The following is a 115343-nucleotide window of genomic DNA, read 5'->3' on the forward strand; positions in this document are numbered from 1 at the left end:
TCTGTAAAACGTCATAATGAATTTCATTATGTGTTCACTCGTGAGACTTGATATTTTTTACGTCCGGAGACGCTGATATCAATCCTGCGAGTGCCCACACAGATTGTCTGATAAATTGTTAAAGAGCGGTGCAATCAGCGCGTTAGCTTGCTGTTGCGAGGTGGCGTATATTACGCTTTCCTCCTTCAGAGTCAAACACTTTTTTCAGCGTCTTTCTCCGGCGGGATGAATCATTTCACTCCCTGCTGAGCCGTCTGCGTTGCCGCTTTGCCGTCTCAGTGGTGGCGCATTATAGGCAGGTTCTGAGGAAGCGCAAGGGCAATTTTCAAGTTTTTATTCGTTCGCTTGAAAATTGCACAAAACCACCTAAATTAGCCCTTTTTAATGCGTCCAGGCAGCTCTGAAAGGCTATTAAGCACCCAATCTGCTTCATTTTCCCCTTCAGCGGTGACCGGCTTACCAGTACGCACCAGCACTTTAGTGCCCACACCTGCCGCTGCAGCTGCCTGCATATCTTCTATTTTGTCACCTACCATATAAGAAGCAGCCATATCGATGTTCAGATGCTTCTGCGCAGAGAGCAGCATACCAGGCTGTGGCTTACGACAATCACACACCTGACGATACTCTTTTACTGTTGCATCTGGCAGATGAGGACAGAAATAGATGCCATCAAGATCGACATCACGATCCGCCAGCGACCAATCCATCCATTCGGTAAGCTGCATAAACTGGTCTTCGGTAAACATGCCGCGCGCAATACCGGACTGATTGGTCACCAAAACCAGCGCGTAGCCCATCTTCTTCAGCGCCTGTAACGCTTCAATGGTGCCGTCGATGAATTCAAAATTATCGATTTCGTGAACATAACCATGATCGACATTTAGGGTGCCATCACGATCTAGAAAAATAGCGGGGACTTTGTTCGACACGTAGAAACTCCTGCTGCAAATAATGCCGCACAGTATCGCATGATTGCATATATAGAGAGAATGGCAGATTGAATGACTTCGATTGATTTAGCCGTCTGGATGCCTTAACATCCATCCAAATTTCACGCAGTGCCATCGCGTGAAACCCGATACACCACGGACAACGCAACACGATAACTATTAAACTAATGATTAAACTCGAAAACATTACCAAAGTGTTCCAGCAAGGTTCACGCACCATTCAGGCGCTTTCAAACGTCAGCCTGCACGTGCCTGCCGGACAGATTTATGGCGTCATCGGTGCTTCCGGTGCCGGTAAAAGTACGCTGATCCGCTGCGTTAACTTGCTTGAGCGTCCAACATCAGGACGTGTTCTGGTTGATGGGCAGGATTTAACTGCCCTCTCCTCTTCAAAACTGACGCTGGCACGCCGTCAGATTGGCATGATCTTCCAGCACTTCAATTTGATGAACTCACGAACCGTCGCAGGTAACGTTGCGCTGCCGCTTGAATTGGGCAACCTGTCACGTGAGCAGATCAAAAACCGCGTAACTGAACTGCTGGAGTTAGTTGGACTGGCGGACAAGCACGACAGCTGGCCCGCGAATCTTTCCGGTGGGCAAAAACAGCGTGTGGCGATTGCGCGTGCGCTGGCCACTAATCCAAAAGTTTTGCTGTGCGACGAAGCCACCAGCGCCCTCGACCCAGCTACCACGCGTTCCATCTTAGAATTACTGAAAGACATCAACCGCCGTCTGGGGATCACTATTCTACTGATCACTCATGAGATGGATGTGGTGAAACGCATCTGCGACCAGGTTGCCGTTATCAGTAATGGCGAATTGATTGAGAAAGACAGCGTTAGCGAAGTGTTCTCACATCCTAAAACGCCGTTGGCACAGCAATTCATTCAATCGACGCTGCATCTGGATATCCCAGACGATTACCAGCAGCGCATGCAGCCGCAAGCCTCTGCTGAAAGCGTCCCGCTGTTGCGTCTGGAGTTCACCGGCAAATCGGTAGATGCGCCGCTGCTGTCAGAAGCTGCTCGTCGCTTCAATGTGAATAACAACATTATCAGTGCGCAGATGGATTACGCCGGCGGCGTGAAGTTCGGCATCATGCTGGCCGAGATGGATGGCAGTGAAACAGATACACAGGCAGCGATTGCCTGGCTGAAAGAAAATCATGTGAAAGTAGAGGTACTGGGTTATGTCTGAAGCGATGCTGTGGTTACTGACGCGTGGCGTCTGGGAAACGCTGATGATGACCTTCGTCTCTGGTTTCTTTGGTTTTGTGCTCGGCCTACCCGTCGGCGTGCTGCTCTACGTCACTCGCCCAGGACAGATTCTGGCCAATGGCGCGCTCTATCGCGTGCTCTCAGCGGTGGTGAATATCTTCCGTTCAATCCCCTTCATTATATTGTTGGTGTGGATGATTCCCTTCACGCGCATGATTGTCGGCACCTCCATTGGTTTGCAGGCCGCGATCGTGCCACTGACAGTCGGCGCAGCACCATTCATTGCGCGTATGGTTGAGAATGCGCTGTTAGAGCTGCCAACCGGTTTGATTGAAGCCTCACGCGCGATGGGTGCCACGCCACTGCAAATCGTGCGTAAAGTACTGCTGCCAGAAGCCCTACCGGGTCTGGTGAATGCCGCTACAATTACCCTGATTACGCTGGTTGGCTACTCCGCGATGGGCGGCGCAGTCGGCGCGGGTGGTCTGGGTCAGATTGGCTATCAATATGGTTACATTGGCTATAACGCCACTGTGATGAATACCGTGCTGATTTTGCTGGTTGTTCTGGTGTATCTCATTCAATTCTGTGGCGACCGCATTGTCCGTGCTGTGTCACATAAATAAGTAAACAACATCAATAGTCCTCTATTAAGGAAAGGATATGTCTTTCACATTTAAAAAGATTGCCGCTGTGGGTGCTCTGATTGGCGCAATTGCGCTGGCAGGATGCGATCAGAAAGCTAAAGATCCAAACCACATCAAAGTGGGTGTGATTGTCGGTGCTGAGCAGCAGGTTGCTGAAACTGCAGTTAAAGTCGCTAAAGAAAAATACAACCTGGATGTTGAGCTGGTGACCTTTAACGATTATGTGCTGCCAAACGAAGCGCTGAGCAAAGGCGACATCGATGTCAACGCCTTCCAGCATAAGCCATATCTCGATCAGCAGATCAAAGACCGTGGCTACAAACTGGTCCCGGTCGGCAATACCTTCGTGTATCCAATCGCTGGCTACTCGAAAAAGATCAAGTCACTGGATGAACTGCAAAACGGTGCACAGATTGCGATTCCTAACGATCCAACCAACCTTGGTCGTTCACTGCTGCTGCTGCAGAAAGTGGGCCTGATCAAACTGAAAGATGGCGTGGGCCTGCTGCCAACCTCTCTGGATATCGTAGAGAACCCTAAAAACCTGAAGATTGTTGAGCTGGAAGCACCACAGCTGCCACGTTCACTGGACGATCAGCAGATTGCTCTGGCGGTGATCAACACCACTTACGCCAGCCAGATTGGTCTGACGCCAGCAAAAGATGGCATCTTTGTGGAAGATAAAGATTCTCCTTACGTGAACCTGATCGTCAGCCGTGAAGATAATAAAGATGCGGAAAACGTGAAGAAATTTGTTCAGGCATATCAGTCTGATGAAGTTTCTGAAGCCGCGAACAAAATCTTCAACGGTGGTGCAGTTAAAGGCTGGTAATTTTCGCCTTTGATGCCATCCAGGGCGGCTTCGGCCGCCCTTTCTTTTTGCTGACTTGTTATTTAATCCCGTCCTTGTTTCAATAACGCCACTTTTTTCTATTGAGGATGTTGCTATGCGTTTCTTACCGCTCTGCTTGTTAGCCTTAATGCTAACTGGGTGTGTACGTGAATATCACCCAATAAGCAGCGCCCCCGCTCGTCCGCAACAGTCATCCAGCGAACCTGAGCGCAAACCCACGCCTCGCCCTGCGCCAGTGAAGATTTATACCGATGCGGCCGATCTGGTTAGCAACCCGTTCCGCGATCTGGGTGAAGTTTCCGCCGATGATTGCCAAAGCAGCAGCCAGGATTCACCACCAAACATCAATACCGCGCGTAAACGTCTGCAGATCAAAGCTGCCAACATGAAAGCGAATGCCGTTCTGCTGCATAAATGCGAAATCGTCACCAGCACGCCAGGCTGCTATCGCCAGGCCATTTGCCAAGGTTCAGCACTGAAAGTTTCCAATCAATGAGTGATTTTGCCTTTGCGCAAATCGGCGTCATTCGTTCGCCGTGGAAAGAAAAATTTGCCGTACCGCGCCAGCCTGGCTTAGTTCAGGATGGCGGCGGCGAGTTACATCTCTTGCCACCTTATAATCAGCCAGAAGCGGTGCGAGGGCTTGAAGCGTTCAGCCATCTTTGGGTGCTGTTTGTTTTCCATCAGACCATGGAAGGCGGCTGGCGTCCGACGGTGCGACCTCCACGGTTAGGGGGCAACGCGCGCATGGGTGTCTTTGCCACGCGCTCGACCTTTCGCCCCAATCCAATCGGCATGTCGCTGGTTGAATTGAAAGGCATTCGTTGTGAAAAGCAGCAGGTGATTTTACAACTCGGTAGTCTGGATTTAGTCGATGGCACACCGGTAGTCGATATCAAACCCTATCTGCCGTTTGCTGAAGCCCTGCCCGATGCCCGCGCTGGCTTTGCCCAGAGCGCACCGGATGCCACCATGCCCGTGCGTTTCTCGGCTCTGGCGCAGAACCAAATTCAGCAGCAGAAAAACCATCCCAATCTGGCACGTTTTATCGCTGACGTTTTAGCGCAGGATCCCCGCCCAGCTTACCGTAAAGGTGAAGCGGGAGATCGTGAGTATGCTGCCTGGCTACTCGACTTTAACGTGCGCTGGCGTATCGATGAGATCGGCACAGAAGTGATCGCTCTCGATCCACGCTAAAACAAGCTTTTGAGTGAATGATCTCGCTGGTACACTAGCCGCCAGAAAAATTTTTGTCAGTGTCCTTCCGTACAACTGGAATCGTAATCAATGCGTACTACTCAATATCTGCTCTCTACCCTGAAAGAGACGCCATCCGATGCGGAAGTGATCAGCCACCAGCTGATGCTGCGCGCCGGTATGATCCGTAAACTGGCTTCTGGTCTTTATACCTGGCTGCCGACCGGTGTTCGCGTGCTGCGAAAAGTTGAAAACATCGTACGCGAAGAGATGAACAACGCGGGCGCGATTGAGATCTCCATGCCGGTGGTTCAGCCTGCCGATTTATGGGAAGAGAGCGGCCGTTGGGAGCAGTACGGCCCAGAACTGCTGCGCATTAAAGATCGCCACGAGCGTCCGTTCGTGCTGGGTCCAACCCATGAAGAAGTGGTCACCGATCTGATCCGTAATGAGCTGAGCTCGTACAAACAGCTGCCACTGAATCTGTATCAGATCCAAACCAAATTCCGCGACGAAGTGCGCCCACGTTTTGGTGTGATGCGTTCACGTGAATTCATCATGAAAGATGCTTACTCCTTCCACATCTCACAGGAATCCTTGCAGGAAACCTACGATGCGATGTATCGCGCTTATAGCCAGAGCTTTAGCCGTATGGGGCTGGATTTCCGTGCGGTGCAAGCAGATACCGGTTCGATTGGCGGTAGTGGCTCTCACGAATTCCAGGTACTGGCGCAGAGTGGTGAAGATGATGTGATCTTCTCCAGCGAATCCGATTACGCAGCCAACATCGAAAAAGCAGAAGCCGTGGCGCCAGCGGGCGAACGTCCTGCGGCAACCCAGGCCATGACACAGTTTGCTACGCCAAACGCTAAAACCATTGCTGAGCTGGTCGAGCAACATCAGATCCCGGTTGAGAAAACCGTGAAGACGCTGATCGTGAAAGGTACTGAAGAGAGCGGCCACGCACTGGTTGCCTTGCTGGTTCGCGGCGATCACGAACTGAACGAAATCAAAGCCGAGCATCTGGATATTGTTGCCTCTCCACTGGAGATGGGCAGTGAAGAAGCGATTCGCGCAGCCGTTGGCGCGGGCTTTGGTTCAATCGGCCCGGTTGGTTTGAACATGCCTGTCATTGCCGACCGCACCGTGGCCAAAATGAGCGACTTCTCAGCAGGTGCCAACATTGATGGTCAGCACTTCGCCGGTATCAACTGGGTGCGCGATTTGCCAGAAGCCCGTGTGGAAGATATCCGTAACGTCGTCGAAGGCGATCCAAGCCCAGATGGTAAAGGCACACTGCAGATCAAACGTGGTATCGAAGTGGGCCACATCTTCCAGCTGGGTACCAAGTACTCTGACGCAATGAAAGCTGCCGTCCAGGGTGAAGAGGGCCGCAACCAGATCATGACCATGGGTTGCTACGGCATTGGGATCACCCGTGTTGTTGCAGCGGCGATTGAGCAGAACCATGACGAACGCGGCATCATCTGGCCGGCCGCGCTGGCACCGTTCGAAGTGGCAATTTTGCCAATGAACATGCAGAAATCGTTCCGCGTGAAGGAGCTGGCAGAAGAGCTGTACAGCCAACTCCGTGCCAAAGGCATTGATGTGATTCTGGATGACCGTAAAGAGCGTCCAGGTGTGATGTTCGCTGATATGGAGCTGATTGGCGTACCGCACACTATCGTCATCGGTGACCGTAACCTCGACAATGAAGAGATCGAGTACAAGGCACGCGCATCCAGCGAGAAGCAGATGATCAAACAGCACGATATTGTCGAGTTCCTGGCAAAAGCGCTGAACAAGTAAGACTGAAACGCCTCCAGCTGGAGGCGTTTTTCATTGCACTTTTCCCCGCATCGCCTTCACATTACTGCGCCGTGATTTCCCCTCAAGCCGCCGCTCTTTCGATGCCCGCGTTGGACGCGTAGCTCGTCGCGCCTTTTCGACCGTGGTCAGTTCACGAATCAGATTGATTAACCGCTGCAGGGCCGCCTCACGATTCATTTCCTGACTGCGATACTCCTGAGCTTTGATGATGACCACGCCTTCAGCGCTAATCAGATGGTGGCTTGCCGCAAGCAGACGCTCCTTGTAAAAAGGCGGCAGCGATGATGCGTGAATATCAAAACGCAGATGAATCGCAGTGGAGGTTTTATTCACATGCTGTCCACCCGCTCCCTGTGCACGGATGGCACTGAGCTCTACTTCATTGTCGGCAAGTGAGACCGATCGTGACACGACAATCATCTGTCACCTGCCGTTAAGTACGGCGTTGTGCCGCGTAATAACCTGTTCATCAACTTAACCTTTTGTGCGCCGTTGAAATACTTGAGACCAGCGCTATATGTCACTTTTACACTTTTCTTTGCATACATCACACCTCCCCCTGGCTGATTTCCATGAAAACCCTGTGATATAGTCGCTTATCAACCAGAGTATTTAAGCTCTGCTGAGGAGGTGTATGTGCAAAAGTATTGTGAGTTAGTTCGCCAGAAGTATGCCGAAATTGGTAGTGGCGACCTGGGGTATGTGCCAGACGCGATAGGTTGCGCGTTAAACGCACTTAACGATATTGCCGCTAATTCTGCGCTAAACTCTTCTGTCAGGGAACAAGCAGCTTATGCTGCTGCAAACTTATTGGTGAGCGACTATGTTGACGAATGAAGCCTACAAACCCATCAACTGCGATGACTACGATAGCCTCGAACTCGCCTGCACCAAACACTGGACGCTGTCTTTGGAGTTAAAAAATGGCGATCAGATTAAGGCGAAAGCCGTGGACATGGTTTCGCGTAAAAACGTGGAATACCTGACCGTCGATCTCTCTGGTGAAACCCGCGAACTGCGGCTTGACCATATCGCCAGCTTCAGCCACCCTGAGCTGGGCACCGTCATCGTCAGCGAAGACGAATAAATCCTGCATCTGGGCGGGAATCTTTTCCCGCCCCCCTCGCCTAAGGCTTCAACGAACTGTAATACGCCGCTAAATCTTGCATATCCTGATCGCCCAATCCCGCCACAAAGGCTTTCATCACCTCTGCCTGGCCACCGCTACGCTCCCCTTTTTTATAAGCCTGCAATGCATGCAGCAAGTAGGGCGCATGTTGAGCTGCGAGATTGGGATAGAGAGGTACAGCACTTTTACCTTCCGCTCCATGACAGGCCTGACAACTTGCCGCTTTCTGTGACCCCGCATTAGCATCACCATCGGCAAACGCCGGTAACGCAGCAGCCAGCAAAGCCGCTGCCATCCAGTATTTCATCATTGCTCTCCATTTTATTGTTGTTGTAACCAGACTGCCTGCCAGCCTTGCTCATCGCTGGCCGCACCTTCACGGGTGACAAAAATCCCCGGTGCACTAATGAGCGTCTGGTTGTAGTAAATCAGTGGGATACGTTCACGCTGCCACGGTGGCACGCCGAACTCCTGCCACAATTTTTTCATGTCGCGGCCACCTGCCCGCCCCTGCAAATGATAGTAACCCTGTGCCTGGAAACGAATGTTGATGGATTCGCCCTCAATCGGCTGGCGTAAGCAAGCTATCTCAGCGTTGCTCTGCAATGTACCTAAACCATCGGGCAACAGAAGCGCCTGGCGACGGTCATGCCAGGTAAGCAAGTGCTGACTCAGAGAGGGCTGTGGTGTGAGCCAAAATAGTTGCTGGCGATAACGACGCAACGTGAACGGACCAAAACTCAGGCAGGGATTGGCATCTTCGCGGCTGTGCATCACTTCATCGGTGATACGTTTTAACGCCTCGCGCGATGGCATTGTCCCCCCTTGCAGTGCGATCCAACGGCGCAACAGTGCATGCCGCTTTGGCTCGCTCATCGTTAGCAAAGCAGGGAAAGATAGGGCACCTCGTTCATCAACAAGTTGCGTCAGTAGTTCAGCCAGTAGTTCGTCAAGCAACTGCTCCTGCTCACCACACAGCGCTGCACTGCGGGCACTCGCAGCACTGAAATGGGGCCAGCGCGTCTGCAACAACGGCAAAATTTGCTGACGCAAAAAATTACGGTCGTAACGGACATCAGCATTACTTTCGTCTTCTATCCAACTTAGCTGGTGCTCTGCCGCATAGGCTTCCAGCTGCTGGCGGCTGACATCCAATAGCGGACGCAAATGCAAATGCGCACCGACTTGACGCTGCTCGGGCATCGCGGCTAATCCAGCCGGACCGCTGCCTCTTTTCAGGGCGAGTAACAGCGTTTCACACTGATCATCCAGATGTTGAGCGGTAAGTAAGTGCTCACCGGGTTGCAGTTGTTGAAACAATGCTTGATAGCGCGCTTCGCGAGCTGCGGCTTCGATACCTTTTACCTGCCCATCAACCTGAACCCGTAGCACTTCACAGGAAACATGCCACTGATGGCAAATCCCCATACAGTGCGTCGCCCAACTGTCGGCATTTGGGCTTAATCCGTGATGAACATGCAAAGCGCGCACGCGCAGTTGTTGGCTCACAAGCTGATGCAGCAACACGGTGGAATCCAGCCCACCACTGAACGCCAGCACATAACTGGCGTCGGGTGTCAGCAGCGAGGCAAGATGGGAAAAAGACATGGGTACGTTCCGTCAGAGCGAACCGCCTGATTGCGGCCCGCAGCGGAGGCTAGTTTACGCTTGATACAGCTCCAGCGGCAAACCATCTGGATCGGGGAAGAAAGTGCACGCCTTGCCGGTCAGGGCATCAATGCGGATGGGTTCGCACACCACACCTTTCTCTGCCAATGCAGCGATCGACTGTTCGACATCCTCAACGCAAAACGCCAAATGGCGTAGACCGCAGGCTTCAGGCCCACTGACGCGCGGCGGCGGAGAGGGAAACGAGAACAGTTCGATGGTATAAACACCGTTCAATCCTAAGTCCCCTTTCCAGGAGTCACGCTCGGCGCGGTAATATTCGCCGAGTAATTCAAAGCCCAGCACGTCACAGTAAAATGCCTTACTGCGCTGATAGTCGGTGGCAATAATAGCAATGTGGTGGATCTGTTTTATCTGCAGCATAGCGGCTCCGGTTTTCACATTAGCCGCATACCCTACGTGCTGCATGCGGCGCTGAAAAGAGGCATTAGTCCGAAGTTAACGGTTATTCTCTTCGCGCAAGACGCGCACCAGGTAGCGTCCATCCTCGGTGAGGGTTGCGCCATGAATATCCGTTTCAAAGCCGGGATAGTGCCGTCCGATAGTACAGAGCATCAGCAGAAAATCGAGCACCGCGCGGCTCTCTTCGGTGATCATCTCTCCGGGCATCACCAGTGGCACGCCGGGCGGATAAGGTAGGATCATATTGGCAGAAACACGGCCCACCAACTCACGGATATCGACGGTTTCGACTTGCCCCTGCACCTGGCGCTGGAAGGCCTGATGCGGCGTCATTTTTGATTCAGGTAATACATCGAAAGCCTTGAGCATCAGGCGCGGCAGATCGTGTTGTCGGATCAGATTATGAATGCCCTGCGCCAATGTCTGGATGCGCATATTGCGATAGAAGTCGGGGTCTTCCGCGTAGAGATCCGGCAGCATGTTTTTCACTCGCAGGTTGAGATCGTAGGCGCGTTTGAATTCTGTCAGACCACGCAGCACGCTCATGGCTTTGGTTTTATCGATGCCGATGCTGAACAGGAACAGCAAATTGTACGGCCCGGTCTTCTCTACCACCACCCCACGCTGATCGAGGAATTTAGCCACCAGCGCCGCTGGGATCCCCTCCTCCGCCATCTGTCCTAATTCACTCATGCCTGGCGTCAGAATCGTGACCTTGATCGGATCGAGGTACATGTGATCGCGATCGGCGTGCGTGAATCCATGCCAGTCTTCTTCGCCTGGCTGGATCGGCCAGCACTCAGCTTCATCAATCTGCTCAGGCTGCCAGATATCGAAGAACCAACCATCACACTCTTCGCGCAGCCGTTGAATCTCACGTCGGAAATGCAATGCTCGCTCAACCGATCGATTAATCAGCCGCTTACCTGGATTACCCCGCAGCATCGCTGCCGCTGTCTCAATGGATGACACGATGGCATAACTCGGAGAGGTGGTGGTGTGCATCATGTAGGCTTCATTGAAGGTATCGTGGTCGTAATCACCTTTAATATGAATCAACGAGGCTTGAGAGAACGCTGCCAGCAATTTGTGCGTTGATTGCGTTTCGTAAATCACCTTGCCCGGAATGCGCTCACCGCTCATACCACTCTTGCCGGCATAGATCGGATGGAAATTGGTGTACGGCACCCATGCCGAATCGAAATGAATGGAAGGGACATCCAGCGTTTGCTTGATGTATTGCGTGTTATACAGCAAACCATCGTAGGTCGAGTTGGTGATCACCGCGTGCACCGGCCAGGTGGCGCGCGGGGTGTCCTCTACCTTTTGTTGAATACTGTCACGGGTAAATTCATGCTGCGGGATGCCGCCCAAAATCCCCAGCGCATTACGTGTCGGCTTGAGCCAAATGGGGATGATGTCACTCATCATCAGCAGATGGGTGAGTGATTTGTGGCAGTTGCGGTCAATCAGTACCGTGCTACCCGCCGGCGCGGCATACATCCCAACAATTTTGTTCGAGGTCGATGTGCCGTTAGTCACCATATAGCTTTGTTCCGCGCCAAAAGTGCGCGCGACGTACTCTTCTGCTTCGAGATGCGGGCCGGTGTGATCGAGCAGCGAACCGAGTTCGGTAACGGAGATGGAGACATCCGCCTTGAGCGTGTTCGCCCCGAAGAAATCATAAAACAGGCTGCCCACCGGGCTTTTCTGGAACGCCGTGCCGCCCATATGGCCTGGCGTGCAGAATGTGTATTTGCCCTCTTTCACATAAGTGAATAGCGCTTTAGTTAGCGGCGGCATGATTTTGTCGATGTATTCATCGGTGTACTGGCGGATGTGCAAGGCAATGTCGTCAGCGGCATTCAGCGCGTACTCGAAGAACTGCAGCGCCATGCGCATTTCGTTAATACTGACATCCATCTGCGAATGGGTGTTGATAAAGGCATACAGCGGCAGATATTCGTTGAGCTGATTGATGTCGCTGCACAGCGCCAGACTGTAATCGTCCCAGTCAAAAATCACACCACAAATGCGTGGGTTGTGTTCAATCAGTTTCAGCAGGTCGCTGGCATTGTTGGGATAGACGGTCTGGAAACCTTGCAGCTTGAGGGCTGCGTCCAGTTCACGAATCGGTTCATCTTTGTAGAACGCGCCGTGCGGTCCCATGATCGCGATAATATTCAATGCTCACCTCCTGTGGTGTTATGGCACTGAATAAGGATAGCGAAAAGTGAGAGTTGAATGTTCTGGAATGCGGTGTTGATGATAAGAGATGGTGTTGTTTGAGTGGTGTTGTTTGGGAGGCTTTGCTGTGAATCGGGTGCAAAGGCCAGAAAAGGCCAGCCCGATCGCAAAGGAACAACGCATCCATGCAGATCGGCCGGGCCGTCCATGGCCCGGACGCTTTGCTCTTCGGGCTGGCCTTCTCTGGCCGGTTAGATTGTCATTGCTGCCCGATTCGTAGCAGTCTGTACGATCGCGCTCAGTAATCAACGGGCATAAAAAAGCGGACCGGAGTCCGCTTTTCTTCATGAGCAAGCTAGCTTACGCGTAGCCGTAGCTCATCAGGCGCTGATAGCGACGGTTGAGCAGCTCTTCGGTGCTCAGCACGTCGAGATCCGCCAGATCCGCCAGCAGTTGCTTTTTCAAGCTTGCCGCCATATCCACTGGTTGACGATGCGCGCCGCCCAGTGGTTCAGGGATGATCGAGTCGATCAGCTTCAGCTCTTTCAGACGATCGGCGGTGATGCCCATCGCTTCCGCAGCCAATGGCGCTTTATCGGCGCTTTTCCACAGGATTGACGCACAGCCTTCCGGTGAAATTACCGAATAGGTGCTGTACTGCAGCATGTTCACTTTGTCGCCCACACCAATCGCCAGCGCACCACCGGAACCGCCTTCGCCAATCACGGTGCAGATCACCGGAATTTTCAGACCTGACATTTCACGCAGGTTGCGTGCGATCGCTTCTGACTGACCACGCTCTTCGGCGCCCACACCAGGGTATGCACCCGGGGTGTCGATGAAGGTGATCAGTGGCATTTTGAAGCGTTCAGCCATTTCCATCAGTCGCAGCGCTTTACGGTAGCCTTCTGGTGCTGGCATACCGAAGTTACGACGGATTTTCTCTTTGGTTTCACGACCTTTTTGATGGCCAATGACCATCACTGGACGACCATCAAGACGGGCAATACCGCCGACAATCGCTTTGTCATCGGCATAAGCGCGGTCGCCAGCCAACTCATCGAAATCATCAAACGCGTTACGGACATAGTCCAGCGTGTAAGGGCGCAATGGATGACGCGCGAGCTGCGCAACCTGCCATGCACCTAAATCTGAGAAGATTTTACGGGTCAGCTCGACGCTTTTCTCGCGCAGGCGCTGCACTTCTTCATCCAGATTAATATCGTGTTTCTCATCCGAACGACCAATTGACTTGAGCGAATCGATTTTCGCTTCCAATTCTGCAATTGGCTGTTCAAAATCCAGGTAATTAAGACTCATAATGTTCCTGTTTTAGTCAAACTCCAGTTCCACCTGCTCCGATCCTACTAACGACCGCAAATCGTTAAGTAAACGATCGCTGGGCGAAATACGCCACGCTGCACCAAAGCGCAGCTTCGCCCGCGCATCTGCTCTCTGATAATAGAGATGCACCGGAATAGTCCCAGAGCGATGAGGCTCCAAAGACTGGCGGAGACGGTTTAAAAGCTGGTCATCAATTTGCCTGTCCGTCAGCGAGATAGCAAGTCCGCGCGCGTATTTTTCCCGCGCTTCGTCGATGTCCATCACTTCTCGAGCGGTCATTTTAAGGCCACCGCTAAAGTCATCAAAGCTGACCTGTCCGCTGACGATCAGGATACGGTCTTTCTCCAGCAGCTGCTGGTATTTATCTAACGCATCGGTAAATAACATCACTTCCAGACGACCAGATCGATCGTCGAGAGTACAAATACCAATTCGGTTGCCGCGCTTGGTGACCATCACGCGGGCAGCAATCACCAGCCCCGCCGCGATGGTTACTTTACCACGATCCGTCGGATGCATGTCCTTCAGACGCATGCCGCCGACGTAGCGATCGATTTCTTTCAAATATTGGTTAATCGGATGCCCAGTGAGGTAAAGCCCGAGCGTCTCACGTTCGCCATCCAGTTGAATCTGTTCCGGCCATGGCGTGATGTTGGTGTATGACTTCTCCACCTGCTCAGGCTCTTCGGCCAGCACGCCAAACATATCTGCTTGTCCGGTGGCTTCCGCTTTTGCGTGCTGATCTGCGGCTTTCAATGCATCACCGAGTGCACTCATCAGCGCCGCGCGATGCGGGCCGAGGCGATCAAATGCCCCCGACATGATCAGCTTTTCCATCACGCGACGGTTAATCTTTTTCGTGTCGGTACGCGCGCAGAGATCGAACAGCTCTTTGAAGTAGCCGCCTTCATTACGCGCTTCAATGATCGCTTCGATCGGCCCCTCACCCACGCCTTTGATCGCGCCAATACCGTAAACGATTTCACCTTCATCGTTCACGTGGAACGGATACAGACCGGAGTTGATGTCGGGCGGCAGCACTTTCAAGCCCATGCGCCAGCACTCATCCACCAGGCCAACGACCTTCTCGGTGTTGTCCATATCGGCGGTCATTACCGCTGCCATAAATTCTGCTGGGTAGTGCGCTTTCAGCCACAGCGTCTGGTAAGACACCAAAGCATAGGCTGCCGAGTGCGACTTGTTAAAGCCATAACCCGCAAACTTCTCTACCAGATCGAAGATCTTCATCGAGAGTTCGCCGTTAACACCCATTCTTTCTGCACCGTCCTGGAATACAGAACGTTGCTTTGCCATCTCTTCGGGTTTCTTTTTACCCATTGCACGGCGCAGCATATCCGCGCCACCCAGGGTATAACCCGACAACACCTGAGCGATCTGCATCACCTGCTCCTGATACAGGATGATGCCGTAGGTTGGTTCCAGTACCGGCTTCAGGGTTTCGTGCTGCCACTGAATATCCGGGTACGAAATTTCTTCACGGCCGTGCTTGCGGTCAATGAAGTTATCAACCATGCCCGATTGCAGCGGTCCCGGACGGAACAGCGCCACCAGTGCGATCATATCTTCGAAACAGTCGGGCTTCAGACGCTTAATCAGGTCTTTCATGCCGCGCGATTCAAGCTGGAATACCGCTGTGGTTTCCGAGCGTTGCAGCATATCGAAGCTTTTCTTGTCATCCAGCGGGATGGCCGCGATATCAATCGGCTCCAACCCTTCTTTGGCTCGGCGCGGGTTAATCATCTTCAGCGCCCAGTCGATGATGGTCAGCGTACGCAAGCCGAGGAAATCAAACTTCACCAGCCCGGCGTATTCCACATCATTCTTATCAAACTGGGTAACCGGGAATTGGCCATTTTCGTCACAGTAAAGCGGCGCAAAATCAGTGATTTTGGTCGGTGCGATAACCACCCCACCGGCGTGTTTACCGGCGTTACGTGTGACACCTTCCAGCTTGCGCGCCATATCAATCAGCGCTTTAACCTCTTCATCTGCCTCGTAGATTTCCGGCAGCTGCGGTTCCGCTTCAAAGGCTTTTTCCAGCGTCATGCCGGGATCCGGCGGGATCAATTTGGAGATGCGATCGACAAAGCCATACGGATGACCGAGCACGCGTCCCACGTCACGGATAACCGCTTTCGCCGCCATGGTACCGAAGGTGATGATCTGCGAAACCGCTTCACGCCCATACATTTCAGCGACGTGATCGATAACCTGATCGCGCTTCTCCATGCAGAAATCGACGTCGAAGTCGGGCATCGACACACGTTCCGGGTTGAGGAAGCGTTCGAACAGCAGGTCAAACTCCAGTGGATCGAGATCGGTAATCTTCAGCGCATACGCCACTAATGAACCCGCGCCCGAACCACGGCCCGGCCCAACCGGGATACCGTTATCCTTCGACCACTGGATAAACTCCATCACGATCAGGAAGTAGCCGGGGAAGCCCATCTGGTTGATAACGTTAAGTTCGATTTCCAGACGTTCGTCATACTCGGGGCGCTTTTCGGCGCGCAACGCATCATCCGGGAACAAAAATTCCAGACGCTCTTCCAGCCCTTCGCGTGACTTCATGACCAGAAAATCTTCGGTGCTCATATCCCCGGTCGGGAACTGTGGCAGGAAGTACTCGCCGAGGCGCACCGTGACGTTACAACGCTTAGCAATCTCTACGCTGTTTTCCAGCGCTTCCGGGATGTCCGAGAACAGCTCGCACATCTCCTCTTCGCTGCGCATATATTGCTGAGGACTGTAATGACGTGGGCGTTTTGGATCGTCCAGCGTGAAGCCATCATGAATCGCCACGCGGATTTCATGGGCGTCAAAATCTTCTTCATTCAGGAAGCAGACTTCGTTAGTGGCCACCACGGGCACACCTTCGGCAATGGCTAACTCAACGGCGGCATGCAGATAAGCCTCTTCATCGGCACGTCCGGTACGCGTCAGCTCGAGATAATAACGATTGGGGAAGTGTTCCTGATAGAAACTGAGGCACTGCGACACCAGCGCACTGTTGCCGCGCAATAAACTGCGGCCAACATCGCCCTTGCGTCCACCAGATAACAGAATTAACCCTTCACCCAATTCAACCAGCCAGTCACGGTCGATAATCGGACCCGCAATGCCATAGCCACGCTGATAGGCGCGTGATATCAACAACGTCAGATTTTGATAGCCCGTGTTGTTGGCGGCAAGCACAGTGAGCTGCGTAAGCTCATCACCCATCAAATCGCTGGCAACGTGGAAATCAGCCCCCACGATCGGTTTAACCCCTGCATCGTGCGCGCTACCGTAAAAACGCACCAAACCACAGAGGTTGATGTAATCGGTAATCGCGATCGCCGGCATGCCGAGCGCAGCCGCCTTCTTGACCAGTGGCTTGGTTTTCGCCAGACCATCGACCATGGAGTAGTCGCTATGAACGCGCAGATGTATAAAACGAGGTTCAGCCATATCAGTTTCCGGTTAAAACAGCGTCAGGCTATTAAAGCGTAGTCGGCTGACGCGCGGCCAGCACGTCGGCATCTATCAGGGCATTACGCACCGGCGCGAAGCTGCGGCGGTGATGAGGCGTGGCGCCAAACTGAGTCAGCTTTTCCATATGCAACGCGGTTGGATAGCCCTTGTGTTGGGCAAAACCATATTGCGGAAACAGCAGATCTAACTCTGCCATTTCGCGGTCACGCGTCACTTTGGCAATAATCGATGCGGCACTGATTTCCTGCACCAGGCTGTCGCCTTTGACCACGGCCTGTGATGGCATTGGCAGTGTTGGGCAACGGTTACCATCGATCAACACAAAGTCAGGTGTCACTGGCAATCCCGCTACCGCACGCTGCATTGCCAACATGGTAGCGTGCAGAATGTTGAGCTGGTCGATCTCTTCAGGCTCGGCACGGCCAAGACTCCAAGCCAAAGCTTTCTCTTTGATCTCGTCATATAGCGCCAGACGACGCTTCTCCGAGAGTTTTTTCGAATCAGCTAAACCCTTAATCGGATTCGCAGGATCGAGAATCACCGCAGCCGTGACGACCGCGCCAACCAGTGGGCCACGTCCGACCTCGTCAACACCCGCAATGCGTTGGGCGTTGGGATAGATAAAATCAGCCATTGGCTATCTCCAGCACGGCATCCGCGGCCTGCTCATCAGCATTCCAGCGAATCTGTTGGTGTAATTCGTTGAAGGTACTCAGTAACGCATCGCGCTCTGGGCCGGCATGCAACAGTGGTTCTAAGGCTGCTGCCAAAGCTTCTGGCTGACACTCATCTTGTAGCAGCTCTTTCACCAGCTCGCGTCCAGCCAGTAAGTTAGGTAATGAAACGTAAGGTGTTTTCACCAGACGTTTTGCTAACCAGAAGGTGAACGGCTTCATGCGGTAACCCACCACCATTGGGCATTTCGCTAACATGCATTCCAGTGCCGCGGTACCCGATGCCAAAATAGCGGCATCGCTGGCAATCATGGCCTGGCGCCCTTTGCCATCCAGCAAATGCATCGGCAGCTCCGGCGCGACCTCGGCTTTAATCTGTTCGAACTGCTCACGGCGCTTGGCATTGACCAGTGGCACCACGATTTCCAACGTAGGGTAACGCTGACGCAGTAACTGTGCAGCGCGCAGGAAGTCAGCGCTCAGCATTTCGACCTCGGCACCACGGCTGCCCGGCAGCAAGCCCAGACAGATCGCGTCATCTGCGATACCTAACTCACGTCGCGCAGCGGACTTATCTGGCTGCAGCGGCATGGCATCCGCCATGGTGTGGCCGATAAAGCGACATGGAACGTTGAAACGATCATAAAACGCTTTCTCAAACGGCAGAAACGCCAATACCAGGTTGGTGTTGCGGCCAATTTTGAACACGCGTTTTTGTCGCCACGCCCATACAGAAGGACTGACGTAATGAATCGTGCGGATCCCCGCGCGCTTCAGGCTGCCTTCCAACGTGATATTGAAATCTGGCGCATCAATGCCGACGAAGACATCAGGCTTGAGTTCGGTAAAGCGCTGGGTTAAATCCTTGCGAATACTTAGCAAGCGGCGCAGGCGGCCGAGCACTTCGACAATACCCATCACTGCAAGCTCTTCCATCTCATACCAGGCTTCGCAGCCTTCGGCTTGCATTAATGGACCTGCAACGCCAACAAAGCGAGCATCAGGATGGCGCGCTTTGAGCGCACGAATAAGACCTGCACCAAGAATATCGCCGGAGGTTTCTCCGGCGACCAGGGCAATCGTTAAGGGACGCACTGACATGGATTAACGAATCAATCCACGCGTTGAACGAGCAAAGAAGTCATAGAAAGGCTGCACTTCGCTATGTTGTTTCGCCAGCTCTTCAATCTCTGGTTTCACTTCATCCAGCGTTCTGCCGCTGCGGTACAGTAATTTGTACGCATTACGAATCGCGTGCAGTGCTTCTTTGCTGAAGCCACGGCGCTTAAGACCTTCGATGTTAATGCCGAACGGTGTTGCGTGGTTACCCTGCGCAATCACGTAGGGAGGCACATCCTGCGCGACGCCTGAACAACCGCCAACCATCACGTGTGCACCAATGGTGCACCACTGGTGTACCGCCGTCATGCCGCCGATGATCGCGAAATCATCAACAGTTACATGGCCGCCCAGCGTGGCGTTGTTGGCGAAGATGCAACGGTTGCCAATCACACAGTCATGAGCAATGTGCGCATTGACCATCAGCAGGTTATCGCTGCCAACTTTGGTGACGTTGCCACCCTGTGTGGTGCCACGGTGAATGGTGACGCTTTCGCGGATGCGGTTGCGATCGCCAATTTCAACACGAGTGGGTTCACCGGCATATTTCAGGTCCTGGTTTACTTCACCAATGGAAGCAAACTGATAGATCTGATTGTCTTTACCGATACGCGTATGGCCATTCACCACCACGTGCGATTTAAGCACCGTGCCTTCACCAATTTCCACGTTAGCACCGATAAAGCAAAACGGGCCGATGTGAACATTGGCGCCGATGACGGCACCCTCTTCAATAACGGAACTGGGATGAATACTGGCGGTTGAATCAATCACTAATTATGCCTCCCGGCTACGGGCACACATCATGGTCGCTTCACAGACAATCTTGCCGTCTACCGTTGCCACGCCTTTAAAGCGCGTCAGACCACGACGAGTTTTCTCAAAAGTCACTTCCATGATCATCTGATCGCCCGGCACAACCGGACGCTTGAAGCGCGCTTCGTCGATACCGGCGAAGTAATAGAGTTCGCCGGGTTCCAGTTTTCCAACGCTTTTAAACGCCAGAATGCCGGTTGCCTGCGCCATTGCTTCCAGAATCAGAACGCCTGGGAAAATCGGCTTACCAGGGAAGTGTCCCTGGAAAAACGGTTCATTAACAGAAACGTTCTTCACCGCACGCAGATATTTATGCTCTTCAAATTCCAGCACGCGGTCAACCAGCAAGAAAGGATAGCGGTGCGGCAGCAGTTCTAAAATCTCTTCGATTTTCAGAGTATGCGTTTCAGTTGTCAAAATACTCTTCCTGTCCTAAAAAATCTGATGGCAATAATAACACGGCCTGCACAGATCAAAATGATCCTCCGCAGGCCGCAAATCAGTTCGGTGGCGTAACGCTTTCTTGAGAGACCTTCTACCTTGCCCGGTCAGACCGAAAGAGGCAGAAAGTACGCTGCTTTTTTATGAAAGCGGGTCGCTGGGATGCGTTTAGTCGTCTTTGCCGACCTTACGTTCGATGGCTTTTAAGCGCTTGCTTATTTCATCGATATTCATCACCAAGGCTGCCGTTTTACGCCAGGTTTTGTTGGGTTGCAGTGGGATACCCGATGAGTATACCCCAGGCTCTGTGATGGGGCGCATTACCATACCCATGCCGGTTACGGTCACTTTGTCACAGATTTCCATATGGCCGTTAATGACGCTGGCACCGCCAATCATACAATAACGCCCAATCTTCAGACTACCCGCCATGATCACACCACCCGCAACGGCAGTGTTGTCTCCAATCACAACGTTGTGCGCAATCTGACACTGGTTGTCTATGATAACACCATTGCCGATCAGAGTGTTATCCAGTGCACCGCGATCGATGGTGGTACAAGCACCAATTTCTACGCGATCACCAATCACCACGGTTCCCAGCTGAGGGATTTTCACCCAATTGCCACGGTCGTTAGCATACCCGAAACCATCAGCACCGATCACGGTACCCGACTGAATCAGACAATCCTGACCAATCTCGATCTCATGGTAAATCGTAACGTTAGCCCACAAACGTGAGCCGCGACCGATACGCGTCTGCTTACCAACAAAACATCCTGCGCCAATCACGACGTCGTCACCCAGCTCAACGCCAGACTCGATCACCGCATTTGCACCCACCGAAACATTCTTACCCAGTGACGCTGTTGGATCGATTACCGCACTGGGCGCGATATTTTGCGCGGGCTGAGGCGTCGTGTCCAGCAGTTGTGCCATACGGGCATAGGTCAGGTAAGGATTTTTCACCACCAGGGCGGCCGTTTTACACCACTCCAGATCCGCTTCCGTCAGCACCACGGCTGAAGCCTGGATAAGAGCGAGCTGCTCGCGGTAGCGGCTGTTTGCAAGAAAAGTGATTTGACCAGTGGTGGCGGATTGCATAGAAGCAATGCCGGAGATGACGATATCGCCATCTCCGTGCAATTCTGCATCCAACTGCTGGGCTAAATCAGCCAGTCGAATTGATGACATCGATTATTTAACCTGTTTAACAACGTCAGCAGTGATGTCTTTCGCATCAGCAGAAGAGTACAACACGGCCTGAGAATCCAGCACCAGATCGTAACCTTCGCTCTTCGCTACAGACTGAACAGCGGTCTGGATTTTAGCCAGCAGCTTGTTACGTTCCTGCATCTGACGAGACTGGTTGTCTTTGTCGAAAGCCTGCGCTTTCTGTTCAAAAGCAGCACGCTCAGAAGCAATCTGCTTCTCTTTCTTAGTGCGGTCGCTGGCTTTCATGGTTGACGCATTGCGCTGCAGATCCTGGATTTCGCCCTGGATTTTCTGCTGCTGCGCCTGGAGGTCAGAAGCACGGCCTGAGAACTCGCCCTCAAGCTGTTTAGCAACAGCGGCACGCTGCGGAGACTGCTGGAAAACCTGGCTCAGGTTCACGACAGCGATTTTATCGGCCGCTTGGGCACCCGCAGAAGCAGCTAATGCAACACCCAGAGCAGCAGCACAGAACAACTTTTTCACTATAAACTCCTTACCTCAACGTGTGTGTTTGCAGCGTGTCACGCCTGAGCGCGACACGGGTGCAAGACGGTATTGTTACTTCCTTGTACAGAACAGCTTTACCAGGTTTTACCAATGTTAAACTGGAACTGCTCTGACTTGTCTCCCTCGACTTTCTTCATCGGCTGAGCATATGAGAATACCAGCGGACCTAATGGTGACATCCATTGCAGGGCGACACCCGCAGAGACACGAATGTTATTCGGGTCGCTGTAGTCTGGAATGCCCGCCGCGCGTGTTTCTGCGGTGTTCTGCCATTTGGTATCCCAGACTGTACCCGCGTCCATGAACACGGATGTACGGACTGAGTTAGCGTATTTCTCGCTCAGGAACGGCGTTGGCGTGATCAGCTCAAGGCTGGCAATCGCCATCGCATTACCACCGACTGCATCATCTGACTTACAAACACCGTTCGTATCTGTCAGATTACAGGTGGATGAGTGATCGTTCAGGTAAGCCGCTTTTGGACCAATGGTATTGGACTGGAAGCCGCGAACCGTGCTTGAACCACCGCCGTAGAAGTTCTCATAGAACGGCATCTCTTTTCCACCGAGCCCGTCACCATATCCTACACGGCCACGACCCAACACCACCCACGTCCCATCACGGTTCAACGGCACGTATTGTTGCGTATCCAGCGTCGCTTTGTAGAAGGCATTATCGGAACCAGGAATGGTCACTTTGCCGTTCAGGTTGGTACGGTTACCCTTGGTTGGGAAGAAACCGCGGTCCAAGGTGTTGTAGGTCCAACCGTAGTTGAAGGTGAAATCATCTGCAGAGAAATCACCATCATCGTTCAGCCCCTGATGGCGGCCAACCGAGTCAAGATAACGCCACATCGCAATCTGCGGCTGCATGTTGGACAGGTCGTTATGGACGTAACCTAAACCAACACGCAAGGTGTTATTTTCGTTGACTGGGAAGCCCAGCGTACCGTCAACACCATAACTTCTGTTGGTATAGTCAGACAGGTCCGCATCATCAGCTTTAAAGTCGTTATAGAATACGCGCCCACCCAAGCTCACACCGTCGACCGTGAAGTACGGATCGGTCAGTGAGAATTCAGCATAGGTCTGATAATCGTTTTTGGTTCCGCTGATGCCAACGGTATTACCGGTACCGAGCCAGTTTTCCTGGGTCACGCCGACCTGGAAGCTCACGCCACTTTCAGTACCGTAACCGACACCAAAGTTGAAGGTACCGGTGTTACGCTCTTTAACTTTGTAGACCACGTCAACCTGGTCCGGAGAACCTGGCACACGCTGGGTGTCTACATCGACCGTTTCAAAGTAACCGGTACGGTTCAGACGCTCTTTACCCTGGTCAACCAGGTCGCTGCCTAACCAGGCACCTTCCATCTGACGCATCTCACGACGCAGTACGGCATCTTTAGAGGTATCGTTACCTTCGAAGCGCACTTTACGCACGTAATAACGGTTACCGGCATCCACATTGATATGCAGTTTAACGGTTTTGTCTGCGTCGTTAATTTCCGGCTGTGTCACAACTCGCGGATAGGCATAGCCATAACGACCCAGCAGTTTTTTGATGTCATCTTCCATCTGGGTGACTTTGGTGCCGTTATACAGCTCACCCGATGGAATACGCGTCATCTTTTCGATTTCCGCAGAGTGGCCCGCCATGCTGCCGTTCACAATCACGCCAGCAATCTTGTACTGATCGCCCTCAGTGATGTTCACGGTGATGTAGATCCCTTTTTTATCGGGCGTCAGGCTCACTTGAGTGGAATCGATGTTAAAGCGCGCATAACCGCGATCCAGATAGAAGCTGCGCAGGGTTTCAAGATCCCCGGCCAGTTTCTGTTTCTGGTATTTACGGTCGCCCACGACGTTCCACCATGGCACTTCATCACGCAGTGAGAAGCGCGAGATCAATTCGTCTGAGCTAAAGGCTTTGTTACCGACGATGTTGATCTGTTGGATTTGAGCCGAAACGCCTTCCTGGAAGACGAATTTCAAATCCACACGGTTACGCGGCAGAGGCGTCGCGATCGCTTTGACGCTGGCGGTGTATTTACCGACGCTGTAGTAGAAATCTTCCAAGCCCTTCTCAATCGAGGAGAGCGTGGTACGGTCAAGCGCTTCGCCGACACGTACACCGGAAGCTTCAAGGTTCTGCTTCAGCTGTTCTTCTTTCACCGCTTTGTTACCGGAGAAAGTGATGCTGGCAATAGTCGGACGTTCTTTCACCTGAACAATCAGGGTATTTCCGTCGCGCAGAACCTGGACATCTTCAAAGTTACCGGTGGCGAACAGTGAGCGAATGGTGTTTCTGACGTCATCATCAGAAACGGTATCACCGACACGTACAGGCATGCTGAGCAGAGCCGCGCCGACGGCGACTCGCTGTAGACCTTCGAAATGAATGTCCTTCACTACGAAATCGTCTGCACCGTAAACGGTGGCGCTGCTGAACAGCAGCGACGCTATGAGCAACTTTTTCATCGCCATCGTTGTTATGCGTTTTCCTAACACATCCCGCGCCTGTCTGCGTTCCAGCTATTACAGACGTGAGAAATCATTGAAAAGTGCAAGCCCCATTAATAACACCAGCAAAATTGAGCCAATGCGATAACTGAAGTCCTGAACTCGCTCGGACACCGGTCCACCTTTGATCTTTTCGATCGCCAGAAAGAGCAGATGTCCACCATCTAATACCGGCAGAGGGAACAGGTTGATGATCCCTAAATTGACGCTGATTAGCGCCAGGAACATCAGATAGTAAATCACCCCGTATTCCGCTGATAACCCCGCACCTTGCGCAATCGAAATTGGCCCGCTCAGGTTATTCAGCTTCACATCCCCGGTTATCAACTTGCCCAGCATTGAGACCGTTAACTTCATCAGCTGCCAGGTTTTGACACTGGCTTCGCCGATGGCGGCAAAGGGTCCATACTGCCTTACCGTTTTGTACTCATCAGGCAGCGGAATCACACGCGGAATCACACCCGCGAAGCCTTCCGCTTCATTACCCGGTTTCGCTTCCGGCGTTAACGTCAACGCCACAGGTTCGCCGTTGCGCTCTACATCCAGCGCCATGTTTTTACGCGGATTATCGCGGACCTGTGCCGCAAAAACCTGCCATTGTGTTAATGGCTGACCATCGACTTTAACGATCCTGTCGCCAGCTTGCAAACCGGCAGCACTTGCCGGTGAGTTTGACTGGACTTCTGCCAGGGTCGTTTCAATCTGCGGCCCACGGGGACGAATCCCTAACGCCACTACCGGGTCCTGTTTATCGGGCTCAAATTGCCATTCACGCAAATCTAACTGCTTTTGCTGTGTGGCTTCTTCGCCAAATTGCGACACGGTAAGCGTGGCTTTACTGTCGCCAATTTTACCGATCAGTGCCATGCGCACAGCATCCCAATCAGGCGTTTCGATACCGTCTACCGCTTTTAGTTCCATCCCGGAGGTAATTTGCGCCTCTGCAGCGACTGAACCGTTCAGAATTTCGCCAACAACCGGACGAACACCCGGCACACCATGGATGAACACCACCCAATAGGCAAATACGGCGAAAATGAAATTAGCGACAGGGCCGGCGGCGATGATGGAAGCGCGTTGCAGCACGGTTTTATTATTGAAGGCTTGATGGCGGAGTTCAGCAGGCACGCTCTCAACGCGCTCATCGAGCATTTTGACATAGCCGCCCAGCGGAATCAGGGCGATAACGTATTCGGTACCTTGGCGATCGCTGCGCCGCCACAGCGCTTTACCAAAGCCAATTGAGAAACGTTCGACCTTCACGCCACAGCGGCGGGCAACCCAAAAATGGCCGAATTCGTGCACGGTGATTAATATACCGAGTGCCACGATAAAGGCGACAAAACTCCAGAGTATGCTCAACATTGTCGCTAATCCTCAGAGAGTGCGGAACACCAGCAGCAGCAGGCAGGCAAACACCGGCACCGCAGCCGTCAGGCTATCGATACGATCGAGGATACCACCGTGTCCCGGAATCAAGTTACCGCTGTCTTTGATGCCCGCTTCGCGTTTGAACATACTTTCGGTCAGATCGCCCAATACAGAGGCCAGGGTAGCAATCACCGCACAAATTACCAGCGTGCCAGGCGATACCGTCAGTGGTGCTAACATCGCAAACAGCCAGGCAATAACCGCAGAGGAGAGTAGACCGCCGAAGAAACCTTCCCAGGTTTTACCCGGAGAAACTTTCGGTGCCAGTTTGTGTTTGCCGAACAAACGGCCAAACATGTACGCGCCGGAATCGGCTCCCCAGACAATGAACATCACGAACAACAACCACCAGGCACCGGCAAAGTGATCGGTGTCGTAATGGTATTGACGCAATGCCATCATGCCCCAAAAGAACGGGATGACCGTAAGCAGGCCGAATACCAGACGAAGTGGACGTGAATGGCGCCACAACGCAGCAGATGCGGGATAAAAGAGCACAAGAAACAGTGCGACGATCCACCAGCCCAATGAAGCCCAAAGTGAGCTTTCCATTTGGAACTGATGCAGATTACGTTGATAGGGTTGCAGGGTAAACAGCATCACCGCCAATATCAGGCCGCAAAGCACCGCCAGCCAGATACGCTGCTGACGCGAAGCCATACCTGCAAGCTGCCCCCATTCCCAGGCGGCCAGCATACAGATGATGATCGTTGTAATCGCAAAACCGGACAGCGGTAACCAAAACAGTGCAGCGATTACCAGCGGAATTAATATAAACGCGGTAATCAGACGAGACTTCAGCAAAGGTTACCCCCAGATTGCTCAGGCGCCACCTGGTGCAGCACCGCCATAGCGACGCTCCCGAGAAGAGAATGCATTCAGTGCACCTTCAAAAACGTGTTCATCAAAATCAGGCCAAAGAACATCGGTAAACCAAAACTCAGCATAGGCAATCTGCCACAGCAGGAAGTTGCTAATCCGATGCTCTCCCCCGGTCCTTATCACTAAATCCACCGGCGCCAGCTCGTGCATACACAGATACGGAGCCAAGCTTTCTTCGGTTATCTGGTCAGGACGTAATAAACCTTCCTGAACCTGTTCAGCCAGTTTTCTGGCACCTTGGATAATATCCCAACGGCCGCCATAGTTGGCAGCAATGTTGAGGGTCAGTCCATTATTTTGCTGAGTCAGTTCCTCGGCGCGGCGAATGCGTTCCTGGATACGGTTATTAAAACGACTAATATCACCAATGACACGCAGACGCACGTTGTGCTTGTGCAGGCTTTTGACTTCGCTGTCGAGCGCCCAAACAAACAATTCCATTAATGCTGTCACTTCCTGTGCTGGTCGGCTCCAGTTCTCACTGCTGAACGCATAAAGCGTGAGCGCTTCCAGCTTATGGGTAACCGCAAAGCTGACAGCCCGGCGTACTGATTTTACCCCGGCTTTGTGGCCTGAAATACGCAGTTTGCCCTGATTTTTTGCCCAGCGACCATTACCATCCATAATGATGGCCACGTGACGTGGCGTGCAGTACGACTCGTCATCGATTGTGTTGTGATTGTTGGACGACATAACGCGTAATAATTCCTTTCATCAGAAATGCTGTGGTTTCTGAATACATTGCGCCTGCGGCAAACTCCAGCCATTCTGCCGGATGGCATTGAAACAATGCCGGGCCGTTAAACGCGAGCGAGCGACTATACCATTTTCACCCTAGGCGAACAAATAGCGGTAAGTATCAACCTGCTAAACGAAAGCGAGGTAACAATTCTGTGGCACAGATTCGCGCTAACCGATCGATCTCCATCACCTCATCAATACTGCCCGGCTCCTGACACACCAAGGACCCCAAGACTTCGCTATTGATGGCGGCAATATCGGTAAAACGAATCTGATGCTGCAGAAATGCCGCAACGGCCACTTCATTCGCCGCATTCAGCGTGGTGGTGGCCGCCTGCCCTGTTGAGCACGCATCAATCGCCAGCTTAAGGCAGGGATAGCGCTCATAGTCCGGCTCAGCAAACGTCAATGACTTCATCCTTGTGAAATCAAGTGGCGTTACACCGGCCGAAATACGTGCTGGCCATGCCATGCTGTGTGCAATAGGGGTTCGCATATCGGGCGATCCCAACTGCGCCAACACACTGCCATCGCAGTAACGCACCATGGAGTGAATCACCGACTGCGGATGCAGAATGACTTCCATTTGTGCGTCAGTGGCATTAAACAGCCAGCGAGCTTCAATGTATTCAAGACCTTTATTCATCATGGTGGCCGAATCAACAGAGATTTTACGCCCCATTGACCAGTTCGGATGCGCACACGCCTGGTCGGGCGACATGGTCGCTAACTCAGCTAATGGTGTGTCACGAAAAGGGCCACCCGATCCCGTAAGGAGAATGGACTCAATGCCATTTCCCCGCAAATCAGCGTACCCCAACTGATGCTGTATGGAAGCGGGTAAACTCTGAAAAATGGCGTTGTGCTCACTGTCTACGGGCAAGAGCTGTGCCTGATGATGGCGCACCGCCTCCATAAACAGGCGGCCGCACGTGACAAGCGATTCTTTATTGGCCAGCAGCACGGTTTTACCGGCACGAATGGCAGCGAGCGTAGGTTGTAAACCAGAGGCGCCAACAATCGCCGCCATTACCTGGTCTACCTCGTCCAGTGCCGCGAGCTCGCAGGCCGCCTGAACGCCGGAGAGCACTTCTGTTTGAAGATTCAGTGCTCTCAGTCGCTCACGCAGTGCTTGTGCGGAAACGTCATCCGACATCGCGGCATAGCGTGGGTTAAATTGCTGGCACTGTTCGGCCATCAACGCCACGTTCTGGCCAGCAACCAGTGCGGTGACTTGATACAGTTCTGGGTTAGCCGCAACGACCGCCAGTGTACTGGTGCCGATCGAGCCGGTGGAACCCAACAGAGTTAATCGCTTCATGATGCTATCCCTGTGACGTCATGGTTCGTACCTGCAACAGCGCCAGGCACAATGTAAAACGCCGCCAGAGTCGTACAACGTCTCTGAACGGCGTTTTATACCCGTCATACTTTAAGTTACAGGTGCGTTGGGTAAGCTCATTCACCCCAGTCACTTACCGGAGTAAGCGCCAGAGGATTCATTCCCTTGCAGCGTGCCTGCACCTTAAATTATTTAGGGTATAGGTAAATCTGACGGAATTAGAAATCCATCAGTTCCTTTTCTTTTTCGGCCAATGCTGCATCAAGGTTTTTGATGTAGACATCGGTCATTTTCTGGATCTCATCTTGCGAACGACGCTCATCGTCTTCGCTGATCTCTTTGTCTTTCAGCAGCGCTTTGACTTTATCATTAGCATCGCGGCGTACGTTACGGACAGAAACACGCCCCTGCTCCGCTTCGCCACGCACGACCTTGATCAGATCTTTACGACGCTCTTCCGTCAGCGCTGGCAGTGGCACACGAATATCGGTGCCTGCTGAGCTTGGGTTCAAACCCAGATCCGACGCCATAATGGCTTTTTCAACGGCTGGGCTAAGTGAGCGGTCAAACACGTTGATTTTCAGCGTACGAGAATCTTCTACCGTGACGCTAGCCAGTTGGCGCAGTGGCGTAGGTGTACCGTAGTAAGGCACCATAATGCCGTCGAGCAGTGAAGGCGAAGCACGACCGGTGCGCACTTTGCTGATTTGGTTTTTGAACGCTTCCACACATTTTTCCATGCGCGTGTCAGCATCTTTTTTAATGTCGTTAATCACGTTGAAACCCTTGGATTCGGTTTGACCTGGCCATTTTCGGATGGCCGAAAATGGTATCGATAAACATCGATCATCCTGAAAGCTGCGCGATGCCACTGCATCGCGCCAACAGAATATACCTTATTTTATCTTGCGTCGGGTATTAATGCGTAATCAGGGTGCCTTCTTTTTCGCCCATCACCACGCGACGCAGCGCGCCAGGTTTGTTCATATTGAAGACACGAATTGGCAGCTGATGGTCGCGCGCCAGTGTAAAGGCGGCCAAATCCATCACTTTCAACTCTTTATCCAGCACTTCGCCGTAAGTCAGTTGTTCATACAGCGTGGCATCCGGGTTTTTCACCGGGTCATCCGAGTAGACGCCGTCTACTTTGGTGGCTTTCAGCACCACATCGGCTTCGATTTCGATACCGCGCAAGCAGGCGGCTGAATCGGTCGTAAAGAACGGATTGCCCGTACCCGCGGCGAAGATGACCACACGGTTATTACGCAGCAAGCTAATCGCTTCTGCCCAGCTGTAGTTATCACATACGCCATTCAACGGAATGGCAGACATCAGACGCGCGTTGACATACGCACGGTGCAAAGCATCACGCATCGCCAGTCCGTTCATCACAGTAGCCAGCATACCCATATGGTCACCGACCACACGGTTCATACCTGCCTGTGCCAGGCCTGCGCCACGGAACAGGTTACCGCCACCAATAACCACACCCACCTGGATGCCCAGCTCAACCAGCTCTTTCACCTCTTGCGCCATACGGTCAAGCACGCTCGCGTCAATACCAAAACCTTCGGCGCCTTGCAGGGCTTCGCCACTCAGTTTTAGCAGGATACGTTGATATACAGGTTTTGCGTTGGTCGCCATGGTCAATTCTTCCTGGAAGATATGATGAATGAGAAGTTAAATCTGATCGATCATCCGCTTAGCGAACGAAAAAAGCTATTGGGATGAGACTGAAAAGTGGTCCACGCAAAACGCAGACAAAAAAGAACCGCCTTCCGGCGGTTCTTTCGGAACATTAAGACTGTTTGGACATTGCAGCAACTTCTGCTGCGAAGTCAGCTTCAACTTTCTCAATGCCTTCACCCACTTCGAAGCGGATGAAGTTGATAACGTCAGCGTTTTTCTCTTTCAGAGCTTGGCCAACAGTTTTGCTTGGATCGATAACGAAAGCCTGACCGGTCAGAGAAACTTCGCCGGTGAATTTCTTCATGCGGCCTTCAACCATTTTCTCTGCGATTTCTTTTGGCTTGCCAGACTGCATGGCGATATCCAGCTGTACCTGGTACTCTTTCTCTACCACGTCAGCAGACACGTCTTCTGGCTTAACGAATTCTGGCTTGCTTGCAGCAACGTGCATAGCAACTTGCTTGCTCAGCTCTTCATCAGCACCGGTGGTTGAAACCAGAACGCCGATACGTGCGCCGTGCTGGTAGCTGTTCAGCTGAGCACCTTCCAGGATAGCAACACGACGGATGTTGATGTTCTCACCGATTTTAGCAACCAGCGCTACGCGTTCTTCTTCGAACTGCGCTTTCAGAGCTTCAACATCAGTCACTTTACCTGCAGTGGCTGCATCCAGCACTTTGTCAGCGAAAGCCTGGAAACCAGCATCTTTAGCAACGAAGTCGGTCTGGCAGTTCACTTCCAGAATCACTGCGAAACCGTCAGCGATTTTGGTTTTGATCACGCCGTCAGCAGCAACGTTGCCTGCTTTCTTAGCCGCTTTGATCGCGCCAGATTTACGCATGTTCTCGATCGCCAGCTCGATGTCGCCGTTCGCTTCGGTCAGTGCTTTTTTGCAATCCATCATGCCTGCGCCAGTACGCTCACGCAGTTCTTTTACCAATGCAGCGGTAATTTCAGCCATTCCAGAATCCTCGATTCGTCTCTGTGTGCATTCACACTGTCAGAAACTTGTTGCGGAAAATTTACTCTGCCCCGCTCGCCTGAAGGAAGCGTGACAAACTTAGATAAATAAAAGGGGCCTGTGCGGCCCCCTTAACAGATAACATCTGATGTCTAAGGGCTCTTAGAAAGAGCGAACCTTATTAAGCTTCAGCAGCTTCTTCAGCCTGCTCAGCCAGGTCCTGTGAACGGCCTTCGCGCACGGTGGTCGCAACGGCAGTCAGGTACAGGCTTACAGCACGGATCGCATCGTCGTTACCTGGGATAACGAAATCAACACCATCTGGATCAGAGTTGGTATCAACAACAGCAAATACTGGGATACCCAGGTTGTTTGCTTCTTTGATTGCGATGTGTTCGTGATCAGCGTCAATAACGAACAGTGCATCCGGCAGACCGCCCATATCTTTGATACCGCCCAGGCTGTTTTCCAGCTTGGCCAGTTCACGAGCACGCATCAGTGCTTCTTTCTTGGTCAGTTTGTCGAAAGTACCGTCCTGAGACTGAGTTTCCAGATCTTTCAGACGTTTGATTGACTGGCGAACAGTTTTCCAGTTAGTCAGCATACCACCCAACCAGCGGTGGTTAACGAAGAACTGGTCGCAGCTCAGAGCTGACTCTTTGATGGATTCGGCAGCAGCGCGCTTAGTACCCACGAAAAGGATTTTGCCTTTGCGTGAAGAGATTTTTTTCAACTCAGCCAGAGCGTCGTTGAACATTGGTACAGTCTGCTCGAGGTTGATGATGTGAACCTTGTTACGAGCGCCGAAGATGAATGGCTTCATTTTCGGGTTCCAGTAACGGGTCTGGTGACCAAAGTGAACACCAGCCTTGAGCATGTCGCGCATTGAAACAGTTGCCATGATTACCTCTAAAGTATGATTGGGGTTGGGCCTCCATGTATCCCATACAACCGACCTCTTTCAAGGCACCCCGGCGTATGTGTCGATACATGTGTGTTTTAGTACACAAAGTGAGTTTTATGCGTTTCCTGCCAGCCACGAAGGTGACAGAGAATCGTCGGCGCGCTTTATACCATAATGCGCAGGAATACGCCAATAGTTGTTAGCGTCAGAAGCGCGGGACAATCCCGATTTGGCAGCCTAATTGCTGGCTGCTAACATGACAGCCACAGAACTCATTATTGTCGAAAATGTCGGCGATTGCGGATTATTTAATGGCCATTTCAATTAAAACCCCTGAAGAAATCGAAAAAATGCGCGTAGCGGGCCGTCTGGCTGCTGAAGTGCTGGAAATGATCGCCCCACACGTGGTGCCTGGCGTCACGACAGGTGAACTTGACCGCATCTGCCACGAGCATATTACGCAAAAGCAACAGGCGGTCTCCGCCTGTCTTGGCTACCACGGCTTCCCGAAATCGGTCTGCATTTCGGTGAACGAAGTGGTCTGTCACGGTATTCCAAGCGATGACCGTGCTCTGAAAGATGGCGATGTGGTCAACGTCGATGTCACCGTGATTAAAGACGAGTATCACGGCGATACCTCGAAAATGTTTATTGTTGGCAAGCCAACCATTCAAGGCGAACGTCTGTGCCGAGTGACGCAAGAGAGCCTGTATATCGCGTTACGTCTGGTCAAACCGGGTATCCGCCTGCGTGAACTGGGCCGTGCAATCCAGCAATATGTTGAAGCGCAGGATTTCTCGGTGGTACGTGAATATTGTGGACACGGCATCGGCAAAGGCTTCCATGAGGAGCCACAGGTGCTGCACTACGACGCCGATGACGGCGGTGTTGTGCTGCAAGCGGGCATGACCTTTACCGTTGAGCCGATGGTAAACGCGGGCGATTACCGCATCCGCACCATGAAGGATGGCTGGACGGTGAAAACTAAAGATCGCAGCTTGTCCGCGCAGTATGAGCATACTATTGTGGTGACAGAAAACGGCTGTGAGATTCTGACGCTACGTGAAGATGACACCATTCCTGCGGTGCTCGAAAACAACGCGTAACGCTCTCTAAACAGTACCAGGCCGGCTAATAGCCGGCCTTTTTTATGGCGCAGATGAGGCATGTTGATGAGTGGTAGCGTGACCGAAGCAGTACACAAAGGCCTGACCGATTCCCCCGCCAGCTGGCCCGATGAAGCCCTAACGCGTGACAAGCTGAAACTTTACCTTGAGCAATTCCAGCAGCATCTTGGCATCGCCTTTGATGCGGGAACCGACGTTGAATCGCTCATTGATGCCAGAACCCTGTTTATCGACCGCCTGTTACGTCGGTTATGGCGTTTCTATGGCTTCGATAAAGTCAAAGAGATCGCGCTGGTTGCCGTGGGCGGATACGGGCGTGGCGAACTTCACCCGCTTTCAGACATTGATGTCTTAATTCTGAGCCGCCAGCCCTTAGATGACGCCACCGCCCAACGGACCAGCGAATTGCTAACGCTGATGTGGGATTTAAAACTCGAAGTCGGCCACAGCGTTCGCACGTTGGAGGAGTGTTTACTTGAGGGCTTATCGGATCTTACCGTTGCCACCAACCTGATTGAATCGCGCATGCTGACCGGCGATGTGGCGCTGTTCCTTGAACTGCAAAAGAACATTTTTAGCGATGGTTTCTGGCCTTCAGCGCGCTTCTTTGCCGCTAAAATTGAAGAGCAGCAAGAGCGTCATCAGCGTTACCACGGTACCAGTTACAATCTCGAACCCGATATCAAAAGCAGCCCCGGCGGCCTGCGCGACATTCACACCTTGCAGTGGGTCGCAAGACGACACTTTGGTGCCACCACCATGGATGAGATGGTGGGGTTTGGCTTTATTACTGAAGCCGAACGCAACGAAATCAATGAATGTCAGGAATTCCTCTGGCGAATTCGCTTCGCACTTCACTTAACGCTAACGCGATACGACAACCGCCTGCTATTTGATCGTCAACTTACCGTGGCGCAGCGACTCAACTACCTTGGCGAAGGCAATGAGCCGGTAGAGCGGATGATGAAGGATTTCTATCGCGTGACACGTCGCATCGGCGAACTTAATCAGATGCTATTGCAGCTGTTTGATGAAGCGATTCTGGCGCTCTCCACAACGGAAAAACCACGCAGCATTGATGATGACTTCCAACTGCGCGGTAATCTTATTGATTTGCGTGATGCCACTCTGTTTGAACGTGAACCGCAGGCAATATTGCGTATGTTCTACGTGATGGTGCGCAATGAAAACATCAAAGGTATTTACTCCACCACCTTGCGCCAGTTGCGTTACGCTCGACGCCATTTGAAGCAGCCGCTGTGCCAGATTGCCGAAGCACGTGAGACCTTTATGGCCATTCTGCGCCATCCTGGTGCGGTGAAACGTGCCCTGGTGCCGATGCATCGCCACAGTGTGCTTTGGGCTTACACGCCACTGTGGGGCAATATTGTCGGTCAGATGCAGTTTGATCTGTTCCATGCCTATACCGTGGATGAACACACCATCCGCGTACTGCAAAAACTGGAGAGTTTTGCCAACGAGGCCACGCGTCCGATGCACCCACTTTGCGTGGAAGTGTGGCCGCGCCTGCCTCAGCCAGAATTGTTACTGATGGCGGCATTACTGCACGATATTGCGAAAGGGCGCGGTGGAGATCACTCCATTTTGGGTGCGCAAGATGCGCTTGATTTTGCCGAGTTGCACGGTTTGAATTCGCGTGAAACGCAACTGGTGGCCTGGCTGGTACGCCATCACCTGCTGATGTCAGTCACCGCCCAACGCCGAGATATTCAGGACCCGACGGTGATTCAGCAATTTGCTGAGGTGATGCAGAACGAAAACCGCCTGCGTTATCTGGTGTGCCTGACGGTGGCGGATATCTGCGCGACCAACGAAAGCCTGTGGAATAGCTGGAAGCAAAGTTTGCTGCGCGAACTCTTCTTCGCCACTGAAAAACAGCTGCGTCGCGGTATGGAAAATAGCCCTGACTTGCGCGAACGCGTGCGCCATCATCGTTTGCAGGCGCTGGCGTTACTGCGGATGGAGAACCTCAATGAAGAGCGTTTGCATCATATCTGGAGCCGCTGCCGGGCAGACTACTTCTTGCGTCATACCCCCAATCAGCTGGCGTGGCATGCGCGCCATCTGATTCATCATGACCTCACCAAACCGATGGTGCTGGTGAGCCCACAAGCAACCCGAGGTGGCACCGAGATCTTCATCTGGAGTCCCGATCGCCCCTATCTGTTTGCCGCTGTGGCAGGCGAACTGGACCGTCGTAATTTGAGTGTCCATGATGCGCAAATCTTCACCAGCCGCGATGGTATGGCCATGGATACCTTTATTGTGCTGGAGCCGGATGGCAGTCCGCTGGCAGCCGATCGCCATCCGATGATCATGCAGGCGCTGGAACAAGCCATTACACAAACTGAATGGGTGCCACCACGTACGCGTCGTCAGTCGGCACGTCTCAAGCACTTTAGCGTGGATACGGAAGTCAATTTCCTGCCGACCCATACCGACCGGCGCAGTTATCTGGAACTGGTCGCGCTTGATCAGCCTGGCTTGCTGGCTCGGGTAGGAGAAGTCTTTGCCGATCTTGGCGTGTCACTCCATGGCGCGCGCATCAGTACAATTGGCGAGCGGGTAGAAGATCTTTTCATCCTTGCTAACAATGAACGGCGCGCACTTGATGGCGAAATGCGCAATGTGTTGCAACAGAGGTTGACAGAAGCCCTTAATCCAAACGATAAACTGTGACCTGGCTTCCATCCTTCACGTTGCAGGTGCGTTGGCTTTATTACTCGGCCCTTCCATGGGCCTCGCCCCGAAGGGGCCGTCGCAAGCGACGTTCAAATCTGCTCCAGGCAGATTTGTCGCTCGGCCTAGTCACATACTGATGTATGCTCCCAGGCTCTCGCTGCGTCGCCGCCTTCCTGCACCATGAAGGATGCTTGCCAGGTAATTTTACTATGTACGCTATTTAGCGTGCATTCCGCTTTGACAGAATCAGGAAAAAAGATATGCAACAGTTACAGAGCGTTATCGAATCTGCCTTTGAACGCCGCGCCGACATCACACCAGCCAGCGTAGACAGCGCAACGCGTGAAGCCATTGAACAGGTTATCGGCCTGCTGGACAGTGGCGAACTGCGCGTTTCTGAAAAGATCAACGGAGAGTGGGTAACGCATCAGTGGCTGAAGAAAGCTGTGCTGCTGTCGTTCCGCATCAATGACAACCAGGTTATCGATGGCGCAGAAACCCGTTTCTACGACAAAGTTCCGATGAAGTTCGCTAACTGGGATGAAGCACGTTTCAAAAACGCCGGTTTCCGTGTGGTGCCACCCGCAGCCGTCCGCCAGGGCGCCTTCATCGCGCGTAACACCGTACTGATGCCTTCTTACGTCAACATCGGCGCTTATGTTGATGAAGGCACCATGGTTGATACCTGGGCTACCGTAGGTTCTTGTGCGCAGATCGGTAAAAACGTACACCTGTCTGGCGGCGTGGGCATCGGCGGTGTACTGGAGCCGCTGCAGGCCAACCCAACCATTATTGAAGATAACTGCTTCATCGGCGCACGTTCTGAAATCGTTGAAGGCGTGATTGTTGAAGAAGGTTCAGTGATCTCAATGGGCGTGTACATTGGTCAGAGCACCAAAATCTACGATCGTGAAACCGGCGAAGTGCATTATGGCCGCGTACCAGCAGGTTCTGTTGTGGTTTCAGGCAACCTGCCGTCAAAAGATGGTAGCTACAGCCTGTACTGCGCCGTCATCGTGAAGAAAGTGGACGCCAAAACCCTGGCGAAAACCGGTATCAACGAACTGCTGCGCACTATCGACTAAGCATTCATCTCGCCCCATATTCCTGCCAACGGGTCCGTATTCGGGCCCGTAATTTTTTCTTTACACTCAGATGACAATTACCTGTTTCGCGCCGCGAATTAACAGGTGCGTTTATTTTTCAAACAGTTCATAATCCGCGCCAGTTAACTCCGGTCGCGCACTGTTCATCCCGGTTTTTGTGTCTACAGTTGATTAAGTATGCCGTAAGCGTTCCGGTTGCTGCATTTCTGCCGCACCCCGAATGATGATGATAGTCCTGCGCGCTCACCCACTCTTAGATGGAATATAAACGCTATGTACGACAACCTGAAAAGCTTAGGTATCAGCAACCCTGATGACATCGACCGTTACAGCCTGCGTCAGGAAGCCAGCAACGACATCCTGAAAATCTACTTCCGCAAAGACAAAGGTGAATTCTTCGCGAAAAGCGTGAAATTCAAATACCCTCGTCAGCGCAAAACCGTGGTAGCCGATCACACCAGCCAGGGTTATAAAGAAGTTCAGGAGATCAGCCCGAATCTGCGTTACGTGATCGATGAACTGGACCAGATTTGCCAGCGCGACCAGGTTGAAGTGGATCTGAAACGCAAAATCCTGGCCGATCTGCGTCATCTGGAAAACGTGGTATCCAACAAAATCGCAGAAATCGAATCCGATCTGGATCAACTGACCCGCAACGGTCGTTAATTTCCTCGCGTGAGACCGCAGGGCCAGCTGATGCTGGCCTTTTTTATGCGATAAATTCAGTCTTTTCTGTACCTTCCTGCCTTTCTGAATAACGTTCCCCTGGCTACTATTGGCTCATGTCTGACTCCAGGTACGACAAAGCCATGCAATTTGCTGCCATTACCTCAGGCCAACGAGGCCTAGACATCCATATCGCCAGTGACCTTGCGCGCAAGATCTTATCTGGCAGGTTAGAAGTGGGTGATGTTCTGCCCAGTGAAGTCGAACTTTGTGGTCGATTTGGCGTGAGCCGTGCGGCACTGCGTGAAGCCCTTAAACTGCTCTCTTCCAAGGGGTTACTGGAATCGCGCCCCAAACTCGGTACGCGCGTACGCGAGCGCTCTCACTGGAATTTACTGGATGTGCAACTGCTGGAATGGATGGAGGGCATTGAATCCACTGATGGGCTGTATCAGCAGTTTCTGGCGTTTCGTCAGACTATTGAGCCTCAGGCTACCCGGTTGGCAGCGCTTCATGCCAGCGCAGAACAGCGTAATGAGCTTTCACGTTTGTTTCGGGAAATGAGCGCGATTTGTGCCACCCAACCTTTTGATCTGGCCCGTTGGCTGGAAGCGGATAGCGCCTTTCATCGCGTTATTTTCCACTCCACAGATAACTGCTTCTTCATTCCCTTCGGCAACTTATTGGCGACCATCTTTCGGTGTTTCTTTACCTGGCCGACCAGCGCACATGAGATTTACCTCGACGAACACCGCAAAATCTACGAAGCCATCATGATGGGAGACGCCGATGCCGCCCACCAAGCTTCCGCAGGATTGATGCTGAATAGCACGCGCCCCGCGACGGCTTAATGAGACGGAAGTGATAGCAGCCAGGTATCACGTCGCGCCTGAATGATGGCCCCCCGCATCGCAGATGTGCCTTGCATAGCAGGGTTCGTCCAATCCGCACTCTCGATCCAGCGGCGATAGCGGTCACTGCGCAAGCTGTTATCCGCCAGCGATAGCAATGGAATCAGCCTTAGGCTCATCCTTTCACGATTTTTCCACGGCCATGGGGTCCGCGCATCGCTGTAGGGTGCCATATAATCCAGCGCATCCAGCAGCGAGCCGCCCTGCTGATGATAATGCCAGAGATCGCCTGCATCACTGCGCTGCATCAGTTGCGCCATGCTGGTTAACGCCTGCAAGTTGAAATAGCTGTAATGGAAAGAGCGCGTGCGCGCCAACTCCATCGGCTGAGTGCCATCTGCACGAATCTGCCCATCAATCTTTTGCCGTGCCAGCGAAGCCATCTGTTTAATCACCTCTGGCTGCTGCAAATACCAGGCTATTCCGGCAACCTGAGCCACATACCAGCTTCCATGATTATTAGGGGCATCCCGCTCTCCTTGCGCCAGTTTGCTGTGCTGCAACCAATGAAGATAGTCGCTAAACCAGAGATGAAGAGCCGATTGATCCTGCTGACTCCAGCCGGACGAGCTTTGTAGCAGCAGCAATGCATCCACCACCCGCGTCGCGAAATAGCGCCCATCCAGCACACCAGTATGCCGCCCCTGCGCTTTACCGGGCACGCCCTGAGCGTAATTAAGGTTAGGATTCATACGCGTAGCAGGATCGATAAACCAGGTTCGCGCCATGGACTGCGCTTTTTCCGCATAGCGTTTATCACCGGAGAAATACCATGCCAGCGCGAGGGTTTGCAGATCGGCGGTAAAATGTGCCAAGCGCACGCCATCGCTTTGATCATTTTTACTGGCTGGATTGACCTCGCCATCGCGGCGCACCCACGGCAGTCCTGAGGATTTTTCTGGATCAGGCCACCAGTATGCACTGAGGCTAAGATAGTCATGACGCGATCCGCTTGGCGGTATTATGCCCTTTTGCGTTACGCTAAGATTGGGCTGATGCAGCGCATGGTCTGCCGCACGCTTGAGTTGTTGCCAGGCTTGTTCCGTTTGCGGCGCGGCGCGCTTCTCCTGCAATGCATCGCGCGTCATCTGTAGCTGTGGCGCGGATAGAAAAGCCAGCGCGGGCAACTGTGCCTGGCTGGACGAGGCGAACCACATTCCCACTAACAACCACCAGATCGGTGCCTTCACGCGGCGCATCTGCACCTCCCGCTAAGCGCAATGATTAACTCTGCTCATCCAGCTGTAACGCCACATACAGTAGCAGACGATCGTCAAAGTTACCCAGATCTAAGCCGGTGAGTTCAGAGATGCGATTAAGGCGATACTCCAGGGTATTACGATGAATAAACAGCGCGCGTGCCGTGGCGCTGGGCTGTACGTTATGACTGAACCACGCCACCAGCGTACGACGCAGTAATCCATTGTTATCATTGGCTTTCAACTTTGCCAGTGGGCGGGCCAGTTCATTGGCCTGCCAGCCACCGCGCAGGCTATCCAGTAAGACTGGCAACACCAAGTCCTGATAGAAAAAGCTGCGCTGTTCCGGCATCCGCTGTTTTCCCACCATCATGGTCGTACGGGCGGTACGGTAAGAACGTGCAATGCTGCCAGGACCGGTAAAGAAATTGCCGAGGGCGATACGCATCCGCACCTGACCGCTCTCTTTCATCCGGTGTAGCAGTTGATCGACGCGACGGCGGTGATCATCCTGATCATAACGTCCGTGCGCATTGAGGGCCGGTTTCAGCACCACCATTTCGGTGAGCGACACAATCGCGATCAGGTTGTCACGTTCAGGCGTGGTAAGCAGCGTTTGTAACTGCTGCAGCTCTGACATGGCACTGTCGACACCCAATTGACCGCTGTCGACTTCCACCACCGCCACCACTCGCGGTTGGTTGAGATCGATACCTAAACGCTGCGCCCATTCACTCAACGCTGGCGAAAGCGTATCGCTGCGGATCAGGTTAAGCACCAGTTCTTCACGCAGGCGGCTATCCTGCGCCAGCATGTGCAGCAGGCGTGCCTGTTCCAGCATCATTTCAGCCGTCATGCACACCAGCTCACCATAGTGACGCAGTGCCGTGGGTTGCCCGGTTAAGCCAATCACCCCAACGATTTCGCCATCGATTCGTAACGGCAGATTGATACCAGGACGCACGCCGTGCAGATGCTTGGCGACGGCTTCATCAATGTCCACCACCCTTCCCTGTGAGAGCACCAGTAATGCGCCTTCGTGCAATTCGCCAATACGCTCTCGGTCGCCACTGCCAATAATGCGGCCGCGTGCATCCATCACGTTGACATTGCTATCAATAATTTGCATGGTGCGGGCAACAATATCCTGAGCCAGTCGCGCATCGAGATGATAGGTGGCCATCAATCACTCCAGAGATAGGGAACAACTGACAGAATACGCATCACCGATACGCCTGGCATTGTGCAACTGCACATAGCCGGATAGAGAATACGGGAATTGAGGCAGGCGTCACATTGCAGAACGGACATTTGCACAAATTGAAACAAAGCAAGTTGGTGCTGATGCTAGTGACCGGAAAACGCAGAGATAAAAAAGGCGAGCTTGCGCTCGCCTCTGTTCACTTGCCTGAATCTTACTGCATCAACAGATAAAGGCTGCTGTCGCCACGCTGCACGTTGAGTGCTAACACTGACGGTTTGGTATCAAGGATTTTGCGCAGCTCGCCTAAGTTCGTAATCGCCTGCTGGTTAACGCCCATAATCACGTCACCTTTCTTCAGACCAATACGCGCTGCCGCACTGCCCGCCTTCACATTATCGACTCGCACACCTTTCTGGCCGTTACTGTCAACGTTGCTCAGGTCAGCACCTTCGATGCCGGTGTAAATCGTCGCGGACTGGACTTTTTCCTGTGAACTTTGCTGGAGTTCAACGTCCACATTCACCGGTTTGCCATCGCGTAGCAGGCCAAGCTGCAGTTTAGTCCCCACCGGCAATGAGCCGACTTCCGCACGCAGCGCAGCAAAGCTGGTCAGCGCTTTACCATTCATTGAGACGACGACATCGCCGGCCTTCACGCCCGCTTTCGCGGCGGCAGAATTAGGCAATACCTGACTGACGAAGGCACCACGCTGTGCATCAACTTTCATCGCTTTTGCCAGCTCAGGATTCAGCTCGGTACCCATGATACCCAGCTCGCCGCGTTTCACCTGGCCGTACTCGATCATCTGCGCGGTCAGGTTTTTCACCATCGCACTTGGAATCGCAAAGCCGATACCAATGTTGCCGCCGTCCGGTGCCAGAATCGCGGTGTTAATCCCGATCAGCTCACCATTGAGGTTCACCAGCGCACCACCAGAGTTACCCCGGTTGATCGCCGCATCGGTCTGGATGAAGTTTTCATAATTCTCAACATTCAGGCCACTACGACCCAGTGCCGAGACAATACCGGACGTTACCGTTTCACCCAGTCCGTAAGGGTTGCCGATCGCCACGGTATAATCACCGACGCGTAAATCGTCGGAGTCGGCGATTTTAATGGCAGTCAGGTTCTTCGCATCTTTCAGCTGAATCAGCGCAATGTCGGATTGCGGATCTTTGCCAATCACTTTGGCATCGTAACGACGTCCATCACTCAGTTGCACCTGAATTTTCGTGGCGTTTTCCACAACGTGGTTATTGGTCACCACGTAACCTTTGTCCGCATTAATCACGACGCCAGAACCTAGCGCACGGAATTTTTGCTGCTGGGTGTTGGCTCCGCCATCACCGCCCTGGCCACCCTCACCACCGCTTTGGCACATGGGTGAGCTTTGGAATGGCGATCCGTCCTGGCAGAATGGCGAGTTATCGCCAAAGAATTGCTGGAATTGTTGCGGCATACGCGGGGTTTTCACCGTGGTGCTGCCTTCAACGCTGATACTCACCACGGAAGGCATCACTTTCTCCAGCATCGGCGCCAGGCTTGGCAACTGTTGGCTCGAGGAGGAAGCGGTTTCCGCCGCGAAACTGACAGGGCTTAATGCCATGCCCAGACTAAGCGCCAGCGCACTTAACATTAATGTGCTTTTTTTCATTTGTCTGTGTCTCTCTAGAATTTACGGCCAGACCATTGCTGTGGTCGTGATGATGAGATTAAGTTTTTAGCGCGAAGTTCCTAATGAAGTTTTGGGCAAAGGTAAAAATTTATTCTTCATCTTTACAAAACTCCGCTTATTCCACTGCCATCAAACGGCGATACTCATCCCACGCATAATTATCTGTCATGCCGCTGATATAGTCCTGAATCAATCGTGAGCGATAATAACGCTCCCACAACAAGCGTTGATATTTATGCTCAACAATTAAAGCGCGCATCTGCTGCTGATAGGCTTTTCGATGTTTACCAGAAAGCTTGTGGAATAACCGGGTTTCAATCGGATGTTTCGCCAGAAAATCGTCGTTCATCAGCGAGGTAAATTGCTCATAGTCCAGCAGCATCAAGGACTGATATATTTCCAGCAGCCCTTTAATGACGCGATACCCCTGCAATTCCAGCTGTTCAACTTCCGGGTGATTAAACACTTGCTGGCGCGCCACGGTTTTAAAAAGATTCAGTAACCGCCCTTCATCACCATCATCTTCGAGCAACGCATGATTAAAATCGCCCTCAAAAATAGCGGGAAGGTTATCGACAAAACGACGGACCGCATGGCTTACCAGCACATTCTGGACGTTAACCCGTAATGACATGAAAAACTGGTCGCTAATACTGCGGCGTTTTTTCTGATTGGCCTCTTTCCACGCCTCACCAATAGTGCGACTAAAGGCATCACCATGGTTTACCGTGCCCCAGGCTTTTAACAAATATTTATACAAGGTTTCGACATCAAAGATATCTTTCTCGACGGCATCATCCAGGTCGGCAATACAGTATGAGATATCATCAGCGGCTTCCATTATCCAGGTCAACGGATAACGATGGTGTTCTTTAATGTCGGTTGCCGCACGCAAGTCAGCAACATATTCACGCTCAGACAAATAAAAGCCCGGCTTTTTCATTAGCACGCTAAATTCAGCCGGTTTATCACCCTGCCACCAGGCGGGGGCAGTATATTTCAAAATACAGGCCACTTGCGCATAACTAAGGTTGAGTTGTAGCAAGGTATGCACTAAACGGATCGCCTGCGCATTGCCTTCGAAGTGGCACAAATCCTGACGAATCATTGCATTTAGCTGGTCAAAATCTACGCGCTGAGTGTCGTCAGCCACCCCAGCGACTAATGGGTCCACCAGCTCGGCTGGCAGATTATCGTCGAACCAGTCATTAATCGCCGCTTCACCAAAGTGACCAAAGGGTGGATTGCCGACATCGTGCAGCAGGCAGGCCATTTCAATCAAACTTTCAAACGCGCCCTCAAACTCATCCAGCCCATACTGGGCCAGCCCGCCTTGTGTTTTAAGCGTTTGCAGAATCTCTTTCGTGATATATCGCCCGGTCTGCTGCACTTCCAACGAGTGCGTCAGGCGTGAACGTACGGCGGCATTGCGCTCGAGTGGGAATACCTGGGTTTTCTGTTGCAGACGACGAATGGCGGCAGAATTAATAATACGCCCACGATCGCTCTCAAAGTGGCGCGTAATAAAGTATTCACCTTCGGGATCTTTGCGGCTGGTATAAGGGCGGGTAAAGCTGATCTTCTTCCTGAAATTAATCGCTGCCATCATTCCCCCTTATTTTTTGGTGAATTCATCCTCTGTTAGCCATGGTAGACTATGCCTCACTTTTGAGGTTTACATCCATAACTACAGCGAGATTCTTTATGAAAGCAGGCATTATTGGCGCGATGGAGCAGGAAGTCACTCTGCTGCGTGACAAAATTGAAAACCGTCAGACACTGACGCTGGCCGGCTGCGAAATTTACACCGGTACCTTAAACGGTGTTGAGGTTGCTCTGCTGAAATCAGGTATCGGCAAAACCGCTGCAGCATTGGGCACCACCCTGCTGCTCGAGCTGTGCAAGCCAGACGTGGTTATTAACACCGGTTCAGCAGGCGGTTTAGCACCGACGCTGAAAGTGGGTGACATCGTAGTGTCTGATGAAGTGCGCTATCACGATGCCGACGTCACCGCATTCGGATACGAGCCGGGTCAAATGGCAGGTTGCCCTGCGGCATTTGCAGCGGATGAAAAACTGATTGCCGCTGCCGAGCAAGTGATTAAACAGCTGAACCTCAATGCCGTGCGCGGCCTGGTGGTGAGTGGCGATGCCTTCATCAACGGTGCCGAGCCGCTGGCACGCATCCGTAGCACCTTCCCGCAGGCCATTGCGGTAGAGATGGAAGCGACGGCAATCGGTCATGTATGCCATCAGTTCAAGGTGCCATTTGTTGTGGTGCGCGCCATTTCTGATGTGGCTGACAAAGAATCGCATTTAAGTTTTGACGAGTTCCTGTCTGTCGCCGCTAAGCAATCGTCTCTGATGGTTGAAAACCTGCTGGCACAGCTGGCGCGTGGCTAAATATTTGCTGCTTGGGCTATTGCTGATCGGCAATAGCCTGTTTGCCGCGGCACCTCGCGTCATTACGCTCGCTCCCCATCTGACTGAACTGGCTTTCGCTGCAGGCATCACGCCAGTGGCTGTGAGTGCCTATTCAGATTATCCCGCGCAAGCCAAAACCCTTGAACAAGTGGCCAACTGGCAAGGTATCAAGGTGGAACGTATCCTACTGCTCAAGCCGGATGTCGTGTTGGCATGGCGCGGTGGCAATCCACAGCGTCAAATTGAGCAACTGCAACGTTTAGGGATTAAGGTTGAGTGGATCGATCCACAAACTCTCGACCAAATGATTGATGCCTTGGCCGCCCTGCAGCAGTGGAGCCCGAAGCCACAACAGGCTGTCGCGGCGGCGCAGGCACTCAGGGAACAGGAAGAGAGTCTACGTAAACATTATCAGCAGCAGACGCCGATTCCTCTGTTTTTACAGTTCGGACAGCAGCCGTTGTTTACCGCTGCACGTAATACGCTGCAAAACGAGGTCATCACGCTGTGCGGGGGTAAAAACATCTTCGCCGACAGCAGCGTGAGCTGGCCGCAGGTGAGCCGTGAACAAGTGTTGGCGCGCCATCCGCAGGCGATTGTGATCGGTGGCGACCCGCATCAAGCCGCGAATATCGCCACCTTCTGGCAGCCACAACTGGCCGTGCCGGTGATTGCGATAAATGACGATTGGCTGAGCCGCTCCGGCCCGCGCATGCTGTTAGCCGCAAAACAGCTGTGCGCAGATTTACATCCGGCGAAAATTAGCACCAAGTAAGACTAAAGATTCGGCAAAAATTGTCGAAAATCAAAATACAAGGCACGGCGGCCACGTATGCTCTGTGCCCTTTTTTGCGCAAAGCGCAACTTTGACTTCACCAGGAACTCACCATGACCAGAGCTATGCTGCTGGCCATAGGGCTTGCGATGGCGGCGCCAATTGGTGCGGCCACCTCAACGGGCTCTATTGCCGTTACGCTGACATTGTTCTCCCGATGCGATATCTCACGCCAGAGCGGAAAAAATCTGCCATTGATTGATTGTGGGCGTCACTTTAGTGCACAGCCGCGCGTCACTGAAAGCTTACTGAAACGCGATGCAAACCGCCGTGAGACGTCACGTTTAGTGACGATTGAATGGTAGATTTCTGACCGCCAGGACGGCGGTCAGAGAGAAAGTCAGAGAGAAATCAGATGCTGAAGGAAGAGCCGCAACCGCAGGTGGTTTTAGCGTTCGGGTTAGTGACGATAAAGCGCGAACCCTCCAGACCTTCGGTGTAATCCACTGAGCCACCGACCAGATATTGCAGGCTCATCGGATCGACGACCAGCGCCACGCCCTGCTTCTCGATGGTCATGTCGCCGTCATTCATTTGATCATCAAAAGTAAAACCGTACTGGAAACCGCTGCAACCGCCACCGGTGATGTACACGCGCAGTTTCAGCTCTGGATTTTCTTCATCCGCAATCAGGTTTTTTACTTTTTTTGCTGCTGCATCAGTAAATTGCAAAGGCAGCGCTGCTACGTCGTCACTCATCTTATACTCCGGGTAAACGTCCAGGTCAGAAAACAACCTTAATTTTACTATTATCTGCCAGCCGCCCAGTGCAATCAAGTGCCGTGCTTGACACTGTGTGCCGCCAGCGGTGCGCTAAAGTATAGCTTTACTGTGGCTTTAGCACCCGAGCGCCTTTCACCCTAAGCCGTTCTTCCTTAGAATGGCGCCAGAATTTTTTCCAGAACAGCAGGAGCCGATCAATGAGTAAGTCAGAAAACCTGTATGCCGAAGCGCAACGCCTGATCCCTGGCGGTGTGAACTCCCCGGTACGTGCTTTTACCGGTGTGGGCGGCGTGCCGCTGTTCATCGAACGCGCCGACGGTGCTTATCTGTATGACGCCGATGGCAAAGCCTATATCGACTATGTCGGTTCATGGGGCCCAATGGTGCTTGGCCACAATAATGCCCATATTCGCAACGCAGTGATTGAAGCGGCGGCACGCGGCCTGAGCTTCGGCGCGCCGACCGAAATGGAAGTCAAAATGGCCGAGCTGGTGTGTGAGCTGGTGCCAAGCATGGATATGGTGCGCATGGTTAACTCGGGCACCGAAGCCACCATGAGTGCCATTCGTTTGGCGCGTGGCTTTACCCATCGCGATAAGATCATCAAATTTGAAGGCTGCTACCACGGCCACGCAGATTGCCTGCTGGTGAAAGCCGGTTCCGGTGCGCTGACCTTAGGCCAGCCGAACTCGCCTGGCGTACCCGCTGACTTCGCTAAGCACACGCTGACCTGTAACTACAACGACTTAACCTCAGTACGTGCCGCGTTCGAGCAGTACCCCGCAGATATCGCCTGTATCATCGTAGAACCGGTGGCGGGTAACATGAACTGCATCCCACCACAGCCAGATTTCTTGCCAGGCCTGCGTGCGCTCTGTGATGAGTTTGGCGCACTGCTGATTATCGATGAGGTGATGACCGGCTTCCGTGTTGCGCTGGGCGGTGCTCAGGCCTATTACGATGTGACGCCCGACCTGACCTGCCTCGGCAAAATCATCGGTGGTGGCATGCCGGTGGGTGCCTTTGGTGGACGCCGTGACGTGATGGAAGCGCTGGCGCCAACGGGTCCAGTTTACCAGGCGGGGACACTCTCCGGTAACCCAATTGCCATGGCTGCGGGTTTTGCCTGCCTGACGCAGATTGCTCAACCCGGCACGCACAGCACCTTAACTGACCTGACAACGCAGTTGTCAGAAGGCTTATTAGCGGCAGCGAAAGCGGAAAATATCCCGTTGGTGATCAACCACGTTGGTGGCATGTTCGGCATCTTCTTTACCGATGCAGCAAGCGTGACCTGCTATGCCGACGTGACGAAATGCGATGTTGAGCGCTTTAAGCGTTTCTTCCATCTGATGCTGGAAGAAGGCGTTTACCTTGCGCCATCGGCCTTTGAAGCGGGCTTTATGTCACTGGCACACAGCCAGGAAGATATTCAGCGCACCGTTGATGCCGCACGCCGCAGCTTCGCGAAGCTGTAAATCAATTAGCGGTCACCATTAATGGCGTCCACTTAAGCACAAATCAGTGCGCATGAATGCGCACCCTACGAAAGCCGCGCCGAACAATGTAGGGTCGCCATTAATGGCGACTGAACGCGCTTAAGTGATCAGCATGATTCCATTAATGGCGACCCCTGTATTGAAAGACATACAACGTTCACGTTTGCACCTTGATACGCATATGCCCTACAAATACTCATTGCCGGAGGTTACATATTTAGGCCCGACGCAACAGCCAGATAAAGTACGGCGCGCCAATAAAAGTCGCCATTAACCCCGCCGGGATTTGATCCGGGAACGCCAGCATCCTGCCGCACCAGTCAGCAAACAGCATCAAGCCTCCCCCTAGCAACCCCGCCATCAGTACCTGAGGTAACGCGCGACGGAATCCCAGCATACGTACGATATGCGGAGCCATCAGCCCGACAAAACTGAGTGGACCAATGGTTAAGGTCGCCGTAGCCGTCAATGCCGCCGCCAGTAACAACAGGCTTAAGCGCGATCCGGTCAATGCCATACCTGCCGAACGTGCCGTCGCACTGCCCAGCGGTAGCAGCGTCAGCCAACGGCTTGCCAGCGGTGCCAGCGCAATCAATATGATGCCCACCACCGCACTCTGTACTGCCTGCTGCATGCTGATGTTGTAGGTCGATCCTGAAATCCAGGTCAGTAGCCCTCCCATCCGCGGATCACCACTCGCCATCAGCACCATCAACAAGGTGACAAAAGCACTGTTGAGGGCCATGCCCGCCAGTAACATACGTTCTGGCGAGAAACCACCGCGACTGGCTACCAACATAATCACCAGCAGCGTCAGTGCAGCGCCTAAGGCACCGGCAGGCAATAACCACGCCACGGCATCACCCGGCACAAAGAACATCATTACCACTGCGCCACACGCGGCACCGGAGCTAATGCCTAATACTTCCGGACTCGCCATCGGATTGCCGGTCAGACGTTGGATCAGTGCCCCTGCCACGCCCAGCATCATGCCCACCACCAATGCGGCCAGCACACGTGGTGCGCGCCACGGCAACAGTTGATGCCACATCTCGCCGCTGACCCACGTCCAGCTATGCGCATCGCGACCAAACGCCAAACCGACAACGCAAAACAGCGCCAGAATCGCCAGCCCGGACACACACCAGAAAGCCACTTTTTGCCGTTCGGCTGGCACTTTATCACCGAGATTCATGGCGGGCGGTACCGATCCGGTTCGCAGACGCGGCAGCAACCACAGCAGAATAGGCACGCCAATCAGTGCGGTCGCCGTGCCCGTTGAGACTTCACGCCAGTGGCTGGTTAGCCACAACACACACTGATCGGCCAGCCACAGCAGCAACGCACCAATCAGCGGTGCCAGCAGCATACGGCTCAACAAACGACGTCCACCGAGCATTTTCGCCAGCAACGGGGCGAACAGGCCGATAAAGCCGATAATTCCTGCCACATTCACCAGTTGTGCACTGAGCAGAATAGCTAACGCCAGCGCCGCGATACGTGCCGCTGAGAGTGCCAGGCCAAGATTCTTCGCTACGCCATCATCCAGCCCCATCAGGGTTAAAGGGCGTAACAGCGCCAGTGCCACCGCGAATGCCAATATCAGGCGCGGCCACAGCATCGCCACATTGTGCCCATCCATCTGATTTAGCGCGCCAGTGCTCCACAGGAACATGTTGAGCAGTTGGTCATGATTAAAAATGGCAAAGATTTGATTCAATGAACCGGCATACAAACTGAGTACCAGACCTGCCAGTATGAGCGTCACTGGCGACAGACGTTTACCCCAGGCCACACCAAATACCAGCACGCCGACCAGCACTGCGCCCCCCAGCGCAGCAAACTGCTGTGTCAGTTCGCCACCCGGCATTTGCCATAGTGTGGCGACCGTAATGCCAAGTTGTGCACCCGATGAAACACCCAGCGTGGTCGGCTCCGCCAGCGGATTACGCAGTACCTGTTGGAATAACAAACCAGCTAAACCAAGCCCTGCGCCCACCAGCAGCGCCAGGGCCAAACGCGATAACAGGCTGTGATGAAACACCACTTGTTGAATGCTGTTGATATCTGGCGCGAATATCGCCTGCGACCACTGCGCGGTAGGCAGGGCCTCGCGCAAGTTGATGAACGTCAAACCCAGGGCCAAGAGAAAAAGCGTGCTTAACAGCACCACAGGAAAAAGACGATGGTGCATCAATGCGACTCCAGCGCGTGTTCAAGCACGCGAACAAATTTCAGCGCCGAATAGGTCGCGCCGTAATACCACACGGCAGGCACGCGCTTAAAGCGGCCCGCACGGATGAACGGCAGAGCCTGCCACAGCGCCGTGTTCATCACCTGCTGCATGTCACGGTCGTTATCGTGGTCAAAGCAAATCACCTGCGCATCGCCAACACTGGCTAAACGTTCCAGCCCAATCACCGCGCTCCCCCAGAAGTTGGTTTCCCCCTGCCAGGCGTTGGTCAGGCCAAGGATTTCCATCACTTCAAGGAACAGGCTATTGGCACCGAAAGTAATGGCGTGACGGCTGTCCATCAGCGACATCAGCAACACCGGGCAACCCGCCCAAGGCTTAAGACGCTCACGCGCCCCTGCTAATTGCTCATCAAGGTACTGCAGATGCTGCACCGCCTCTGCCTCACGTCCAAGCCGTGCGCCCAGCATGTGCAGCGACGTTCGTGCCGTACTTAAGGGTTTGCCATCGCCGCTATTAAGATCAAATCCCATGGTTGGCGCGATACGTTCCAGCTTATCCAATGCGGGTCCGTAACCATTGGAGTGCAGTATCAGAGAGGGTGCAAGCTGCGTCATCAGCTCCAGATTGGGTTCAGTACGTAAGCCGAGATCGATGGTACTGGCAGGTAGCCGCGGCTCGCCTACCCAGATGTTGTAGTTGCGCAAGTCAGCCACACCCAGTGGTGCGACACCGAGCGCCATCAGTAACTCCACCGGCAACCACTCCAGCGCCAGAATGCGCTCTGCATTGGGCATCGCTGCGCGCAGTGGAGCCACATTCATCAGTGGCGTAAGCGCCAGCGCCGTCAGTAAACGACGGCGAGAAATGTCGAACATGGCGAGGCCTCAGTACACAAAACTGACGGGTGCACCGCCCTGTGGATGGGGCAGAATGCCCATCGGAATACCATAGATATCGCCCAAGACATCGGCCTGCATAATCACCTCTGGCCCGCCCTCGGCGATCATTTCACCGCCGCGCAATGCCACCAGTCGGTCGCAATAACGCGCCGCCATGTTGATGTCATGCAGCACCGCAATCACCGTTAAGCCACGCTCACGGCTGAGGCGCTGAATCAAGGCGAGAACATCGACCTGATGTGCGATGTCCAGTGCAGAAGTGGGTTCATCCAACAGCAGGCAGCGGCTGTTTTGCGCCACCAGCATGGCTAACCATGCGCGCTGGCGCTCACCGCCCGACAGGCTGTCTACCAGACGCCCAGCGAAAGGTTTCAAGCCCACCAGCGTAATGGCCTCTTCCACCCGGTCACGATCCTCCTGACCATAGCGCCCTAACGCCCCGTGCCAAGGGTAACGACCAATCGCGACCAACTCGCGCACCGTCATCCCTTCTGCGGCGGGCAACTGCTGTGGCAAATAGGCAACCAGGCGCGCAAAATCTTTGCTCCCCCAGTTCTCCACCGCATCGTTATTCAACAGCACCCGGCCTTCACTTGCCGCATGGTGGCGACCCAGCATCTTTAGCAGCGTGGATTTACCCGAACCATTGTGACCAATCAACGCCGTGACTTTACCTGGCGCGAAGGTGAGCGAGAGTGGCTGCAACAGTGTGCGCCCCGGTACACGAAAGCTGACGTTGTCCAGCGTGAAGGTGGTTTCTTCATGGTGCGGATGCTGCATGGTAATCCCTGGTTAAAGGGCGCCGAAGCGCCCGTATTGATCAGATATTTTTAGAAGCGGAAGGTCGCCGTACCCACGATTTGGCGTTCAGCACCCCAGTAGCAGGCGTAGTCGCGATAGCAACTGGCAACGTATTCACGATCGAACAAGTTGTTGATGTTCACACCCACGGTTGAGCCTGGCAGACCGAAACGCGCGAGGTCATATTTCAGTGCTGCATCAACAGTGGTGTAACTCGCTACCGCAAAGTTTTGGTTAGCGTTCGCCCCACTGGCGTATAGCCCTTGGCTTTCACCCACATAACGCACACCCGCTCCCAGTGTGACGCCTGAGAGTGCAGTTTCATGGAAGGTGTAATCCCCCCACAGCGATGCCATATGCTTCGGCACCTGCACCGGCGTTTTGCCTTTCAGGACTGTGTCTTCCGTGTATTCTGCATCGGTATAGGTGTAAGACGCCGTCATGTTGATGTTGGCATTCAGCGCCGCTTTGGCTTCCAACTCGACACCACGTGAACGGATTTCTCCGCTTTGTACACTGGCAAATTGATGTGTTGGATCAGGATCAGCTGTAAGATTCTTCGTTTTGGTCAGCTCATAAACTGCTGCAGTGACTACGATCGGACGATCTTTCGGCACATACTTCACACCCGCCTCATACTGCTTAGCGCGTGAAGGATCGAATGCCTGGCCTTCCCAAGTTGAACCTGAGTTTGGAATGAACGCTTCGCTATAGCTAAAATATGGTGCGATACCGTTATCGAACACATAGTTTAAGCCGCCGCGCCAAGTAAAGGCTTGATCATTTTGACGATCTACAGAATCGGCAACACGATCATAAACAGAGGTCATAGCGTAGTCGTAACGCCCCCCTAGGGTCAGTACCCAGCGATCCCACTCCATCTGATCTTGTGCATACAGACCCGTTTGGCGTTGCTTATTAAGGTGCTGATAAGGATCAGGATAAGGTGTTGTAGTGTCATCACCATACTGTGGATTGAAGGGATTTAAGCTGCTTGCTGTACCGAACTGAGCATCAATATCATTGCGCATGCGTTGGAAATCGACACCAAGCAATAATGTATGTGCTAAGGCACCGGTATTAAATTTAGCCTGTGCTTGAGTATCCACAGAGAACTCGTTGAGCTTCTCATCGGATAAGGCCGAATAACGTGTTATCGATCCAGCGGTTTCGTTGTAACCAAAGCCGTAAATACTGCGATAATTGGTTCGCAAATCCGCATAGCGCAGATTCTGACGCACCGTCCAGGTGTCGTTAAAGCTGTGCTCAAAGTTGTAGCCCACCATCTTGGTGTTGCGCGAGATCTTGTTGCTGTCTTCGCCTTCATCAAAATTGGTTGGCAATTTGTAGCTGCTGCCATCTGGGCGAGTAATTCCCACCACGGTGCCCTGGCGCGGTAACCAGCCGTAATAGCCGGTTTCTGGTTCGTTCTGGAAGTAGGTCAACAAATCAAAGCGGGTGTTCGCATCTGGACGCCAGCTGAACGAAGGAGCAATGGTGTAACGCTTCTCTTTGTTCATCTCCTGCTGTGCGTCAGCACTGCGTGCCAGACCGGTCAGGCGATAACTGTAGACACCATCATCATCCAGCGAGCCACCAAAATCGAAGCCGGTTGAGAAGAGATTATCGGTGCCCATCTGGAACTGGACTTCACGAAGGGTTTCCTGAGTTGGACGCTTGCTGACCAGCGCCACGACGCCACCCGGATTGCTTTTGCCATACAATACGGAAACCGGACCGCGCAGCAGCTCAGCACGTTCCAGGAAGTAAGGATCGATAGCGAATTCAGAGTAGTTATCACCCTGCAGTTTCAGGCCATCAAGATATTGGTTGGTGTTAGTTTCGCTGAAGCCGCGAATCGACAGCGCATCGATCACATCAGAGCTACCACGGTTGCCGGTCAACACGCCGGGCGTGTAGTTAAAGGCACCTTTAACACTGGTGACGGCTCGCATCGCCATCTCTTCCTGCGTCACCACCGAAACCGACTGTGGGTTCTTCTCAATCGGGGTATCGGTTTTAGTGCCGGTGGCACTGTGCTTGGCGGCAATTGTAGGAGCCGGGCCCCATGCGCTCTCCTGCGCGACATTGCTACCGCCATTCGCGGTAACCACTACTGTATCTTCTGCCAGCGCCTGTGCGCTGAGCGTACCCAGTGTTAAAGAAATCAATATAGCGAGTGGACGACGGGAGGTCGCAGCACGCACTAAGCAAGGATTTGAAATTCGCGTATTCATAAAAGGATCTCTCGAAAAGAAAATGGTGCAGGTGAATACAAACGAGAATGATTATTAGACGCACGAATTTTAGGCGAAGTCTGGCAAGATCCGCAAGATGTAATGCCTGATAGCGGTGTGTTTGCGGCCAGATCGTGCATGTCTATGATCGCGATTAAGAAACCGCAGGCACAAAAAAAGGGCGCCGAAGCGCCCTGCTCTTTTTGCGGCTAACTATTTGCTGCCAAACATATCCTTGATCCAACCTGCCACGCCGTCAGCGTCCTTCTGCTCACTCTGTTGCTGCTGAGGTGACTGCTGCTGCGGTTGAGACTCTTGCTGCTGTTGGAGCTGCTGCTGTTGTTGGATCTGTTGCTGCTGTTGCTGGCACAGCGAGTTGGCATCCAGCGTCCACACCGGCAGAGAGCGCCACGTACTGCTGCCAGAACCACAGACAAAGTTGCCGGCAGAATCGACGTTCATCTGGGTGATATCTTCCGGCGGCGTTAACACCAGCGGCATCGGCGCCTGGTTATCGAGGTAGCGGCGGTAAAGTTGCATCGCGCCACTCGCACCATACAGCTTCGAACTCTGGTTGTTATCGCGTCCTACCCAGGTAATCGCCACTTCTTTGCCATCAACCCCGGCAAACCAGCTGTCGATCAGGTCATTGGTGGTACCGGTTTTGCCTGCCAGATGGGCATTCGGATAACGCGCGCCCAGCGCACGTGCGGTACCGTGATCGGCTACCTGCTGCATGGTATACAACGTCAGATAAGCGGCTTGCGCCGGTTCAACACGCTGCGCCTGCGGGAAGCTCTGATACAACACGGTACCATCTTCCGCAATCACCGAGCGCACCGCAGAGAGATCTGCGCGGTTGCCGCCACTGGCAATCGACTGGAATGCCTGAGCAACTTCGATAGGTGTCAGGTTCAGGGCACCCAGCAGCATTGCTGGCACTGGATTCAGCTGATCTTTCGGAACGCCCAGCTTGGTCCAGGTGTCGACCACGGAATTCAGCCCCAGCGTCATGCCGAGATTGACGGTTGGTACGTTCATGGAGTTGGTCAGCGCATCCACCAGCATCACTTTGCCACTGAAGCGCTTATCGTCATTCATCGGTTTCCAGATTGAACCGTTCGGCTGTTTCAGCGCAATCGGTTCGTCGGCAATCCAACTGTTCAGACGATAGGTGTTTGGTTGGCCTAGCGCGGTTAAATAGGTCGCCGGTTTAGCCAGTGAACCGATAGAGCGACGCGCCTGCAGCGCACGGTTGTAACCGGCAAACTGCGGATCGGCACCGCCCACCATCGCGCGCACTTCGCCGCTGAAGCGATCGACCACCACCATGGCAGTTTCCAGATCTTTCAATCCGCGCTGTTTTTTCAACGCTGGAATGCCCTCTTCCACCGCTTTTTCAGCCGCATCTTGAGAGATAGGATCGAGCGTGGTGAAGATCTTCACGCCGGACATATCTTTGACTTTATCGCCCAGCTTGGCCTGCAGTTCGTTACGCACCATCTGCATAAACGCAGGCTGCGGCGTGATCACCCCACCTTTCGGCTGCACACCCAGCGGGCGCGCAGAGAGCATATCGTACAGCTCCTGATCGATGACGTTCTGCTGTTGCAGCAAACGCAGGACCAGGTTGCGGCGCTCGAGGGCCAGTTTCGGGTTGCGCCACGGGTTATACAGCGAAGCACCTTTCACCATGCCGACCAGCATCGCCTGCTGATCGAGGCTCAGCTCATCAACGGGACGACCGAAGTAATACAAACTCGCCAGCGGGAAGCCACGGATCTGATCGTTGCCCGCCTGACCGAGGTAAACCTCGTTAAGGTACAGCTCAAGGATGCGATCTTTGCTGTAGCGCGCATCCATGATCACTGCCATGTAAGCTTCACGCGCTTTACGCCACAGTGAACGCTCGTTGGTCAGGAACAGGTTTTTCACCAGCTGCTGGGTCAAGGTACTGCCGCCCTGCACCGCTTTACCTGCCGTGATATTGGCAAGGAATGCACGACCAATCGAGTATGGGCTAATGCCGTCATGCTCATAGAAGTGACGGTCTTCGGTAGCGATCAGCGTACTGACCAGCAGATCCGGGAAGCCCGCACGCGGCACGAACAGACGCTGCTCACCGTTCGGCGATTGCAGCATGGTGATCAAACGTGGATCGAGGCGGAAGAAGCCAAAATCACGCCCGGTATCGAGGTTCTTAATTTCGCTCAGTTCGTTGTTGCTGAACGTCAGACGGGCGTTAATCTGCCCCTCTTTGCTGTCCGGGAAATCAAACGGACGGCGCAACAGGTCAATGGTATTGCCCTTGACGCTAAACTCACCGGGACGCGTAATGCGCGACACTTCGCGATACTGCGTGCCTTCCAGCAGCGCAATCATCTCTTTTTTGTCGTATGACATGCCCGGTTCGAGGCTCACCATGCGGCCATAAACGGCTGCAGGCAGTTGCCACACTTTACCATCGATGCGGCTGCGGATTTCGGAGTCGAGATAGATGCCCCAGGCAACCATCACCACAACAAAGACCAGGAAGAGCTTGATCAACCAGCCTAGCCAACGACGTTTGCCGCGTGGCGGGCGTTTTCCTTTACCTTTACCTTTTGGTGGCACCGGCGTGCTCTCCTCATCATCTTCGTCAAAATCGTCCTGATCGATATCATCATCAAGTTCCCTGCGGCGACCCCGGCGTGCTGTGCTGCGCGGCGGCTTTGGCGTTTTTCCTTTGCGCCCAATAGGTTCGCGATCGTTCCCAGACATGCTTTTATTCTCCAGGCATAGCTACGGCTGCGGCCGTTACTCTAACTGCTTTCTCGTGCTGCGCATGGCAGAACCCTCTGAATTCGATCCACAGAGTGTCACGATGAAAATTTCTTGGTGCGCCTTGTCGGTAAGGCGTTAGCCGGATCGTCAGGCCAGGGATGTTTGGGATAGCGCCCTTTCATCTCTTTCTGCACCTCAGGATAGGCACCCCGCCAGAATGCCGCGAGATCGCGGGTGATCTGCAACGGACGTTGTGCCGGCGAGAGTAATTCAAGCACCAACGGAATACGGCCTTCGGCCACCGTCGGGTTTTGTGCCTCGCCAAACATCTCCTGAATACGCACTGCCAGCGCCGGTGGCTTATCCACTGCATAGCGGATCGGCAGGCGACTTCCGGTCGGCACAGTGTAATGAGTTGGCAGCACAGTATCCAGCCGCTGACGTTGTGACCATGTCAGCAAATGTAATAATGCGCTGACAAGACTGACGCTCTGCAGCCCCTTGAGATCGCGCACGCTGCCCATCTCAGGCAACAGCCATTGCTCCAGCGAATCGAGCAGGCTCTCATCGTCCAGGCGCGGCCACGCCTCTTCCGGCAGCCACTCAGCAGCACAGTGCAAACGCAGACGCAGCTGTTGTGCCTCAGGCGTCCAACCGAGTACACCGAGGCCTTTCTCGCGGACCCAGCGCAGCATTGCCGGATGTAAAATTTCCGGTTCCGGGCGCGCCTGCGGCTGTGCTTTTAGGACCAGCGCACCCACCCTTTCACGCTTCCAGGCACGCAAGGTGCCCTTCTCTTCATCCCACTCCACATCAATGCGCGGCGTAACCAGCTCAGGACATTGCTGACGTAAGGTTGCGATCTCCACGGGCAAGGCCATCAGGATACGCGCATCAGCGGCGCTGGCACCTTGTAACAGCGTGGGCGCAATCAGCCATTCGTTACGGCTCAAACCATCCTGTTCATCCAGCATTGCACCAATGCCGTTGGCCAGTTGATAGCGCGCACTCTCACCACGACGCTGAGCCAAGCGATCGGCAAAGCCTGCCGCCAGCAAACTGGGGAAAAGGTCAGAATTGACCTTGCCACCGCTGGCATTCAGCCTTTGTTGCCACTGGCGCGCACGGCGCTGCCAGTGGGGTTGCGGCCGATTGAGTGCGTCACGCAAATCGGCGCTGCCACTGCGCGGTGGATCTTCCAGAATCGCCACCAATAGAGCGGCACTGGCGATCGCATCACTGTCTTGAGCCGCGCACAGGATGGCGGTTAAACGCGGGTCGCTGCCAAGCGCGGCCATCTTGCGACCTCGTGCATTTAGCCTGTTCTCTTCCAGCGCACCCAAGCGCATGAGTAAGTCATTTGCCGCACGTAAGCTGCGTACAGGAGGCGCATCCAGCCAACTGAGTTGTGAAGCATCATGGCAGCCCCATTGCAGCAGATCGATTTGCAGTGATGAGAGATCGCTGTTGAGTATCTCTGGTTCACTTTGTGAGGCAGCGCGCGCGGCCTGCTCCTGCGGCAATAAATGCAGGCAAATACCCGGCTCAAGTCGGCCCGCTCGTCCGGCGCGCTGGATCATTGAAGCCTGGCTAATACGCTGAGTTTGCAGCCTCGTCACGCCGCTACGCACATCAAACTGCGCAGAGCGTTCAAGCGCGCTGTCCACCACTAACCGAATGCCCTCAATGGTGAGACTGGTTTCAGCAATGTTGGTCGCCAAAACGACTTTGCGGCGTCCTTCAGGTGCAGGCAAAATGGCGCGGCGTTGCGCATCCAGTGATAACGCGCCATATAAAGGAGAGAGATCGACGTCCTCACTCACCCGAGATTCAAGCTCACGCTTGACGCGTTCAATTTCCGCCACGCCAGGCAGAAACAGCAGCAGCGAACCTGGCTCCTCGCGCAGCAGCTGCGCCACTTCTCGCGCCACCGCTTCTTCAAAACGCTGCTGTTGATTCAGCGAAGCATAACGCCGTATTACCGGGAAACTGCGCCCTTCAGAAGCGATAAACGGGGCCTCTGGCAGTAACTGTCGCAGGCGGTCATTGTCCAGGGTTGCAGACATCAACAGGATTTTCAGATCGTCACGCAAACCCTGCTGAACATCCAGCAACAGTGCCAGGGCCAAGTCAGCCTGTAAGCTGCGTTCATGGAATTCATCGAGGATCACCAGCGAGATGCCTTCAAGCATGGGATCGCGCTGTAACATACGCGTGAGAATGCCCTCCGTGACGACCTCAAGCCGCGTTGAAGGTCCGCAGCAATTTTCACCGCGCATGCGATAGCCCACCGTGCCGGCGGGCTGTTCACCCAGCAGTTCTGCCAGCCGTTGTGCCACGTTACGCGCAGCCAGTCGACGCGGCTCCAGCATGATAATACGGCCAGGCAAATGCGCCTTTTTTAGTAATTGTAACGGCAACCAGGTGGATTTCCCTGCGCCGGTCGGCGCCGCCAGCAAGACCTGCGGTGACTGTGCCAGCGCATCCAGCAAGGCTGGCAGCACCTCGCTTACCGGTAATTCACTCACGCTCAACTCCCACTCCGCCTGTGCTAAGATGGCGCGCATTGTAGCATCCAACGGCAACTCCATCATGGCCACGCAACGTCTGTTTTTTGCGCTCGAACTGCCCGATTCACTCCAGCAACAACTGGTGCGTTGGCGTGCGGAAAATTTCGCGGAGGATGACGGAAAACCCGTGGCGGCCGCCAATCTGCACCTCACGCTGGCGTTTCTCGGCGAGGTGAGTAGCGAGACCTCACAGAAATTACAACAGTTGGCCGCGCGGATCGTGCAGCCCGGTTTTACACTCAACCTGGATGATGCCGGGCACTGGCCGCGCCCCGGTGTGGTGTGGCTTGGCTGCCAGCGCGCCCCTCGCGGATTATTGCAGTTAGCGAGTTTGCTGCGTGCCCAAGCGGCACGTCACGGATGTGCGCAAAGTGCGCAGCCTTTTCACCCACATATCACCTTATTGCGAAATGCCACGCAAAAAGTAGCACTGCCTGCACGCGGCTTTCACTGGCATCTTGAGGTGAGTCACTTCGCGCTGTTTTCATCGACCTTTACCCAAGGCCGTACGCGTTATCGGCGACTGGCCCGCTGGCCACTGTTATCTTCCGCAGGAGCATAAATGCAGTTTGATCCGCCACTGAAACCCGCCCGACTGATTGCCCGTTACAAGCGCTTTCTCGCCGATGTGGTGACGCCTGAAGGTGAAACCATGACGATTCACTGCGCTAACACCGGAGCCATGACAGGCTGCGCTACACCTGGTGACACCGTCTGGTACTCCACCTCAAATAGCGCAACTCGCAAGTATCCGCACAGTTGGGAGCTCACCGAAACCCAACAAGGCCACTGGATCTGCGTCAACACCCTGCGCGCCAACCAACTGGTGCGCGAGGCGCTGGCCCAAGATGCGATTCCAGAATTATCCGCTTACAGCCACTGCCAACCCGAAGTGAAATACGGCACGGAAAAAAGCCGAATTGATTTCCTGCTGCAAGCGGAGGGGAGATCAAACTGCTATATTGAAGTCAAGTCCGTCACCCTTTTACAGCATGGTAAAGGCTTTTTTCCGGATGCGGTGACGGTTCGTGGACAGAAGCATCTGCGCGAACTCAGTACGATCGCGGCAGAAGGTCATCGAGCCGTTTTGTTGTTTGCGGTTCTGCATACGGGGATTGAGGACGTTTCCCCGGCGCGCCATATTGATGCGCACTACGCAGAACTACTGGTACAGGCGCAACGCTGCGGTGTGGAGGTGTTGGCGTATCAGGCTCAGATAACATCTGCTCAAATGTTACTCACTCAGCCAATCAATGTTTCGATTAACGCAGAGTTGTAATATTTATAGCAATTTGCTGTGATAGGAATGTTCTGGGCGGTGCGCTAAATACGCTGTTCCTCACAGGCTTGTCAAGGTGCGAATATGAATAATTGCCAACCTTGACGGCTTCTGTTATTTATAGCGGCCTGTTTTTTCCCTGATGGGAATCGATAAACCCCTAAGAGTTCGCGTTACCGGCAGCCAGTTAAACCTTGCAGCCACTATACAGGTAACCTGAAGTATGACGGGTAGTGCGTGTTATCCAGGAGAAGCAACATGCAAGAAGGGCAAAACCGTAAAACATCGTCCCTGAGTATCCTCGCCATTGCTGGTGTGGAGCCGTATCAGGTGAAACCGGGCGAAGACTATATGAACGACGCCCAACTGAGCCATTTCCGCAAGATTCTGGAAGCCTGGCGTAACCAACTTCGGGATGAAGTAGACCGCACTGTGTCACATATGCAGGACGAAGCTGCTAACTTCCCGGACCCGGTTGACCGTGCCGCACAGGAAGAAGAGTTCAGCCTGGAATTACGTAACCGCGATCGTGAGCGTAAATTGATCAAGAAGATCGAGAAAACGCTGAAGAAAGTGGATGACGACGATTTCGGCTACTGTGACTCTTGCGGTGTAGAAATTGGTATTCGCCGCCTCGAAGCGCGTCCGACTGCTGATCTCTGCATTGACTGCAAAACATTGGCTGAAATCCGCGAGAAGCAGATGGCAGGCTAATGGCCGTGAGCAGACTGTCACCGCATTGCCGGGGAAACCACTGTTTTCCCGACGTGCGGTGCACTTCAAGATGAACACTTCAACTTCCTCCTGCGTTGGGCGATTCGCTCCCTCTCCTTCTGGTGATCTGCATTTTGGTTCGCTCATAGCCGCCCTAGGCAGCTATTTAAGTGCACGTGCGCAACAAGGCCGTTGGCTGGTACGTATTGAAGATATCGATCCGCCACGTGAAGTCGCAGGGGCCGCAACACGCATTTTAACGCAGCTAGAGCAGTACGGCCTGGAGTGGGATGGTGAAGTGCTGTGGCAATCACAGCGGCATGACGCCTACCGCGAAGCGCTGGACTGGTTGCAGCAACATCGTCAAAGCTACTTCTGTACCTGCCCACGCAGCCGAATTCATCAGCTCGGTGGCTTTTACGATGGGCACTGCCGCGCCCTGCATCTTCCTGCTGACAACGCTGCGCTCCGTTTGCGCCAGCATGCGCCCGTATTCGGCTTTGACGATCGTCTGCGCGGTTATCTCGCGGCTGACACACAGCTGGCGCAGGAAGATTTTATTATTCATCGGCGAGACGGCTTGTTTGCCTACAATTTGGCGGTGGTGGTGGATGACCATCATCAAGGCGTGACGGAAATCGTACGCGGTGCGGATTTGATTGAGCCCACCGTACGCCAGATCGCGCTCTACCGGCAATTCGGTTGGTCTGTCCCAGACTATTTGCACCTGCCGCTGGCGATCAATCCTGACGGCAACAAGTTATCCAAGCAGAATCACGCGCCAGCCTTACCGGCGGGCGATGCACGGCCATTGCTGGTGCAAGCGCTACGCTTTCTTGGTCAGCCCATTCTTGAAGGCTGGCAAGATGCGTCGCTGACAGCGCTGCTACAGCATGCGGTTGAACAGTGGAGTATCCATCTGATCCCGCAGCAGAACGCGCTTATACCGGATGAGGCGACATCACCATTCCTAAATGGTTCGCAACAGGCTATGATTAGCCGCTGATTTATTAACACCCTTTTTATCACTGTCGAGGTGTCCCATTTTTACCCGAGTCGCTAATTTTTGCCGGAGAGTCCTCAAGCGTGACGAGGAAGCGCCTGAAGAGGTGGAAACTGAAAGTCTATTAATGACCGTCATTCCCCGTGAAAGCCACAACATCTCACGCAAAGATATCAGCGAAAACGCCCTTAAAGTGCTGTATCGCCTGAATAAAGCCGGTTTCGAAGCATACCTGGTTGGCGGTGGCGTGCGCGATTTACTGCTGGGTAAAAAGCCGAAAGACTTTGATATCACCACCAACGCCACGCCGGAGCAGATGCGCAAATTGTTCCGCAACTGTCGTCTGGTTGGCCGTCGTTTCCGCTTAGCGCACGTGATGTTCGGTCCCGAAGTGATCGAAGTCGCCACTTTCCGCGGCCATCATCAAGAAGAGAGCGAAGACGATCGCAACAATTCTCAGCGCGGCCAGAATGGCATGCTGCTGCGGGATAACATTTTTGGCAGCATCGAAGATGATGCGCAGCGCCGCGATCTCACCATCAACAGCCTTTACTACAGCGTGGCGGATTTCACCGTCCGTGACTACGTCGGCGGGTTACAGGATCTGGAAGACGGCGTGATTCGCCTGATTGGCGATCCGGAAACGCGTTATCGTGAAGATCCGGTGCGTATGCTGCGCGTGGTGCGCTTTGCGGCTAAGTTGGAGATGCGCATTGCCGCCGAAACGGCTGAGCCCATCCCACGCCTGGCCACACTGCTTAACGATATTCCGCCTGCGCGCTTGTTTGAAGAATCCCTCAAGCTGCTGCAAGCCGGTTACGGCTTCCGTACCTATCAGATGATGCGCGAGTATCAACTCTTCCAGCCACTGTTCCCTACCCTGACGCGTGGCTTCACTGCCGAAAGCGACAGTCTGATGGAGAAGATGCTGGCACAGGTACTGAAGAACACCGACAACCGCATTCAGAACGATATGCGCGTCAATCCGGCCTTCCTGTTTGCCGCGATGTTCTGGTATCCACAGCTGGAATCTGCACAACGCATCGCGCAGGAAAGTGGCCTGACCTATTACGATGCGTTTGCACTATCGATGAATGAAACGCTGGATGAAGCCTGCCGCGCGCTGGCGATTCCTAAGCGTATCACCACTCTGATTCGCGATATCTGGCAGTTGCAGTTGCGCATGTCGCGTCGACATGGCAAACGCGCATGGAAGCTGATGGAGCATCCTAAATTCCGTGCTGCTTATGATCTGCTGGCGCTGCGTGCGGATGTGGAAAATAACCGCGAACTGCAAAGCCTGACCCACTGGTGGGGCGAGTTCCAGGCCGCGGCTCCGGTCGAGCAGAAAACCATGATGAACACGCTGGGCGACGATCCAGTTCCACGCCGCAAACCACGCCGCCCGCGCCGCCGTCCGACTGGGCCGCGTCGCGACACGAATAGCGCATCATGATCCGCGTTTATCTCGCGCTAGGCAGTAATCTGGCCGATCCGCTGCATCAGGTTGATGCAGCGCTCGCCGCGCTCGATGCGATCCCACAAACATCGCGCGTGGCCACCTCTTCACTGTATCGGACACCACCGTACGGCCCACCCGATCAACCTGACTATCTGAATGCCGTAGTGGCACTGGATACCACGCTGGAAGCGGAAACGCTGCTGGATCATACCCAGCGCATTGAGCTGGAACACGGTCGCGTGCGCAAAGCGGAACGTTGGGGGCCTCGCACACTGGATCTCGATATCATGCTGTATGGCCTGCAGACGATTCACACCCCGCGCCTCACCGTCCCGCACTACGATATGCACAACCGTGCTTTTATGCTGGTTCCGCTGTTAGAAATCGCTCCTGGACTGCGCCTGCCAAATGGTCAGCCGTTGGCAGGTATTCTTGCGACGCTCGACCAAAGTGCCATCAGCCTGTGGGCTGAATAGCCTGCAATAATCGCACAGGGGTCGTATCACCTTCCCTGTCAATCCAGTACACTGCGCGCATCTGAAAACGCTGGAGAGCGCGATGAAACCGACAACTATCTCCCATTTACGCCAGTTGAAAGCCAGTGGTCGCAAATTTGCCACCCTGACAGCTTACGATTTCAGCTTTGCCCGCCTGTTTGCCGATGAAGGCATTCAGGTGATGCTGATTGGTGACTCTCTTGGCATGACCGTACAAGGCCATGAATCCACTCTTCCCGTCACCGTAGCGGATATTGCTTACCATACTGCTGCCGTGCGTCGTGGCGCTCCCCTGGCGCTGGTGATGGCTGACCTGCCATTTATGAGTTACGCCACCCCACAGCAAACCTTTGATAACGCTGCACAGCTGATGCGTGCCGGTGCCAACATGGTGAAGCTGGAAGGCGGCGAATGGCTGGCAGACACCGTGCGCATGCTGACTGAACGTGCGGTACCTGTGTGTGGTCATCTTGGCTTAACGCCACAATCGGTGAATATCTTCGGTGGCTACAAAGTCCAGGGCCGCGATGAAGCGGGCGCCGAACGTCTGCTGGCAGATGCGCTGGCGCTGGAAGCCGCAGGCGCACAGTTAATGGTACTGGAGTGTGTTCCCGTCGCGCTTGCCGCACGCGTGACCCAAGCCCTGAGTATTCCGGTGATTGGCATTGGCGCCGGGAATGTCACGGATGGGCAGATTCTGGTGATGCACGATGCCTTTGGCATTACCGGCGGCCATATTCCAAAATTTGCCAAAAATTTCCTCGCGGAAACCGGCGACATTCGCGCAGCCATTCGCCAGTATATTGCCGACGTTGAAGCGGGCCTCTACCCTGCCGCCGAACACAGTTTCCAGTAAATCAGGAGATTTGCAGTGCTGATTATTGAATCCTTGCCGATGCTGCGTCGTGAAATTCGTCGCTGGCGCCAAGAAGGCAAACGCATCGTGTTGGTACCCACGATGGGCAACCTGCATGATGGGCACCTCACGCTGGTAGACCAAGCGCGTGAGCGTGCGGATATCGTCGTGGTGTCGATTTTTGTTAACCCGATGCAGTTTGAACGTGCCGATGATTTGGCACGTTATCCGCGCACCCTGCAGGATGATTGTGAAAAACTCAATCGCCACAGTGTCGACCTGGTGTTTGCGCCAGCCCCTGCTGATGTTTACCCGAAAGGGCTAGACAGCCAAACCTTCGTTGAAGTGCCGGGTCTCTCTTCGCTGCTGGAAGGTGCCAGCCGTCCTGGCCATTTCCGTGGCGTATCAACCATTGTGAGCAAGTTGTTCAACCTGGTGCAGCCTGATATCGCCTGCTTCGGCGAGAAGGATTTCCAGCAGTTGGCGATTATCCGCAAGATGGTGGCCGACATGGGCTTCGATATTGAGATCGTCGGCGTACCTACCGTGCGCGCCAAAGATGGTCTCGCCCTGAGTTCACGTAACGGTTACCTCACCAGTGAGGAACGCAGTATCGCGGCGGGTCTTAGCCAGGTGATGAACAGCATGGCGGAGCGCCTCAGCAACGGCGAACGCCATGTGGAAGAGATTATTGAAAGCGCCGAAGTGGCCTTGCGCGAGAAAGGGTTTCGTCCCGATGGCCTCGCGATTTGCGATGCCGATAACCTGCATCCGCTGACGGTGGATAGCCAGCGAGCCGTGATACTGATGGCCGCCTGGCTGGGTAATGCGCGCCTGATTGATAATCAGCAAGTGGATCTGACGGAGTAATGTCCGTCGTTATATTGCAGCTTAATGAGGTTGTCCCGTTATGATTCGTACCGTACTTCAGGGCAAATTGCACCGCGTGAAAGTCACTCAGGCAGATTTGCACTATGAGGGTTCCTGCGCCATTGACCAGGATTTCCTGGAGGCTTCCGGCATTCTGCAATATGAAGCCATCGACATCTATAACGTCACCAACGGCCAGCGTTTTTCCACCTACGCGATTGCCGCAGAGCGTGGCTCGAAGATCATCTCCGTCAACGGTGCGGCCGCGCGCTGCGCCTGTGAAGGCGATATCATGATCATCTGCTCGTATGTGCAGGTTGAAGATGAAGTAGCACGCAGCTGGCAGCCAAAAGTCGCCTATTTCGAAGGTGACAACGAGATGAAACGCATCGCTAAAGCGCTACCAGTCCAAGTTGCCTGATCAGATGCATCGCGGAACCTCTCTAGAGGTTCCGCTCATTCCTCACACCGGTTTTGCCACCTTCACCCGCGACGGGGACTTCAGCGTAAACAGGAAGTTGAACCAGCCACGCTGCCGCAGCAGACAGAGCGTCCAGGGTAGAATCATCGCCGCAGCAAACGCCAGAATAAACAGCAAGTCCTGGATCCAAAGCGACTGGGTATGCAGTTTGACGATCTTACTGAAGAACTGAATCACCAAATAATGCGACAGGTAAAAAACAATCGAATTCACCCCCACATAATGCACCAGCCGTGAGTTCACTTTCAGCGATATCCAGACAAACACCGGAATGGATAGCAGCGCCAGGGCTGCAAGCAACACATGTGATGGCGGATGCTCACTCAGCATATTGAGGCTGACGAAAAGAATCACGCTGGCCAACGAAAGCAGCACCAGCATTGAATTTTCTGCCAGCTTGGGCACATCAAACTGCCTGCGCACCAACTGATCGCCCACGTAGAAGAATATGAACAGGTTGATAGATTTATTTATATGCGCATTGTCGAAACTGGCAAACATTCCATCAGCACTGAACTCTGGCAGCAGATAGCTGAGCAGCAAACACCCAGGAATCACCAGCCAAAAGGGTAAATATCGCAGCACTATTATCGCGAGGAAGAAAAAGAACAGTGAGTGCAAGAACCAGGTAATATCCCCGCCGCCACTCAGGTGCATCGCGATAACATTCAAAGGTGATTGTGGGTTATTCGCCATTGAGCTGAATAAAATTTTCAGGCCACCATACACCACAACCCACACGATAAAGGGATATAAAATGGTCTGGATCTTGTTATTAATAAATGGCCCGAGTCCTTTTCGTAAACCAGCATCAACAAATAAACCAGAAACAAAAAATACCAGCCCAAGAAACACCGGTATCAATAAAGGATCCAACACTGAAATCAGCGGTGCAAAGTGTCCAACGTTGCCGTTTACCGCAATAACGCAGTGCAGCAGAATAACAACAAGTACACCTATACCTCGTAGATTATCCACCCACGTTATTCGATTCATATTTTCCCCTGCCTATCCAAGATAATAAATGTCTACGCCTTGACCGATGACTCGGGGCGCGTTCGTTATACTTACGCTGTAATGGTTAAGTCTAAAAATAACAAACAGGGCAATATTCCATTCACTGCAGATTAATGACAAGGCTAAAATCCTGCGAAAAACACAACAAATTCCTTACGTCTTACAGATTAAGTGCTTACGATTATTTACAGCTTATTTATCAGAAAATAACCCAAAATATTAATAATCATAATCAAACGATGATTTGATATTTAAATGAATTAATTTTGGCACTAATGGCTGGCGTAAAAATCTTAATGAGGCAAGGGAAATTGCAGGACAGGAAGAAGGTGGGAAGAGATAAAAATACAGCCTAAGCTTAATGCTTGTCAGTTAAGGGACTCTTCAGGTGAGGCTGTCATTTTCTTAGAATAGCAGCCCTTTCTATTGCACGTTTGAGCATGTTGGTGCGGGCCCCAGCACCTCTGCTGCTGCCGGGCCGTCCTCGCGCCGCTGCGCGGTGCCCTCGGCTGCAACGTCGTGCCGGCCGGACCGTTCGGGTACGGCCGTCCTGGCCTACCCGAACTGCCTGTCGCATCCCTGCGCCTGGCTCCCGGCACAACGTCTCCGCCTCAGCGCTGCGAATAGCCCTTGCAGCATCAGAGGCGCTGTGACCTCAAACACTGTGCCCTTTGTAGCAGTAAAAGCGCTATCGCCTAAGCCATCGCGTCCTTTCCCGCAGCGTAAACAGATGTTAGCAAGCAGGCTGGGGCCGCTCAGGGGATGGCATTTCGCAGCGCTGAACGGAATGAGGAGGCCAGGAGAGCCAGCATGGATGCTGGCGAAAGGTGCAGCCGGGACAGGGAAAGTCCCGTCTGCACCGGTCCGTCAGGCTGACGAGTGAAGTGAAGGTACCGCGTCAGCGGCGCGAGGACAGCCAGCCCCTGAGCGGCACCAGACTGCGTTATCACCTAATGCTTAACTAACAGGCATTAAGCCTAAGCTGCATTTTTATATCGGGTTGGCTTAAGTTCGCAATCCGCGTCCACGCTGAATCAGCGCATACACCAGTACGTAAAACACCACAATAAAGGCAATCAGTACGGACAAAGTGAACGCTAGTGGCACATCGTTAATGCCAAGGAAACCGTAGCGGAAACCGCTGATCATATACACCACAGGGTTCAGCTTCGATACGGCCTGCCAGAAGGGAGGCAGCAGCGTCAGCGAGTAAAACACCCCCCCCAGGTAGGTTAAGGGTGTCAGCACGAAAGTGGGAATCAAGCTGATATCGTCAAATGTGCGTGCGAACACCGCATTGAGCAGACCTGCCAGAGAAAACAGAATCGCTGTCAGCAAGAGCGTCAGGGCCACCATCGACCAAGAGTGGACGTGGAAAGGCACAAAGAACAGTGAAATCGCTGTCACCAGAATCCCGACACACACGCCACGCGCCACACCACCGCCAACATAACCGGCGATGATAATGTGCGTCGGCACTGGGGCCACCAGCAGTTCTTCAATGTTGCGCTGGAATTTAGCACTAAAGAAGGAGGATGCCACGTTAGCGTAAGCGTTGGTGATCACCGCCATCATGATCAAGCCCGGCACGATGAATTGCATGTAGCTGAAGCCGTGCATATCACCGATACGAGAACCAATCAGGTTACCGAAGATAATAAAATAGAGCGTCATAGTGATCACCGGCGGCACCAGCGTCTGAATCCAGATGCGTGCAAAGCGGTTGATCTCCTTGGCCCAGATACTCTTGAGCGCTACCCAGTAAAGATGTGTCATGCTTTTGCTCCTTTTCCCTGGGTCAGGCTGACGAACAGCTCTTCAAGGCGGTTCGCTTTGTTACGCATACTCAGTACCTGCACGCCCTGCGCGCTTAGCTGGTTGAACACGCTATTCAACCCCTGTTCACGCATGACTTCGACTTCCAGAGTCGAAGTATCCACCAGGCGATACTGGAAGCCTTCCAGCTGCGGTAGCGGGCTACGCGGCGCAAGATCGAGGATGAAAGTCTCCGATTGCAGCTTCGACAACAGGCCTTTCATCGAGGTATTTTCCACCAGCTCACCGCTCTGGATAATGCCGATATTACGGCACAGCATTTCGGCTTCTTCCAGGTAATGCGTGGTGAGAATAATGGTGGTGCCTTTAATGTTGAGATCTTTCAGGAAGGTCCACATCGAGCGACGCAGTTCAATATCAACGCCGGCAGTAGGTTCATCAAGGATCAGCAACTTTGGCTCATGCATCAGTGCGCGAGCAATCATCAGACGGCGTTTCATGCCGCCAGAGAGCATGCGGGCACGCTCGTTGCGTTTTCCCCAAAGATCGAGCTGATTGAGGTATTTTTCGGCGCGCTTGTTGGCCTCTGCACGCTCAACACCGTAGTAACCAGCCTGATTGACCACAATCTGCATCACGGTCTCAAACGGGTTAAAGTTGAATTCCTGTGGGACCAGGCCAAGTTGGCGCTTGGCGTTGACCACATCCTTTTCCAGGTCATAGCCGAACACGCGCACGCTGCCGCCCGATTTGTTCACCAGCGAACTGATAATGCCGATAGTGGTGGATTTACCCGCGCCATTCGGCCCGAGCAGTGCGTAAAAATCGCCGGCTTCTACGTTGAGATCAAGCTTCTTCAGCGCCTGAACGCCGCCGGGATAGGTCTTGGTCAGCCCGGAAAGTTCCAGTGCATAAGTCATTGCGAATCCATACCCTGTTGTAGTGACATCAAAGCCCTATGAAATGATAGTGCGCTCACAGCGAGCGTGCGGGGTTATTCAGAGATAATAATTGAAAAATCAAAGATGAAGCGCCCGCCACACTTTACCACTCTGCTTGGCGCAGGGGAACGCGAGCATAGCCCGTAAGTCATTGACTTGCGGGCTGCGCATCTTATCGCAGGCTGAGGGGATTAGCCTTGGAAGATTGTGCGGTTATTCACCGGTCGGGATAACTTTGCCGATATACGGCAGATGACGATAGCGCTGCGCGTAGTCGATACCGAAGCCCACCACGAACTCGTCAGGGATGGTGAAACCGACGTATTCAACCGTGACTTCCACTTCACGACGCTCGGGTTTATCCAGCAGCGTACAGATCGCCAGAGACTTAGGCTCGCGCAGGCGCAGAATCTCACGCACCTTACTCAAGGTGTTACCGGAGTCGATGATATCTTCCACGATCAGCACATCTTTACCGCGAATATCTTCATCGAGATCTTTAAGGATCTTCACATCACGGGTTGATGACATACCGCTGCCGTAGCTCGATGCCGTCATAAAATCGACTTCGTGGGGAACATCGATAGCGCGACACAGATCGGCCATAAACATAAAGGAGCCGCGCAGCAAGCCTACCAATACCATTTCGCTGCCGCTGTTACGGTAATGCTCGCTAATCTGCTTGCCCAGTTCGGCAATACGGGTTGCGATCTCCTGCTCAGAGATCATCACGTCGACGGTGTGTTTCATTGCATTCGCCTGGTTAAGGTTTTTCAGAAAGCCACGAAGTCTATCATAGACGACGCAAGGTCTAACGCGGCGCACAGAACGCAAACGATACCGTGGCAAAATTTATTGCCCTGACCTTAACTACAGGAAACCTCCCCCACCCTCTTACCGGTATCTCTGGAGATCCTATGGCCGCTTCATCCAGTAAAAAAACGCAGATTGGCACGCACGATTTGCATCCGGAAACGCAAATGCTCAACTACGGCTACGATCCGCGGCTATCCGAAGGCGCAGTGAAACCGCCGGTGTTTCTCACCTCCACCTTTGTCTTTAATAGCGCCGAAGAGGGGCAGGATTTCTTTGATTTCGTCGCCGGACGTAAACAGCCGCCGGAAGGCAAAAGCGGCGGCCTGGTCTATTCACGCTTTAACCACCCCAATAGCGAAATCGTTGAAGACAGGCTGGCGATTTACGAGGGGGCCGAGAGCGCGGCGCTGTTCTCTTCAGGGATGTCTGCCATTGCCACCACGCTCTTAACATTCGCCCGTCCTGGCGAAGTGATTCTTCACTCACAGCCTTTGTATGGTGGCACCGAAACGCTGCTCAGTAAGACCCTGCACGATCTGGAAATTAAGGCGGTCGGTTTTAGCGATGGCACCGATGAGGACAAAGTTTATGAGGCGGCGAAACAGGCATGGCAGCGCGGAAGAGTGGCGCTGATTTTGATCGAAACGCCGGCGAATCCGACTAATAGCTTGGTCGATATTCAGCTGATGAAGCAGGTGGCCGATGTTATCACCCAGCAGCAAGGCTCCCGGCCCATTCTGGCCTGTGACAATACGCTGCTCGGCCCACTGTTCCAGCACCCTTTACAGCATGGCGCGGACTTGTCGCTCTATTCACTCACCAAATATGTCGGGGGGCATTCAGATTTGATTGCCGGTGCGGTGCTCGGCAGCAAAGCGCTGGTGAGTAAAGTACGCTCGTTGCGCAGCGCGATTGGTACGCAACTCGACCCGCATTCTAGTTGGATGATTGGTCGTTCGCTGGAAACACTCTCTCTGCGCATGGAGAAAGCCGCCAGCAATGCGGAGAAAGTGGCGGCCTTCCTGCGAGAGCACCCGCAAGTCGCGAAGCTGCATTGGCTGCCCTATCTGGATGCCGAAACCCCTGCAGGAGAAACCTTTCAGCGACAATGCTGCGGTGCTGGCTCGACTTTCTCCTTTGATATTCAGGGCGGCCAGCCCGCAGCCTTCCGCTTTCTCAATGCATTGGAGTTATTCAAACTGGCCGTGAGCCTCGGCGGCACGGAATCACTCGCCAGCCATCCAGGCAGTACCACCCATTCGGGGGTGCCGCAGGAGGTGCGTCAGCGTATTGGTATCACCGATGCCACCGTGAGGTTATCCATTGGTATTGAGCACGCTGATGATCTGATTGAGGATATCCGGCTGGCGCTGGAGGCGGCAGCCACGGAGTAATGGGCGGGGCGATTTTCCAGGTGCGCATAAATGCGCACCCTACGGAAATCACATCTGTCGCAACAGGGTCGCTATAATCGTATCCGTTGCTGTAGGGGCGCCATTTATAGCGACCGAATCGTGCACCGTGATGACATCGCAGCCCTTAGCTGACGGTGAATCCTAGCATCATGCCGGTATCTTCGTGCTCCAGCAGATGGCAGTGCGCCATATAAGCGTTTTCGGCATTGGCCACATAGTTGAAGCGCACCAGCACCTCGCTACGCCAGCCGTTAACGCTCACCATATCCTTCCAGCCGGTACGGTGTGGCGCAGGGGGTTTGCCGTTTTCCGACAAGATGCGGAACTGCGCGCCATGAATATGGAAAGGATGCAGCATCGCGTCACCTTCGCCGGAAATCGTCCACTTCTCGACCTTACCGAGTTCGGCGTTAAACATCGGTTTCGCCATATTGAAGGCCTGGCCGTTGATCTTATTGCCGTTATGGAAATCATACCCAGCCGGTTTTTCGTGGCTGCCGTGGTCCATTGCCATAGTGCCATGGTCCATCTTCATCGCCCCGCCACCCATGTCCATGTTGCCGTGGTCCATTTTCATGGCTCCACCCATCATATCCATGCTGCCATGATCCATTTTCATATCGCCCATGGCTTTGTGGCCATAACGATCCATCAGCGCCTGCATACCTTGTTGATCCAACTGGGGATCCATCATCAGCTGCAGCCAGCGATTTTGTACGCCTTCGCTTGATGGTACGAGCGGCAAATCCACCAACTTATCCGGCATGGTACCGCTCGCCATCACGCGTAAAGGCAGGATCTGCACTAACGGCAGCGGCTGATCAAACGGCGCCAGCGTCATGCCCATTTGCGTCACTGGCAGCGTCACAACATCAAAGGTTTTACCGTCTGAGGTATCAATCATCACTTCGAAACGTTCACCGGGCAGTAGCGGCAGATTCTCAACTTTGACCGGCTCGGCCAACAGTCCACCATCGCTGGCAATCACATACATTGGGCGGCGATCGCTGGTCGCAATATCTAACGAGCGCGCGTTACAACCATTCAGCAAGCGCAGGCGCAACCAGCCACGGGGCACAGCTTGTTGCGGGTACTGCACGCCGTTGGTCAACATCATGTCGCCAAACCAGCCCACCGCTGCACGCATAATATCGAGCTGATAATCAATCTTCGTGCCGTCTTGAGTCAGTTGTTTATCCTGGAAGATGAGTGGCACATCGTCTTCGCCCCACTGCATCGGCAGACGCAGTTTGCCGGAATCCATGTCCTCCAGCAGCACCAATCCCGCTAATCCCTGCGCGACCTGATAGCCGGTTTTACCGTGTTGATGAGGATGAAACCAGCAGGTGGCCGCGGGCTGGTCCGGTGTGAAACTCACTTGTCGCGAGGCGCCTGGCGCAATCACCGCCTGTGGGCCGCCATCAACGTCACCCGGAATTTCCAGGCCGTGCCAGTGCACGGTGGTGCCTTCTGCCAAACGGTTATGGATGTTGACGGTGACGGGCTTCTCACGCTGCAAACGTAAAACCGGCCCCAAGAGATTACCGTTGTAGCCCCAGGTCGGGACCGACTTGCCGTTCCATTGGCTGGTTCCACTCATGGCCGTCAGCGTGTACTGCCCACGTGCATCGGGCTGCAAAATAGAGGGGATCGGTAACAGCGGACGCGTAGCCGCCATTAGCGAGCGACTCCACAGCGGCAGAGCGCCCGCCGCGCTGAGCGCGGCAGTCAACTTTAGAAAATGACGACGATGCATATTCTTATCCTTGTCGTGAATAAGGGCACAGCGTAAACCTTTCCCCTGCGGGAGGGTCAAGCCCTGAAACAGAATGCACTGATAAAAACCGTGGGAATGGCTCATTTAGGCAAATTTAGCGGAATCCCTGCAATAACTGTGCTAACGTCAATAAATTGTCCCTTGTTGAGAATGATTATGACGAAAAGCATCAAGATCCTGCTGCTGGCGGGACTCCTTGGCTTCTCCTCCACCAGTTTTGCCCTGAGCGAATCCGAAGCGGAAGATCTGGCTGACCTCACGGCGGTATTTGTTTACCTGAAGAACGATTGCGGCTATCAGGATTTACCGGATGCCCAAATTCGCAAAGCGCTGGTGTTTTTCGCCCAACAGAACCGTTGGGATCTAAGCAACTACAGTCACTACAATATGAAAGCCCTCGGCGAAGAGAGCTATAAGGATTTAAGCGGTATCGCTATCACCAACGACAAGAAATGTAAGTCGCTGGCGCGTGACTCGCTGAGTCTGCTCGCTTACGTCAAATAGCCCGCGGCACCGCTCTCCTGCTGAAGATTTGACCGTGCAACCACGGTCATTATTCGCTATCCTTTTTTTCCCATTTTCATGGCGATGACATTAGAGGAGAGCCCCATCATGGCCCAAAATGAAATGTGGTATGAGACGCTTCATGCCGGATTTGGACAGTATTTCACGGTAGATAAACTGCTTTATCGCGACAAAACAGCGCATCAGGATCTGGTGATCTTTGAGAATGCGGCTTTTGGCCGCGTCATGGCGCTGGATGGCGTGGTGCAAACCACCGAACGCGACGAGTTCATCTACCACGAAATGATGACCCATGTGCCCATTCTGGCGCACGGCCACGTGAAACGCGTGCTGATTATTGGTGGCGGTGACGGTGCGATGCTGCGCGAAGTGTCGCGTCATCAAAACATTGAACAGATCACCATGGTGGAAATTGATGCCGGCGTGGTCAGCTTCTGCAAACAATACCTACCGAACCACAGCGCCGGAGCCTATGACGATGCGCGACTGAATCTGGTGATTGATGATGGCGTGAATTTCGTCAATCAAACGCAGGAAAAATTCGACGTCATTATCTCCGATTGCACCGATCCGATTGGCCCAGGGGAAAGCCTGTTCACCTCCGAATTTTACGCTGGCTGTAAAAACGCGCTCAATCCAGGCGGTATCTTCGTGGCACAAAACGGCGTCTGCTTCTTGCAACAAGAAGAGGCGATTAACAGCCATCGTAAACTCAGCCACTACTTTTCCGATGTCAGTTTTTATCAGGCCGCCGTCCCCACTTATTACGGCGGTATCATGACCTTTGCCTGGGCAAGCGACAACGAGATGCTGCGCCAATGGGATGCAGCCACGCTGCAATCGCGCTTTGAAGATGCCGAACTGCCCTGCCGCTACTACAACCCCGCGATACATGTCGGTAGCTTTGCCTTGCCGCAATATCTGCTGAATGCCTTGTCGCGTGAGGAGTGACGAAATTGCAAAAGCTGAAACTACACGGCTTCAATAATCTGACAAAGAGCCTGAGTTTTTGTATTTACGATATTTGCTACGCCAACAGCGAAGCGGAGCGCGATGGCTACATCGCCTATATTGATGAGCAATACAATGCTAATCGCCTGACGGAGATCCTGACGGAGACCTGTTCAATCATCGGTGCCAACGTGCTGAATATCGCGCGTCAGGATTACGAACCACAGGGTGCCAGCGTCACGATTCTGGTGAGTGAAGAACCCATCAACCCGCAGGATATCGATAAGTCAGAACATCCTGGCCCGCTCCCCAACTCCGTGGTGGCGCACCTGGATAAGAGCCACATTTGTGTGCATACCTATCCTGAGAGCCATCCTGAAGGGGGATTGTGCACCTTCCGCGCCGATATTGAAGTCTCGACGTGTGGCGTGATTTCGCCGCTGAAAGCGCTGAACTACCTGATTCACCAGTTAGAGTCTGACATCGTCACTATCGATTACCGTGTGCGTGGATTTACCCGCGATGTGAACGGCGTAAAACACTTCATCGATCATGAAATTAATTCGATTCAGAACTTTATGTCCGAGGATATGAAGTCGATGTATGACATGGTGGATGTGAACGTTTATCAGGAAAATATCTTTCACACCAAAATGTTACTGAAGGAGTTTGACCTGAAGTATTACCTGTTCAATACCAAGCCTGAAGAGTTAAGTCCGCAAGAGCACAAGCGGATTACCAATCTGCTGTGGAAGGAAATGCGTGAGATTTACTATGGGCGCAATATCCCGGCGACGGGATTGAAGTTGTTATAGTTGAGTGCGACTCACAGCCGGTTCGCATCAATGCACACCCGACGAAAACCGCACGAACAATGTAAGGTCGCCATTCATGGCGACCTTCTTGCATCAGGCAGTCAATTGCAAGCCAATGCCACGCTCGCGCAGCGAGCGACATACCGCGTCATCGAGACGCGCATCGGTGACCACATCGGTCAGGCTATCAATCGGTGCTGCGCAATACAGCGACCAGGAGCCATACTTGCTGCTGTCAGCCAGCAGGATGCGACGGCGCGCATTGGCTAACAAATCCATTTTCAAGCCGGCTTTATCTTCCGTTGGCGTGGTGATACCGCGCTCAATACTCCACGAGTTACAGCTAACAAAAGCGATATCGGGATTGATACTGCGCAGCAGACGACGACCGTGTTCACCTATACAGGATTGGCTGGAGTCATCAATGCGACCACCAATAATGGTGGTTTCAATTTGCTTGAATTCAGACAGGAACAGCGCGATGTGTAGATCGGCGGTGATCACACGCAGCTGCAGGTGAGTCAGTTGGCGAGCCAGCTCTAGCATGGTGGTTCCAGCATCCAGAACCACGGAATCGCCCGATTGCACATAGCTGGCAGCAAACTGCGCGATGGCCTGCTTCTCCGCCAGATTACGTTGCATCTTCTCCAGCGTGGTGGGCTGTGCGGGAATGAAGCGATTAAGCGTGACGCCGCCATGACTGCGGCTAATGACGCCTTCCTTGTCGAGTTTGATCAGATCGCGGCGGATCGTGGCTGGCGAGGCAGAGATCGCACTCACCAGCTGTTCTACAGTGACCAGATTATGACTTTTTAAATAGTCCATAATCTGGTCGAGACGGCTTTGTCCCTTCATATTTCCCTATGCTAGCTGCATCGCGAGTTTAATGGAGATCGCCATGCTCGCAGAGTTCGCTTTACCTGTCCAGGCGATATCAAACGCCGTACCGTGGTCCGCGGAAGTACGGATAAACGGCAGACCCGCGGTGATATTGACCCCATCATAAAAGCCCAACAATTTCAGTGGGATATGCCCCTGATCGTGATACATCGCCACCACCATGTCGTACTGACCTTGCTGGCACTGCAGGAACACGGTATCCGGTGGGCAAGGGCCATACACATCAATGCCCTTCTCTTTCATTGCTTTGATCGCAGGGGTAACGGTGGTGATCTCTTCATCGCCAAACAAACCGTTCTCGCCTGCATGGGGATTCACACCCGCCACGGCGATACGCGGTTTATCGAAACCCACGCGGCGCAGGAAGGTATCCGCCATACCAATAACGGTTTGGATACGCTCGCCGTTCAGGGTGTCGAGGAACTTGCGCAGTGCAATGTGGGTGGTCACGTGAATCACTTTCAGGTGATCGGTATAAAGCACCATGGCGTAATTTTTGGTATTGGTCAGTTGCGCCAACAGTTCAGTGTGCCCTGGATAAATGTGCCCTGCTGAGTGTAGTGCTTCTTTGTTGAGCGGGGCTGTTGCAATCGCGTGTACTTCACCGGCCAGTGCCAGTTCAGTAGCGCGCTTAACACAGCGCCAAGCCAAATCGCCGGCTTCTTTCTGCACCACGCCCGGTTTTAACGCTTCAGGATTCGCCAGAGGTTCATCGATAACGTTGATAATGCCTGGAGCGAAATGCGCATCTTTTACCTGATCCAACACACGCAGTTCAGCCTGCGGCGTAATGTTCAATCCCATCACTCGACGCAGCGTGCTGGCACAACCGATGACGACCGCTGGGATCCCCGCCAGCTCGCCTTCGGCTAACGCTTTAATGATGATCTCCGGGCTGATGCCCGCCGGATCGCCCATGGTCACCGCAATAATTTTATTCACTCGACTTCTCCTCAATGAAACGGATGGCTTCTACCAGGGTGTTTTCATCGCCAAAGCCACCCGCTTTGGTCATCACCGGCAGGTGTAATTCGCTATTAAGCAGAACCCCGTGCGGCACGCAGCCTGCCACCAAGCCCTGAATCTGGAAACCTTTAGCGCCAAGCGCCTGTGCCACGGCAATCGCGACATCGCCACCGGAGAGATACAAGCCGGCAGGTAATGCAGTTCGACAAACGTCGCGCGTTAACTGCGCAAGAAACTGGCAAATACGTTCGCCCAACACCTGGCGCGAAACCTGATGCTGTTCGCATAACTGTTCAATGTCATGACGCTGATCGGCGTGTTGCGTGGTACGCACCACACAATGTGCGCCGTCACGTAATGCCTGCTGCATCACCTGCTGCCACTCAGCAGCCTGAGGCCAGGCAGGCTGAGCAAATAGCTGGCGAATATCGATGTCAACAATGCGGATATCACGTTGAGTCGCAAGGCGTGCAATTTGCTGCTGCGCAATGGCGCTCATCGATCCCACAATCGCCAGCACTGGACCGGTGGCCACATGTTCGCTCAACGCAGCACCCGTCCCGGATGCCCTTGCCAACAACGGTTGCGCCACAAGGGCTGGCCGTCCCGCCAGGTACTCACCCAACGCGTCACCCAGCCCAGATGCGCCAGCCAGCAGTGGGCGCGTCGGTAAGGTTGCCGCCGCAGCCATGATGAGCGCGATGTCAGCATCCTGCTCCGCATCCACCACCACCAACCCCTGCTTGTTGGCAAGCACGTGCGCCAGCTTACCGCCGCGCACCGTGGCCAGGTCGAGGGTTTCACCGGCCCTGTCACTCTGCGTTTGCAAACATGTCAGAACATGGCTGCTGGTGACCGGGGTTTTAGGATCGCTGGCAAATTCGGTATCGGTGAGGCGCTGCAGATTGATCCAGACTTCGCCGCCACGCGTCGTTCGGCCGAGTTTAGGCACCGCAGGCACCACCAGCGCTAAGGTTTTTCCGCTCGCTTTTAAGGCCGCTTCAATTTCTGCGCCTGGATTGCCACGCAGCGTGGAATCGATCTTTTTAAACAGCCAGCCATCCTGGGCAATCGCCTGATGCTGCTGTAATGCCAGCGTTGTACGATGTACTGCTTCTGCTGCACCGATCGCACGGCTATCGGTGCTGATCACCAGCACATCAGCGCTATTGGCATCGTGTGGCGTGCTGCTATCAAACAGCACATGTACTCTTGCACCCGCTCGCGCCAATCCGCTACCGGCGTCATTGGCACCGGTAAAATCATCCGCGATCACTAAGACTGGCGTTTTCCATGGCTGTGAAGTCATTCTCTTTCCTCTACCGGCAAGTTCGCCGTGCTGAGATTGATTATATTCAATCATGATTGATTATATGTGAGCAAGATCAAATTATTTGAAATCAATTTGTCCTATAAATTTAGGCACTGTAGTGACAGAACACGCACTGAATGAGCAAAGTTAATCATTTGGTACGAAAAAAACGCAATAAGGGTATGAAATGAATATCAACAGCACCGTGATCAGTGGCTTTCAAGCGCTTAACGACCTGAGCTATCTGCTGCAAGGTAAAGAGAAAGCGCTTCTGGTAACCGATAAGAATATCGAAGGCATTCCAGCGGTTCAGTCGCTGATCGCGCAGCTGAAGCAGCAGATCAGCAGTTTGAGCATCGTTAACAGCGTCCCGCCGGAACCGAGCCAACATGACGTTGCTGCAATTGTTGCCGCGTTACCTTCCACCGATGTCGATCTGGTGATTGGCGTGGGCGGCGGCAGCGTGCTGGATGTCGCGAAACTGCTGTCAATCCTTTGCGTTGACGGCGCGCCAAATCTGGATGCTCTGCTGGCGGGTGAGAAACCGCAAACCCGTACGACCTCACTGTTGATTCCGACCACCGCCGGTACCGGTTCTGAAGCCACACCCAACGCGATCCTGGCGATCCCAGAAAAAGAGACCAAAGTCGGCATTATCACGCCCGTGATGCTGCCAGATTATGTGGCACTCGTGCCAGAACTGACCACCAGCATGCCGCCACATATTGCGTCTTCAACCGGTATCGATGCGTTGTGCCATCTGATCGAGTGCTTTACCGCCACGGTCGCCAACCCGGTGAGCGACAACTATGCGCTGATCGGTATGAAAAAGCTGTTCGCCAGCCTTGAGACCACCATTGCCGAACCGGGCAATCTGGAAGCGCGTCTGAACATGCTGTGGGCCTCTTATTACGGCGGCGCGTCCATTGCCCATGCTGGTACCCATTTAGTGCATGCGATGTCCTACCCACTGGGCGGCAAATATCATCTGCCACACGGCGTGGCGAACGCCATTCTGCTGGCACCGTGCATGCGCTTCGTGCGTCCTGCCGCCGTGAGCAAATTCGCGCAGGCTTACGATCTGCTGCCTGATGCCGATGCCACACTGGATGAAGAAGCCAAATCGCACGCGCTGGTGGAGTATTTCGCCGCGCTGGTGAAACGTCTCAAACTGCCCGCCAGCCTGGAAGAGTTAGGCATCGGCCCGGACCACCTGCCGTATTTGGTAGAAGCCGCGCTCGATGTGCAGCGTCTGATGAAGAATGTACCGATGAAAGTCGGCGCCGATGACGTGCGAAACGTCTACCTGACGCTGTTTCCGGCTTTGAATCACTAAGGATTAATGAGGGAATCATGAGCAAGAAAATTCAGGGCGTTTTGACCGCCATCGTCACCACCTTCGACAGTGAAGGCGCCTTCAACCCTGCAGCACAGCGCTTGCAGGTACAACGCCAGTTGAGCGCCGGTAACGGCATTTTCTGCGGCGGCACCAACGGTGAGTTCTTTGTACTGAACGAGCAAGAGAAACTGGCCGTCACCGAAACCTGCGTCGACGAAGTGAATGGTGTGGCACCGGTTGTGGCGCATATTGGTGAGATTTCAACCCGTGAAACCATCCGTCTGGGCAAGCAGGTTGCTAAGCTGGGTGTCGATGCCGTTTCGGTGATCACCCCCTATTTCGTGCCGCTGAAGCAGGAAGAGCTGATCGCTCACTACCGTGCCGTAGCCGACGCGATTGATGTACCGCTTTACCTGTACAACATCCCTGCGCGCACCGGTAACACTCTGCAACCCGACACCGTGCGCACACTGGCGTCACATCCGAACATCATCGGTATTAAAGACAGCGCGGGCAGCTATGAAAGCCTGAGCGGTTTCCTTAAGGCCGCTGAAGGCATGGAGAACTTCAACGTTCTGACCGGCCCAGACTCGCTGATCCATCGTGGTTTTGTTGAAGGCTGCACCGCCTGTATTTCTGGTCTGGCAAACGTGGCACCAAAAGAGATTAACGCCATCTGGGCGCGTTTCCACGCAGGCGATATTGAAGGTTCGCGTCAGGCACAAGAGAACATCACCGGACTGCGTACCGATCTCTACAGCGTCGGTTTCCCGCCAGCCACCGTGAAGAAAGCCGTTTCACTGCTGGGTTCAGATGTGGGTAACAGCCGTTATGCGGTGAGCTTCTCTGCCGAAGAAGAGCAGAAGATCCGCCAGATCGTGAATCAGTATTTGCAGTAATAGCGCCAGGGCATTCCATCATCAAGCCCAACAGCATGCACATGGGGTCGCGGCGCGATTTAACGCGCAATAGATTGCGCCGCGCCCCAAATGTGCAGTCATCCGATTTCTCATAACGATTATCTGGCAACCCTTGCGGCGGCCATTACTGCCCTTTTTAACATCGGGAAGAATCATGAAAGTCATCTGTACTTCACCTTCATTCGCTAAGTATGACGACGCGCCCATCGACACCCTGCAACAGAACGGTTTCGAGTTGGTGATGTTGCCCGCCGATGCACCGCTTAGCGCGTTGGAACCCCATCTGGCAGAGACTGTCGCGATGATCGTCGCATTTACCGACGTCAATGAAGCCTTATTAGCACAAGCGCCTCAGTTGAAGATCGTCTGTAAACACGGCGTCGGCGTCGACAACATCAATCTGGATGCCACCCGCGAGCGCGGCATTTACGTGACCAACGTGCCAGATGCCAACAAACACGCGGTAGCCGATTTCGCCTTCGCACTGATCCTCAATAGCGCACGCCAAATTACGCAGGCGGCGATTGAAACCCGCGCCGGCAGCTGGCCACGCATTTTTGCCACCGATGTGTATGGCAAAACGCTGGGAATTATCGGCCTCGGGAATATCGGCAAACAGGTGGCACTGCGTGCTAAAGGCTTCAACATGCGCGTTATTGCTTTCGATTTTTATCCAGATGAAAAATTTGCCGCCGAACATGGCATCGAATTCGTCAGCCTCGATCATCTGACCGAAAGCAGCGATTTCATCACGCTGCACAAGCCGCTCACCGATAAAACGCACAACCTGTTTGATGCTGCCCGCATCAAACAGATGAAAAAAAGTGCCTTCCTGATCAACGCTTCACGGGGTGGCATCGTTAACGAGCAGGATCTGTATCAAGCCCTGCTGGATAACGTCATCGCCGGTGCCGCTGCTGATGTATTCGATCACGAACCGCTGGCAGAACATCCCCTGTTCAACCTCAACAACTTTATCCCGACCTCGCATATCGCGGGTTATACCGACGGCGCCATCAGTGCCATTGGTGAGCGCTGTGTGGCGCAGATTGTGCAGTGCATCAAACAGGGCGAACGCCCGGTAAACGTGATGAACGGAATGGAATAATTTTTCGCACCCTACTTACTCCATACTTAGATCCCAAGTCATTGGTGCTGTAGCAAGGCGACAACCTCATTTACCTAAAAGCTGACTTCAGTCAGTGACAGGGGGTGAATGAATACAGTGAACGCGGCTACAGCGTCAAGGGCGTCGGGAAGGTGAAAATAATATTATGCAGAACACCTCTCGCTCTACCCGCATTCGCTGGTGGATTGCTGGCCTGATGTGGCTGGCCATCGCCATTAACTATATTGACCGTACGGTACTCTCTGCGGCCGCACCGCATCTGATCAAAGAACTCGACATTAACCCAGAAATGATGGGCTTTATTATGGCGGCGTTTTTCTGGTCTTATGCGCTGCTGCAAATTCCGGCGGGTTGGTTCGCCGATCGCTTTGGCCAGAAAAAAGGGCTGGGTCTCGCCGTGGCCTGGTGGTCTGTTGCCACCATGGCGATGGGCCTGGCGACCGGCTTTAAATCTCTGCTGGCGCTGCGTTTAGCACTCGGCGTCGGTGAAGCCGCCGCTTACCCGAGCAACGCGGGCATCACCGCTCGCTGGTTCCCGGACCGTGAACGCGCAACGGTTTCAGGCCTGTTCGACAGCGCTTCGAAGTTTGGTGGCGCAGTCGCGATGCCGTTAATTGTCTTCATGATTGCCATGTTTGACTGGCGTCTGACTTTCCTCGCTATCGGCGCACTTGGCCTGTTTTGGGTTATCGCCTGGTACTTCATTTATTCAGAGAATCCAGAAGATCATAAATCGATCAGTCAGGATGAAGTGCGGTTTATTCGTGACGGCCAAGCGCAGAAACACGGCGACAAAAGCGTAAAACCGATGAAGTGGTACAAGCTGCTGCGCTATCGCAACATCTGGGCAATGTGCATTGGTTTTTTCACTATCAACTACACCTCGTACTTCTTTATCACCTGGCTGCCGACCTACCTGGTAAAAGATAAAGGCATGGACTTCCTCAAAATGGGGATGGTGGCTGCACTGCCGTTGATTTGCGGCATGGTCATTGAAGTGCTGGCGGGTTGGGCATCGGACCGAATGGTGCACAACAAAGTGCTGTCGCTGACCGCCACTCGCAAACTGTTCCTGACCATTGGGCTGCTGATGGCACTGTGCATCGGTTTCGCGCCGTTTACTGACTCCGTGTTTATGACGGTGCTGCTGCTGTGTATCGCTAAATCCGGTACCACCGTGGCCGCTTCTCAAGTCTGGGCACTGCCGGGGGATGTGGCACCGAAAAACAGCGTATCAATTGTGGCGGGCCTGCAAAATACCGTCTCCAATATGGGCGGCGCAGTCGGCCCGATTATTACCGGCGCCATTGTCGGCGCAACCGGCCACTTCACCTGGGCATTGGTGTTTTCTGCCGTGCTGGTGGTGATTGGGATCCTTAACTACCTGTTCCTGATGGGCAAAGTCGAACCTATCGTGGATGAGGAACAGGTGCACCATCCACATACCGTGGTAAGCGGCGCATAAGTGCCAAACCCGCCGCATCGTTCTGATGCGGCGTTTCCCCTACAGAAAATAAAAAACAATTGGAGGCGACATGTCGCTGAATTCCAATGGATCACCTGCTGCAATTCAGGCAAGTAAAGCGAAAGGGAAATTTCGTTTCGTCATTCTCACGGTGCTGTCCGTCGGCATCGCTATCAACTACATCGACCGCGCTGCCATGAGTGTCGCCATGCCGTTTATGAGCCAGGAGTTACACTTCTCGCCCACGGACAGCGGCTTGCTACTCTCAGCATTTTTCTGGAGCTATGTGTTGTTCCAACTGCCTGGTGGTTGGCTGGTGGATAAGCTCGGGCCACGCATCACCTTCGCCGTCAGCAGTCTTGGTTGGGGCTTAGCCACGGCGGCTTGCGGTCTGGCCAGCTCGATCGCTGCACTGGTCGGCTTCCGCTTTGTGTTGGGTGCAGTCGAAGCCCCCAGTTATCCCGCCAGTTCTTCCACCGTGACGCGCTGGTTCCCACGTCAGGAGCGTAGCTTTGCCGCTGCCACGTTTAACAACGGCAGTAAAATCGGCGGCACGCTGGCGATCCCCATCATCTCTTTCCTGATTGCCCTGGTCGGTTGGCGTATGACCTTTGTGATCTCAGGCGTGGTCGCGGTGGTCTGGGCGCTGGCCTGGTATCTGTGGTATCGCGATCCGCGCGATCATAAAACCGTATCGCGCGAGGAAGTAGAATTCATCGAGGCCAACCAGGATCCGCAAACCGGTGAGCCGATGAGTGTGCGCCAGTTGTTGGGACAGCGTGCCGTACAGGCGATGATGGCCGGCTTCTTCTGTATCAACTTTGTCTCCTACTTCTTCTTCACCTGGTTCCCAACCTATTTGGTCGAAACTTTCCATTTATCGCTGATGAAATTTGGTCTGCTTGGCATGTTGCCGGGGCTGGCGGCGATTATTGGTGGCTGGTGTGGTGGGCTGCTGTCAGACAGCCTGGTACGTCGCGGCTATTCACTGAGTGTGGCGCGTAAAATTCCGCTGGTAGGCGGCATGCTAGGCAGCGCCACCATTGGCTTAGCCGCATTCTCCCCTACCGTTGGATTGGCGTTAGCGGCACTCTGCTTTGCAAACTTTGCCGCAACTTTTGCTTCTGCCGCTTTGTGGGCGTTGCCTTCCGATGTCGCACCGAATCGCGCCAATGTGGCAACCATCGGCGGAATTCAGAACATGGCAGCCAACCTGGCCGGCATCATTTCGCCGATCCTGATCGGGGTGATCATGCAGTACACGCACTCCTTTGTAATCCCGTTGGAGATTGCCGGTGTGATCGGGGTAGTGGGTGCATTGGTGTATGCGTTCTGGTTACCGCGTGTGCAACCCATGGGCAGCGAAACAACGGCTGCGCTGGATGGCAATTTAAGGAGAGAAGTATGAATGCTCGCTGGAAACAACGCCCGGCGCAATCAACCTGGGGCGATTTCGGTGACGATGACCAACTGGGTCGTCTGAATTTACTGACCGCGCAGAAAGTCCTTGAAGGCGTTGCCGAGGTGAAAACCGGGCAAACTTTCTGCCTGAGTTTACCCCTGGATCTACCTGGTGGAACGGCAATGAACCCACGCCGCCCACCGCCGCAACTGAATGCTACGCGACGCGGTGAACATGCCAACATGACGTATCCACTGTCACGCGATAATCCGCTGCTGACGGATGTGATCTGTGATGATACCGTCACCCTGGCGCTACAGTACTCCACGCAGTGGGACAGTCTGGCCCACATGGGGCAGTGGTTTGACGTCAATGGCAATGGCGAACCGGAAATGGTGTTCTATAACGGCTACAAGGCCAATGTGGATATCGTCGGTGAAACCGATTATCGCGGCGGCTGCGGTTGCGATCACGGCAGTCATTTGGGCGCAAAAAAGTTAGGTATTGAAAATGTGGCGCAGCATGGCATGCAGGGCCGTGCTGTAATGATTGATATCAAACGCCACTTTGGTACTGAGCGCTTTGCGTTCGGCTACTCGCATCTGCAGCAGATTCTGCAGGCTGACAATATCGACGTCCGTCCAGGTGATATGGTGTGCTTCCGCACCGGAATGGACGAAGCGATTCTGTCCATGCAAGGCGAACCCGATATGACTTTCCTCAACAGCCATTTTGCCGGGCTGGATGGCAGTGATGAACAACTGCGCAACTGGATTGTTGAGAGCGGCGTAGTAGCGCTGATTGCCGATAATCCAGCGGTAGAAATCTTACCGGCACGCCCGATGAATGATGATTTTTATCCGTCGCATCCGCTGCATGATTTGTGTCTCTTCCGCTTGGGTGTCTATCTCGGCGAGTTGATGCTGCTGAGCCCGTTAGCGGATTGGTTGGCACATCATCAACGCCATGCCTTTTTGCTTACGGCGCCGCCGTTGCGGCTGCCGGGCGCGGTGGGTTCACCCGCCACACCGGTTGCGACGGTGTAAACCGGTATAACGGTAGCGATGTGACTTATTGCGCAGGGTTTTAAATCTGCGCAATAGGTTACACCGCGACAGTCTGCGCGATGATGGTGACTATTTCCCCGCCATAAACTGCCGATAAGCGGCGATTACTGCGAGAAAATCTTCCACACCGCAAAACGACAGGCTCTCTTCGTCGTAATAGGTCATGCCCTCTTCCATGCCATCATCTTCCAGCGCCAGTTGGTTGGCACGGATCATGACTTCTTCTTCATCCAGCCAGATGGTGTATTCATGCCCCACACGCTGCCACTGATTAATAGTGCCTTTCACCTCACGGGCGGCAGCTTCGACATCGTCCAGCAGAGCCAAATTATCCTTCACCTCTTCGTTGAACCAGTGCCCCACCGCTTCGTGGTCCATCGACATACGTACTTTGACCTGCCCGGTCAAATCACGCAGAAATTCATACTCCATGGGTTTGCCTCGTGTAGCTAATGGCGCGACGTGCAGCACCGGTTAGGTGCATTTTGTGCGTAGCGCGCTGAATAAAGTGGGATCGCGCTCGCATTATGCCTGGACATGCCCTAGGAAAACAGCGCATAAAAAAAGGGACGATTTTCATCGTCCCCTCTGCGTATTGCGTTTACTGATTAAACAGCGGTCTGGAAGATCACACCGTCAGCTTTTTCAGTGTACTGACCCAGCTGGTCAAAGTTGAGATAGCGGTAGGTATCTTCCGCCGTCTTATCAACCTGAACCATAAACTGCTGATACTCATCTGGCGTTGGTAGTTTACCCAGCAGGGATGCCACCGCAGCCAACTCAGCCGAAGCCAGGAACACGTTCGCGCCGGTACCCAGGCGGTTCGGGAAGTTACGGGTCGAAGTGGAAACCACCGTCGCACCGTCTTTCACACGTGCCTGGTTACCCATGCAGAGTGAGCAGCCTGGGATCTCGATACGCGCCCCACTCTTACCGAAGACGCTGTAGTAGCCCTCTTCCGTCAGCTGTGCGGCATCCATCTTGGTTGGTGGCGCAACCCACAGACGGGTTGGCAGCTGGCCTTTGTGCGCATCCAGCAGTTTACCGGCTGCACGGAAGTGACCAATGTTGGTCATGCAAGAGCCGATGAACACTTCATCGATCTTCTCGCCCTGCACATCAGACAACCAGCGCGCATCGTCCGGATCGTTTGGTGCACACAGGATTGGCTCTTTGATTTCGGCCAGATCGATATCGATCACTGCGGCATATTCTGCATCCGCATCGCCTTCCAGCAGTTGCGGATCTGCCAGCCATTTCTGCATGCCTTCAACGCGGCGCTCCAGCGTACGACGATCGCCGTAACCTTCAGAGATCATCCACTTCAGCAGCACGATGTTTGAGTTGAGGTACTCAATGATCGGCTCTTTATCCAGTTTGATGGTACAGCCCGCCGCAGAACGCTCAGCCGATGCATCCGTCAGCTCAAACGCCTGTTCAACTTTCAGTTTCGGCAGACCTTCGATTTCCAGCACGCGGCCAGAGAAGATGTTTTTCTTACCTTTCTTCTCAACGGTCAGCAGGCCTGCTTTGATCGCGTACAGCGGAATCGCATGCACCAGATCGCGCAAGGTGATGCCCGGCTGCATTTCGCCTTTGAAGCGCACCAGTACTGACTCAGGCATATCCAGTGGCATTACGCCGGTCGCAGCAGCAAACGCTACCAAGCCAGAACCCGCCGGGAAGGATATACCGATTGGGAAACGGGTGTGTGAATCGCCGCCGGTGCCGACGGTATCGGGCAGCAGCATACGGTTCAGCCAGCTGTGGATAACGCCATCGCCCGGACGCAGTGAAACACCGCCACGGTTCATGATGAAGTCAGGCAGCGTGTGGTGGGTGGTCACGTCAACCGGTTTTGGATAGGCTGCGGTATGGCAGAACGACTGCATCACCAGGTCGGATGAGAAGCCGAGACACGCCAGGTCTTTCAGTTCATCACGGGTCATTGGACCGGTGGTGTCCTGAGAACCTACAGAGGTCATTTTAGGTTCACAGTAGGCACCCGGACGGATACCTTCAACGCCACAGGCACGGCCAACCATTTTCTGCGCCAGTGAATAACCACGGGTGCTCTCTGCAACGTCTTTGGCTTTCACAAACACATCGCTGTGCGGCAGACCCAGAGACTCACGCGCTTTAGTGGTCAGGCCACGACCGATGATCAGTGGAATACGGCCACCCGCACGCACTTCATCCAGCAGCACTTCGGTTTTCAGCTCGAAGGTCGCCAGCAGTTCGTCGGTTTCGTGATTACGTACTTCACCTTTGTATGGGTAAACGTCAATCACATCGCCCATGTTCAGACGATCAACGTCGACTTCGATAGGCAGTGCGCCCGCATCTTCCATGGTGTTGAAGAAGATCGGTGCGATTTTACCGCCGAGACACAGACCGCCGCCTTTTTTGTTTGGCACGTACGGAATGTCATCGCCCATGAACCACAACACCGAGTTGGTGGCGGATTTACGGGAAGAACCGGTACCGACAACATCACCGACGTAGGTCAGCGGGAAGCCTTTTTTCTGCAATTCTTCGATCTGTTTGATCGGCCCAATGTTACCGGCATCGTCGGGTTCGATACCATCACGTGAGTTTTTCAACATCGCCAGTGCGTGCAGTGGAATATCCGGGCGAGACCATGCATCCGGTGCCGGAGAGAGGTCATCGGTGTTGGTTTCGCCGGTCACTTTGAACACGGTAGTGGTGATTTTTTCTGCCAGCTTAGGACGCTTCAGGAACCATTCCGCATCCGCCCAAGACTGGATAATCTTTTTCGCGTGTGGGTTACCCGCTTTTGCTTTCTCTTCGACATCGTAAAAGTTATCGAACATCAGCAGCGTATGAGACAGGGCTTCAGCGGCGATAGGGGCCAGTGCTTCATCTTCAAGCGCTTCAATCAACGCATGGATGTTATAGCCGCCCTGCATGGTGCCCAGCAGTTCAACTGCTTTTTCGCGAGTAACCAGAGGAGAGAGGGCTTCGCCCTTAGTGACAGCTGCCAGGAAACCAGCTTTTACATAAGCTGCTTCATCAACACCTGGGGGGACACGGTTTACCAATAGATCGGTCAGGAATTCTTCTTCACCCGCTGGCGGGTTTTTTAGCAGTTCAACCAGCGCGGCCATTTGGGAAGCATCTAACGGCTTAGGTACGATTCCCTGGGCAGCACGCTCGGCAACGTGCTTACGGTATTCTTCTAGCACGACGTTCTCCTCGCTCTCATTGTATAGCTTTCCGGTGCACCTCTTGATGCTGTCAAACAGTAGGGCGAGGTGCCCGGTTCCGCGTCGGCCAGCATAGCAGCATTTCGGCTGATTGTTAATCTGTTTACAAAAAAGCAACATCCGCGCGTTATTTAGCAGATTTATCTGGATTTTGAGCGGGGTCACATAAAAAAGCAGGCCACCTGAGCCTGCATTTTTGTGATTGAAGGGCTAAAAATTAGCGATCGACCAAGGTGAATTCACTTTCGTTGTAGCGTTCACCCTGAATGTTTTCTGAACTGAACAGCTTATCCAAGGCTTTAATATCGGCTGAATGAAGTGTAAGGGCAGCCGCAGCACAGTTTTGTTCCAGATTAGCGATTTTGCTGGCACCGGGGATCGGCACAATATCCTCACCTTTGGCCAGCACCCACGCCAGCGCCAGTTGTGCTGCTGTCGCATCATAACCTGCAGCCATCTCTGAAAGCTGATTCACTAACTTCTGGTTATGCGCCTGTGCGTCCTGCTGGAAACGCGGCAGATAGCGGCGAAAATCATCTTCTGCCAGCGTGGCGGCCGCAGGGAATTTACCGGTGAGGAAGCCTCGGCCTAACGGACTGTAAGGCACAAATCCGATATTCAGCTCACGGCAGGTGGCGAGAATTTCTTGCTCCGGATCGCGCGTCCACAGTGAGTATTCGCTCTGCAGGGCCGAAATCGGATGCACCGCCTGCGCGCGGCGTAAAGTGGCGGATGAGACTTCGGATAAACCGAGATACTTCACCTTCCCTTCACGCACCAGATCGGCCATCACGCCCACGACATCCTCAATCGGCACAGCCGGATCAAGACGATGCTGATACAGCAATTCAATGGTTTCCACCCCCAGGCGCTGAAGTGAGCCTTCCACGGCGCGGCGGATATGAGCCGGTTCGCTATTGGCACCGGTAATGCGCTCCCAGCCCTCCCCATGCTCGGTAATGCGGAAACCAAACTTGGTCGCGACTTTAATATCGCTACGGCCTTTGATCGCTTTCGCCAGTAACGTCTCATTGGTGAAAGGGCCATAAACTTCTGCGGTATCGAGGAAATTGACGCCGAGTTCAAATGCACGCGCCAGCGTATTCAACGCTTGCTTTTCATCATTCTGACCATAGGCAAAGTTCATGCCCATGCAGCCCAATCCTAACGCTGAAACCTGTAATCCCTGACTGCCTAATTGACGCTGTTGCATTGATTTATCCTCTTCGCTTACGGTTTTAATGTTATAAACCTCAGCAATCGCAGCAACAATTGCGCGATTCTAGTTGATTTAGTGAATGGAATTCAGCAATGAACAACTACCGTGCATCAATGCAGGAACTGGAGATGTTTGCCGCTATCGCGCAGCATCTGAGTTTTCGCAAAGCCGCCGAGGAGCGAAATGTCACACCCTCCAGCCTGAGCCATGCTATGCGCAATTTTGAGGAGCGGCTGGGAGTGCGTCTGCTGCACCGCACCACGCGGAGAGTGGCGCTGACCGAAGCCGGCGAGCGATTCTTGCTGCGTATCCAGCCTGCGCTGGCCGATCTTTCACAGGCGGTGGATGAACTGAATGACTGGCGTCGCGATCCTCGTGGCGTGCTGCGCATCAGCATGCCGCGTTCGGCGGAGGCGCTGTTTTTCCAATCCGTCATTTTACCGTTCGTGCAACGCTACCCGGAGATTACGCTGGAAATCGACAGCAATGACGCGCTGGTGGATATCGTAGAGAGCGGCTTTGATGCGGGCGTGCGCTATGGTGATGTACTGGCGCAGGATATGATTGCGGTGCCTTTTGGTCGGCCGATGCGTGCACTGGCGGTGGCCAGCCCGGCTTTCCTTGCTCAGCACGGCGTTCCGCAGTTCCCGGCTGAGCTATTGCAGTTTCCCTGCATTGAAAGACGCTTCCCCAGCGGACGTCGCTATCGTTGGGAATTTTGGCAAGACGGGCGCAAGCAGGAAGTGGCGGTAAAAGGCTCGCTGGTGCTGGACAATAATGAGCGCATTCTGCAAGCAGCTCGCGCCGGATTAGGTATTGCCTTTTTGCATCAGGATGCAGTCAGCAATGCATTAGCGACAGGAGAATTAGTTGAAATACTTGCTGAACATACTCAGGTTGAAGAAGGATTCTGGCTCTATTATCCCAGCAGAAAATATCTTTCCGCACCGTTGAGGCATTTTATTGATTGGATTAAAGATATCAATAATTAATGACATGAACACTTAACATCTTTAATTAAAGACCAACGATAAAACTGGGAAATTTAATTAAAATTAAAGCTAAATTAGACGTGAAATAAGAAATAAAACGCGTAGACTGCCTGCGGGCGCTTGAGGCAATCTGCCTCAAGCATTATCAATTGAGGTGGGTTGTGGAAGGAGAAACTCATGCGGTCAATTTTCATCAACCGCACGAGCAGGCAACTACCCGAAACACCTAAGCAATGTTAGGGTAGTTGCTTGCTCGTGCTAATGCAAGGAGTAAGTGATTATGAAGTTATCATTCAGCAAGCTGATTATCGGCGGGCTCATGCTATTCGTATTGTGCCTGGTGAATCGAAATACACTCTGTGAATTACGATTCAAGGTATTCACTGCTGAATTATCTGCGGTAATGGCTTACGAAGTCAGGCAGTAACACTTCAATAGCAGGGGTTCACCCCTGCTATTTCCGGCAGGGCTTATGTGTTAGCTCCAGCGCCTTATTTATCGATTCAGTTAAATAGAACTCGTAATAAAAAACGGCTCCATTAAGGAGCCGTTTCTTTATTTAGCACGAAAAATTATTTCTTTTTCGCTTTCGCGTTTGGCAGGTCAGTGATACTACCTTCAAACACTTCTGCCGCCAGACCAACTGACTCATGCAAGGTTGGGTGCGCGTGAATGGTCAGTGCGATGTCTTCTGCATCACAGCCCATTTCGATCGCCAGACCGATTTCACCCAGCAGCTCGCCGCCGTTGGTGCCGACAATCGCACCACCGATCACACGGTGAGTCTCTTTGTCGAAGATCAGTTTGGTCATACCGTCTGCACAATCAGAAGCGATTGCACGGCCAGAAGCAGCCCACGGGAAGGTGGAGACTTCGTAGCTGATGCCTTTCTCTTTCGCTTCTTTCTCGGTCAGACCTACCCAGGCAACTTCTGGCTCGGTATAGGCAATAGAAGGAATTACTTTCGGGTCGAAGTAGTGTTTCAGACCAGAAATCACTTCTGCCGCTACATGGCCTTCGTGCACGCCTTTGTGCGCCAGCATTGGCTGACCGACGATGTCGCCGATAGCAAAGATGTGTGGCACGTTGGTACGCAGCTGCTTGTCGACGCGGATGAAACCACGGTCGTCCACTTCCACGCCCGCTTTACCCGCATCCAGGCCTTTACCGTTTGGCACACGGCCAATCGCCACCAGCACTGCGTCATAACGCTGCGCTTCAGCCGGAGCTTTTTTACCTTCCATTGATACGTAGATACCATCGTCTTTCGCTTCAACAGCGGTCACTTTGGTTTCCAGCATCAGGTTGAATTTCTTGCTGATACGTTTGGTGAAGACCTTCACCACGTCTTTATCGGCAGCAGGGATAACCTGGTCGAACATCTCAACCACATCGATCTCTGAACCCAGCGCGTTATACACGGTGGCCATTTCCAGACCGATGATGCCGCCGCCCATAACCAGCAGACGCTTAGGCACTTCTTTCAGTTCCAGCGCATCTGTTGAATCCCACACGCGTGGATCGTTGTGTGGAATGAATGGCAGTTCGATTGGGCGTGAGCCCGCAGCGATGATCGCGTTATCGAAGTTGATGGTGGTTGCGCCACCCTCACCTTCCACCACCAGGGTGTTAGCACCGGTGAATTTACCCAGACCGGTTACCACTTTCACTTTACGGCCTTTTGCCATACCAGCCAGACCGCCAGTCAGTTGAGTGATGACCTTCTCTTTCCAGGTACGAATCTTGTTGATGTCAGTTTGCGGCTGGCCGAACACGATACCGTGCTCTTCCAGTGCTTTCGCTTCTTCGATCACTTTTGCAACATGAAGCAGCGCTTTTGACGGGATACAGCCCACGTTCAGACAAACACCACCGAGGGTGCTGTAACGCTCAACGATTACGGTTTCCAGACCTAAATCAGCGCAACGGAAGGCTGCAGAGTAACCTGCAGGACCTGCCCCAAGTACCACGACTTGAGTTTTAATCTCTGTACTCATCATGACCTCTTATTAGATTGCCGGCGGTCAAAAGCGAGCCCGTCCCAGGCTCCGCATGCCCTTTATCCACCGGGACATTTCACCGCAAGAGTTTACAGAATTGTTAATAAACTGCCAACCGCGGCAACATTGAATGCTTACAACAAGGCCGGCATTTGCCGGCCTTGATTAACTTCACATCACCAGACGGCGAATGTCGGACAGTGTGTTGTTGATGATGGTGATAAAGCGCGCACCATCAGCACCGTCGATCACGCGGTGGTCGAAGGAGAGAGAGATTGGCATCATCAGACGCGGCTCAAACTCTTTACCGTTCCACACCGGCTCCATCGCTGACTTGGAGACACCGAGGATAGCCACTTCTGGCGCGTTAACAATTGGCGCAAAGTGCGTGGTACCCAAGCCGCCAAGGCTAGAGATGGTGAAGCAACCGCCCTGCATATCGCCAGCGGTCAGTTTGCCATCACGCGCTTTCTTAGAAATCGCCATCAGCTCACGCGACAGTTCAGTAATGCCTTTCTTGTTCACATCCTTGAACACTGGAACCACCAGACCGTTTGGCGTATCAACCGCCACACCGATGTTGATGTATTTCTTCAGCGTCAGACGTTGTGCATCTTCAGACAGTGAACTGTTGAAACGCGGCATCTGCTCCAGCGCAGCGGCAACGGCTTTCATGATGAACACCACAGGGGTGAACTTCACATCCAGCTTACGTTTTTCCGCTTCGGCGTTCTGCTGTTTACGGAACGCTTCCAGATCGGTGATATCAGTCTTGTCGAAGTGCGTAACGTGCGGGATAACCACCCAGTTACGGCTCAGGTTCGCACCCGAGATTTTCTGGATACGGCCCAGTTCCACTTCTTCCACTTCACCGAACTTGCTGAAGTCCACTTTCGGCCAAGGCAGCAGACCCGGCAGGCTTCCACCACTTGCCGCGGCAGCCGGAGCCGCTTCAGCACGTTTCACCGCCTCTTTCACGTAAGACTGCACGTCTTCTTTCAGGATGCGACCTTTACGGCCGGTGCCTTTGACTTTCGCCAGATTGACACCGAACTCGCGCGCCAGGCGACGGATCACCGGGGTAGCGTGGACGTAAGCGTCGTTTTCAGCAAACTCACCTTTCGCGTCAGTTTTTGCTGCTGGCGCTGCAGCAGGTTTCGCTGCCGCTGGAGCCGGAGCCGCTTCCTGTTTCGCCGCAGGTGCCGCAGCAGCAGGCGCAGCGCCTTCTACTTCGAACACCATGATCAGTGAACCGGTGCTGACTTTATCGCCGGTAGAGACTTTCAACTCTTTGACGATACCTGCAAATGGCGCAGGCACTTCCATTGAAGCTTTATCGCCTTCAACCACGATCAGTGACTGCTCAGCGGTGACTTTGTCACCCACTTTCACCAGCACTTCAGTGACTTCAACTTCATCGCCGCCGATGTCAGGCACGTTGACGTCTTTCGCGCCACCTGCAGCAGCAGGGGCTGCAGCCGGAGCCGCTTCCTGCTTCGCTGCTGGGGCCGCAGCCGGTGCAGCACCTTCTGCTTCGAAGATCATGATCAGCGAGCCAGTATTCACTTTATCGCCGGTCGCGATTTTGATCTCTTTCACCACGCCCGCGAACGGAGCTGGCACTTCCATTGAAGCCTTATCGCCTTCAACGGTGATCAGAGATTGTTCAGCTTCAACTTTGTCGCCAACTTTGACCAGAATCTCGGTAACTTCAACTTCATCACCGCCGATGTCCGGTACATTTACTTCTTTGCTGACAGCCGCAGCCGCCGGAGCAGGTGCCGCTTCCGCTTTTTTCTCTTCTGCCGCTGGTGCAGCAGCCGCGCCTTCGGCTTCAAAGATCATGATCAGTGAACCGGTATTCACTTTGTCACCGGTCGCGATTTTGATCTCTTTGACCACGCCAGCCTGTGGCGAAGGCACTTCCATTGAGGCTTTATCGCCTTCCACGGTGATCAGCGACTGTTCAGCTTCAACTTTGTCGCCCACCTTCACCAGGATTTCGGTGACTTCAACTTCGTCTGACCCGATATCCGGTACGTTAATTTCGATAGCCATTACTCTCTTACCTCTTAAGCCAGACGCGGGTTAACTTTATCGGCATCGATATTGAATTTGGTGATCGCATCCGCCACCACTTTCTTATCGATTTCGCCGCGTTTAGCCAGCTCACCCAGTGCAGCAACCACCACATACGATGCATCCACTTCGAAGTGGTGACGCAGGTTTTCACGGCTGTCAGAACGACCGAAGCCATCAGTACCCAGTACGCGATAATCGCTTGAAGGTACGTAGCTACGAACCTGTTCTGCAAACAGCTTCATGTAGTCGGTTGAAGCCACCGCTGGCGCTTCGTTCATCACCTGAGCGATGTAAGGTACACGTGGCGCTTCGGTTGGGTGCAGCATGTTCCAGCGCTCACAATCCTGACCATCACGCGCCAGTTCAGTGAACGAGGTGACGCTGTAAACGTCAGAGCCGATGCCGTAATCGTTAGCCAGGATCTGCGCGGCTTCGCGCACGTGGCGCAGGATAGAACCTGAACCCAGCAGCTGAACTTTACCTTTGCTACCTTCTACGGTTTCCAGCTTGTAGATACCCTTACGGATACCCTCTTCCGCACCCTGCGGCATCGCAGGCATGTGGTAGTTTTCGTTCAGCGTGGTGATGTAGTAGTAGATGTTTTCCTGCGCTTCGCCGTACATACGTACCAGGCCATCTTGCATGATGACCGCCACTTCGTACGCGTAAGACGGATCGTAAGAGATACAGTTCGGGATAGTCAGCGACTGAATGTGGCTGTGACCATCTTCGTGCTGCAGGCCTTCGCCGTTCAGAGTTGTACGACCTGAGGTGCCGCCGACCAGGAAGCCGCGCGCCTGTTGGTCGCCCGCCAGCCACATCAGATCACCGATACGCTGGAAGCCAAACATTGAGTAATAGATGTAGAACGGAATCATCGGCAGGTTGTTGGTGCTGTAAGAGGTCGCCGCCGCCAGCCAGGATGAACCTGCGCCCAGCTCGTTGATCCCTTCCTGCAGAATCTGGCCTTTCTCGTCTTCTTTATAGTAAGCAACCTGCTCACGGTCCTGCGGGGTATATTGCTGGCCGTTCGGGCTGTAAATACCGATCTGACGGAACAGACCTTCCATACCGAAGGTACGCGCTTCATCCGCAAGGATTGGCACCAGACGATCTTTGATCGACTTGTTCTTCAGCATCACGTTCAACGCACGCACGAAGGCGATGGTGGTCGAGATTTCTTTGTTCTGCTCTTCCAGCAACGGCTTGAACTCTTCCAGCGTTGGCATTTCCAGCTTCTCGCTGAATTCTGCCTGACGGGTTGGCAGATAGCCACCCAGCTTCTCACGCTGACCGTGCAGGTAGTTATACTCGTCAGAACCTTTCTCGAAGGTTACGTACGGCAGGCTTTCGATATTTTCATCGGCGACTGGCACATTGAAGCGATCGCGGATGTAGCGAACGCCATCCATGTTCATCTTCTTCACCTGGTGCGCGATGTTTTTGCCTTCAGCGGTATCACCCATACCATAACCTTTAATGGTATGAGCCAGGATCAGGGTCGGCTGACCTTTGGTGTCCTGCGCTTTTTTCAGTGCCGCGTAGATTTTCTTCGGATCGTGACCACCACGGTTCAGCGCGAAGATCTCTTCGTCTGACCAGTCTTTCACCAGTGCTGCGGTCTCCGGGTATTTGCCGAAGAAGTGCTCACGCACGTACGCGCCATCACGAGATTTAAAGGTCTGGTAGTCGCCATCAACGGTTTCGTTCATCAGCTGGATCAGCTTGCCGCTGGTGTCCTGCTTCAGCAGTTCATCCCAACGTGCGCCCCAGATCACTTTGATCACGTTCCAGCCAGCACCGGCAAAGATGCCTTCCAGCTCGTTAATGATTTTGCCATTACCGGTAACCGGGCCATCAAGGCGCTGCAGGTTACAGTTAATGATGAACACCAGGTTGTCCAGCTTCTCACGGGTGGCGATGGTGATCGCACCTTTAGATTCTGGCTCATCCATCTCGCCATCACCGAGGAAGGCATAAACGGTCTGGTTTGAGGTGTCTTTCAGGCCACGGTGTTCCAGGTATTTCAGGAACTTCGCCTGGTAGATCGCGTTCAATGGACCCAGGCCCATAGAAACGGTTGGGAACTGCCAGAAATCAGGCATCAGTTTCGGGTGCGGGTAGGATGACAGCCCGTTGCCGTGCACTTCCTGACGGAAGTTGTTCATCTGCTCTTCGGTCAGACGGCCTTCAAGGAAAGCACGTGAGTAGATGCCTGGAGAAATATGGCCCTGGAAGTAAACCAGATCGCCGCCGTCTTTATCACTGCGCGCACGGAAGAAGTGGTTAAAGCACACTTCATAAATGGTGGCAGAAGACTGGAAGGATGAGAGGTGACCGCCCAACTCCAGATCTTTCTTCGACGCACGCAGCACCGACATGATGGCGTTCCAACGAATTGCGGAACGGATACGACGTTCAAGAGAGGTGTTGCCCGGGTAGTCCGGTTCATCTTCAACAGCAATAGAGTTAATGTAGTTGCTGATAGCAGACGCGCCGCCCGCAATCTTCACGCCACCTTTGCGTGCAGTGTTCAATACCTGATCAAGCAGATACTGCGCACGCTCAACACCTTCTTCACGGATGACCGATTCGATCGCCTGTAGCCAGTCACGAGTTTCGATCGGATCCACGTCATTCTGTAAACGTTCTGACATGGGGTGTGTTCCTTATCTGTGTCTAATACGTTGAATTATCAGGAGCCTGTCTGCTTGTGCTTTGCTTCTGGTTCACAGCACAAGAAGACAGGTCCGTCGTTTGTTTTCCGCACGTTCGTTGCCGTGCGTTATTCCTTACGTTGCTGTAAACGACGCAGGGAGCGTTCACGACGACTCTGCTCCCGACTTCTATCCAGCAAGATTTCCTCAATGAACGCCAGATGACGATGGGATGCCTCGCGTGCTTGTTCTGGCTCACGAGCCACAATCGCCTCAAAAATACTGGCGCGGTGACCGCTCACTTTCGCCAGCATTTCCCGGCGAGCGTAAAGCAATTCAAAATTCTGGCGGACGTTTTGTTCCAGCATAGGGCCCATGGAGCGCAGTAAATGCAACAACACCACATTATGGGCGGCTTCTGTGACAGCGATCTGATACTTCATCACTGCATCAGCCTCGGCATCCAGATCGCCACTGTCCTGTGCCTGCTGAATATGAACATGGCAATCGCGAATACGCTGCAGATCTTCATCGGTACCCCGCAGAGCAGCATAATAAGCGGCCACCCCTTCAAGGGCGTGACGGGTTTCCAGCAGATCAAACTGAGATTCAGGATGTTCAGCCAGCAGGCTAACCAGTGGGTCGCTCATGCTTTGCCAGAGATTGGTTTGCACGAAGGTACCACCGCCCTGACGGCGCAGCAGTAGGCCTTTGGCTTCCAGGCTCTGAATGGCTTCGCGCAGGGATGGACGTGAGACATCGAACTGTTTCGCCAGTTCACGTTCAGGGAGCAGCTTTTCACCGGGCTGAAGCGTCCCTTCCATAATGAGGGACTCCAGCTGTTGCTCGATCGCATCGGAGAGCTTTGGTTGGCGAATTTTACTGTAAGCCATCTTCCCTTCTTATGAGCCAAACGTCCGGAGTAAATTGGTAATACCAATTGAAAAATGGTGCCCGTAAAGTAACAAAGTATTCACCTTGTGTCTATATGGCCGCTATCACACTTCAGGGGTATAGCGCTGTTACGCCGGGCTAACTCGCCGGGATAAAGGCATAAATTTGCCGTCAAAGTGAATTGTTAACAGATTTCACTTTTACCAAACCTTACACTGAGTTAGCCGTACAGGGTCCGCTTAACCATAAGGCAAAGCTATTCGTGTTTATTGTTCATTCATGTCAGAAATAGCGCGAGTGATTCGCAGAGGATACTGCTGCTTTTTCAGCCATCTCTCAGCACAAAAAGCAAAAGCAGGTGCAAAGCGGCGCGCTTATCACTATTCTGGACGCCATGGTAGTTTCAGCATGCACACAGCACGCCAGATACCGTAAAGAAAAGAATACATTACGTAAAACAGCCTTACAGTGCGCGCACTGCAGGCGCACAATAACAACATCACGAGGTTTGTATGGAACAACAGCATGGCGAGTCGCTGCACCGCGGCTTGAAAAATCGCCATATTCAGCTGATTGCGCTGGGCGGTGCCGTGGGTACCGGTCTGTTTCTGGGCAGTGCATCAGTGATTAAATCGGCCGGGCCGGCCGTGATTCTCGGCTACGCGATTGCCGGTTTTATTGCCTTTCTGATTATGCGTCAGTTGGGCGAAATGGTAGTAGAAGAGCCGGTTGCCGGCAGCTTCAGCCACTTCGCTTATAAATACTGGGGTAACTTCGCCGGTTTCGCCTCAGGCTGGAACTACTGGGTGCTGTATGTTTTGGTCGCGATGGCCGAACTGAGTGCCGTCGGTAAATACATCCAATTCTGGTATCCCGAATTCCCTACCTGGGCCAGTGCTGCCATCTTCTTCGTGGTCATTAACGCCATAAACCTCACCAACGTAAAAGTGTTTGGTGAGATGGAATTTTGGTTCGCGATCATCAAAGTCGTTGCCGTTATCGGTATGATTCTGTTTGGTGGCTGGTTGCTGTTCAGCGGTAACGCCGGTCCACAAGCCAGCGTCACAAACCTGTGGAGCCAGGGCGGTTTCCTGCCGCATGGCATGACCGGGCTGGTGATGATGATGGCGATCATTATGTTCTCCTTTGGCGGCCTTGAGCTGGTAGGTATCACCGCTGCAGAAGCGGATAATCCGCAAGAGAGCATCTCGAAAGCCACTAACCAAGTGCTGTGGCGTATCCTGATTTTCTACATTGGTTCGCTGGCGGTGCTGCTGTCGTTAATGCCGTGGACCCGTGTGACCGAAGAGACCAGCCCGTTCGTGCTGATCTTCCACGAACTGGGTGATGCACTGGTGGCGAATGCCCTGAACGTGGTGATCCTGACGGCGGCGTTGTCGGTCTACAACAGCTGCGTGTATTGCAACAGTCGTATGCTGTTCGGCTTAGCGCAACAGGGCAATGCGCCAAAAGCGCTGCTTAGCGTAGATAAGCGCGGCGTGCCGGTCGCCACCATTCTGGTGTCTGCGGTCGCCACTGCGCTGTGCGTCCTGATCAACTACCTGATGCCAGGCGAAGCCTTTGGCCTGCTGATGTCACTGGTGGTTTCTGCGCTGGTCATCAACTGGGCGATGATCAGCCTCGCACACATGAAATTCCGTAAGAAGAAAGACCAACAGGGTGTGACCACGCGCTTTAAAGCGGTGCTCTATCCGTTTGGTAACTGGCTCTGCCTGGCCTTCATGGCGGCCGTGCTGGTGATTATGGCTATCACGCCGGGTATGGCCATTTCTGTGTGGCTGATTCCTGTCTGGATCATTATCCTGGCTGTGGGTTACACCATCAAAAATAAAGTACAAAAATCCTAATGTATGACCTGCCCGGTGCGCCGTCGCCGGGCAACACTTCTGATCTGCCTCACACTTTTCACCGCCCACCTGTTTTGTCCATCTACGTGACCAATTACTCCCCAGCAGGTTACTGATTTAACGCTGATAATTTCGTCTCACCTTGTCGCTGGAGACGAACAATGAAAGGAGCAGCGCTCTCATTTAGAGAGAAACTTGGATACGGCATGGGCGATGCCGGATGCAACATGATTGGCGGCGCCATCATGCTTTTCCTTAACTATTTCTACACCGATGTGTTTGGCCTTGCTCCCGCGCTGGTCGGCACTCTGCTGCTTTCCGTACGCGTATTGGATGCGGTGACCGATCCGATTATGGGCGCGATTGCCGATCGTACTCAGAGCCGCTGGGGGCGTTTTCGTCCGTGGCTGCTGTGGGTTTCAGTGCCCTATGTGCTGTTTAGCGTCTTGATGTTCACCACCCCCGATTGGAGCTACGAAAACAAAGTCATCTGGGCGTTTGTCACCTACTTCCTGATGTCACTCACTTACACCGCGATTAACATCCCCTACTGCTCACTCGGCGGCGTCATTACCAACGACCCCGGTGAACGCGTTTCCTGCCAGTCGTATCGTTTTGTGATGGTGGGTGTCGCCACGCTGATCCTGTCGTTATCCCTGCTGCCGATGGCCGAATGGTTCGGCGGCGACAACAAAGCACGGGGCTATCAGATGGCGATGAGCGTACTGGCGCTGATTGGCCTGGCAATGTTCCTGTTCTGTTTCGCCACCGTACGTGAGCGTATCCGTCCCGCGGCACCCAGCAATGACGATCTGAAAAATGACCTGCGCGATGTCTGGAAGAACGATCAATGGGTACGCATTCTGCTGCTGACCTTTTGCAATGTTTGCCCTGGTTTTATCCGCATGGCGGCCACCATGTACTACGTCACTTGGGTGATGGGACAATCCACACACTTTGCCACGCTGTTTATCAGCCTGGGGGTGATTGGCATGATGTTCGGCAGTACGCTAGCAAAAATCCTCACCGATCGCTGGTGTAAGCTTAAAGTCTTTTTCTGGACCAATATCGCCTTAGCGCTTTTCTCCTGTGGGTTCTATTGGATTGATCCTCACGCCACCGTGGCGGTAGTTATTGCCTATTTCCTGCTGAATATCCTGCATCAAATTCCTTCACCGCTGCACTGGTCGCTGATGGCGGATGTCGATGACTATGGCGAATGGAAAACCGGCAAACGTATTACGGGCATGAGTTTCTCGGGCAACCTGTTCTTCCTGAAAGTGGGGCTGGCGGTGGCGGGCGCGATGGTGGGCTTCCTGCTTTCTATTTATGGTTATGACGCGGGTGCGAAGCAGCAGGCGCCTACTGCCATCAACGGCATTATGTTGCTGTTCACCGTCATTCCGGGTGTGGGCTATCTGATTACGGCAGGTGTGGTGCGCTTACTGAAAGTCGATCGCAAATTAATGCGCACTATCCAGGATGATCTTGCGCTACGCCGTGCCAACCTTCGCGAAGTGTCCCCTGTCACACCCTCTGCAACCTCACAACCGGGAGAGATCAAATGAGCTGGCCTAACCCCTTTATTACCCAACGCGCCGATCCCTTTATTCTGCGCCATCACCAGGGCTACTACTTCGTCGCCTCGGTACCACAATATGACCGACTGGAGATTCGCCACGCTGAAACGCTGAGCGGTTTGATAGAGGCGCAAGCCGTGACGGTGTGGCATAAGCCGGATACCGGGCCGTTCAGCGCACTGATTTGGGCGCCGGAACTCCATCATATCAATGGGCAATGGGTGATCTATTTCGCCGCTGCGCCGACGCGCGAGATCAAAGAGGGATTATTCCAGCACCGCATGTACGCATTGGTGTGTGATGATAGCGATCCGCTTTCGGGCCACTGGCAGCCTGCGCGCCGGGTGTTTACCCACATTGATTCATTCTCACTGGATGCGACACATTTCGTGCATCAGGGCAAAAACTGGTATTTATGGGCGCAGAAAGACCCCACGATTCCCGGCAATTCCAATCTCTACCTCGCCGAGTTACTCAATCCCTGGACGCTAAAAAGTGCCCCTGTGATGCTGAGCCGCCCCGAGTATGAGTGGGAATGTGCAGGGTTTAGCGTGAATGAGGGCCCAGCAGCCATTCGCCATGGCAACCGGCTGTTTGTCACCTATTCAGCCAGCGCCACTGATGAAAACTACTGCCTTGGCATTCTCAGTATTGATGCGCTGGCCGATCCTCTCGACAGCAGCGCCTGGCAGAAATCAGCGCGCCCAGTGTTCACCACCAGTTGGGAAAATCAGCAGTATGGACCGGGACACAACAGTTTTACTGTCGATGAACAGGGACAAGATGTGCTGGTCTATCACGCGCGTAATTACACCGAGATCGAGGGGGATCCATTATGGGACCCGAACCGCCATACACGTTTGAAGTACTTTAAATGGCGCAAGGATGGCACACCGGATTTTGGCGTGCCACCCGCCGATCACACCAGCGTACCGTAAATGGTCAGCAGTGCGACCACCACCACCAGCACCAGAGAGATACGTTTGGCCAACGCCACAGCAACACGTGGCGTTTCCACTTTGTCCATGTGCGGATCGCGCGCTAACGAAAACTGCGCCAGGCTGGTCAGCACTTGATACTGCGAGCGGTGGCGATCGCTTAGCGAGGCAAACCACGCAGGTAACGCGCGCTCACCATGTCCGAGTAGCGCATAGGCTACCCCTGCCAAGCGGACGGGGAGCCAGTCAAGCACGTGCAATATGCGATCGACGCCCGATTGCGCACGTTCTAAGGGTGAATGATGCTTTGCCAGCCAACTCTGCCAGCCGCGCAAAAACGCATACCCGACCAGCAGCACTGGCCCGTAAGGCCCCCCCACCACAAACCAAAACAGTGGCGCGAGATAGAAGCGGAAGTTAATCCATATCAGCGCATTCTGTAGCTCGCGCAAAAATTCACGCTCGCTGCACTCCACTGGTACGCCGTGAATCAGCGTCAGTTCGGCTGACATCGCCTGATGCGCCGCTTCATCATCATGGCTCGCCGCTTTCAAATAACGGTGGTAATGCAAGCGTACGGAGCCTGCGCCGATGCAAAGCAGACCTACGACAATCCAGAAAGCCAGTTGTGCCACACCAAACAGAATGCCTTTCAGACTCCATACCAGCATCCAGACAATCAGCATGGCAACGGCCGTCATCAAAACGGTACGCAGCAGTGAAAAACGCTGGCGCCCACGGAACAGCGGCTCTAAGCGATGATCCAGTTGCCAGTGCTCACCCAGTTTAAAGAGGCGCTCCCAACCTAAAACTAATAACAAGCTAAACAACGTCATACCTGCTCCTGCGATGTCAGGGATTCTCCTGCCTGATAGAGTCTTTATAGCGCAGCCAGTCAAAAGCCGGACCGGGATCGGTTTTGCGCTGCGGTGCGATATCACTGTGCCCGGTGATGCGCTCCAGCACCAGCGGGTAATGCTGAAGCAGCAAAGCGCTGACCTGCCGCAAGGTTTCATATTGCGCATCGGTATAGGGCTGGGTATCGGTCCCCTCCAGCTCAATGCCCATTGAGAAATCATTGCAGTTTTCACGTCCAGCAAACGCTGATACACCCGCATGCCATGCGCGCTGGTCAAAAGAAACATACTGCACCAGTTCGCCGTCACGGCGAATCAAGCAGTGTGCCGCGACACGCAAATGGGCGATATCAGCGAAATAAGGATGAGCATCTGCCGGTAGGGTGCCGGTAAACAGTTGATCAATCCACGGACCACCAAACTCGCCCGGCGGTAAGCTGATGTTATGGATGATCAGCAACGACGGAATTTCATTATCCGGCCGCTGATTAAAGTGCGGCGACGGCACCTTGCGCGCGCTGGTGATCCAGCCATCTTCCAGTTTCATGCTTTCAATCCTAAGCCAAACTTGGCTGAGAATAACATGTTTACCGATGTACGCTTGCGACTTAATGCGGATACCGACGCCTGTTAAGGATACTAAACAATATGATTACCTTGGCTAGCGTTCAACCCTGAATCACGCTAAGGTGAGCGCACGAAATTCCGACTAATGGAGTGGTATAACCATGGCATCACGTCGTTACGATCCCGATCATCGTCGTCAGGCACTGATTACACGCATTGAGCAAGATATCCCTGAAGCCGTTTCCCGCGCGCTTCAGGAAGACTTGGGTGGTGAAGTGGATGCCGACCGCGACATCACCGCCTTGCTATTGCCCGAAGAAGCGCAAGCCGAAGCGCAAATCATCACCCGAGAACCTGGTGTTTTCTGTGGTAAACGCTGGGTGCAGGAAGTGTTTATCCAGCTAGGCAATAAAGTGACGATCATCTGGCACGTTGAAGATGGCCAAACGGTGGTTGCCGACCAACTGTTATTTGAGTTGAAAGGCCCTGCCCGTCTTCTGTTAACGGCAGAACGCACTGCGCTGAACTTTGTGCAGACGTTGTCGGGCGTCGCCACGGAAGTTAACCGCTATGTCGCGCTATTGGACGGTAGTGAAACCCAATTACTGGATACGCGTAAAACCTTACCGGGTCTGCGTACCGCGCTGAAATATGCCGTACTCTGCGGGGGCGGCAATAACCACCGTCTCGGTCTCTCCGACGCATTTCTGATCAAAGAAAACCACATCATCGCCAGCGGCTCAGTGCGCAAAGCGGTGGAAAAAGCACTGTGGCTGGATCCGGATGTGCCGGTTGAAGTTGAAGTTGAGAACCTACAAGAACTTCAGGATGCGATTGATGCTGGCGCAGACATCATTATGCTGGATAACTTCAGTTTCGAGATGATGCATCAGGCCGTGACTCTCACCCACAAACGCGCACTGCTCGAAGTCTCAGGTAATGTCACGGAAGCCACACTGCCGCAGATTGCCAAAACCGGTGTTGATTTCGTTTCTGTCGGTGCATTGACGAAACACATCCGCGCGCTCGATCTCTCCATGCGCTTCCGCGAGCACTGATTTCCTTGCTGCCGCGCCCCTTTGCGCGGCTGTTTGTGCACCCGCTTCCAGTAAGCACTAAAACCTCTGCAATCATGCCGATTGTCTGTGGGGTGCTTTCCATCCCCTAATCTCCTCTCTTCCGCTTTCGCTCGCCATTTTCTACCTTTGCCGCTCCACAACAAGGAGTGAGATGATGGAAAAACAACGGGGTTTTACCCTGATCGAATTGATGATAGTGATTGGTATCGTGGCCATTCTTAGCGCTATCGGCCTGCCAAGCTATCAAAACTACCTGCAACGCGCTGCACTCACCGACATGCTACAAACCATGGTGCCCTATAAAACGGCAGTAGAGCTTTGCGCCATCGAGCGTGGCGACCCAGCACAATGCCAGGCGGGATCCGGTGGCATTCCGGCCACCAAAGGTTCGCGCTACGTTGCAACCCTGAGTGTGGTCAACGGTGCCATCTCAATGTCTGGCCAGGAGAGTCTCACCGGATTAAACGTCGTGATGACACCGAGCTGGAATGCCACTGAAGGGACGATTAGCTGGCAACGCAGTTGCACCAGCAGCAATGCCGGCCTGCGCAGCAGCTGTCTTGAGCAATTCCGCTTTGACGACAAGGATAGCAAGTGATGGAACAGTCAAATTCTGCCCTGCAAGCCCTGTGCGCGCGCCACCAGGCTGTGATGCTGCAACATGATGCCACACTACTGCGTGTGGCAGTGGTGGAAACGCCCGACCCACAGTTACTGGAAGCACTGCAATTCGCCAGCCAGTGCAAGGTTGAAGTGGAGTGCTGGCCCGCAGCGCGACTGGAACAACTGCTGCATGCGCCAGATGCCAGCACAACCTTACGAGAACCCGCCTCCACAGAATCCGCAATTAATGCCGTAGAGCAGATTCTGCGTCAGGCCATTCAGCGGCGTGCTTCTGATGTCCATTTTGAACCGCAGCGAAAAGGGTTGAGAGTTCGCCTACGGATTGATGGTGTGCTGCACAAACTGCCGAACTTACCCGATGCGGCCCCTGCAGCAGTACTGGCTCGACTTAAAATTCTTGGTGGCCTGGATATCGCCGAACGCCGCTTGCCACAGGATGGTCAATTCACGCTGGAAATTGATGAACGATTAACCGCCTTCCGCCTCTCTACACTGCCCATCAGTCATGGTGAGAAAGCGGTCGTGAGACTATTACAGAGCGAAAACAGTGCCATCACGCTGGATAAACTGGGCATGCCGCTCGCACAATTGCGCTTGCTGAAGAGTGCCCTGGCCAAGCCGCAAGGGCTCATCCTGGTGACCGGCCCTACCGGCAGCGGCAAAACCTTTACCTTATACAGTGGATTGAGCGCACTAAACGTGCCGGATAAGAATGTATGCAGTGTCGAAGATCCGGTGGAAATCCCTTTGGAAGGCATCAATCAAACCCAAATTCAGCCGCGATCTGGACTCGACTTTAACCGGGTGCTACGCGCCCTGCTGCGTCAGGATCCTGATGTGATCATGGTCGGTGAAATCCGCGATGCCGAAACGGCCAGCATTGCGGTGAAAGCCGCACAGACTGGGCATTTGGTGCTCTCGACTTTGCATACCAATTCCACCGCAGAAACGCTGACACGCTTGCGGCAGATGGATATTCCCGGCTATCTGCTTGGCCCTGCGTTACAGCTGGTCGTGGCGCAGCGATTAGTACGCCGTCTCTGTGTGCATTGCCGCCAACCCGCGCAGGCCATTGCTCACCTCCCTCATGAGATGTGGCCGGGCACGCTGCAGACCTGGCGGGCTCCGGGGTGCGATCACTGTTTCTCTGGCTACTATGGTCGCCTTGCATTGTTTGAAATGTTACCGATGAGCAACAAAATGCAGAACGCGATTTCCGCTGACATGCCCCTTGAGCATGTCATCTCTCTGGCAAATGAACTGGGCATGAGAACCCTGCTCACTGCCGGGCTGGATGCGGTCAGTCGGGGAGACACCTCGTTTGAGGAGATGCAGCGCGTCGTGGGACTAGGCAATGGCTAACCTTTACACTTTCCGCTGGCATGCACTCGACAGCATGGGCATGTTGTTAGAAGGCGCCACGCTGGTGGTCAGCCAGGATGCGCTCCTTAATCAACTGTCTGAACGCGGCATACTGCCTGTAAGTTGGCAGCGGGGCAGATGCTGGAGATCGCGCGACTGGAAATGGCAGCAGAAAATCGACCTCGTTCGACAACTGGCCACACTGCTCAAGGCGGGTCTGCCACTGTCAGAAAGCCTGACGATGTTGGCCGAGGGGCATTCTCACTCAGGATGGCGCGTATTGCTGAATGAGCTACAACAGCGGGTCATGGCGGGAGAAACATTTTCGCATGCACTGCGCGCATGGCCGCAGATCTTCCCACCGCTCTATCCAGCGCTCATGGAAGTGGGCGAGTTGACGGGTCAGCTCGATGAATGCTGCCGACAGTTGGCATTACAACAAAGCAAGCAACTACATCTTCGACAGAAAGTGATTAAAGCACTGCGCTACCCACTGTTCATTCTGTGCGTTGCGCTGGCTGTCAGCGCAGGCATGCTGCTGTTTGTGTTACCGGAGTTTGTCTCAGTCTATGCCAGTTTTAATGCTCCACTTCCCGCTTTTACTGCGGTGGTGATTGCCTTGTCCACCTGGCTGCAACAGCATGTACTTTCGCTCTCGCTGCTATGTGCGATCGTCATAGTGACAGGGTTAAAACTCTATCGCGGTTCTGTGTGCTGGCAGCAACGAGTGCAACGGGTGCTGCTTCACCTGCCGCTGCTCTCTCCCTTATGGCGTGGGGGGCAGTTGAGCCAGATCTACGCCATCATGCACCTGACACAATGTGCCGGTTTAACCCTATTGCACAGCCTGAAGGCGGTTGAAGTCACGATGACTTCGCGGCTATGGCGAGAGGCGATTGTGGCACTGCAAACGCATATCGCTGCAGGTGCCCCTCTTTATCAGGCTTTGCAGCAGCATGAACTCTTTACCCCACTTTGTGCTCAGTTGATCCGGGTGGGTGAAGAGGCTGGCGCACTGGATGTGATGCTGGCCCGCTTGGCCGAATGGCACGAAGCACAAACACTGTCACGTGCGGATGCTTTAGCCGCGTCTCTTGAGCCGCTAATGATGGTGGTGATTGGGGGGATTGTTGGGACACTGGTGATTGCGATGTACCTGCCAGTATTTGGTTTAGGAGACGCCATTCGTTAACAGGTGCGCAGGGCGCGCACCTGTGCTCAGCATCAGCGCGTAAATACGCGATTTTCCTGCTCCGCTACACGGATAAAGGTGGTGCGCTTCGTCAGCTCTTTTAAACGTTCGGCCCCTACGTACGTGCAGGCTGAACGTAATCCACCCAGAATGTCTTTAACCGTCTCTGCAACCGGGCCACGCAGCGGCAAGCGCACGGTTTTGCCTTCTGCAGCACGGTATTGTGCGACACCCCCCACGTGACGCTTCATCGCTGATTCGGAACTCATACCATAGAACAGCATAAACTGCTCACCCTGCTCCTCTACTAGCGTACCTTCACACTCATCATGTGCCGCCAGCATACCGCCGAGCATGACAAAATCCGCTCCGCCGCCAAAGGCTTTAGCGATATCGCCGGGCACCGAGCAGCCACCATCGCTGACAATTTGACCGCCCAGACCATGTGCGGCATCCGCACACTCAATCACAGCGGACAATTGTGGGTAGCCCACGCCCGTTTTTACACGCGTGGTGCAGACTGAACCAGGGCCAATCCCGACCTTAACGATATCAGCTCCCGAAAGTATCAATTCCTCCACCATTTCACCGGTCACGACGTTACCCGCGCAAATGGTTTTATCTGGAAAGGCTGCTCGTACACGCTGCAAAAATTCGACAAAGTGTTCTGAGTAGCCGTTAGCCACATCGATGCAGATGAAATTGAGCTGAGGCGTTAACGCCAGAATGGCCGTCAGTTTGCTGAAATCCGCTTCTGAAGTACCAGAAGAGACCATGACATGACGGAGCACTGCAGGAGAAACGCGCTGAATAAATGCCTGCCACTCTTCAACGCTGTAATGTTTGTGCACTGCGGTCAGCACATTAAAACCTGCCAGTGCTTCGGCCATGGTGAAAGTCCCCACCGTGTCCATATTTGCGGCAATGATCGGTGTACCGGTCCAGCTCAGGCCTGAATGCTTAAAGGTGTAAGTCCGTTCCAGTTCAACTTCAGAACGACTTTTCAAGGTGGAGCGCTTAGGGCGGATTAACACATCTTTAAAGCCCAGCTTTATATCTTCTTCAATACGCATAGCAGAGTGTCCTGGTTAGTGACGACGAACCGCAGTTCGGGTAGCGCTCACGGCTCCAGTGTCGTTATCATACGCGCCATTCGTTCCGCGACAAGACTGCGAATTTCACTTTATTTAGGCTACAATCCCTTAAATTTAGCTGAGAAAATTGATTGTGATCATGCTCTCATCTTTCTGTGGCTGACAGCCGTCCTATGATGCAAATGTTGAGAGAACGCTATGCCTTTTACCGTGGCGCTCACCGGTGGTATTGGCAGTGGTAAAAGCACCATTGCTAATGCTTTCGCGGCGCTGAACGTTGATATTATTGACGCCGATGTGATTGCACGACAAGTGGTTGAGCCCGGCTCACCGGCCCTGACGGCGATAGTTAAACGCCATGGCGAATCAATTCTGACGGCGGAAGGATCGCTGTATCGCGCTCGGCTGCGGGAGATTATCTTTCAGCAGCCAAAGGAGAAAAACTGGTTAAATCAGTTGCTTCATCCACTCATCAATGCGCGTACACAGCAGTTAAAATTACTGGCCAATTCTCCCTATGTACTGTGGGTCGTCCCACTGTTAGTGGAAAACGGCTTACAACATCAGGCCGATCGTGTTTTGGTCGTCGATGTGGACGAAGCCACGCAGTTGCAGCGTACACAGTTGCGTGATGGCATTACGCTCAGTCAGGCCAAACAAATTCTTGCCGCGCAGGCCAGTCGCGAACAGCGCTTAGCCTGTGCGGATGACATCATTGATAACAGCGGCACGCCAGAGCAGGCGCTGCCGCACGTTGCTGAACTTCACCAGCGCTATTTGCGTCTGGCAGCAACCGGACGGGATTAACATAATGAGTACAGTCGTTCTATTTGAACATCCGCTGAATGAGAAAATGCGCACCTGGCTGCGCGTGGAGTTTTTGCTGAACCAACTGCATGACACGGTCCCTGTCAGCGGTTCCGTATCGGCGTTAGGCGTGTTTCGTATCATTGGCGATTTACTCGACATTTTTGAACGCGGCGATATGCGCACTGAGCTGTTAAAAGAGTTGGAGCGCCAACAACAAAAATTGCGGGCCTGGCTGGATGTGCCAGGTGTGGACGAGCAGACCGTCAGCAGTTTGCGCGATCGATTAAAACAACAATCCAGTGAGTTGAACGCGGCCCCGCGCATGGGCCAGCAACTGCGCGAAGATCGCCTGATCGCTTTGGTGCGTCAGCGTTTGAGCATTCCTGGCGGCTGCTGCAGTTTTGATTTGCCCAGCCTGCACATCTGGCTTCATCAGGAACAATCGCTGCGGGATATGCAGGTCAACAGCTGGCTGACGTCCCTCGATCCTTTACGTAATAGCCTGAACATGATTCTCGACTTGGTTCGCCAGTCTGGCGTATTCCGCCACCAAACCAGCCTTAATGGTTTTTATCAGGACAATGCCGAAGGTGCAGATTTATTGCGTCTGCAGCTTACGCTGGAAGATGCGCTTTATCCGCAAATCTCTGGTCATAAAAGCCGTTACGCCATCCGTTTTTTACCGCTCGACAGCGAACGAGGCGAAGTACCCGCTCGACTGAATTTTGAATTAGCCTGTTGCTAGAGGATGTTATGCAAGAAGAGATGATTACCGTACCTTGCCCTAACTGCGGTAAAGATGTGATGTGGGATGAATTAAGCCCATGGCGCCCGTTTTGCAGCAAGCGTTGTCAGCTAATTGATTTGGGTGAATGGGCTGCAGAAGAGAAGCGTATTCCCAGTGACAGCGATCTGACCGACAGCGATGACTGGAGTGAAGAGCAGCATTAATCTGTAAGGGGCAAACGCCCCTTCGCTTAAATCTCGCCAGCCACAAGTTGCGCAATCAATTGATGGTTTGCAGGTGGGAACTCCTCCGCGACCAATTCATGTTGTTCCACCCAACGCTGTGGCTGCCCTTCGCGGCCATAGGGTTCGCCGTTCCAGCCCTCGACCAGGAAGAAGTGCAGCGTAACGCGTAGATCGTCATAACTGTGGTCTGCCAAGCCAATTGCTTTAGCCACAGTAACTTCAATGCCCGTTTCTTCCATCAATTCACGCTTTAACGCTTGCTCCGCGGTTTCATCCTGTTCGATTTTCCCGCCCGGGAACTCCCATTTATTCGCCATGTAGGAGCTTGCCGCACGCTGGGCAAGAAAGATCTGACGACTGGCATTGCGAATGATGCCCACCGCAACCTGCAGGTGTTTCATAAGCTGGATTCCGCTTTTAATAAGTGAGCGCTGATTTTAAAGCAGACGCCCAGTAATGTTAATCACGTGTCGTCCACGCATGAAAAAGGAGCCCGAAGGCTCCTTTGTTTATCAGGCCAGACGGCCGTGACACTGTTTGTATTTTTTTCCAGAACCGCATGGGCAGAGATCATTGCGCCCAACTTTGCGTTCCCCGCCTTGGGCTGCCAGTGCGGCAGCCGCAGCGGTTTCATCATCCACGTGGCTCAGCTGTTGCTGCTGTGCCAGACGCTCAGCCTCTTCACGGCGTTGCTGCTCCATCGCTTCGACTTCTTCCGGCATGCGCACTTGTACTTTGCTCAGGGTGCTGATCACTTCATATTTCAGTGACTCCAGCATGGCAGCAAACATCGAGAAGGACTCGCGCTTGTATTCCTGCTTTGGATCTTTCTGCGCATAACCACGCAGATGGATACCCTGACGCAGATAATCCATGGCTGCCAGGTGCTCTTTCCACAGTGAATCCAGAGTCTGCAGCATCACGCCTTTTTCGAAGTTGCGCATCATGTCAGCACCGACCACTTCTTCTTTCGACGCATAGTTTTCATGCGCGCGGCTCATGATGCGCTCACGCAGCGTTTCTTCATGCAGATCCGGCTCTTTGTCCAGCCACTCAGCGATCGGCAGATCCAGATCGAAATCATTACGCAGACGTTCTTCCAGCGCCGGTACATCCCACATTTCTTCCAGTGACTGAGGTGGAATGTAAGTATCAATGGTCGCTTTATATACGTCTTCGCGGATGCTGTTGATGGTTTCAGAAACATCAGACACGTCCAGCAGTTCATTACGCTGGCTGTAGATGGCACGGCGCTGATCGTTGGCTACATCATCGTATTCCAGCAGCTGCTTACGGATGTCGAAGTTACGGCTTTCCACTTTACGTTGTGCGTTCGCAATGGCTTTGGTGACCCACGGATGCTCAATCGCTTCGCCTGGTTTCATGCCCAGTTTACGCATCATATTCGATACACGATCGGACGCGAAGATACGCATCAGCGCATCTTCCATCGACAGATAGAAGCGAGATGAACCGGCATCACCCTGACGACCCGCACGGCCACGCAGCTGGTTATCGATACGACGAGATTCGTGACGCTCTGTACCGATAATGTGCAGACCACCTGACGCCAGCACCGCATCATGACGCAACTTCCACGCCTCTCTAATCGCCTGAATCTGCTCTTCTGTTGGCTCTTCCAGCGCAGCCACTTCGGCCTGCCAGCTACCACCCAAGACGATGTCGGTACCACGACCCGCCATGTTGGTGGCGATGGTCACGGCTGCTGGCTGTCCCGCCTGAGCAACGATATCTGCCTCACTGGCGTGGAATTTGGCGTTCAGTACGCTGTGCTTAATGCCCGCACGCGTCAGTTCATGAGAAACCACTTCGGATTTTTCAATCGAAATGGTACCCACCAGCACCGGCTGACCTTTCGCGGTACAGACACGAATATCTTCGATGA

Annotated in this window: 102 protein-coding genes (1 of these 102 running past the window's edge); 48 read left to right on the forward strand and 54 right to left on the reverse strand. The window is 53.6% G+C overall.

Annotation, left to right across the window (positions count from 1 at the left end):
- Positions 1-371: 371 nt before the first annotated feature.
- Positions 372-932: a D-glycero-beta-D-manno-heptose 1,7-bisphosphate 7-phosphatase gene (gene gmhB / locus F3J38_RS12600; protein ID WP_167138896.1), complete on the reverse strand. Its 561-nt coding sequence runs from the start codon at positions 930-932 to the stop codon at positions 372-374.
- A gap of 188 nt (positions 933-1120) precedes the next feature.
- Between gmhB and metN the strand changes: the two genes are divergently transcribed.
- The 6 genes from metN (at position 1121) to proS (ending at position 6678) form a co-directional block, all read left to right on the forward strand.
- Complete coding sequence (gene metN / locus F3J38_RS12605) at positions 1121-2152, forward strand: methionine ABC transporter ATP-binding protein MetN (protein WP_058962051.1); 1032 nt, start codon at positions 1121-1123, stop codon at positions 2150-2152.
- Positions 2145-2798: a methionine ABC transporter permease MetI gene (locus F3J38_RS12610; RefSeq protein ID WP_084937304.1), complete on the forward strand. Its 654-nt coding sequence runs from the start codon at positions 2145-2147 to the stop codon at positions 2796-2798. Before metN ends, F3J38_RS12610 begins: the two co-directional genes overlap by 8 nt.
- 37 nt (positions 2799-2835) lie before the next feature.
- The gene (locus tag F3J38_RS12615; protein ID WP_167138898.1) at positions 2836-3651 is read left to right on the forward strand and encodes a MetQ/NlpA family lipoprotein; all 816 of its coding nucleotides are present in this window, start codon (positions 2836-2838) and stop codon (positions 3649-3651) included.
- 115 nt (positions 3652-3766) lie between these two features.
- Positions 3767-4168: an envelope stress sensor lipoprotein RcsF gene (gene rcsF / locus F3J38_RS12620; protein WP_167138900.1), complete on the forward strand. Its 402-nt coding sequence runs from the start codon at positions 3767-3769 to the stop codon at positions 4166-4168.
- The gene (tsaA, locus tag F3J38_RS12625) at positions 4165-4869 is read left to right on the forward strand and encodes a tRNA (N6-threonylcarbamoyladenosine(37)-N6)-methyltransferase TrmO (RefSeq protein ID WP_167138902.1); all 705 of its coding nucleotides are present in this window, start codon (positions 4165-4167) and stop codon (positions 4867-4869) included. Before rcsF ends, tsaA begins: the two co-directional genes overlap by 4 nt.
- A gap of 90 nt (positions 4870-4959) precedes the next feature.
- Positions 4960-6678: a proline--tRNA ligase gene (proS, locus tag F3J38_RS12630; RefSeq protein ID WP_167138904.1), complete on the forward strand. Its 1719-nt coding sequence runs from the start codon at positions 4960-4962 to the stop codon at positions 6676-6678.
- A gap of 30 nt (positions 6679-6708) precedes the next feature.
- Here proS and arfB read toward each other — a convergent pair whose 3' ends face one another.
- Complete coding sequence (gene arfB, locus F3J38_RS12635; protein ID WP_167138906.1) at positions 6709-7119, reverse strand: alternative ribosome rescue aminoacyl-tRNA hydrolase ArfB; 411 nt, start codon at positions 7117-7119, stop codon at positions 6709-6711.
- A 216-nt stretch (positions 7120-7335) separates the two neighbouring features.
- On the opposite strand from arfB, the gene F3J38_RS12640 reads away from it, so the two are divergent.
- Positions 7336-7536 (forward strand): YaeP family protein, encoded by a 201-nt coding sequence (locus tag F3J38_RS12640; protein WP_013507964.1) that lies wholly within the window; start codon positions 7336-7338, stop codon positions 7534-7536.
- Positions 7523-7786: a Rho-binding antiterminator gene (rof, locus tag F3J38_RS12645; protein ID WP_167138908.1), complete on the forward strand. Its 264-nt coding sequence runs from the start codon at positions 7523-7525 to the stop codon at positions 7784-7786. The genes F3J38_RS12640 and rof overlap by 14 nt, the downstream gene beginning before the upstream one ends.
- A gap of 40 nt (positions 7787-7826) precedes the next feature.
- On the opposite strand, the gene F3J38_RS12650 is transcribed toward rof, so the two are convergent.
- From F3J38_RS12650 to rpsB, 21 genes are all read right to left on the reverse strand, one after another.
- Positions 7827-8135 carry a c-type cytochrome gene (locus F3J38_RS12650; RefSeq protein ID WP_167139893.1) on the reverse strand — a complete coding sequence of 103 codons (309 nt, stop codon included), beginning with the start codon at positions 8133-8135 and terminating at the stop codon, positions 7827-7829.
- A gap of 14 nt (positions 8136-8149) precedes the next feature.
- Entirely contained in the window at positions 8150-9436 is a 1287-nt protein-coding gene (tilS, locus tag F3J38_RS12655; protein WP_167138910.1) for a tRNA lysidine(34) synthetase TilS, read from the reverse strand.
- Positions 9437-9490: 54 nt separating this feature from the next.
- A complete protein-coding gene (locus F3J38_RS12660) occupies positions 9491-9880 on the reverse strand; it encodes a VOC family protein (RefSeq protein WP_084937325.1) in 390 nt (129 codons plus the stop codon).
- Positions 9881-9955: 75 nt separating this feature from the next.
- Positions 9956-12106, reverse strand: a complete 2151-nt coding sequence (locus tag F3J38_RS12665; protein WP_167138912.1) for a lysine decarboxylase LdcC — start codon at positions 12104-12106, stop codon at positions 9956-9958.
- A gap of 360 nt (positions 12107-12466) precedes the next feature.
- A complete protein-coding gene (accA, locus tag F3J38_RS12670; protein ID WP_034829454.1) occupies positions 12467-13426 on the reverse strand; it encodes an acetyl-CoA carboxylase carboxyl transferase subunit alpha in 960 nt (319 codons plus the stop codon).
- A 12-nt stretch (positions 13427-13438) separates the two neighbouring features.
- A complete protein-coding gene (gene dnaE, locus F3J38_RS12675; protein ID WP_167138914.1) occupies positions 13439-16921 on the reverse strand; it encodes a DNA polymerase III subunit alpha in 3483 nt (1160 codons plus the stop codon).
- A gap of 31 nt (positions 16922-16952) precedes the next feature.
- Positions 16953-17579, reverse strand: a complete 627-nt coding sequence (gene rnhB / locus F3J38_RS12680; RefSeq protein WP_167138917.1) for a ribonuclease HII — start codon at positions 17577-17579, stop codon at positions 16953-16955.
- The gene (gene lpxB, locus F3J38_RS12685; protein WP_167138918.1) at positions 17572-18720 is read right to left on the reverse strand and encodes a lipid-A-disaccharide synthase; all 1149 of its coding nucleotides are present in this window, start codon (positions 18718-18720) and stop codon (positions 17572-17574) included. The genes rnhB and lpxB overlap by 8 nt, the downstream gene beginning before the upstream one ends.
- A 3-nt stretch (positions 18721-18723) precedes the next feature.
- Complete coding sequence (lpxA, locus tag F3J38_RS12690; protein WP_167138920.1) at positions 18724-19512, reverse strand: acyl-ACP--UDP-N-acetylglucosamine O-acyltransferase; 789 nt, start codon at positions 19510-19512, stop codon at positions 18724-18726.
- A 3-nt stretch (positions 19513-19515) separates the two neighbouring features.
- Positions 19516-19971, reverse strand: coding sequence for a 3-hydroxyacyl-ACP dehydratase FabZ (fabZ, locus tag F3J38_RS12695; protein WP_013507953.1), 456 nt, complete (start codon positions 19969-19971; stop codon positions 19516-19518).
- A gap of 192 nt (positions 19972-20163) precedes the next feature.
- Positions 20164-21189 carry a UDP-3-O-(3-hydroxymyristoyl)glucosamine N-acyltransferase gene (lpxD, locus tag F3J38_RS12700; protein WP_167138923.1) on the reverse strand — a complete coding sequence of 342 codons (1026 nt, stop codon included), beginning with the start codon at positions 21187-21189 and terminating at the stop codon, positions 20164-20166.
- Between the two features lie 3 nt (positions 21190-21192).
- Positions 21193-21693, reverse strand: coding sequence for an OmpH family outer membrane protein (locus tag F3J38_RS12705; protein ID WP_039331207.1), 501 nt, complete (start codon positions 21691-21693; stop codon positions 21193-21195).
- A 98-nt stretch (positions 21694-21791) separates the two neighbouring features.
- The gene (bamA, locus tag F3J38_RS12710; RefSeq protein WP_167139895.1) at positions 21792-24203 is read right to left on the reverse strand and encodes an outer membrane protein assembly factor BamA; all 2412 of its coding nucleotides are present in this window, start codon (positions 24201-24203) and stop codon (positions 21792-21794) included.
- Positions 24204-24254: 51 nt separating this feature from the next.
- Positions 24255-25604: a sigma E protease regulator RseP gene (gene rseP / locus F3J38_RS12715; protein WP_167138925.1), complete on the reverse strand. Its 1350-nt coding sequence runs from the start codon at positions 25602-25604 to the stop codon at positions 24255-24257.
- A gap of 12 nt (positions 25605-25616) precedes the next feature.
- Positions 25617-26474: a phosphatidate cytidylyltransferase gene (gene cdsA / locus F3J38_RS12720; protein ID WP_167138927.1), complete on the reverse strand. Its 858-nt coding sequence runs from the start codon at positions 26472-26474 to the stop codon at positions 25617-25619.
- An 18-nt stretch (positions 26475-26492) separates the two neighbouring features.
- Complete coding sequence (gene ispU, locus F3J38_RS12725; RefSeq protein WP_167138929.1) at positions 26493-27245, reverse strand: (2E,6E)-farnesyl-diphosphate-specific ditrans,polycis-undecaprenyl-diphosphate synthase; 753 nt, start codon at positions 27243-27245, stop codon at positions 26493-26495.
- 166 nt (positions 27246-27411) lie between these two features.
- Positions 27412-28614, reverse strand: a complete 1203-nt coding sequence (gene ispC, locus F3J38_RS12730; protein ID WP_205298248.1) for a 1-deoxy-D-xylulose-5-phosphate reductoisomerase — start codon at positions 28612-28614, stop codon at positions 27412-27414.
- Positions 28615-28853: 239 nt separating this feature from the next.
- Positions 28854-29411: a ribosome recycling factor gene (gene frr, locus F3J38_RS12735; RefSeq protein ID WP_167138931.1), complete on the reverse strand. Its 558-nt coding sequence runs from the start codon at positions 29409-29411 to the stop codon at positions 28854-28856.
- A 142-nt stretch (positions 29412-29553) separates the two neighbouring features.
- A complete protein-coding gene (pyrH, locus tag F3J38_RS12740) occupies positions 29554-30279 on the reverse strand; it encodes a UMP kinase (RefSeq protein WP_034829488.1) in 726 nt (241 codons plus the stop codon).
- 154 nt (positions 30280-30433) lie between these two features.
- Positions 30434-31285 carry a translation elongation factor Ts gene (gene tsf / locus F3J38_RS12745; protein ID WP_167138933.1) on the reverse strand — a complete coding sequence of 284 codons (852 nt, stop codon included), beginning with the start codon at positions 31283-31285 and terminating at the stop codon, positions 30434-30436.
- Between the two features lie 181 nt (positions 31286-31466).
- A complete protein-coding gene (gene rpsB, locus F3J38_RS12750) occupies positions 31467-32186 on the reverse strand; it encodes a 30S ribosomal protein S2 (protein ID WP_084937358.1) in 720 nt (239 codons plus the stop codon).
- 314 nt (positions 32187-32500) lie between these two features.
- Here rpsB and map point away from each other — a divergent pair, with 314 nt between their 5' ends.
- From map to F3J38_RS12775, 5 genes are all read left to right on the forward strand, one after another.
- On the forward strand, positions 32501-33295 hold the full coding sequence (map, locus tag F3J38_RS12755; protein WP_167138935.1) for a type I methionyl aminopeptidase: 795 nt from the start codon (positions 32501-32503) through the stop codon (positions 33293-33295).
- A gap of 66 nt (positions 33296-33361) precedes the next feature.
- The gene (gene glnD, locus F3J38_RS12760) at positions 33362-36016 is read left to right on the forward strand and encodes a bifunctional uridylyltransferase/uridylyl-removing protein GlnD (RefSeq protein ID WP_167138937.1); all 2655 of its coding nucleotides are present in this window, start codon (positions 33362-33364) and stop codon (positions 36014-36016) included.
- A 263-nt stretch (positions 36017-36279) separates the two neighbouring features.
- A complete protein-coding gene (dapD, locus tag F3J38_RS12765) occupies positions 36280-37104 on the forward strand; it encodes a 2,3,4,5-tetrahydropyridine-2,6-dicarboxylate N-succinyltransferase (protein ID WP_058972680.1) in 825 nt (274 codons plus the stop codon).
- A gap of 294 nt (positions 37105-37398) precedes the next feature.
- On the forward strand, positions 37399-37791 hold the full coding sequence (locus F3J38_RS12770; protein WP_167138939.1) for a DUF3461 family protein: 393 nt from the start codon (positions 37399-37401) through the stop codon (positions 37789-37791).
- 116 nt (positions 37792-37907) lie between these two features.
- A complete protein-coding gene (locus tag F3J38_RS12775; protein WP_240155963.1) occupies positions 37908-38642 on the forward strand; it encodes a FadR/GntR family transcriptional regulator in 735 nt (244 codons plus the stop codon).
- Here F3J38_RS12775 and F3J38_RS12780 read toward each other — a convergent pair.
- The 4 genes from F3J38_RS12780 to dgt form a co-directional block, all read right to left on the reverse strand.
- Positions 38639-39859, reverse strand: coding sequence for an alginate lyase family protein (locus tag F3J38_RS12780; RefSeq protein WP_370661726.1), 1221 nt, complete (start codon positions 39857-39859; stop codon positions 38639-38641). The two genes, F3J38_RS12775 and F3J38_RS12780, sit on opposite strands and share 4 nt — an antisense overlap.
- A gap of 67 nt (positions 39860-39926) precedes the next feature.
- Entirely contained in the window at positions 39927-41084 is a 1158-nt protein-coding gene (locus F3J38_RS12785; RefSeq protein WP_167138943.1) for a CdaR family transcriptional regulator, read from the reverse strand.
- 232 nt (positions 41085-41316) lie between these two features.
- On the reverse strand, positions 41317-42759 hold the full coding sequence (degP, locus tag F3J38_RS12790) for a serine endoprotease DegP (protein WP_167138945.1): 1443 nt from the start codon (positions 42757-42759) through the stop codon (positions 41317-41319).
- Positions 42760-42895: 136 nt separating this feature from the next.
- Positions 42896-44386 (reverse strand): dGTPase, encoded by a 1491-nt coding sequence (gene dgt, locus F3J38_RS12795; protein WP_167138947.1) that lies wholly within the window; start codon positions 44384-44386, stop codon positions 42896-42898.
- Positions 44387-44484: 98 nt separating this feature from the next.
- Here dgt and mtnN point away from each other — a divergent pair, with 98 nt between their 5' ends.
- The 3 genes from mtnN (at position 44485) to F3J38_RS12810 (ending at position 46344) form a co-directional block, all read left to right on the forward strand.
- Positions 44485-45183: a 5'-methylthioadenosine/S-adenosylhomocysteine nucleosidase gene (mtnN, locus tag F3J38_RS12800; protein ID WP_167138950.1), complete on the forward strand. Its 699-nt coding sequence runs from the start codon at positions 44485-44487 to the stop codon at positions 45181-45183.
- The gene (gene btuF / locus F3J38_RS12805) at positions 45176-45979 is read left to right on the forward strand and encodes a vitamin B12 ABC transporter substrate-binding protein BtuF (protein ID WP_167138952.1); all 804 of its coding nucleotides are present in this window, start codon (positions 45176-45178) and stop codon (positions 45977-45979) included. Before mtnN ends, btuF begins: the two co-directional genes overlap by 8 nt.
- Before the next feature lie 113 nt (positions 45980-46092).
- Positions 46093-46344 (forward strand): hypothetical protein, encoded by a 252-nt coding sequence (locus F3J38_RS12810; RefSeq protein WP_167138954.1) that lies wholly within the window; start codon positions 46093-46095, stop codon positions 46342-46344.
- A 46-nt stretch (positions 46345-46390) separates the two neighbouring features.
- On the opposite strand, the gene erpA is transcribed toward F3J38_RS12810, so the two are convergent.
- Entirely contained in the window at positions 46391-46738 is a 348-nt protein-coding gene (erpA, locus tag F3J38_RS12815) for an iron-sulfur cluster insertion protein ErpA (RefSeq protein WP_013507930.1), read from the reverse strand.
- A gap of 221 nt (positions 46739-46959) precedes the next feature.
- Between erpA and hemL the strand changes: the two genes are divergently transcribed.
- Positions 46960-48240: a glutamate-1-semialdehyde 2,1-aminomutase gene (hemL, locus tag F3J38_RS12820; RefSeq protein WP_167138956.1), complete on the forward strand. Its 1281-nt coding sequence runs from the start codon at positions 46960-46962 to the stop codon at positions 48238-48240.
- 238 nt (positions 48241-48478) lie between these two features.
- Here hemL and fhuB read toward each other — a convergent pair whose 3' ends face one another.
- From fhuB to hrpB, 6 genes are all read right to left on the reverse strand, one after another.
- Entirely contained in the window at positions 48479-50455 is a 1977-nt protein-coding gene (gene fhuB / locus F3J38_RS12825; protein ID WP_167138958.1) for a Fe(3+)-hydroxamate ABC transporter permease FhuB, read from the reverse strand.
- Positions 50455-51333 (reverse strand): Fe(3+)-hydroxamate ABC transporter substrate-binding protein FhuD, encoded by an 879-nt coding sequence (fhuD, locus tag F3J38_RS12830; RefSeq protein ID WP_167138961.1) that lies wholly within the window; start codon positions 51331-51333, stop codon positions 50455-50457. The genes fhuB and fhuD overlap by 1 nt, the downstream gene beginning before the upstream one ends.
- Before the next feature lie 9 nt (positions 51334-51342).
- Positions 51343-52137 (reverse strand): Fe3+-hydroxamate ABC transporter ATP-binding protein FhuC, encoded by a 795-nt coding sequence (gene fhuC / locus F3J38_RS12835; RefSeq protein ID WP_167138963.1) that lies wholly within the window; start codon positions 52135-52137, stop codon positions 51343-51345.
- A 50-nt stretch (positions 52138-52187) separates the two neighbouring features.
- A complete protein-coding gene (gene fhuA / locus F3J38_RS12840) occupies positions 52188-54395 on the reverse strand; it encodes a ferrichrome porin FhuA (RefSeq protein WP_167138965.1) in 2208 nt (735 codons plus the stop codon).
- Between the two features lie 213 nt (positions 54396-54608).
- A complete protein-coding gene (gene mrcB / locus F3J38_RS12845; RefSeq protein WP_167138967.1) occupies positions 54609-57155 on the reverse strand; it encodes a bifunctional glycosyl transferase/transpeptidase in 2547 nt (848 codons plus the stop codon).
- 98 nt (positions 57156-57253) lie between these two features.
- A complete protein-coding gene (gene hrpB, locus F3J38_RS12850; RefSeq protein WP_167138968.1) occupies positions 57254-59725 on the reverse strand; it encodes an ATP-dependent helicase HrpB in 2472 nt (823 codons plus the stop codon).
- A gap of 25 nt (positions 59726-59750) precedes the next feature.
- Here hrpB and thpR point away from each other — a divergent pair, with 25 nt between their 5' ends.
- The 9 genes from thpR to panD all read left to right on the forward strand — a co-directional run bounded on the left by thpR (position 59751) and on the right by panD (position 66830).
- Positions 59751-60290 (forward strand): RNA 2',3'-cyclic phosphodiesterase, encoded by a 540-nt coding sequence (gene thpR / locus F3J38_RS12855; RefSeq protein ID WP_167139901.1) that lies wholly within the window; start codon positions 59751-59753, stop codon positions 60288-60290.
- Positions 60291-61007, forward strand: a complete 717-nt coding sequence (gene sfsA, locus F3J38_RS12860) for a DNA/RNA nuclease SfsA (RefSeq protein ID WP_167138969.1) — start codon at positions 60291-60293, stop codon at positions 61005-61007. It abuts the gene before it with no gap.
- A gap of 258 nt (positions 61008-61265) precedes the next feature.
- Positions 61266-61721 carry an RNA polymerase-binding protein DksA gene (gene dksA, locus F3J38_RS12865; protein ID WP_167138970.1) on the forward strand — a complete coding sequence of 152 codons (456 nt, stop codon included), beginning with the start codon at positions 61266-61268 and terminating at the stop codon, positions 61719-61721.
- Positions 61722-61791: 70 nt separating this feature from the next.
- Complete coding sequence (gene gluQRS / locus F3J38_RS12870; protein WP_167138971.1) at positions 61792-62727, forward strand: tRNA glutamyl-Q(34) synthetase GluQRS; 936 nt, start codon at positions 61792-61794, stop codon at positions 62725-62727.
- A 37-nt stretch (positions 62728-62764) separates the two neighbouring features.
- Complete coding sequence (gene pcnB / locus F3J38_RS12875) at positions 62765-64180, forward strand: polynucleotide adenylyltransferase PcnB (protein WP_369411004.1); 1416 nt, start codon at positions 62765-62767, stop codon at positions 64178-64180.
- Complete coding sequence (gene folK, locus F3J38_RS12880; RefSeq protein WP_167138972.1) at positions 64177-64662, forward strand: 2-amino-4-hydroxy-6-hydroxymethyldihydropteridine diphosphokinase; 486 nt, start codon at positions 64177-64179, stop codon at positions 64660-64662. The genes pcnB and folK overlap by 4 nt, the downstream gene beginning before the upstream one ends.
- A gap of 82 nt (positions 64663-64744) precedes the next feature.
- Positions 64745-65539, forward strand: a complete 795-nt coding sequence (gene panB / locus F3J38_RS12885) for a 3-methyl-2-oxobutanoate hydroxymethyltransferase (RefSeq protein ID WP_167138973.1) — start codon at positions 64745-64747, stop codon at positions 65537-65539.
- A 15-nt stretch (positions 65540-65554) separates the two neighbouring features.
- Positions 65555-66409 carry a pantoate--beta-alanine ligase gene (panC, locus tag F3J38_RS12890; protein ID WP_167138974.1) on the forward strand — a complete coding sequence of 285 codons (855 nt, stop codon included), beginning with the start codon at positions 65555-65557 and terminating at the stop codon, positions 66407-66409.
- A 40-nt stretch (positions 66410-66449) separates the two neighbouring features.
- Positions 66450-66830: an aspartate 1-decarboxylase gene (gene panD / locus F3J38_RS12895; RefSeq protein WP_167138975.1), complete on the forward strand. Its 381-nt coding sequence runs from the start codon at positions 66450-66452 to the stop codon at positions 66828-66830.
- A gap of 42 nt (positions 66831-66872) precedes the next feature.
- Here the strand turns inward: panD and F3J38_RS12900 are convergent, their stop codons facing one another.
- The 4 genes from F3J38_RS12900 to hpt form a co-directional block, all read right to left on the reverse strand.
- The gene (locus F3J38_RS12900; RefSeq protein ID WP_167138976.1) at positions 66873-67886 is read right to left on the reverse strand and encodes an acyltransferase family protein; all 1014 of its coding nucleotides are present in this window, start codon (positions 67884-67886) and stop codon (positions 66873-66875) included.
- A 1026-nt stretch (positions 67887-68912) separates the two neighbouring features.
- Positions 68913-69683, reverse strand: coding sequence for an ABC transporter permease (locus tag F3J38_RS12905; protein ID WP_167138977.1), 771 nt, complete (start codon positions 69681-69683; stop codon positions 68913-68915).
- On the reverse strand, positions 69680-70603 hold the full coding sequence (locus F3J38_RS12910; RefSeq protein WP_167138978.1) for an ABC transporter ATP-binding protein: 924 nt from the start codon (positions 70601-70603) through the stop codon (positions 69680-69682). The genes F3J38_RS12905 and F3J38_RS12910 overlap by 4 nt, the downstream gene beginning before the upstream one ends.
- 234 nt (positions 70604-70837) lie before the next feature.
- Positions 70838-71374, reverse strand: coding sequence for a hypoxanthine phosphoribosyltransferase (hpt, locus tag F3J38_RS12915; protein WP_084938380.1), 537 nt, complete (start codon positions 71372-71374; stop codon positions 70838-70840).
- A gap of 167 nt (positions 71375-71541) precedes the next feature.
- Between hpt and F3J38_RS12920 the strand changes: the two genes are divergently transcribed.
- Positions 71542-72834, forward strand: a complete 1293-nt coding sequence (locus F3J38_RS12920; protein ID WP_167138979.1) for a cystathionine gamma-synthase family protein — start codon at positions 71542-71544, stop codon at positions 72832-72834.
- Between the two features lie 145 nt (positions 72835-72979).
- On the opposite strand, the gene cueO is transcribed toward F3J38_RS12920, so the two are convergent.
- A complete protein-coding gene (gene cueO, locus F3J38_RS12925; protein WP_167138980.1) occupies positions 72980-74611 on the reverse strand; it encodes a multicopper oxidase CueO in 1632 nt (543 codons plus the stop codon).
- A gap of 177 nt (positions 74612-74788) precedes the next feature.
- On the opposite strand from cueO, the gene F3J38_RS12930 reads away from it, so the two are divergent.
- The 3 genes from F3J38_RS12930 to speD all read left to right on the forward strand — a co-directional run bounded on the left by F3J38_RS12930 (position 74789) and on the right by speD (position 76923).
- Positions 74789-75136 carry a YacC family pilotin-like protein gene (locus tag F3J38_RS12930; protein WP_167138981.1) on the forward strand — a complete coding sequence of 116 codons (348 nt, stop codon included), beginning with the start codon at positions 74789-74791 and terminating at the stop codon, positions 75134-75136.
- A gap of 108 nt (positions 75137-75244) precedes the next feature.
- Entirely contained in the window at positions 75245-76108 is an 864-nt protein-coding gene (gene speE / locus F3J38_RS12935; protein WP_167138982.1) for a polyamine aminopropyltransferase, read from the forward strand.
- Between the two features lie 5 nt (positions 76109-76113).
- On the forward strand, positions 76114-76923 hold the full coding sequence (speD, locus tag F3J38_RS12940) for an adenosylmethionine decarboxylase (RefSeq protein ID WP_167138983.1): 810 nt from the start codon (positions 76114-76116) through the stop codon (positions 76921-76923).
- Positions 76924-77016: 93 nt separating this feature from the next.
- On the opposite strand, the gene F3J38_RS12945 is transcribed toward speD, so the two are convergent.
- Genes F3J38_RS12945 through F3J38_RS12955 form a run of 3 tightly spaced genes read right to left on the reverse strand, consistent with a single transcriptional unit; the run spans position 77017 to position 80098 of the window.
- Complete coding sequence (locus tag F3J38_RS12945) at positions 77017-77778, reverse strand: DeoR/GlpR family DNA-binding transcription regulator (protein WP_167138984.1); 762 nt, start codon at positions 77776-77778, stop codon at positions 77017-77019.
- A 6-nt stretch (positions 77779-77784) separates the two neighbouring features.
- Positions 77785-78765, reverse strand: coding sequence for a D-threonate 4-phosphate dehydrogenase (locus F3J38_RS12950; protein ID WP_167138985.1), 981 nt, complete (start codon positions 78763-78765; stop codon positions 77785-77787).
- Complete coding sequence (locus tag F3J38_RS12955) at positions 78758-80098, reverse strand: four-carbon acid sugar kinase family protein (RefSeq protein WP_167138987.1); 1341 nt, start codon at positions 80096-80098, stop codon at positions 78758-78760. The genes F3J38_RS12950 and F3J38_RS12955 overlap by 8 nt, the downstream gene beginning before the upstream one ends.
- 190 nt (positions 80099-80288) lie before the next feature.
- On the opposite strand from F3J38_RS12955, the gene F3J38_RS12960 reads away from it, so the two are divergent.
- The 6 genes from F3J38_RS12960 to F3J38_RS12985 all read left to right on the forward strand — a co-directional run bounded on the left by F3J38_RS12960 (position 80289) and on the right by F3J38_RS12985 (position 87402).
- Positions 80289-81437, forward strand: a complete 1149-nt coding sequence (locus F3J38_RS12960) for an iron-containing alcohol dehydrogenase (protein WP_167138989.1) — start codon at positions 80289-80291, stop codon at positions 81435-81437.
- A 17-nt stretch (positions 81438-81454) separates the two neighbouring features.
- A complete protein-coding gene (locus F3J38_RS12965; protein ID WP_167138991.1) occupies positions 81455-82339 on the forward strand; it encodes a dihydrodipicolinate synthase family protein in 885 nt (294 codons plus the stop codon).
- 175 nt (positions 82340-82514) lie between these two features.
- Entirely contained in the window at positions 82515-83468 is a 954-nt protein-coding gene (locus tag F3J38_RS12970; protein ID WP_167138993.1) for a phosphoglycerate dehydrogenase, read from the forward strand.
- Between the two features lie 166 nt (positions 83469-83634).
- A complete protein-coding gene (locus F3J38_RS12975; protein ID WP_167138994.1) occupies positions 83635-84954 on the forward strand; it encodes an MFS transporter in 1320 nt (439 codons plus the stop codon).
- 70 nt (positions 84955-85024) lie between these two features.
- On the forward strand, positions 85025-86362 hold the full coding sequence (locus F3J38_RS12980) for an MFS transporter (protein WP_167138996.1): 1338 nt from the start codon (positions 85025-85027) through the stop codon (positions 86360-86362).
- Complete coding sequence (locus F3J38_RS12985; protein WP_167138998.1) at positions 86359-87402, forward strand: cyclase family protein; 1044 nt, start codon at positions 86359-86361, stop codon at positions 87400-87402. The genes F3J38_RS12980 and F3J38_RS12985 overlap by 4 nt, the downstream gene beginning before the upstream one ends.
- A 90-nt stretch (positions 87403-87492) precedes the next feature.
- Here the strand turns inward: F3J38_RS12985 and yacL are convergent, their stop codons facing one another.
- The 3 genes from yacL to F3J38_RS13000 all read right to left on the reverse strand — a co-directional run bounded on the left by yacL (position 87493) and on the right by F3J38_RS13000 (position 91863).
- The gene (yacL, locus tag F3J38_RS12990) at positions 87493-87855 is read right to left on the reverse strand and encodes a protein YacL (protein WP_167139000.1); all 363 of its coding nucleotides are present in this window, start codon (positions 87853-87855) and stop codon (positions 87493-87495) included.
- A gap of 176 nt (positions 87856-88031) precedes the next feature.
- A complete protein-coding gene (acnB, locus tag F3J38_RS12995; protein ID WP_167139002.1) occupies positions 88032-90629 on the reverse strand; it encodes a bifunctional aconitate hydratase 2/2-methylisocitrate dehydratase in 2598 nt (865 codons plus the stop codon).
- 238 nt (positions 90630-90867) lie between these two features.
- Complete coding sequence (locus F3J38_RS13000; protein ID WP_167139004.1) at positions 90868-91863, reverse strand: aldo/keto reductase; 996 nt, start codon at positions 91861-91863, stop codon at positions 90868-90870.
- Positions 91864-91961: 98 nt separating this feature from the next.
- Between F3J38_RS13000 and F3J38_RS13005 the strand changes: the two genes are divergently transcribed.
- Together F3J38_RS13005 and F3J38_RS28370 are read left to right on the forward strand one after the other, a co-directional pair.
- Positions 91962-92861, forward strand: coding sequence for a LysR family transcriptional regulator (locus tag F3J38_RS13005; protein ID WP_167139006.1), 900 nt, complete (start codon positions 91962-91964; stop codon positions 92859-92861).
- A gap of 280 nt (positions 92862-93141) precedes the next feature.
- Positions 93142-93288, forward strand: a complete 147-nt coding sequence (locus F3J38_RS28370; protein ID WP_166934069.1) for a Hok/Gef family protein — start codon at positions 93142-93144, stop codon at positions 93286-93288.
- 145 nt (positions 93289-93433) lie between these two features.
- On the opposite strand, the gene lpdA is transcribed toward F3J38_RS28370, so the two are convergent.
- From lpdA to pdhR, 4 genes are all read right to left on the reverse strand, one after another.
- Positions 93434-94858, reverse strand: a complete 1425-nt coding sequence (lpdA, locus tag F3J38_RS13015; protein WP_034829692.1) for a dihydrolipoyl dehydrogenase — start codon at positions 94856-94858, stop codon at positions 93434-93436.
- Between the two features lie 174 nt (positions 94859-95032).
- A complete protein-coding gene (gene aceF / locus F3J38_RS13020) occupies positions 95033-96919 on the reverse strand; it encodes a pyruvate dehydrogenase complex dihydrolipoyllysine-residue acetyltransferase (RefSeq protein ID WP_167139008.1) in 1887 nt (628 codons plus the stop codon).
- Between the two features lie 14 nt (positions 96920-96933).
- Positions 96934-99600, reverse strand: a complete 2667-nt coding sequence (aceE, locus tag F3J38_RS13025) for a pyruvate dehydrogenase (acetyl-transferring), homodimeric type (protein ID WP_167139010.1) — start codon at positions 99598-99600, stop codon at positions 96934-96936.
- Positions 99601-99728: 128 nt separating this feature from the next.
- Positions 99729-100493 (reverse strand): pyruvate dehydrogenase complex transcriptional repressor PdhR, encoded by a 765-nt coding sequence (gene pdhR, locus F3J38_RS13030; protein ID WP_034829622.1) that lies wholly within the window; start codon positions 100491-100493, stop codon positions 99729-99731.
- A gap of 513 nt (positions 100494-101006) precedes the next feature.
- On the opposite strand from pdhR, the gene aroP reads away from it, so the two are divergent.
- The 3 genes from aroP (at position 101007) to F3J38_RS13045 (ending at position 104880) form a co-directional block, all read left to right on the forward strand.
- Positions 101007-102362 (forward strand): aromatic amino acid transporter AroP, encoded by a 1356-nt coding sequence (gene aroP, locus F3J38_RS13035; protein ID WP_167139012.1) that lies wholly within the window; start codon positions 101007-101009, stop codon positions 102360-102362.
- Between the two features lie 161 nt (positions 102363-102523).
- A complete protein-coding gene (locus tag F3J38_RS13040; RefSeq protein ID WP_167139013.1) occupies positions 102524-103930 on the forward strand; it encodes a glycoside-pentoside-hexuronide (GPH):cation symporter in 1407 nt (468 codons plus the stop codon).
- Positions 103927-104880: a glycoside hydrolase family 43 protein gene (locus F3J38_RS13045; RefSeq protein WP_167139015.1), complete on the forward strand. Its 954-nt coding sequence runs from the start codon at positions 103927-103929 to the stop codon at positions 104878-104880. Before F3J38_RS13040 ends, F3J38_RS13045 begins: the two co-directional genes overlap by 4 nt.
- Here F3J38_RS13045 and ampE read toward each other — a convergent pair.
- Both ampE and ampD read right to left on the reverse strand, forming a co-directional pair.
- The gene (ampE, locus tag F3J38_RS13050; protein WP_167139017.1) at positions 104862-105716 is read right to left on the reverse strand and encodes a beta-lactamase regulator AmpE; all 855 of its coding nucleotides are present in this window, start codon (positions 105714-105716) and stop codon (positions 104862-104864) included. The two genes, F3J38_RS13045 and ampE, sit on opposite strands and share 19 nt — an antisense overlap.
- 16 nt (positions 105717-105732) lie before the next feature.
- Positions 105733-106284 (reverse strand): 1,6-anhydro-N-acetylmuramyl-L-alanine amidase AmpD, encoded by a 552-nt coding sequence (gene ampD, locus F3J38_RS13055; RefSeq protein ID WP_167139019.1) that lies wholly within the window; start codon positions 106282-106284, stop codon positions 105733-105735.
- Between the two features lie 181 nt (positions 106285-106465).
- On the opposite strand from ampD, the gene nadC reads away from it, so the two are divergent.
- The 4 genes from nadC (at position 106466) to hofC (ending at position 110561) form a co-directional block, all read left to right on the forward strand.
- Positions 106466-107362: a carboxylating nicotinate-nucleotide diphosphorylase gene (nadC, locus tag F3J38_RS13060; protein WP_167139021.1), complete on the forward strand. Its 897-nt coding sequence runs from the start codon at positions 106466-106468 to the stop codon at positions 107360-107362.
- 175 nt (positions 107363-107537) lie between these two features.
- A complete protein-coding gene (gene ppdD, locus F3J38_RS13065; RefSeq protein WP_167139905.1) occupies positions 107538-107981 on the forward strand; it encodes a prepilin peptidase-dependent pilin in 444 nt (147 codons plus the stop codon).
- Entirely contained in the window at positions 107981-109369 is a 1389-nt protein-coding gene (gspE, locus tag F3J38_RS13070) for a type II secretion system protein GspE (protein WP_167139023.1), read from the forward strand. Before ppdD ends, gspE begins: the two co-directional genes overlap by 1 nt.
- Positions 109362-110561, forward strand: coding sequence for a protein transport protein HofC (hofC, locus tag F3J38_RS13075; RefSeq protein ID WP_167139025.1), 1200 nt, complete (start codon positions 109362-109364; stop codon positions 110559-110561). Before gspE ends, hofC begins: the two co-directional genes overlap by 8 nt.
- Before the next feature lie 32 nt (positions 110562-110593).
- Here the strand turns inward: hofC and F3J38_RS13080 are convergent, their stop codons facing one another.
- Positions 110594-111634 carry a GMP reductase gene (locus F3J38_RS13080; protein WP_167139027.1) on the reverse strand — a complete coding sequence of 347 codons (1041 nt, stop codon included), beginning with the start codon at positions 111632-111634 and terminating at the stop codon, positions 110594-110596.
- Between the two features lie 219 nt (positions 111635-111853).
- Between F3J38_RS13080 and coaE the strand changes: the two genes are divergently transcribed.
- Genes coaE through yacG form a run of 3 tightly spaced genes read left to right on the forward strand, consistent with a single transcriptional unit; the run spans position 111854 to position 113416 of the window.
- Positions 111854-112462, forward strand: a complete 609-nt coding sequence (gene coaE, locus F3J38_RS13085; RefSeq protein WP_167139029.1) for a dephospho-CoA kinase — start codon at positions 111854-111856, stop codon at positions 112460-112462.
- A gap of 4 nt (positions 112463-112466) precedes the next feature.
- Positions 112467-113210 (forward strand): cell division protein ZapD, encoded by a 744-nt coding sequence (gene zapD, locus F3J38_RS13090; RefSeq protein WP_167139031.1) that lies wholly within the window; start codon positions 112467-112469, stop codon positions 113208-113210.
- Between the two features lie 8 nt (positions 113211-113218).
- Complete coding sequence (gene yacG, locus F3J38_RS13095; RefSeq protein WP_034829659.1) at positions 113219-113416, forward strand: DNA gyrase inhibitor YacG; 198 nt, start codon at positions 113219-113221, stop codon at positions 113414-113416.
- A 26-nt stretch (positions 113417-113442) separates the two neighbouring features.
- On the opposite strand, the gene mutT is transcribed toward yacG, so the two are convergent.
- Complete coding sequence (gene mutT / locus F3J38_RS13100; protein WP_167139033.1) at positions 113443-113838, reverse strand: 8-oxo-dGTP diphosphatase MutT; 396 nt, start codon at positions 113836-113838, stop codon at positions 113443-113445.
- Positions 113839-113949: 111 nt separating this feature from the next.
- Positions 113950-115343: the 3' portion of a preprotein translocase subunit SecA gene (secA, locus tag F3J38_RS13105; protein WP_167139035.1), read on the reverse strand. 1312 nt of this gene lie beyond the right edge of the window; 1394 of the gene's 2706 nt are visible here — the last part of the coding sequence; the start codon falls outside the window, past its right edge; the stop codon is at positions 113950-113952.

This window comes from Candidatus Pantoea formicae, assembly GCF_011752625.1.
Taxonomy (GTDB): Bacteria; Pseudomonadota; Gammaproteobacteria; order Enterobacterales; family Enterobacteriaceae; genus Pantoea; species Pantoea formicae.

Excerpts from the sequence above, each read along its gene's own strand:
- cueO (WP_167138980.1), bottom strand. The coding sequence starts at position 74,611 with ATGCATCGTCGTCATTTTCTAAAGTTGACTGCCGCGCTCAGCGCGGCG.
- ampE (WP_167139017.1), bottom strand. The coding sequence starts at position 105,716 with ATGACGTTGTTTAGCTTGTTATTAGTTTTAGGTTGGGAGCGCCTCTTT.
- bamA (WP_167139895.1), bottom strand. The coding sequence starts at position 24,203 with ATGGCGATGAAAAAGTTGCTCATAGCGTCGCTGCTGTTCAGCAGCGCC.
- nadC (WP_167139021.1), top strand. The coding sequence starts at position 106,466 with ATGGCATCACGTCGTTACGATCCCGATCATCGTCGTCAGGCACTGATT.
- tsaA (WP_167138902.1), top strand. The coding sequence starts at position 4,165 with ATGAGTGATTTTGCCTTTGCGCAAATCGGCGTCATTCGTTCGCCGTGG.
- sfsA (WP_167138969.1), top strand. The coding sequence starts at position 60,291 with ATGCAGTTTGATCCGCCACTGAAACCCGCCCGACTGATTGCCCGTTAC.
- F3J38_RS12610 (WP_084937304.1), top strand. The coding sequence starts at position 2,145 with ATGTCTGAAGCGATGCTGTGGTTACTGACGCGTGGCGTCTGGGAAACG.
- F3J38_RS13080 (WP_167139027.1), bottom strand. The coding sequence starts at position 111,634 with ATGCGTATTGAAGAAGATATAAAGCTGGGCTTTAAAGATGTGTTAATC.
- aroP (WP_167139012.1), top strand. The coding sequence starts at position 101,007 with ATGGAACAACAGCATGGCGAGTCGCTGCACCGCGGCTTGAAAAATCGC.
- hrpB (WP_167138968.1), bottom strand. The coding sequence starts at position 59,725 with ATGCGCGCCATCTTAGCACAGGCGGAGTGGGAGTTGAGCGTGAGTGAA.
- F3J38_RS28370 (WP_166934069.1), top strand. The coding sequence starts at position 93,142 with ATGAAGTTATCATTCAGCAAGCTGATTATCGGCGGGCTCATGCTATTC.
- degP (WP_167138945.1), bottom strand. The coding sequence starts at position 42,759 with ATGAAAAAAAGCACATTAATGTTAAGTGCGCTGGCGCTTAGTCTGGGC.
- yacG (WP_034829659.1), top strand. The coding sequence starts at position 113,219 with ATGCAAGAAGAGATGATTACCGTACCTTGCCCTAACTGCGGTAAAGAT.
- aceE (WP_167139010.1), bottom strand. The coding sequence starts at position 99,600 with ATGTCAGAACGTTTACAGAATGACGTGGATCCGATCGAAACTCGTGAC.
- yacL (WP_167139000.1), bottom strand. The coding sequence starts at position 87,855 with ATGGAGTATGAATTTCTGCGTGATTTGACCGGGCAGGTCAAAGTACGT.
- speE (WP_167138982.1), top strand. The coding sequence starts at position 75,245 with ATGGCCCAAAATGAAATGTGGTATGAGACGCTTCATGCCGGATTTGGA.
- lpxD (WP_167138923.1), bottom strand. The coding sequence starts at position 21,189 with ATGTCATCAATTCGACTGGCTGATTTAGCCCAGCAGTTGGATGCAGAA.
- map (WP_167138935.1), top strand. The coding sequence starts at position 32,501 with ATGGCCATTTCAATTAAAACCCCTGAAGAAATCGAAAAAATGCGCGTA.
- F3J38_RS12975 (WP_167138994.1), top strand. The coding sequence starts at position 83,635 with ATGCAGAACACCTCTCGCTCTACCCGCATTCGCTGGTGGATTGCTGGC.
- mrcB (WP_167138967.1), bottom strand. The coding sequence starts at position 57,155 with ATGTCTGGGAACGATCGCGAACCTATTGGGCGCAAAGGAAAAACGCCA.
- ampD (WP_167139019.1), bottom strand. The coding sequence starts at position 106,284 with ATGAAACTGGAAGATGGCTGGATCACCAGCGCGCGCAAGGTGCCGTCG.
- pyrH (WP_034829488.1), bottom strand. The coding sequence starts at position 30,279 with ATGGCGACCAACGCAAAACCTGTATATCAACGTATCCTGCTAAAACTG.
- tsf (WP_167138933.1), bottom strand. The coding sequence starts at position 31,285 with ATGGCTGAAATTACCGCTGCATTGGTAAAAGAACTGCGTGAGCGTACT.
- thpR (WP_167139901.1), top strand. The coding sequence starts at position 59,751 with ATGGCCACGCAACGTCTGTTTTTTGCGCTCGAACTGCCCGATTCACTC.
- proS (WP_167138904.1), top strand. The coding sequence starts at position 4,960 with ATGCGTACTACTCAATATCTGCTCTCTACCCTGAAAGAGACGCCATCC.
- F3J38_RS12780 (WP_370661726.1), bottom strand. The coding sequence starts at position 39,859 with ATGTGGTTCGCCTCGTCCAGCCAGGCACAGTTGCCCGCGCTGGCTTTT.
- mutT (WP_167139033.1), bottom strand. The coding sequence starts at position 113,838 with ATGAAACACCTGCAGGTTGCGGTGGGCATCATTCGCAATGCCAGTCGT.
- rseP (WP_167138925.1), bottom strand. The coding sequence starts at position 25,604 with ATGTTGAGCATACTCTGGAGTTTTGTCGCCTTTATCGTGGCACTCGGT.
- zapD (WP_167139031.1), top strand. The coding sequence starts at position 112,467 with ATGAGTACAGTCGTTCTATTTGAACATCCGCTGAATGAGAAAATGCGC.
- arfB (WP_167138906.1), bottom strand. The coding sequence starts at position 7,119 with ATGATTGTCGTGTCACGATCGGTCTCACTTGCCGACAATGAAGTAGAG.
- F3J38_RS12965 (WP_167138991.1), top strand. The coding sequence starts at position 81,455 with ATGAGCAAGAAAATTCAGGGCGTTTTGACCGCCATCGTCACCACCTTC.
- gspE (WP_167139023.1), top strand. The coding sequence starts at position 107,981 with ATGGAACAGTCAAATTCTGCCCTGCAAGCCCTGTGCGCGCGCCACCAG.
- hofC (WP_167139025.1), top strand. The coding sequence starts at position 109,362 with ATGGCTAACCTTTACACTTTCCGCTGGCATGCACTCGACAGCATGGGC.
- metN (WP_058962051.1), top strand. The coding sequence starts at position 1,121 with ATGATTAAACTCGAAAACATTACCAAAGTGTTCCAGCAAGGTTCACGC.
- F3J38_RS12775 (WP_240155963.1), top strand. The coding sequence starts at position 37,908 with ATGTCTGACTCCAGGTACGACAAAGCCATGCAATTTGCTGCCATTACC.
- dnaE (WP_167138914.1), bottom strand. The coding sequence starts at position 16,921 with ATGGCTGAACCTCGTTTTATACATCTGCGCGTTCATAGCGACTACTCC.
- pdhR (WP_034829622.1), bottom strand. The coding sequence starts at position 100,493 with ATGGCTTACAGTAAAATTCGCCAACCAAAGCTCTCCGATGCGATCGAG.
- erpA (WP_013507930.1), bottom strand. The coding sequence starts at position 46,738 with ATGAGTGACGACGTAGCAGCGCTGCCTTTGCAATTTACTGATGCAGCA.
- fhuD (WP_167138961.1), bottom strand. The coding sequence starts at position 51,333 with ATGTTCGACATTTCTCGCCGTCGTTTACTGACGGCGCTGGCGCTTACG.
- lpdA (WP_034829692.1), bottom strand. The coding sequence starts at position 94,858 with ATGAGTACAGAGATTAAAACTCAAGTCGTGGTACTTGGGGCAGGTCCT.
- F3J38_RS12785 (WP_167138943.1), bottom strand. The coding sequence starts at position 41,084 with ATGGCCACCTATCATCTCGATGCGCGACTGGCTCAGGATATTGTTGCC.
- dgt (WP_167138947.1), bottom strand. The coding sequence starts at position 44,386 with ATGGCAGCGATTAATTTCAGGAAGAAGATCAGCTTTACCCGCCCTTAT.
- F3J38_RS12980 (WP_167138996.1), top strand. The coding sequence starts at position 85,025 with ATGTCGCTGAATTCCAATGGATCACCTGCTGCAATTCAGGCAAGTAAA.
- F3J38_RS12660 (WP_084937325.1), bottom strand. The coding sequence starts at position 9,880 with ATGCTGCAGATAAAACAGATCCACCACATTGCTATTATTGCCACCGAC.
- ispC (WP_205298248.1), bottom strand. The coding sequence starts at position 28,614 with ATGAAGCGATTAACTCTGTTGGGTTCCACCGGCTCGATCGGCACCAGT.
- F3J38_RS12810 (WP_167138954.1), top strand. The coding sequence starts at position 46,093 with ATGACCAGAGCTATGCTGCTGGCCATAGGGCTTGCGATGGCGGCGCCA.
- panD (WP_167138975.1), top strand. The coding sequence starts at position 66,450 with ATGATTCGTACCGTACTTCAGGGCAAATTGCACCGCGTGAAAGTCACT.
- F3J38_RS12920 (WP_167138979.1), top strand. The coding sequence starts at position 71,542 with ATGGCCGCTTCATCCAGTAAAAAAACGCAGATTGGCACGCACGATTTG.
- hpt (WP_084938380.1), bottom strand. The coding sequence starts at position 71,374 with ATGAAACACACCGTCGACGTGATGATCTCTGAGCAGGAGATCGCAACC.
- F3J38_RS12910 (WP_167138978.1), bottom strand. The coding sequence starts at position 70,603 with ATGACTTATGCACTGGAACTTTCCGGGCTGACCAAGACCTATCCCGGC.
- accA (WP_034829454.1), bottom strand. The coding sequence starts at position 13,426 with ATGAGTCTTAATTACCTGGATTTTGAACAGCCAATTGCAGAATTGGAA.
- F3J38_RS13005 (WP_167139006.1), top strand. The coding sequence starts at position 91,962 with ATGAACAACTACCGTGCATCAATGCAGGAACTGGAGATGTTTGCCGCT.
- dksA (WP_167138970.1), top strand. The coding sequence starts at position 61,266 with ATGCAAGAAGGGCAAAACCGTAAAACATCGTCCCTGAGTATCCTCGCC.
- rof (WP_167138908.1), top strand. The coding sequence starts at position 7,523 with ATGTTGACGAATGAAGCCTACAAACCCATCAACTGCGATGACTACGAT.
- fhuB (WP_167138958.1), bottom strand. The coding sequence starts at position 50,455 with ATGCACCATCGTCTTTTTCCTGTGGTGCTGTTAAGCACGCTTTTTCTC.
- folK (WP_167138972.1), top strand. The coding sequence starts at position 64,177 with ATGATCCGCGTTTATCTCGCGCTAGGCAGTAATCTGGCCGATCCGCTG.
- F3J38_RS12985 (WP_167138998.1), top strand. The coding sequence starts at position 86,359 with ATGAATGCTCGCTGGAAACAACGCCCGGCGCAATCAACCTGGGGCGAT.
- F3J38_RS12960 (WP_167138989.1), top strand. The coding sequence starts at position 80,289 with ATGAATATCAACAGCACCGTGATCAGTGGCTTTCAAGCGCTTAACGAC.
- glnD (WP_167138937.1), top strand. The coding sequence starts at position 33,362 with ATGAGTGGTAGCGTGACCGAAGCAGTACACAAAGGCCTGACCGATTCC.
- lpxB (WP_167138918.1), bottom strand. The coding sequence starts at position 18,720 with ATGTCAGTGCGTCCCTTAACGATTGCCCTGGTCGCCGGAGAAACCTCC.
- tilS (WP_167138910.1), bottom strand. The coding sequence starts at position 9,436 with ATGTCTTTTTCCCATCTTGCCTCGCTGCTGACACCCGACGCCAGTTAT.
- F3J38_RS12905 (WP_167138977.1), bottom strand. The coding sequence starts at position 69,683 with ATGACACATCTTTACTGGGTAGCGCTCAAGAGTATCTGGGCCAAGGAG.
- rnhB (WP_167138917.1), bottom strand. The coding sequence starts at position 17,579 with ATGGCTGATTTTATCTATCCCAACGCCCAACGCATTGCGGGTGTTGAC.
- mtnN (WP_167138950.1), top strand. The coding sequence starts at position 44,485 with ATGAAAGCAGGCATTATTGGCGCGATGGAGCAGGAAGTCACTCTGCTG.
- F3J38_RS12615 (WP_167138898.1), top strand. The coding sequence starts at position 2,836 with ATGTCTTTCACATTTAAAAAGATTGCCGCTGTGGGTGCTCTGATTGGC.
- F3J38_RS13045 (WP_167139015.1), top strand. The coding sequence starts at position 103,927 with ATGAGCTGGCCTAACCCCTTTATTACCCAACGCGCCGATCCCTTTATT.
- dapD (WP_058972680.1), top strand. The coding sequence starts at position 36,280 with ATGCAACAGTTACAGAGCGTTATCGAATCTGCCTTTGAACGCCGCGCC.
- ispU (WP_167138929.1), bottom strand. The coding sequence starts at position 27,245 with ATGTCGTCCAACAATCACAACACAATCGATGACGAGTCGTACTGCACG.
- gluQRS (WP_167138971.1), top strand. The coding sequence starts at position 61,792 with ATGAACACTTCAACTTCCTCCTGCGTTGGGCGATTCGCTCCCTCTCCT.
- fhuC (WP_167138963.1), bottom strand. The coding sequence starts at position 52,137 with ATGCAGCATCCGCACCATGAAGAAACCACCTTCACGCTGGACAACGTC.
- fhuA (WP_167138965.1), bottom strand. The coding sequence starts at position 54,395 with ATGAATACGCGAATTTCAAATCCTTGCTTAGTGCGTGCTGCGACCTCC.
- hemL (WP_167138956.1), top strand. The coding sequence starts at position 46,960 with ATGAGTAAGTCAGAAAACCTGTATGCCGAAGCGCAACGCCTGATCCCT.
- F3J38_RS13000 (WP_167139004.1), bottom strand. The coding sequence starts at position 91,863 with ATGCAACAGCGTCAATTAGGCAGTCAGGGATTACAGGTTTCAGCGTTA.
- F3J38_RS13040 (WP_167139013.1), top strand. The coding sequence starts at position 102,524 with ATGAAAGGAGCAGCGCTCTCATTTAGAGAGAAACTTGGATACGGCATG.
- F3J38_RS12945 (WP_167138984.1), bottom strand. The coding sequence starts at position 77,778 with ATGAAGGGACAAAGCCGTCTCGACCAGATTATGGACTATTTAAAAAGT.
- F3J38_RS12970 (WP_167138993.1), top strand. The coding sequence starts at position 82,515 with ATGAAAGTCATCTGTACTTCACCTTCATTCGCTAAGTATGACGACGCG.
- F3J38_RS12900 (WP_167138976.1), bottom strand. The coding sequence starts at position 67,886 with ATGAATCGAATAACGTGGGTGGATAATCTACGAGGTATAGGTGTACTT.
- F3J38_RS12955 (WP_167138987.1), bottom strand. The coding sequence starts at position 80,098 with ATGACTTCACAGCCATGGAAAACGCCAGTCTTAGTGATCGCGGATGAT.
- ppdD (WP_167139905.1), top strand. The coding sequence starts at position 107,538 with ATGGAAAAACAACGGGGTTTTACCCTGATCGAATTGATGATAGTGATT.
- rcsF (WP_167138900.1), top strand. The coding sequence starts at position 3,767 with ATGCGTTTCTTACCGCTCTGCTTGTTAGCCTTAATGCTAACTGGGTGT.
- F3J38_RS12770 (WP_167138939.1), top strand. The coding sequence starts at position 37,399 with ATGTACGACAACCTGAAAAGCTTAGGTATCAGCAACCCTGATGACATC.
- coaE (WP_167139029.1), top strand. The coding sequence starts at position 111,854 with ATGCCTTTTACCGTGGCGCTCACCGGTGGTATTGGCAGTGGTAAAAGC.
- aceF (WP_167139008.1), bottom strand. The coding sequence starts at position 96,919 with ATGGCTATCGAAATTAACGTACCGGATATCGGGTCAGACGAAGTTGAA.
- F3J38_RS12650 (WP_167139893.1), bottom strand. The coding sequence starts at position 8,135 with ATGAAATACTGGATGGCAGCGGCTTTGCTGGCTGCTGCGTTACCGGCG.
- rpsB (WP_084937358.1), bottom strand. The coding sequence starts at position 32,186 with ATGGCAACTGTTTCAATGCGCGACATGCTCAAGGCTGGTGTTCACTTT.
- F3J38_RS12930 (WP_167138981.1), top strand. The coding sequence starts at position 74,789 with ATGACGAAAAGCATCAAGATCCTGCTGCTGGCGGGACTCCTTGGCTTC.
- panB (WP_167138973.1), top strand. The coding sequence starts at position 64,745 with ATGAAACCGACAACTATCTCCCATTTACGCCAGTTGAAAGCCAGTGGT.